Source organism: Faecalibacterium sp. I4-3-84, assembly GCF_023347255.1.
Lineage (GTDB): Bacteria > Bacillota > Clostridia > Oscillospirales > Ruminococcaceae > Faecalibacterium > Faecalibacterium taiwanense.
This window is the reverse complement of sequence record NZ_CP094466.1, coordinates 2,063,273-2,176,891: the sequence shown is the minus strand read 5'-3', so window position 1 is coordinate 2,176,891 and position 113,619 is coordinate 2,063,273. Positions and strand designations below refer to the sequence as shown.

At 56.2% G+C, this 113,619-nt stretch carries 105 protein-coding genes, 3 rRNA genes, 1 pseudogene and 1 riboswitch (2 of these 110 only partly in view); of the genes and pseudogenes, 34 read left to right on the top strand and 75 right to left on the bottom strand.

Translation table 11 applies throughout. The features are described from left to right. The 10 genes from MTP41_RS10640 to MTP41_RS10595 all read right to left on the bottom strand — a co-directional run. Positions 1–752, bottom strand: partial view of a LemA gene (locus tag MTP41_RS10640; RefSeq protein WP_249235494.1) — the 5' portion only. Its footprint begins 7 nt before the window's first position; the window shows 752 of its 759 coding nt (coding positions 1–752); its start codon is at positions 750–752; the stop codon falls past the left edge of the window. Between the two features lies 1 nt (position 753). Continuing rightward, a complete protein-coding gene (locus MTP41_RS10635; protein ID WP_249235493.1) occupies positions 754–1,911 on the bottom strand; it encodes a toxic anion resistance protein in 1,158 nt (385 codons plus the stop codon). 40 nt (positions 1,912–1,951) lie between these two features. Continuing rightward, positions 1,952–2,578 carry a 5-bromo-4-chloroindolyl phosphate hydrolysis family protein gene (locus MTP41_RS10630; protein ID WP_005941432.1) on the bottom strand — a complete coding sequence of 209 codons (627 nt, stop codon included), beginning with the start codon at positions 2,576–2,578 and terminating at the stop codon, positions 1,952–1,954. 99 nt (positions 2,579–2,677) lie between these two features. Beyond that, a complete protein-coding gene (locus tag MTP41_RS10625) occupies positions 2,678–3,166 on the bottom strand; it encodes a DNA-deoxyinosine glycosylase (protein ID WP_120020958.1) in 489 nt (162 codons plus the stop codon). After that, positions 3,163–4,053 carry an HAD-IIB family hydrolase gene (locus MTP41_RS10620; protein ID WP_187119402.1) on the bottom strand — a complete coding sequence of 297 codons (891 nt, stop codon included), beginning with the start codon at positions 4,051–4,053 and terminating at the stop codon, positions 3,163–3,165. The genes MTP41_RS10625 and MTP41_RS10620 overlap by 4 nt, the downstream gene beginning before the upstream one ends. 158 nt (positions 4,054–4,211) lie before the next feature. Beyond that, positions 4,212–5,099, bottom strand: coding sequence for a putative manganese transporter (locus MTP41_RS10615; protein WP_005941425.1), 888 nt, complete (start codon positions 5,097–5,099; stop codon positions 4,212–4,214). Between the two features lie 386 nt (positions 5,100–5,485). Further along, the gene (locus MTP41_RS10610) at positions 5,486–6,256 is read right to left on the bottom strand and encodes a tRNA threonylcarbamoyladenosine dehydratase (RefSeq protein WP_097780951.1); all 771 of its coding nucleotides are present in this window, start codon (positions 6,254–6,256) and stop codon (positions 5,486–5,488) included. Between the two features lie 13 nt (positions 6,257–6,269). Continuing rightward, entirely contained in the window at positions 6,270–7,373 is a 1,104-nt protein-coding gene (gene mnmA / locus MTP41_RS10605; RefSeq protein WP_097776723.1) for a tRNA 2-thiouridine(34) synthase MnmA, read from the bottom strand. A 68-nt stretch (positions 7,374–7,441) separates the two neighbouring features. Beyond that, on the bottom strand, positions 7,442–8,761 hold the full coding sequence (locus tag MTP41_RS10600) for a CCA tRNA nucleotidyltransferase (protein WP_249235492.1): 1,320 nt from the start codon (positions 8,759–8,761) through the stop codon (positions 7,442–7,444). Continuing rightward, the gene (locus tag MTP41_RS10595) at positions 8,758–9,696 is read right to left on the bottom strand and encodes a ribonuclease Z (protein ID WP_249235491.1); all 939 of its coding nucleotides are present in this window, start codon (positions 9,694–9,696) and stop codon (positions 8,758–8,760) included. The genes MTP41_RS10600 and MTP41_RS10595 overlap by 4 nt, the downstream gene beginning before the upstream one ends. 122 nt (positions 9,697–9,818) lie before the next feature. On the opposite strand from MTP41_RS10595, the gene MTP41_RS10590 reads away from it, so the two are divergent. Further along, positions 9,819–9,998: a hypothetical protein gene (locus MTP41_RS10590; protein WP_097776726.1), complete on the top strand. Its 180-nt coding sequence runs from the start codon at positions 9,819–9,821 to the stop codon at positions 9,996–9,998. 45 nt (positions 9,999–10,043) lie between these two features. Here the strand turns inward: MTP41_RS10590 and MTP41_RS10585 are convergent, their stop codons facing one another. The 4 genes from MTP41_RS10585 to rlmB all read right to left on the bottom strand — a co-directional run bounded on the left by MTP41_RS10585 (position 10,044) and on the right by rlmB (position 15,619). Next, the gene (locus MTP41_RS10585) at positions 10,044–10,985 is read right to left on the bottom strand and encodes an Ig-like domain-containing protein (protein ID WP_249235490.1); all 942 of its coding nucleotides are present in this window, start codon (positions 10,983–10,985) and stop codon (positions 10,044–10,046) included. 227 nt (positions 10,986–11,212) lie between these two features. Beyond that, the gene (gene rbr, locus MTP41_RS10580) at positions 11,213–11,752 is read right to left on the bottom strand and encodes a rubrerythrin (protein WP_005941401.1); all 540 of its coding nucleotides are present in this window, start codon (positions 11,750–11,752) and stop codon (positions 11,213–11,215) included. 165 nt (positions 11,753–11,917) lie between these two features. Continuing rightward, the gene (locus MTP41_RS10575; protein ID WP_249235489.1) at positions 11,918–14,638 is read right to left on the bottom strand and encodes a cell envelope biogenesis protein OmpA; all 2,721 of its coding nucleotides are present in this window, start codon (positions 14,636–14,638) and stop codon (positions 11,918–11,920) included. Positions 14,639–14,686: 48 nt separating this feature from the next. Further along, on the bottom strand, positions 14,687–15,619 hold the full coding sequence (rlmB, locus tag MTP41_RS10570; RefSeq protein ID WP_374120520.1) for a 23S rRNA (guanosine(2251)-2'-O)-methyltransferase RlmB: 933 nt from the start codon (positions 15,617–15,619) through the stop codon (positions 14,687–14,689). Positions 15,620–16,342: 723 nt separating this feature from the next. On the opposite strand from rlmB, the gene fba reads away from it, so the two are divergent. Continuing rightward, positions 16,343–17,206, top strand: coding sequence for a class II fructose-1,6-bisphosphate aldolase (gene fba / locus MTP41_RS10565; RefSeq protein WP_005941384.1), 864 nt, complete (start codon positions 16,343–16,345; stop codon positions 17,204–17,206). Between the two features lie 94 nt (positions 17,207–17,300). Here the strand turns inward: fba and MTP41_RS10560 are convergent, their stop codons facing one another. The 17 genes from MTP41_RS10560 to MTP41_RS10480 all read right to left on the bottom strand — a co-directional run bounded on the left by MTP41_RS10560 (position 17,301) and on the right by MTP41_RS10480 (position 36,756). Further along, positions 17,301–18,053, bottom strand: coding sequence for a DUF1287 domain-containing protein (locus MTP41_RS10560; protein WP_442900298.1), 753 nt, complete (start codon positions 18,051–18,053; stop codon positions 17,301–17,303). Positions 18,054–18,093: 40 nt separating this feature from the next. Next, positions 18,094–18,210, bottom strand: a 5S ribosomal RNA gene (rrf, locus tag MTP41_RS10555). A gap of 127 nt (positions 18,211–18,337) precedes the next feature. Beyond that, positions 18,338–21,172 (bottom strand): 23S ribosomal RNA (locus tag MTP41_RS10550). A 282-nt stretch (positions 21,173–21,454) separates the two neighbouring features. Then, positions 21,455–22,965: ribosomal RNA gene (locus MTP41_RS10545) — 16S ribosomal RNA — on the bottom strand. Together the 16S, 23S and 5S rRNA genes form the textbook arrangement of a ribosomal RNA operon. A gap of 643 nt (positions 22,966–23,608) precedes the next feature. Continuing rightward, the gene (locus MTP41_RS10540) at positions 23,609–24,505 is read right to left on the bottom strand and encodes a CPBP family intramembrane glutamic endopeptidase (RefSeq protein ID WP_249235488.1); all 897 of its coding nucleotides are present in this window, start codon (positions 24,503–24,505) and stop codon (positions 23,609–23,611) included. Then, on the bottom strand, positions 24,502–24,813 hold the full coding sequence (locus MTP41_RS10535) for a heavy metal-binding domain-containing protein (RefSeq protein WP_005944222.1): 312 nt from the start codon (positions 24,811–24,813) through the stop codon (positions 24,502–24,504). Before MTP41_RS10535 ends, MTP41_RS10540 begins: the two co-directional genes overlap by 4 nt. Continuing rightward, the gene (locus MTP41_RS10530) at positions 24,794–25,447 is read right to left on the bottom strand and encodes a MerR family transcriptional regulator (protein ID WP_120020760.1); all 654 of its coding nucleotides are present in this window, start codon (positions 25,445–25,447) and stop codon (positions 24,794–24,796) included. The genes MTP41_RS10535 and MTP41_RS10530 overlap by 20 nt, the downstream gene beginning before the upstream one ends. Positions 25,448–25,663: 216 nt before the next feature. Beyond that, entirely contained in the window at positions 25,664–26,851 is a 1,188-nt protein-coding gene (locus tag MTP41_RS10525) for a DEAD/DEAH box helicase (RefSeq protein WP_005944218.1), read from the bottom strand. A 126-nt stretch (positions 26,852–26,977) separates the two neighbouring features. Then, on the bottom strand, positions 26,978–27,280 hold the full coding sequence (locus MTP41_RS10520; protein WP_118528605.1) for an HU family DNA-binding protein: 303 nt from the start codon (positions 27,278–27,280) through the stop codon (positions 26,978–26,980). Between the two features lie 219 nt (positions 27,281–27,499). Next, the gene (carB, locus tag MTP41_RS10515) at positions 27,500–30,751 is read right to left on the bottom strand and encodes a carbamoyl-phosphate synthase large subunit (protein ID WP_097777458.1); all 3,252 of its coding nucleotides are present in this window, start codon (positions 30,749–30,751) and stop codon (positions 27,500–27,502) included. A gap of 1 nt (position 30,752) precedes the next feature. After that, positions 30,753–31,862 carry a carbamoyl phosphate synthase small subunit gene (locus tag MTP41_RS10510; protein ID WP_005944209.1) on the bottom strand — a complete coding sequence of 370 codons (1,110 nt, stop codon included), beginning with the start codon at positions 31,860–31,862 and terminating at the stop codon, positions 30,753–30,755. Positions 31,863–31,883: 21 nt separating this feature from the next. Continuing rightward, positions 31,884–32,477, bottom strand: a complete 594-nt coding sequence (gene pyrE / locus MTP41_RS10505) for an orotate phosphoribosyltransferase (protein WP_005944207.1) — start codon at positions 32,475–32,477, stop codon at positions 31,884–31,886. 133 nt (positions 32,478–32,610) lie between these two features. Continuing rightward, positions 32,611–33,537: a dihydroorotate dehydrogenase gene (locus MTP41_RS10500; RefSeq protein ID WP_005944201.1), complete on the bottom strand. Its 927-nt coding sequence runs from the start codon at positions 33,535–33,537 to the stop codon at positions 32,611–32,613. After that, positions 33,537–34,310: a dihydroorotate dehydrogenase electron transfer subunit gene (locus MTP41_RS10495; RefSeq protein ID WP_005944199.1), complete on the bottom strand. Its 774-nt coding sequence runs from the start codon at positions 34,308–34,310 to the stop codon at positions 33,537–33,539. The genes MTP41_RS10500 and MTP41_RS10495 overlap by 1 nt, the downstream gene beginning before the upstream one ends. Beyond that, entirely contained in the window at positions 34,291–35,157 is an 867-nt protein-coding gene (gene pyrF / locus MTP41_RS10490) for an orotidine-5'-phosphate decarboxylase (protein ID WP_249235487.1), read from the bottom strand. Before pyrF ends, MTP41_RS10495 begins: the two co-directional genes overlap by 20 nt. Before the next feature lie 57 nt (positions 35,158–35,214). Next, positions 35,215–36,405: a dihydroorotase gene (locus tag MTP41_RS10485; protein ID WP_249235486.1), complete on the bottom strand. Its 1,191-nt coding sequence runs from the start codon at positions 36,403–36,405 to the stop codon at positions 35,215–35,217. Between the two features lie 189 nt (positions 36,406–36,594). Then, entirely contained in the window at positions 36,595–36,756 is a 162-nt protein-coding gene (locus tag MTP41_RS10480; RefSeq protein WP_249235485.1) for a hypothetical protein, read from the bottom strand. A 144-nt stretch (positions 36,757–36,900) separates the two neighbouring features. Here MTP41_RS10480 and epsC point away from each other — a divergent pair, with 144 nt between their 5' ends. Further along, a complete protein-coding gene (gene epsC, locus MTP41_RS10475; RefSeq protein WP_005944190.1) occupies positions 36,901–37,572 on the top strand; it encodes a serine O-acetyltransferase EpsC in 672 nt (223 codons plus the stop codon). Between the two features lie 307 nt (positions 37,573–37,879). On the opposite strand, the gene MTP41_RS10470 is transcribed toward epsC, so the two are convergent. The 7 genes from MTP41_RS10470 to MTP41_RS10440 all read right to left on the bottom strand — a co-directional run bounded on the left by MTP41_RS10470 (position 37,880) and on the right by MTP41_RS10440 (position 45,487). After that, a complete protein-coding gene (locus MTP41_RS10470; protein WP_249236567.1) occupies positions 37,880–38,314 on the bottom strand; it encodes a DUF3842 family protein in 435 nt (144 codons plus the stop codon). A gap of 8 nt (positions 38,315–38,322) precedes the next feature. Beyond that, positions 38,323–39,711: a Sapep family Mn(2+)-dependent dipeptidase gene (locus MTP41_RS10465; RefSeq protein WP_223388190.1), complete on the bottom strand. Its 1,389-nt coding sequence runs from the start codon at positions 39,709–39,711 to the stop codon at positions 38,323–38,325. 129 nt (positions 39,712–39,840) lie between these two features. Further along, positions 39,841–40,326 carry a COG2426 family protein gene (locus tag MTP41_RS10460; RefSeq protein WP_005944184.1) on the bottom strand — a complete coding sequence of 162 codons (486 nt, stop codon included), beginning with the start codon at positions 40,324–40,326 and terminating at the stop codon, positions 39,841–39,843. A gap of 51 nt (positions 40,327–40,377) precedes the next feature. Beyond that, positions 40,378–41,130 carry an exodeoxyribonuclease III gene (locus MTP41_RS10455; protein WP_097781367.1) on the bottom strand — a complete coding sequence of 251 codons (753 nt, stop codon included), beginning with the start codon at positions 41,128–41,130 and terminating at the stop codon, positions 40,378–40,380. Positions 41,131–41,149: 19 nt separating this feature from the next. Then, positions 41,150–42,526, bottom strand: coding sequence for an MATE family efflux transporter (locus MTP41_RS10450; RefSeq protein ID WP_249235484.1), 1,377 nt, complete (start codon positions 42,524–42,526; stop codon positions 41,150–41,152). A gap of 1,159 nt (positions 42,527–43,685) precedes the next feature. Beyond that, the gene (locus MTP41_RS10445) at positions 43,686–44,960 is read right to left on the bottom strand and encodes a bifunctional folylpolyglutamate synthase/dihydrofolate synthase (RefSeq protein ID WP_249235483.1); all 1,275 of its coding nucleotides are present in this window, start codon (positions 44,958–44,960) and stop codon (positions 43,686–43,688) included. Between the two features lie 14 nt (positions 44,961–44,974). Further along, complete coding sequence (locus MTP41_RS10440) at positions 44,975–45,487, bottom strand: folate family ECF transporter S component (protein WP_249235482.1); 513 nt, start codon at positions 45,485–45,487, stop codon at positions 44,975–44,977. A 155-nt stretch (positions 45,488–45,642) separates the two neighbouring features. Continuing rightward, positions 45,643–45,738, bottom strand: a riboswitch (THF riboswitch). A 202-nt stretch (positions 45,739–45,940) separates the two neighbouring features. On the opposite strand from MTP41_RS10440, the gene MTP41_RS10435 reads away from it, so the two are divergent. Next, entirely contained in the window at positions 45,941–47,632 is a 1,692-nt protein-coding gene (locus MTP41_RS10435; RefSeq protein ID WP_249235481.1) for a M3 family oligoendopeptidase, read from the top strand. A gap of 151 nt (positions 47,633–47,783) precedes the next feature. Then, a complete protein-coding gene (locus MTP41_RS10430) occupies positions 47,784–48,458 on the top strand; it encodes a hypothetical protein (protein ID WP_249235480.1) in 675 nt (224 codons plus the stop codon). Between the two features lie 90 nt (positions 48,459–48,548). On the opposite strand, the gene uxaC is transcribed toward MTP41_RS10430, so the two are convergent. Next, the gene (uxaC, locus tag MTP41_RS10425) at positions 48,549–49,982 is read right to left on the bottom strand and encodes a glucuronate isomerase (protein ID WP_249235479.1); all 1,434 of its coding nucleotides are present in this window, start codon (positions 49,980–49,982) and stop codon (positions 48,549–48,551) included. A gap of 327 nt (positions 49,983–50,309) precedes the next feature. Between uxaC and MTP41_RS10420 the strand changes: the two genes are divergently transcribed. The 4 genes from MTP41_RS10420 (at position 50,310) to MTP41_RS10405 (ending at position 54,527) form a co-directional block, all read left to right on the top strand. Continuing rightward, positions 50,310–51,824 (top strand): tagaturonate reductase, encoded by a 1,515-nt coding sequence (locus tag MTP41_RS10420; RefSeq protein WP_249235478.1) that lies wholly within the window; start codon positions 50,310–50,312, stop codon positions 51,822–51,824. Positions 51,825–51,909: 85 nt separating this feature from the next. Then, positions 51,910–53,400 carry a UxaA family hydrolase gene (locus MTP41_RS10415; protein ID WP_097777444.1) on the top strand — a complete coding sequence of 497 codons (1,491 nt, stop codon included), beginning with the start codon at positions 51,910–51,912 and terminating at the stop codon, positions 53,398–53,400. A 77-nt stretch (positions 53,401–53,477) separates the two neighbouring features. Continuing rightward, entirely contained in the window at positions 53,478–53,642 is a 165-nt protein-coding gene (locus MTP41_RS10410; RefSeq protein ID WP_249235477.1) for a hypothetical protein, read from the top strand. 3 nt (positions 53,643–53,645) lie between these two features. Beyond that, a complete protein-coding gene (locus MTP41_RS10405) occupies positions 53,646–54,527 on the top strand; it encodes an aldose epimerase family protein (protein WP_120120846.1) in 882 nt (293 codons plus the stop codon). A gap of 58 nt (positions 54,528–54,585) precedes the next feature. Here the strand turns inward: MTP41_RS10405 and MTP41_RS10400 are convergent, their stop codons facing one another. The 13 genes and pseudogenes from MTP41_RS10400 to MTP41_RS10340 form a co-directional block, all read right to left on the bottom strand. Then, positions 54,586–55,101, bottom strand: a complete 516-nt coding sequence (locus MTP41_RS10400) for a hypothetical protein (RefSeq protein ID WP_249235476.1) — start codon at positions 55,099–55,101, stop codon at positions 54,586–54,588. Between the two features lie 144 nt (positions 55,102–55,245). Then, complete coding sequence (locus MTP41_RS10395) at positions 55,246–55,557, bottom strand: hypothetical protein (RefSeq protein WP_442900297.1); 312 nt, start codon at positions 55,555–55,557, stop codon at positions 55,246–55,248. 88 nt (positions 55,558–55,645) lie between these two features. Beyond that, a pseudogene (locus tag MTP41_RS10390) lies at positions 55,646–56,839 on the bottom strand (tyrosine-type recombinase/integrase). A 79-nt stretch (positions 56,840–56,918) separates the two neighbouring features. Next, positions 56,919–57,122, bottom strand: a complete 204-nt coding sequence (locus MTP41_RS10385; protein WP_009905235.1) for an excisionase — start codon at positions 57,120–57,122, stop codon at positions 56,919–56,921. A gap of 420 nt (positions 57,123–57,542) precedes the next feature. Continuing rightward, positions 57,543–57,800, bottom strand: coding sequence for a helix-turn-helix domain-containing protein (locus MTP41_RS10380; protein WP_009905237.1), 258 nt, complete (start codon positions 57,798–57,800; stop codon positions 57,543–57,545). Next, positions 57,781–58,221: an RNA polymerase sigma factor gene (locus MTP41_RS10375; RefSeq protein ID WP_018112814.1), complete on the bottom strand. Its 441-nt coding sequence runs from the start codon at positions 58,219–58,221 to the stop codon at positions 57,781–57,783. The genes MTP41_RS10380 and MTP41_RS10375 overlap by 20 nt, the downstream gene beginning before the upstream one ends. 542 nt (positions 58,222–58,763) lie before the next feature. Then, complete coding sequence (locus MTP41_RS10370; protein ID WP_022621582.1) at positions 58,764–59,021, bottom strand: hypothetical protein; 258 nt, start codon at positions 59,019–59,021, stop codon at positions 58,764–58,766. 58 nt (positions 59,022–59,079) lie between these two features. Further along, complete coding sequence (locus tag MTP41_RS10365; protein WP_166460160.1) at positions 59,080–59,256, bottom strand: hypothetical protein; 177 nt, start codon at positions 59,254–59,256, stop codon at positions 59,080–59,082. 61 nt (positions 59,257–59,317) lie between these two features. Next, positions 59,318–60,091, bottom strand: a complete 774-nt coding sequence (locus MTP41_RS10360) for an ABC transporter permease (protein ID WP_016728876.1) — start codon at positions 60,089–60,091, stop codon at positions 59,318–59,320. Positions 60,092–60,096: 5 nt separating this feature from the next. Next, on the bottom strand, positions 60,097–60,906 hold the full coding sequence (locus MTP41_RS10355) for an ABC transporter permease (RefSeq protein ID WP_069432110.1): 810 nt from the start codon (positions 60,904–60,906) through the stop codon (positions 60,097–60,099). Then, on the bottom strand, positions 60,899–61,825 hold the full coding sequence (locus MTP41_RS10350) for an ABC transporter ATP-binding protein (RefSeq protein WP_016728878.1): 927 nt from the start codon (positions 61,823–61,825) through the stop codon (positions 60,899–60,901). Before MTP41_RS10350 ends, MTP41_RS10355 begins: the two co-directional genes overlap by 8 nt. Positions 61,826–61,961: 136 nt before the next feature. Then, the gene (locus tag MTP41_RS10345; protein ID WP_069432109.1) at positions 61,962–62,879 is read right to left on the bottom strand and encodes a sensor histidine kinase; all 918 of its coding nucleotides are present in this window, start codon (positions 62,877–62,879) and stop codon (positions 61,962–61,964) included. Between the two features lie 6 nt (positions 62,880–62,885). Then, entirely contained in the window at positions 62,886–63,578 is a 693-nt protein-coding gene (locus MTP41_RS10340; RefSeq protein ID WP_021360404.1) for a response regulator transcription factor, read from the bottom strand. A gap of 342 nt (positions 63,579–63,920) precedes the next feature. Between MTP41_RS10340 and MTP41_RS10330 the strand changes: the two genes are divergently transcribed. The 3 genes from MTP41_RS10330 (at position 63,921) to MTP41_RS10320 (ending at position 66,159) form a co-directional block, all read left to right on the top strand. After that, a complete protein-coding gene (locus MTP41_RS10330) occupies positions 63,921–64,274 on the top strand; it encodes a helix-turn-helix domain-containing protein (protein WP_016728880.1) in 354 nt (117 codons plus the stop codon). Positions 64,275–64,522: 248 nt separating this feature from the next. After that, a complete protein-coding gene (locus MTP41_RS10325) occupies positions 64,523–64,852 on the top strand; it encodes a plasmid mobilization protein (RefSeq protein ID WP_009905253.1) in 330 nt (109 codons plus the stop codon). After that, positions 64,813–66,159 carry a relaxase/mobilization nuclease domain-containing protein gene (locus MTP41_RS10320; RefSeq protein WP_249235475.1) on the top strand — a complete coding sequence of 449 codons (1,347 nt, stop codon included), beginning with the start codon at positions 64,813–64,815 and terminating at the stop codon, positions 66,157–66,159. The genes MTP41_RS10325 and MTP41_RS10320 overlap by 40 nt, the downstream gene beginning before the upstream one ends. 241 nt (positions 66,160–66,400) lie before the next feature. Here MTP41_RS10320 and MTP41_RS10315 read toward each other — a convergent pair whose 3' ends face one another. The 8 genes from MTP41_RS10315 to MTP41_RS10280 all read right to left on the bottom strand — a co-directional run bounded on the left by MTP41_RS10315 (position 66,401) and on the right by MTP41_RS10280 (position 72,372). Further along, positions 66,401–67,219, bottom strand: coding sequence for an ABC transporter permease (locus tag MTP41_RS10315; protein WP_249235474.1), 819 nt, complete (start codon positions 67,217–67,219; stop codon positions 66,401–66,403). Next, entirely contained in the window at positions 67,216–68,106 is an 891-nt protein-coding gene (locus MTP41_RS10310; protein WP_442900368.1) for an ABC transporter permease, read from the bottom strand. Before MTP41_RS10310 ends, MTP41_RS10315 begins: the two co-directional genes overlap by 4 nt. Further along, positions 68,084–68,389 (bottom strand): conjugal transfer protein TraG, encoded by a 306-nt coding sequence (locus MTP41_RS10305; RefSeq protein WP_249236578.1) that lies wholly within the window; start codon positions 68,387–68,389, stop codon positions 68,084–68,086. Before MTP41_RS10305 ends, MTP41_RS10310 begins: the two co-directional genes overlap by 23 nt. Continuing rightward, the gene (locus tag MTP41_RS10300; protein ID WP_178043359.1) at positions 68,386–68,868 is read right to left on the bottom strand and encodes a PcfB family protein; all 483 of its coding nucleotides are present in this window, start codon (positions 68,866–68,868) and stop codon (positions 68,386–68,388) included. Before MTP41_RS10300 ends, MTP41_RS10305 begins: the two co-directional genes overlap by 4 nt. Positions 68,869–68,967: 99 nt before the next feature. Beyond that, positions 68,968–69,318 (bottom strand): DUF7768 domain-containing protein, encoded by a 351-nt coding sequence (locus MTP41_RS10295; protein ID WP_178043360.1) that lies wholly within the window; start codon positions 69,316–69,318, stop codon positions 68,968–68,970. A 177-nt stretch (positions 69,319–69,495) separates the two neighbouring features. Further along, complete coding sequence (locus tag MTP41_RS10290; protein WP_178043361.1) at positions 69,496–70,401, bottom strand: DUF6017 domain-containing protein; 906 nt, start codon at positions 70,399–70,401, stop codon at positions 69,496–69,498. Between the two features lie 105 nt (positions 70,402–70,506). Next, complete coding sequence (gene rlmD / locus MTP41_RS10285) at positions 70,507–71,934, bottom strand: 23S rRNA (uracil(1939)-C(5))-methyltransferase RlmD (RefSeq protein ID WP_249235473.1); 1,428 nt, start codon at positions 71,932–71,934, stop codon at positions 70,507–70,509. A gap of 15 nt (positions 71,935–71,949) precedes the next feature. Next, complete coding sequence (locus tag MTP41_RS10280; protein WP_249235472.1) at positions 71,950–72,372, bottom strand: BlaI/MecI/CopY family transcriptional regulator; 423 nt, start codon at positions 72,370–72,372, stop codon at positions 71,950–71,952. 331 nt (positions 72,373–72,703) lie between these two features. Here MTP41_RS10280 and serC point away from each other — a divergent pair, with 331 nt between their 5' ends. The 4 genes from serC (at position 72,704) to MTP41_RS10260 (ending at position 77,990) form a co-directional block, all read left to right on the top strand. After that, the gene (gene serC, locus MTP41_RS10275) at positions 72,704–73,786 is read left to right on the top strand and encodes a 3-phosphoserine/phosphohydroxythreonine transaminase (protein WP_118528761.1); all 1,083 of its coding nucleotides are present in this window, start codon (positions 72,704–72,706) and stop codon (positions 73,784–73,786) included. Between the two features lie 15 nt (positions 73,787–73,801). Continuing rightward, complete coding sequence (locus tag MTP41_RS10270; protein ID WP_249235471.1) at positions 73,802–74,962, top strand: phosphoglycerate dehydrogenase; 1,161 nt, start codon at positions 73,802–73,804, stop codon at positions 74,960–74,962. A 499-nt stretch (positions 74,963–75,461) separates the two neighbouring features. After that, positions 75,462–75,743: a DUF6110 family protein gene (locus MTP41_RS10265; RefSeq protein ID WP_249235470.1), complete on the top strand. Its 282-nt coding sequence runs from the start codon at positions 75,462–75,464 to the stop codon at positions 75,741–75,743. Positions 75,744–75,887: 144 nt separating this feature from the next. After that, positions 75,888–77,990, top strand: a complete 2,103-nt coding sequence (locus MTP41_RS10260) for a heavy metal translocating P-type ATPase (RefSeq protein ID WP_249235469.1) — start codon at positions 75,888–75,890, stop codon at positions 77,988–77,990. A gap of 57 nt (positions 77,991–78,047) precedes the next feature. Here the strand turns inward: MTP41_RS10260 and MTP41_RS10255 are convergent, their stop codons facing one another. The 11 genes from MTP41_RS10255 to rsmD all read right to left on the bottom strand — a co-directional run bounded on the left by MTP41_RS10255 (position 78,048) and on the right by rsmD (position 91,679). Next, a complete protein-coding gene (locus tag MTP41_RS10255; protein ID WP_249235468.1) occupies positions 78,048–79,526 on the bottom strand; it encodes a UDP-N-acetylmuramoyl-L-alanyl-D-glutamate--2,6-diaminopimelate ligase in 1,479 nt (492 codons plus the stop codon). 27 nt (positions 79,527–79,553) lie between these two features. Continuing rightward, positions 79,554–81,095 (bottom strand): FtsQ-type POTRA domain-containing protein, encoded by a 1,542-nt coding sequence (locus MTP41_RS10250; protein ID WP_249235467.1) that lies wholly within the window; start codon positions 81,093–81,095, stop codon positions 79,554–79,556. 33 nt (positions 81,096–81,128) lie between these two features. Continuing rightward, complete coding sequence (gene murG, locus MTP41_RS10245; protein WP_097774340.1) at positions 81,129–82,253, bottom strand: undecaprenyldiphospho-muramoylpentapeptide beta-N-acetylglucosaminyltransferase; 1,125 nt, start codon at positions 82,251–82,253, stop codon at positions 81,129–81,131. Between the two features lie 80 nt (positions 82,254–82,333). Then, complete coding sequence (locus MTP41_RS10240; RefSeq protein ID WP_154255511.1) at positions 82,334–83,662, bottom strand: FtsW/RodA/SpoVE family cell cycle protein; 1,329 nt, start codon at positions 83,660–83,662, stop codon at positions 82,334–82,336. Between the two features lie 32 nt (positions 83,663–83,694). Further along, entirely contained in the window at positions 83,695–84,705 is a 1,011-nt protein-coding gene (locus MTP41_RS10235) for a glycosyl transferase family 4 (protein ID WP_249235466.1), read from the bottom strand. A gap of 29 nt (positions 84,706–84,734) precedes the next feature. Continuing rightward, the gene (locus MTP41_RS10230) at positions 84,735–86,117 is read right to left on the bottom strand and encodes a UDP-N-acetylmuramoyl-tripeptide--D-alanyl-D-alanine ligase (RefSeq protein ID WP_118528655.1); all 1,383 of its coding nucleotides are present in this window, start codon (positions 86,115–86,117) and stop codon (positions 84,735–84,737) included. Between the two features lie 184 nt (positions 86,118–86,301). After that, on the bottom strand, positions 86,302–88,785 hold the full coding sequence (locus tag MTP41_RS10225; protein ID WP_249235465.1) for a peptidoglycan D,D-transpeptidase FtsI family protein: 2,484 nt from the start codon (positions 88,783–88,785) through the stop codon (positions 86,302–86,304). Positions 88,786–88,912: 127 nt separating this feature from the next. Next, complete coding sequence (locus MTP41_RS10220; protein ID WP_005944079.1) at positions 88,913–89,392, bottom strand: hypothetical protein; 480 nt, start codon at positions 89,390–89,392, stop codon at positions 88,913–88,915. Between the two features lie 36 nt (positions 89,393–89,428). Further along, positions 89,429–90,394 carry a 16S rRNA (cytosine(1402)-N(4))-methyltransferase RsmH gene (gene rsmH, locus MTP41_RS10215; protein ID WP_005944076.1) on the bottom strand — a complete coding sequence of 322 codons (966 nt, stop codon included), beginning with the start codon at positions 90,392–90,394 and terminating at the stop codon, positions 89,429–89,431. 239 nt (positions 90,395–90,633) lie between these two features. After that, positions 90,634–91,095 carry a hypothetical protein gene (locus MTP41_RS10210; protein ID WP_005944071.1) on the bottom strand — a complete coding sequence of 154 codons (462 nt, stop codon included), beginning with the start codon at positions 91,093–91,095 and terminating at the stop codon, positions 90,634–90,636. Continuing rightward, a complete protein-coding gene (gene rsmD / locus MTP41_RS10205; protein ID WP_044953972.1) occupies positions 91,092–91,679 on the bottom strand; it encodes a 16S rRNA (guanine(966)-N(2))-methyltransferase RsmD in 588 nt (195 codons plus the stop codon). The genes MTP41_RS10210 and rsmD overlap by 4 nt, the downstream gene beginning before the upstream one ends. 188 nt (positions 91,680–91,867) lie before the next feature. Between rsmD and MTP41_RS10200 the strand changes: the two genes are divergently transcribed. The 5 genes from MTP41_RS10200 (at position 91,868) to MTP41_RS10180 (ending at position 97,286) form a co-directional block, all read left to right on the top strand. Next, positions 91,868–92,488: a flavodoxin family protein gene (locus MTP41_RS10200; protein ID WP_249235464.1), complete on the top strand. Its 621-nt coding sequence runs from the start codon at positions 91,868–91,870 to the stop codon at positions 92,486–92,488. 197 nt (positions 92,489–92,685) lie between these two features. After that, positions 92,686–95,073, top strand: a complete 2,388-nt coding sequence (locus tag MTP41_RS10195) for a glycoside hydrolase family 2 protein (RefSeq protein ID WP_249235463.1) — start codon at positions 92,686–92,688, stop codon at positions 95,071–95,073. 126 nt (positions 95,074–95,199) lie between these two features. Next, on the top strand, positions 95,200–95,595 hold the full coding sequence (locus tag MTP41_RS10190) for a hypothetical protein (protein WP_005944061.1): 396 nt from the start codon (positions 95,200–95,202) through the stop codon (positions 95,593–95,595). A gap of 6 nt (positions 95,596–95,601) precedes the next feature. After that, positions 95,602–96,441, top strand: coding sequence for a DUF5685 family protein (locus tag MTP41_RS10185; protein WP_097777430.1), 840 nt, complete (start codon positions 95,602–95,604; stop codon positions 96,439–96,441). A 98-nt stretch (positions 96,442–96,539) separates the two neighbouring features. Next, positions 96,540–97,286, top strand: a complete 747-nt coding sequence (locus MTP41_RS10180; RefSeq protein ID WP_249235462.1) for a J domain-containing protein — start codon at positions 96,540–96,542, stop codon at positions 97,284–97,286. A gap of 72 nt (positions 97,287–97,358) precedes the next feature. On the opposite strand, the gene MTP41_RS10175 is transcribed toward MTP41_RS10180, so the two are convergent. The 3 genes from MTP41_RS10175 to MTP41_RS10165 all read right to left on the bottom strand — a co-directional run bounded on the left by MTP41_RS10175 (position 97,359) and on the right by MTP41_RS10165 (position 100,008). Then, the gene (locus MTP41_RS10175; RefSeq protein ID WP_120120856.1) at positions 97,359–98,288 is read right to left on the bottom strand and encodes a hypothetical protein; all 930 of its coding nucleotides are present in this window, start codon (positions 98,286–98,288) and stop codon (positions 97,359–97,361) included. A gap of 210 nt (positions 98,289–98,498) precedes the next feature. Then, positions 98,499–99,173 carry a GntR family transcriptional regulator gene (locus MTP41_RS10170; protein ID WP_120020733.1) on the bottom strand — a complete coding sequence of 225 codons (675 nt, stop codon included), beginning with the start codon at positions 99,171–99,173 and terminating at the stop codon, positions 98,499–98,501. Positions 99,174–99,372: 199 nt separating this feature from the next. Beyond that, on the bottom strand, positions 99,373–100,008 hold the full coding sequence (locus tag MTP41_RS10165; protein WP_249235461.1) for a phosphatase PAP2 family protein: 636 nt from the start codon (positions 100,006–100,008) through the stop codon (positions 99,373–99,375). A 147-nt stretch (positions 100,009–100,155) separates the two neighbouring features. On the opposite strand from MTP41_RS10165, the gene MTP41_RS10160 reads away from it, so the two are divergent. The 7 genes from MTP41_RS10160 to mscL all read left to right on the top strand — a co-directional run bounded on the left by MTP41_RS10160 (position 100,156) and on the right by mscL (position 106,531). After that, on the top strand, positions 100,156–101,067 hold the full coding sequence (locus tag MTP41_RS10160; protein ID WP_118528671.1) for an HAD-IIB family hydrolase: 912 nt from the start codon (positions 100,156–100,158) through the stop codon (positions 101,065–101,067). A gap of 211 nt (positions 101,068–101,278) precedes the next feature. Further along, entirely contained in the window at positions 101,279–102,241 is a 963-nt protein-coding gene (gene eda, locus MTP41_RS10155; RefSeq protein ID WP_097777424.1) for a bifunctional 4-hydroxy-2-oxoglutarate aldolase/2-dehydro-3-deoxy-phosphogluconate aldolase, read from the top strand. A gap of 93 nt (positions 102,242–102,334) precedes the next feature. After that, complete coding sequence (locus MTP41_RS10150; RefSeq protein ID WP_097777423.1) at positions 102,335–103,360, top strand: sugar kinase; 1,026 nt, start codon at positions 102,335–102,337, stop codon at positions 103,358–103,360. Positions 103,361–103,379: 19 nt separating this feature from the next. After that, positions 103,380–104,228 (top strand): 5-dehydro-4-deoxy-D-glucuronate isomerase, encoded by an 849-nt coding sequence (gene kduI / locus MTP41_RS10145; RefSeq protein WP_005944042.1) that lies wholly within the window; start codon positions 103,380–103,382, stop codon positions 104,226–104,228. Positions 104,229–104,309: 81 nt separating this feature from the next. Further along, positions 104,310–105,110, top strand: a complete 801-nt coding sequence (locus MTP41_RS10140; protein ID WP_118528677.1) for a gluconate 5-dehydrogenase — start codon at positions 104,310–104,312, stop codon at positions 105,108–105,110. 304 nt (positions 105,111–105,414) lie between these two features. After that, positions 105,415–105,906 (top strand): hypothetical protein, encoded by a 492-nt coding sequence (locus MTP41_RS10135; RefSeq protein ID WP_044953969.1) that lies wholly within the window; start codon positions 105,415–105,417, stop codon positions 105,904–105,906. Positions 105,907–106,078: 172 nt separating this feature from the next. After that, complete coding sequence (gene mscL / locus MTP41_RS10130) at positions 106,079–106,531, top strand: large conductance mechanosensitive channel protein MscL (RefSeq protein WP_249235460.1); 453 nt, start codon at positions 106,079–106,081, stop codon at positions 106,529–106,531. A 50-nt stretch (positions 106,532–106,581) separates the two neighbouring features. Here the strand turns inward: mscL and MTP41_RS10125 are convergent, their stop codons facing one another. Continuing rightward, positions 106,582–106,947: a hypothetical protein gene (locus MTP41_RS10125; protein WP_249235459.1), complete on the bottom strand. Its 366-nt coding sequence runs from the start codon at positions 106,945–106,947 to the stop codon at positions 106,582–106,584. A gap of 114 nt (positions 106,948–107,061) precedes the next feature. On the opposite strand from MTP41_RS10125, the gene MTP41_RS10120 reads away from it, so the two are divergent. The 6 genes from MTP41_RS10120 to MTP41_RS10095 form a co-directional block, all read left to right on the top strand. Beyond that, the gene (locus MTP41_RS10120; protein ID WP_249235458.1) at positions 107,062–107,877 is read left to right on the top strand and encodes a Cof-type HAD-IIB family hydrolase; all 816 of its coding nucleotides are present in this window, start codon (positions 107,062–107,064) and stop codon (positions 107,875–107,877) included. An 18-nt stretch (positions 107,878–107,895) separates the two neighbouring features. After that, on the top strand, positions 107,896–108,885 hold the full coding sequence (locus MTP41_RS10115; protein WP_120020727.1) for a 3'-5' exonuclease: 990 nt from the start codon (positions 107,896–107,898) through the stop codon (positions 108,883–108,885). A 155-nt stretch (positions 108,886–109,040) separates the two neighbouring features. Then, entirely contained in the window at positions 109,041–109,631 is a 591-nt protein-coding gene (locus MTP41_RS10110; RefSeq protein WP_249235457.1) for a TVP38/TMEM64 family protein, read from the top strand. A gap of 418 nt (positions 109,632–110,049) precedes the next feature. Then, a complete protein-coding gene (locus MTP41_RS10105; RefSeq protein WP_243111468.1) occupies positions 110,050–110,535 on the top strand; it encodes a MarR family winged helix-turn-helix transcriptional regulator in 486 nt (161 codons plus the stop codon). 130 nt (positions 110,536–110,665) lie between these two features. Continuing rightward, positions 110,666–112,417, top strand: coding sequence for an ABC transporter ATP-binding protein (locus MTP41_RS10100; RefSeq protein ID WP_249235456.1), 1,752 nt, complete (start codon positions 110,666–110,668; stop codon positions 112,415–112,417). Then, positions 112,417–113,619: the 5' portion of an ABC transporter ATP-binding protein gene (locus MTP41_RS10095; protein WP_249235455.1), read on the top strand. The gene runs 717 nt beyond the window's last position; 1,203 of the gene's 1,920 nt are visible here — the first part of the coding sequence; the start codon lies at positions 112,417–112,419; its stop codon lies beyond the right edge, outside the window. The genes MTP41_RS10100 and MTP41_RS10095 overlap by 1 nt, the downstream gene beginning before the upstream one ends.

The window sequence follows — 113,619 nt, the reverse complement described above, 5'->3', positions numbered from 1 at the left end:
AAGGGTTCAACCTCCTTTACACCGGCAATGGCTCCCAACACGCTGGCCGGAAAGCCGCCGGTCTCTTTCTGGTAGTCGTAAACGGCATCGTTGTATTTCAGGGTGCCGATAATGGTAGCCGCACTGTTGAACTGGCCGTACTGGCCCTGCACCGCGCCCATCTTCATGGGGTCTGCGGCCTGCTCCTGCAGTTTTGCGTAGAGCTGATCGATCCGCGACCCCAGCACCTCGTTAGCCTGATACAGCGCATGCATCGTGCTGCCCTGATAATAGGGCAGCGAGGTGAGTGCCTGACTTTTGCCGCCGTTCTGCACGGCTTCCAGACAGGCGGTAAAATCGCTCAGCGCGCTCTGTGCGGCCTGTACCTCGGCACTGTCCGCTCCCAGCGTGCTGCCGGCGGTGGTGATGATGTTTGCCGCCGTGTTCATGCGGGTGGTCAGCTCTTCGTTGAGGTTATAGCCGTTGTCTGCCGCCACACCCACCGTGTACCATTTGCGGACTTCGTTGTACCGGCTGCGCAGCTTGGCGCTGCCAAAGCCCAAAAAGGCCGCCAGCATCACCACCACGCTCAGCGCCAGTGCAGCTGCGCGGGTGGAAAGGGCTGCGGGCAGCTTTGCTTCCAGCCCTGCCAGCTTCTGCTGCAGAGGTGTCAGCGGCACGGCCTGCTCCGGCTGCTTTTGTTCGCGGTAGCTGCCCGCGTCAAAACCGCCGGAAGTGCTGTTCTGTTTTTGCGAAAAATCTGCGTTTGCCATCTCAGCTCCGGATCTCCATCATTTTTGCTTTCAGTTCGTCCTCGATGCGGTTCAGCTCCTGCTCGGCGGCAGCGCGCTTTGCGCGGCCCTCGCTCTGGATCTTGTTCAGCTCGTCCAGCGTCTCGATCAGGCTCTTGTTGGTCTGCTGCAGGGTCTCGATATCCACCACACCGCGCTGAGATTCCTTTGCGGTCTCGATGGTACCCATCTTCAGGGCCTCGGCGTTCTTCTTGAGCAGGTCGTTGGTCATGTCGGTCACGGCACGCTCGGCCTGCATGGCCTGCTGGCTGTGGGCCAGACCCAGTGCCAGCACCATCTGGTTCTTCCACAGGGGGATGGTGTTGACGATGGTGGACTGGATCTTCTCTGCCATCATGGTGTCGTTGTTCTGCAGCAGGCGGATCTGCGGCCCCATCTGCAGGCTGATGTTGCGGGTCAGTTCCAGATCATAGAGCTTCTTCTCAAAGCGTTCGCACTGGTCGGCCAGATCACGAGCCGCCTGTGCATCCTCCGGCAGGCCGGAAGCCTTGGCCTTATCCATGGCCTGCTGCAGCTCGTTTGCGCGCACATCGGCCAGCTTCTTTTTGCCGGCAAGGATATACATGCTCAGCTCCTTGAAGTAGGCCATGTTCAGCTCGTACATCTTATCCAGCATGGCGATGTCTTTGAGCAGCTGCACCTGATGGCCCTCCAGCATGGACTGGATCTTTTCCACGTTGGTCTCGGCCTTGTTGTACTTCATCTTCATGGCATCCAGCTGGTCGCCCTTCTTCTTGAAGAAGCCGAGGATGCCCTTTTTTTCTTCCTCGCCTGCATCAAAGCTCTTCAGCTCACCGATCAGGCTGGTGATCATATCGCCCACTTCGCCCAGATCCTTGGTGGCCACCTTGGAAAGGGCGGCCTCGGAGAAATCGCCGATCTTCTTCTGACAGGCGGAGCCGTACTGCAGCACCTGCTGGCTGTTGGTAATATCGATCTTTTCAGCAAACTGATCCACCATGGCCTGTTCTTCCGGGGTCAGGTTCACCTGCGGCTGTTCCGGTGCGGCAGCTTCCTGCTGGGCGGGTGCCGCCTTTTCCTCTTCTGCCGGGGTGGGGTCCAGCGTCAGGGTGGGTACTGCGGGTGCATCGAGGTCAAAGTTGAATGTATTATCAGCCATAAGAGATTCCTTCCTTTCCAAATACCGTTTACCTTTTTTCTTAGCTCAGGCCCTGCCCTTTGAGCATGTTCTGCAGCACCGTGATATCTGCCGAAAGATCCATGCTCTCGGCGGCGTACAGGGCATCCAGCTGGTTTTCAAACGCCGTGGCAATGGAAGCAGCATTGTGCTCCACCTCGGTACGGATGGCTGCGGCATTCTCGCCGCGCACGCCCTGCTTTGCCAGCTTTGCATACTGCTGCAGAACGTTCACCGCATCCGGCAGGTAATAGTTTGCGAACCTGCGCACCTGCTTTGCCTTTTCCGGGTTTGCTTCCACCGCTTCCACAATGGAGCGGCCCGCCTTTTCCATGCGGGTCATGGCGGCAGAGAGCTGCGGGTCCGGCAGCTGCTCGTTGAGGGTGTGCAGGGTATCCAGTTTCTGCTGAATGTCGGTCAGCATCGCGTCCACATCCTCCACACCGGTGTGGAAAGGCACTTCGTGCTCCACCACCCGGGGCGGGCAGACCTTCTGTGCCGCACCAAAGGCCACAAATGCACCGCCCAGCGCCGCCAGAAGCGCCCACAGCTTATACACCGGCAGTACCGCGCACAATACCAAAAAGACCAGTGCCATTGCATAAAATGGCAGAACGCTGGGCTTTCTGGTGCGGATGATCTTGCTCATGTTTCTTCTCCTTGTCCGGGGCATTGCCCCTTATGTCATCCATAATACCGCACCCCGCGAAAAACGCAAGGCTTTCACGGATAATTTACAACCTGGCCATCATTTGTTGATCCACGGCAAGAGGGCCGCGCCCCAGATTTCGCGCAGTTTTTCCGGGCGGCAGGCAGCGTTTGCCGGGCTGGTGCTGGGCAGCTTTACCGCTGCAATGCCGGACACCGGCTGCAGATACTTTGTATAGATCCGGTATGCGGTGGCTCCGTTGCAGAATACTGCTTCGATGGGCGCCTTTGCCAGCAGAGCAGCAATATCATTCGGCACTGCATCCTTGATGGAAGCGTCCGCTGCGCCGGTGATGGTGCAGCGTTCCAGCGTGTCCCAGAGGGCCAGCCCATGGCGCAGGATGATCTGCTTTTTGGCTTCAATGTCCTCACGGGCAGGCACCGGCTCACCGGTCAGCGCGGCCAGCACGGGCCAGAAGCGGTTCTGCGGGTGGCCGTAGTAAAAGGCCATCTCCCGGCTTTTGGGGCTGGGCCATGTGCCAAGGATCAGCGCCCGGCTGTGTTCGTTATACACCGGTTCAAAGCTCATTGTCCGCCTGCACTTTCAATTTTATCCCAAGGCGAGCCAAGGTCGCGGCCGGACGGCTCTGCTCTGGGGCCGTCGAACCACAGCTCATCGATCAGGTCGGCAAGGCCGTCCTCCCGCACATCGCCAATGATGCGGTCGGCGGCAGCCTTTGCGTCCGGCGTGCCGTTTGCCATGCAGCAGCCAAGGCCCGCTGCCTTCAGCATGGCCACATCGTTGGCAGAATCGCCTGCCGCCACGGCATCGGCCAGTGTCAGGCCCATCTTTTCGCACAGGTCGGCAAGGCCAACGCCTTTGTCCATTCCACCGCGCACGATGTCGTAGTAGCACAGGCCGTCGGCATTCTGCGCGCCCACCTGCATCCAGTGCAGGCCCAGATGGCCGTACTTGGCGTTGAAGTCCGCCACACGCTCCGGCGGCATGGCCGCAAAGGCCGCGTGGGGCATGTCGATCAGGTGGCGGTCCTGATCTTCACCGTCCACACAGTCCAGCCCGATGCTGTTCATCTGCTGATAGCCCCTGTGCAGATATTCATACTCGCAGTAGGCGTAGCAGGCATCCCTGAAATTGAACTGCAGCGGATAGTTATAATCCTCGCAGAAATCCACCAGTGCATACATTTCCTCTGCAGTGAGCGGGTGCTCGGCCACGATACGGCCCTCGCGGTCCACCACACAGGCACCGTTGCAGGTGATGGCATAATCGAACCGGATGCCGCCCAGCTGCCCTTTGAGGTTGACGCACGGATACGCACGGCCGGTGCTGAGCACAAATCTGCCGCCTGCGGCCTGCAGCTTTTTGATGGCTTTTACCACCTTCTGACGCGGCTTGCCCTCGCCAAAGGGCACCAGTGTGTTGTCGTAATCGCTTGCCAGAATCTTATATTGCATTCTATTCTCCCCTATGGAACTGAGTTTTGTACCAGTATACCATACTTTTTTAAAATTGGGGTGCATTTGGGCATAAAAATAAGGCTATCGCACAGAATTCCATGCAATAGCCTTATTTTATTTCACGATGCCGTTTTCTTTGCGGCTCCTTCTTGTGATCACGCAAACACTGCCACGACCACCTGCATTGCCACGCCGAGGAATGCGCCTGCACCCCATGTCAGGCCGGTGATGAACAGGTTCTGCTTCCACGAAGGATTGGTGCGCCACAGCACCGCAAGGCCCACGCCTGCACCGGTGCAAAGGCCCGCCACCAGACTGGAAAAGCGCAGAGCACCCTCCACATACAGCTGGGTCAGCAGCACGCTGGCGGCGCAGTTGGGGATCAGGCCCACCAGCGCAGCCACTACCGGCTGGAAGAAGCCCATGCTGCCCAGAAGGTCTGCAAACACATCTTCGCCCACGCCCTCGACGATCAGGCCGAACACCAGACTGAACGCAAAGATGAACACAAAAATCTCCAGCGTGTGGCGCAGGGCCGCTTTCCAGATGGGGGCAGGCTTGCCCTCTTCGTCGCTGTGCTCCTCGTGACAGTCCACTTCATCCGCATGGCCGGTGTAGCCGCCGCGCAGCGATTTGGGCAGTACGCCGCGCAGGACAAAATCCAGCACAAAGCCCACCACAATGGCGTATACCACCTTGATGACCATGAGCACCGCCAGCTTGTCCCAATAAGCCGGCATGGATACCAGCAGCGGGATGGCTTCGTCGCTGGTGGCAAGGTAGACGGCCATCAGGGTGCCCAGCGTGATCACACGGGAGGAGTAGAAGTTGGACGCAATGGCCGAGAAGCCGCACTGCGGCACACAGCCCAGCACCGCGCCCGGAATCGCGCCCCAGCGCCCGCCGCCTGCCAGCAGTGCTTCAATGCGCTCACCGTGGCGGGTCTCGATATACTCGATCAGAAGATAAGCCAAAAACAGGAAGGGCAGCATCTTAGCGGTATCCACCAGAGATTCGCCCAGAACATCCAGAAACAGTTCCATATACGCTCCTAAAAACGACCGTTCGTCGCTTCATTTTAGTAAATTGCAAATTGGTTGCATTTTTGAACAGGGATGATTATACACGATATTCTCTCCAATTGCAATACCAAAATGCAAATTAGTTGCAAATTTATTTTTGCAGTATTTTTGAAGCCTGTGCCGCAGCGGTGCCGCCTGCTCTGGCAGGATGACGCGATGCCATGTCTGAAGGTCGGGCCAGAACTATAATCGACGATATTTTCTTCTGGGGAGTGCGAGGGCTGCATCCCGCTGGTGGTCTGGCGAGCGGAAGAAGGACAGAGCGGGCGGTGACACTGTCCATAACAGAAAAGACCCCAGAAAAATCCGCAGACTTTTCCGGGGTTCCGTAAAAACTATTTTAAATATCAGCCCTTCATCGGTACAAAGCCCACAAGGTCTTTTACCACCTCGCCGCCGATGATCAGGCCAGCCACCGAGGGTACAAAGGCATTGGAGCCCGGCACCGAACGGCGCTGGGTGCACTTGCGCTGGGTGCCCGGAGGGCAGATACAGTGATACTTGCAGCTGATGGCGTCATCCTCGATGGGGGTCATGGCAGGCTCCTTGGAGTAGACCACCTTCAGGTGCTTGATTTTGCGCTTGCGGCACTCGGTGCGCATCACCTTAGCCAGTGGGCAGACCGAGGTCTTGTAGATATCGGTCACTTCAAAGCGGGTCGGGTCCATCTTGTTGCCTGCGCCCATGGAGCAGATGATGGGAGTGCCCGCCTCCTTGCACTTCATCACAAGGGCCAGCTTGCCGGTGACGGTGTCAATGGCATCCACCACATAGTCGTACTGGGTAAAGTCGAACTGGTCCTGTGTTTCCGGGCCAAAGAAGCACCGGTGGGTGGTCACCCTGATGTCCGGGTCAATGTCGTGGATGCGCTGCGCAGCCACATCTACCTTATATTGCCCTACCGTGCTGCGGGTGGCGATGATCTGGCGGTTGAGGTTGGTCAGGCAGACCTTATCATCATCGATCAGATCCAGTGCCCCCACGCCGCTGCGCGCCAGCGCTTCCACCGTGTAGCCGCCCACGCCGCCGATGCCGAACACCGCCACGCGGGAATTGTGCAGTTTTTCCATAGCTTCCGCGCCCAGCAGCAACTGCGTGCGGGAATACTGATTTTGCATTTTATTCTCCTTGTTACTTTTCCACTCTCGTAATGGTGCCGCCGCCCAGCACGGTGTCGCCCTGATACAGCACCACGGCCTGACCGGGCGTAGGGGCGCGCTGGGGCTGGTCAAATTCCAGCCGGAAGCCGCACTCCGCCGGGTAGACGGTGGCGGCCTGCTCCACCTGATGGTACCGGGTGCGGGCCGTGACCCGCAGCGGCCCGGTCAGCTCCGGAATGGCGATCCAGTTCACCTCGTCCGCATACACGATGCGGTCGAACAGCATCTCCTCCGGCCCTACCGTGACGGTGTTTGCCTGCATGTCCTTGCCGCAGACGTACACAGGTGCCCCCATGGCAAGCCCCAGCCCCTTGCGCTGGCCGATGGTGTACCGCACCGCGCCATTGTGGGTGCCCACCACCCTGCCGCTCTCGTCCAGAAAATCACCTGCCGGGTAGTGTTTGCCGGTGAAGTCCTCCATAAAGCGGGCATAGTCGCCATCCGGCACGAAGCAGATGTCCTGACTGTCGTGCTTGCGGGCATTGACAAATTTGTGCTGCTCCGCGATCTCGCGCACCTCAGTCTTGTGCAGGCCGCCCAGCGGCAGACGGATATGCGCCAGCTGCTCCTGAGTGAGGTTGTAGAGCACGTAGCTCTGGTCCTTGCCCTCGTCCAGCCCCTTTTTGAGCAGGAAACGGCCGGTGGCATCGTCCTGCTCCACCCGGGCATAGTGGCCCGTGACCACATACTCCATGCCGTGTGCCCGGGCCCAGTCCAGCAGATGGCGGAACTTCATATATTTATTGCAGTCGATGCAGGGGTTCGGCGTGCCGCCCGCCTCATACACGCGGACGAATTTTTCAATGATCTGTTCCCGGAAGTCGGCCGTGAAATCCAGCACCTCGTACGGGATATCCATGGCATACGCCACCTCTGCCGCGTCCTCGATGTCCTTTTCCGAGCAGCAGGTGTGAAAGCCGGACTGTCCCAGCGTTTCGTTGCGGGTGAGCCGCATGGTGATGCCGGTGCAGTCATAGCCTGCCTGCTGCATGAGCCATGCCGCCACCGAGCTGTCCACGCCGCCGCTCATGGCAATGAGGGCACGCGGCTTTGAATCAGGGGTCTGTGTGGTCATAAGTTCTCCTTTGGTGCATTCAACACACTAAAACAGTAGTATAATAGTAACTCTGAAAAAAGAGCTTGTCAAGACGCAGCGAGCTGCTGCACTGCGGCCAGCAGGGCTTGCCGCTCGTTGGGATATTCTTCCCGGATCACACCGTCCAGCAGCGCTTCCAGCACTTTGCGGATGCCCGGCCCCGCCGGGACGCCTGCCGCCATCAGGTCGCGTCCATTCACAGCCAGCTGGCTGACGCGGCAGCATACGCCGTCCGTGTCCAATTGTTCGGCCAATTCGGAAAGTGCAGCAAAATCAGCCGCCCGTTCCGGCTGCAGGGCTGTGCCCAGTGCAGCAATGCGCTGCACGGTACACAAGTTATATTTGCCCAGTAGTCGGCGGGCGTAGATGGTAAAGCCGGGTGTGACGGTAGTTTCTCTGAGGACCGTCCGCTGGGGTGGGACCCTGTTGCCGAAGGCAATAGGGCGGGCGATGGAATGGCCCGAATCGTGTCCGAAGAGAAAGCTGCCGTCACACCCTCTGGCTTCCCGCACCAACACCGCCGCCTCTTCAATCAAGGCGTTGGAGCAGCGCAGGCGCTTGAGGGTGCGGCGGATGCCGTCCTCGCCAAGGCTCAGCAGCAGCGCCGCCAGCCGGATGGGCAGGTTTTCTGCACCCGCCGGGCAGGCATCCACTACCGGCTTTGCCGCCGCCAGTGCCTCCGGTGAAAGCTCGGGTAAAACAACACCGAGTATTTTTTCGTTAAGATATGCCGCAGGGGCGGGTGCGCTCAGCAGTTTTGCAAGCTCTTCCTCGATACGCTCCACCGATACACAGTCCAGATGGGCGCACAGCTCCTGTGCTGCCTGCGCCGTGGGCGGGTCGATGGCAAAGCCGAACCGGGCTGCGAACCGGTACAGCCGCAGGATGCGCAGCGCGTCCTCGGTGAACCGCTGGCGGGGCACACCCACCGCCCGTACGATGCCGCTTTGCAGGTCGGCCTGCCCGCCAAAGGGGTCCACAAGGCCTTCCTTTTCATTGTAGGCCATGGCGTTGATGGTAAGATCCCGCCGGGCCAGATCCTCCCGCACATCCGGCACAAAGTGCACCTCGTCCGGGTGGCGGCCATCCGTGTAGGTGCCTTCTGTACGGAAGGTGGTGATCTCGTAAAGGGCACCGCTCTGCTTCACCGTTACCGTGCCGTGCTGCAGGCCGGTGGGGATGCACCGCTGCGCGCCGAACAGCTCCGTCACCTGCTGCGGCAGAGCACTGGTGCACAGGTCCCAGTCGTGCGGTGTAAGGCCCAGCAGACTGTCCCGCACGCAGCCGCCCACCACGTAGGCTGCATGGCCCGCTGCGTGGAGGGCATGCAGCAGTTCCGCCGCGCCTGCATCCATTGGAATGGTCATGGCTGTGCCTCCTCGTACTGCAGGGTGATGCTTTTGCCGTCAAAGCCGCACTCCGCCGCCGGGAAGATGCTCTGTGCCTGCGCGGCATATTCCTCCGGGTCGGTGATCATGGGGGAATAATGGGTCAGCCAAAGCCGCTTTGCTCTCGCCTGCGCGGCAAGGGATGCGCTCTGCCCAAAGGTGCTGTGCCCCCACTGACGGGCCTGGTCTTCCTGCTCTGGAAGGGCATAGGTGGCATCGCATATCAGCAGGTCTGCGTCATGCGCCGCCTGCAAATAATACGGGCAGGGGGCCGTATCGCCGGAAAATACCACGCTCAACCCCCTGCGCGGGGCGCCCAGCACCTGCGCAGGCTGCACCGTTCTGCCCTCCACGGCAACGCTCTGCCCTTTCTGCAGCAGCTTCCATTGCTGCACCGGCACCCCAAGCGCCCGGGCCTGCTCCGGCGAAAATTTGCCTGCACGGGGCAGCTCCAGCCGGTAGCCAAGGCTTTTTACCCGGTGCTTTGTGGCAAACGGAACCAGCCGCGCACCGGCAGGCCAGCCCTCGCTCAGCGCATCCAGCGCCAGCGGCTGGCCCGGCATAAGCACCTGCGGCTTCACCGGATAGGGCAGTGGGCCGGTCAGTGCCCGCACCGCCGTCCAGATATCCGGCAGGCCCTCCGGACCCAGCAGCGCAAGCGGCCTTGTGCGGCCCTGCGCCCCCAGAGTCTGCAAAAGGCCCGGCAGACCAAAGATGTGGTCGCCATGGTAGTGGGTCAGGCAGATGGCATCTGCCCGCATCAGGTTCACGCCTGCCCGGTGTGCCGCTGCCTGCGTGCCCTCGCCGCAGTCCCACAGCAGGCCGTGGCCACCGCAGGCAGCAAACGCCGCCGAGAGTGCCCGATCCGGCAGCGGCATGGTAGCCGCAGTGCCCAGCAGTGTAATGGTCAGCATAAAATCGTTCTCCCTGCACAGTAGATTTCGATATTTTATTGTACCACAGCCCAGCACGTTGCACAATCACTGCTGGCCGCGCATAGCATGGGCCAGCACAGCAAAAAGGAGGGCGTGGCAGGATGCGGCACAAAAAGGGCAGTTCGTTTTCCGGCAGATACCGCCGCAGCGGTCGGTTTTTGCGCTGGCTTGTGCTTGCCGCGTTGATCCTGCTTGTGCTGGCGTGCTGCTACGGGTGTGCGGTGCAGAAGCTGGTGTATTCTTCCCGCGGGACCATGATCTTTCTGCCCAGCGGGTTTTGAAAAAATGGGAGCATCCTGCTGCACAGAACGCTCCCATTTTTCTTTTTATTTTCCATCCGAATAGGGCAGCTGACCGGTCAGGGTCAGCGTTTCGGCAAGTTCGTCCTCCGAGCGGAACCGCCACGCCGCCGCTCCCACGGCCACATAGCAGGCATCGGCACGACCCTCCGGTGTAACGGCAAGGATCATCGTTTCACCGTCGCCCACCGCCGTTACCATGCCATCCGCACTCACAGTTGCCACGCCCGGATTGCTGCTGAGCCATGTCATCGTTCCGTTTTTGGTGCCTGCAGCCTGCGCGGTCAGCTTCTGACTGGCTCCCACTGCCTGCAGCAGCATGGCGTTTTTGCTCATCTGCACCCGTCCGATCTCCGATGTGATCGTTACCGTGCAGCGCAGCACCTGCCCGGCTGTGGTCAGTGCGCTGATGACGGCCTTGCCGGACCCCTGTGCCTTTACGGTGCCGTTTGTGCTTACCGATGCCACCGCCGGGTTGCTGCTGACCCACTGCCGCACATAGGTGAACCCGCCTTTGTTCTGTTCCAGCTTCAGCTGCTTCGTCGGGGCAGGCTCCTGCTCTGTAATGGTAAGCGCCAGCTCGCTGGTGTTCAGCAGCAGGCGGCTGGCTGTGCTTTTGCGCACCGTGATGGTACAGGTGGTCTTTTCTCCGCGCTCATTGCGAGCCGTGACATCCGCAGTGCCCTCGGCATGGCCGGTCACCTTGCCAGTGCCGTCCACCGATGCCACTGCCGGATCACTGGAAGTCCAGATCAGAAAGAAGTAGTCGTTAGGTGCCTGCACATTCAGGTAGGCCACCGGGGCCGGGTCTCCTTCGGTGATATCCAGCGTCAGTTCGGCAGTGTCCAATGTCATGCCGCTGTCCGGCAGCGGCTGCTCCTGCGCAGCATAGGCCGACAACGCCCCGGCTGCAAACAGTTCTGCGCACAGCACCACTGCACAAACACACGCTTTGAACCCCTGCTTCATGGGCTTTGCCCTCCCCGCCTGCTTTGCTGCAAGATCCTTTAAATATTCCTGTCTCCGTATTATTTTACACGCAGTGCAAAACCGGGTCAAGTTTTTTGCCCATTCTGCCGGGCAGCTGAGCCTTATTTTGTGGAGAATAATAAAATCCGCTTTTCAATTTTGTACAAAACGCCGCCGCACCCGGCAAACCGGATGCGGCGGCGCTGTTCTGCTTTTGAATTTTCCGCTTAGTAGTTGATCTTTTTCAGCTCAAAGTAGCTCTGCGGATGTGCGCACACCGGGCACTTGAGCGGTGCGGACTTGCCGATATAGGTGTAGCCGCAGTTCCGGCACTGCCATACCTGCTGCTCCTCGCGGGCAAAGACCTTGTTGTTTTTCAGGTTTTCGGCCAGCGCACGGTAGCGCTCCTCGTGCTCCTTCTCGATCTGTGCCACCATGGTGAACAGTGCTGCGATCTGAGGGAAGCCCTCTTCTTTGGCCTCCTTGGCCATGCGGGGGTACATCTCGGTCCACTCGTCGTGCTCACCGCCTGCTGCCATGTCCAGACAAGTCAGGGTATCGGGGATCGCGCCGCCGCACAGCAGCTTGAACCAGATCTTTGCGTGCTCCTTCTCATTGCCGGCGGTCTCCTCAAAGATCGCGGCCAGCTGCTCGTAGCCTTCTTTTTTTGCCATGCTGGCAAAGAAGGTGTACTTGTTGCGTGCCTGGCTCTCGCCTGCAAACGCTTCCATCAGATTTTTCTCGGTTTTGGTACCCTTCAGTTCCATGATGCTCTCCTTTCAAAAACGGATCTTCTGTCAGGATCGACCGATCCCAACTCTATCATTCAGCCCGGCGGTAATTTTTTCGCCTGCGGCTCAGGTTCTGAACAGAGTATACCATATTTTTTGATGGAAATCAAGAATAATTCCTATTTATTATGAGAATATTTCTCAGTTATGCTGCTTCAGTGCACACACAGCAATGCTCAGGGCGCTCCACGCTGCCTGATACATCAGCACCGTTGCCACCGAAAGCTCCCAGATGCTGCCTGCACTGGTGAGCAGCGCTGCAATGATAATGGAGAACAGCACCGAGACCATCTGTACCGTGGTGGCGCTGCTCTCGGCGTTCTGGGCCTGATCCGCAGCCTGCAGACCGCCGGTCAGGCTGGCAAACGCCTTGAGATGGATCATGCAGCAGGTGTCCTCCGGGTCTGCCGGTGCAGCCTTGATGGCGTTGCACTGCTCCTGATCCAGCACGGTGATCATGCCTTCCGGCAGGCGGTATGCTTCGGTAATGTGGTGTGCAGTCAGACTGGGGTCCTGGCATGTGACCAGCAGGCGGATGTTCTCCTTTTGCAGCACGGCAAGGCTGCGGGCCACATTGCGCCCGCCCACATATTTCAGCACGAACATAGCGTGCAGATTGCCGGACACAGCCAGATACAAAATTTGCAGCTCGCCGTTCTTCGAGTGCTGCATCTCGTATTCCTCGTCCGGCATCGGCACGCCCTCCTGCTCCAGATAGCGGCGGGTACCAATGAGGATGCGGTTGTTATCGCACCAGGCGGAAAAGCCCAGCCCATGGTGCTGCTCCAGATCCCTGACCGGGAACAGGATGTCTGTGCGTTCCTCAACGATCTGGCGGAACAGCCCCTTCAGGGTGCCGTGGCTCTCGTTCAACACGCTGGCCGCGTACAGGATGGCGCGGTCGATGCGGCCGCCCTTGAAGATGCGGATATCCTCCAGCTGTGCGCTGTCGGCGGTGAACAGGTCGTCTGCATCGATCTGCAGCGTATCAATGCCGCCCAGCTGCTCAATGGCCTGCCAACCGGGCACGACTGCGCCCACAGCCGCAGCCGCACGCTGCAGCCGTAGCGAGGCAACGCCCGCGATCAGGGTAGAGGAAAGCGGTGCGCCCATGCACAGCACAGCTGCCATGGCAGCCGCAGCTTTGTTCCAGCCGGCACCTGCCAGCAGGAACAGCACGCCGCTGAGCAGGGCAACGCCCAGCAGGATGTACGAAACTTTGCGGGCACGGCGCTCGCTTGCGCGCTCGCTCAAGCTCTGCTCCACAAAGCCGTCAGCTTCCTTCATCGGGCGGCTCAGCAGCACCCAGGGGTCCTTCTGTTCCAGATCCCGTGCAAGGGCACGCAGCAGGTCTTTATCCTTGGCGCGGTAGGCGCCCTCGAACTCCACACCATTGGTCACCAGCTCATAGCCGCCCTTGACAGCAGCCAGCATCACCCGGCTGCCCAGCAGCGCAAGGAACAGCCCCAGCGCGGCCATGCCGCTGAGCAGCGAGATGCCGGTGGTGCCGCGGTAAACATTTGCGTTCAGCATGGCTGTGACCGCCTGCACCAGCGCTGCCACTGCGGCCAGCGCCGGCATCGTCTCGGAAGAAGGCCGTCCGCGCAGGCCGTTCAGGCCGTCGCGCAGCACCGGGAAGCCCACGCACAGGCTTGCTGCCAGCAGCAGCAGGTTTGCACCATAGAATGCCGCCGGGGCAGCATCCGGATCCAGCGCCGCCATGGCGGGCAGCAGCCCATCCGACACCAAACCAAAATGCAGCAGCACCACAGCCAGAATGCCGCCCAGCACGCAGCGCAGCGTCAGCTCTGCGCTCATGCGGTGCAGCTTATCCGCCGTGGCCTCCGGCTCGGGCAGCTCCGTTTCGGCATGTTCCTCCGGAGACACCGCGTCCTCCGCCTCAGCTTTCAGTTCCGGCTGTGGCGCAGCGGATGCCTTCTCCGGTGCCTGCTGCGGCTCTTCACCGTCCAGCGGCAGCAGTGGCAGGCTCATGGTGTCCTCTTTTGCGGCAGGCTCCTCTGCCGGGGCCAAAGGTGCCTGCGGTGCGTCCTCGCTCTGCGCCTTGCCAAAGAAATCGGCCACCGGCTGCTCCGTTTTTTCCGGCTGAGGCACAGGTTCCGGCTGCAGCTCCGGTGCCGTCTCCTTTATCGCTGCAAACACAGCCGCGGGCAGCGGTGCACCGGACGGTTTCTTTTTGCTTTCAGCCGGTTCCGTTTCTGCTGCCGGGGCTGCTTCGGCTCTCGGTGCAGGCTTTTCCGGCTTCTGGTCGCTCAGGCCGTTGATCATCGCCTTGAGCTGTGCCATCTCCTGCTGCTCCTGCTCTTCCTGCGGCAGCAGCACCTCCGGCGCATTCTTGGGGTACCGGGGAGGCTTTGCCGTGCTGTGCTGCTCTGCGGGTCTTGCCGCCGGGACAGCGCTCTGCCGGGGTGTTTCCGGCTTCACTGCCGCCGGGGGTTCCGCCGTTTGCGGTGCAGATTTTTCCTCCGGCTTTTTGGCGGGTGCTTCCGGCTGTGCATCCTCTGCTTCCTTCTCCAGAAAAGGCCACGGGGCCAGTTCCTGTTCCGGGTCTGCCTCCGGCTTCAGCATCAGTTCCAGATCCGCTTCCGGTTCCGGCTGCGCATCCTCACCCAGCCGCACCTCACCGGTGGGCATTTCCTGCGGCTGCTCTGCTGCAGCTTCGTCAGTCTCCTGCTTTTCCTTACCACGGCCAAACAGGCCAAACCGTTTCTGCGGCCTTTCCTCCGGCTGGTTTTCGTCCCTCCGGGTCATCTCCTCCGGGATATCCACCGCCGTGGTGCTGAAAAAGGAGCGGAACTTTTCATCCGGGGTCATTTCCCGGCCATTATTTTTATCTTTCGGCATTCTTGTCCCTCCTGTAATTCAAATTGAGGTTCCGGCCCGAATGCCGGATCATGCCTGCTGTGCTGCGCGTTGGGACTGGATCTCGTACAGAATAATGCCCGCAGCCACCGACACGTTGTAGCTGTCCACACCGGTGCCCGGTGCTGCCATATCCAGCCGCACCACGCCGTCGCACAGCTTTTTCACCAGCTGCGAAACACCGCTGCCCTCGCTGCCCAGCACCAGTGCAATGGGGCCGGTCAGGTTGTTCCTGCGCAGAGACACGCCGTCCATATCGGCGCAGTAGACGAACACACCCTGCTCCTTCAGGCGGCGGATGGTCTCGCCGATGTTGGCCACACGAGCCACCGGCAGGCGTTCTGCGGCACCTGCGCTGGACTTGATGACGGTAGGCGTGACCGATGCGCCGCCGCGCTTTGGAATCACGATGCCATGCGCACCGCACAGCAGAGCACTGCGCATCACGGCACCCAGATTGTGCGGGTCTTCAATGCCATCGCTCAGCACCAGAAAAGGTGCCTCGCCCTTGTCCTTGGCTGCTGCCATCAGGTCGTCTACCGTCACGTATTCGATCTCGCTGGCAAATGCCGCCACACCCTGATGGCTCTCGGTGCCGGTCATCAGGCGCAGCTTGTTGGGGTGCACCCGCTTCACCGTGGCACCCGCTTCCTTTGCCAATGCGGTATAGTAAGCCGCCACGGCCGGAGCCATGCCCTCAGCAATGAGCACGGTGTCCACGCCGGAACCGCTTTTCAGCAGTTCGGTCACCGGATTTTTGCCATAAACAAGGCTCTCGTTCTTCTGCAGCGGCTCTTCCGGGCTGCGGCGCGGACGGCGCGGCTGGTTCTTTTCTTCCATGATGATTTTCTCCTTCCGTTGTATCACCGGAAGGTGCTGTGCACACCCTCCAAAAGGCGCGCCGCACTCTGGGCCGCGCACCGGTATGATCTGAAGCTGATAACTCATTTTGAAGTATAGCATAAGCCGACCTTGTTTGCCAGCAAATTACCGTTTTTTATCCGCGTCTTGCAAAAGTTTTTCTGTTCGTGGTGCCGGAGACCGTTTCCGCTTTTTTGCAGAAATGTTCTGCCGCCCTGCATCAGCTTTACCCGGCCGCTGGGTAGATATCCCTCTGTTTTGCCGGAGAAAAAAGTTTTCCACAAAAACGCGGTATACAATCCGTAGAAGAGCGATTATTTTTCCACATGTTGAAAACCCTGTGGAGAAAGTTCAAAAGTCCAGCTTTAAAGCCTGTTTTGCCTGTGGAATTCCACACTTTCCACAAGGTTTTCCACTTTTTGGTTCGACCTTTTTTGATTTCCTGCGTACAATTTGTAGAATACAAGTCGGAAATATGACAATTTTTTGAACTGCATCCTGTCCGCTTTTGCCAAATTGCCCAATATCATTTTGACGAATGTGGATCTGTGTTGAAAATCCGTCCTTCATCACGCTTTCTGTCTTTCGGCCGCTTATTGCACATTATATGGAAATTTGTTGCATTCTATCGAATATACGCGCTTCTGGCAGTAACCCCCTGCACCCTGCCAGAAACAGAATCCCCGCATTGTTACAGGAAAAACACCGGTTTGGATTGATTTTGGCCGCTGTTTGGGGTATACTAATTCTGTAGGTTCGTTAAACCGTGCACAAAGCGGATATGAAACGAGCAAGACCCCAATGATTTTGTGGAGGTAATGAATAATGTTGGTAAATGCAACCGAAATGCTGATCAAAGCACGTGATGGCCACTACGGTGTGCCTCAGTTCAACATCAACAATCTGGAGTGGACCAAGTCCGTTCTGACCGCCTGCGAGGAAATGAAGAGCCCTGTGATTCTGGGTGTTTCCGAGGGTGCCGGCAAGTACATGACCGGTTTCAAGACCGTCGCTGCCATGGTCAGCGCAATGGTCGATTCCATGGGCATCACCGTTCCCGTTGCCCTGCATCTGGATCACGGCACCTATGAGGGCTGCAAGGCCTGCATCGAGGCCGGCTTCTCTTCCATCATGTTCGATGGCAGCCACTACTCCATCGAGGAGAATGTGGAAAAGACCAAGGAGCTGGTTGCTCTGGCACACGCTAAGGGCTTGAGCATCGAGGCCGAGGTCGGTTCCATCGGCGGTGTCGAGGACGGCGTCGTGGGTGCCGGCGAGATTGCAGACCCCGAAGAGTGCGCAAAGATCACTGCTCTGGGCATTGACTTCCTGGCTGCCGGCATCGGCAACATCCATGGTGTCTACCCGGCAAACTGGAAGGGTCTGGACTTCGAGGCTCTGGACCGCATCCACAAGGCCACCAATAACATTCCTCTGGTTCTGCACGGCGGCACCGGCATCCCCGACGAGATGATCGCAAAGGCAATCAGCCTGGGCGTTTCCAAGATCAACATCAACACCGAGTGCCAGCTGGTGTTTGCTGAGGCCACCCGCAAGTACATCGAAGAGGGCAAAGATCAGCAGGGTAAGGGCTTCGACCCCCGCAAGCTGCTGGCTCCCGGCGCAAAGGCCATCGAGGCCAAGTGCAAGGAGAAGATCGAGCTGTTCGGCTGCGCAGGCAAGGGCTAAGCGGAAGCTTGTATCGTAAGGGGAACTCCACCCAATAAAATATGCAGCCCCGTCACGTTGAATGCTCAACGCGGCGGGGCCGTTTTTTCTGCTTTTATTCAGAAATGCGGTAATGTCCGACGATGTCCGTTCGTTTTTCCAGAACGTCCTGCTCATAAGCCGTCTGCCATGGGTCATTGTGGTGAATGACATAGGGCACTCCGTTTTTATTTCGCCGGTCAGACACGATGCCAATATGTCTTTCAAAGATCACAATATCACCGCCCTGCCATTGTTCCGTTTCGGAAACATTGGTGGTCAGTTTGACCGTATTACGGGAGAAAAACACCTTCAGGTTTCGCACCCTGCGAAAGTCTATATTTTTATCCGGCGCTGTAATTCCATATTCTTCTGGATGTTCCCGAATGTCCGTGTCTACCAGAGCCTGCAGATCATACCCTGCATTTTTCAGAGCATATGCTACCACATCAGTACAGACTCCATAGCCGTCGTCTGGATAACCGGTCTCATAATAGCGGCTTTTGTATTTTGGATGTGTACTCACATATGCCAGTGCGCCGTTCAGGATGTCTGTCTGGTCGTCTACACCGTCACCGTCTGCGTCTGCTGTGCTGTGCAGCTGCGGGATCTGGCCAGAAAATCTATCCTTCGGTCGGACAGCAGACGTGTGCTGATAACGGCATAAAGTCAAAATGGTAAGAGCCGCCAGCAGAAACATCCCCACCGCCCTGACTGCAGATTTTCGCTCCACCTCATATTCCCCCTTTTGATAGACACGATCTCTCCGTGCCTTTTCGTGCACTGTACGCGCAATATGCAGCAAAAATTTCTGAAGCAGATCAAACAAGAAAAACGCCTCAGAATTTCTTCTGAAGCGTTTCTGTTCAAGTCGGCGACTACCTATTTTCACGCGCCGTTTCCAGCGAACTATCTTCGGCACAAGTGAGCTTAACTTCTGTGTTCGGAATGGGAACAGGTGGAACCTCACCGTCATCGACACCGACCGATCTGACTGGCCTAGTATAACATGTTTGTTGTACTTTGTCCAGTGTTTCTTAGAAGGACGTGCCTTCAAAACTGAATAATCACTGCTCACATTTTTTCGTTGACTCTCAGAGTCTCAAGCGAATTGTGGTCAAGCCCTCGACCTATTAGTACACGCTTGCTGAATGGATCGCTCCACTTACACATCGTGCCTATCAACCTTGTAGTCTTCAAGGGGTCTTACTTGTTTGAAACAATGGGATATCTTATCTTTGGGTCGGCTTCACGCTTAGATGCTTTCAGCGTTTATCCGATCCGTACATAGTTGCCCAGCTATGCTCTTGGCAGAACAACTGGTGCGCCAGAGGTACGTCCGCTCCGGTCCTCTCGTACTAGGAACAGCTCCCATCAAATATCCTGCGCCCACGACAGATAGGGACCGAACTGTCTCACGACGTTCTGAACCCAGCTCGCGTACCGCTTTAATTGGCGAACAGCCAAACCCTTGGGACCGAATACAGCCCCAGGATGCGATGAGCCGACATCGAGGTGCCAAACCTCCCCGTCGATGTGGACTCTTGGGGGAGATCAGCCTGTTATCCCCAGGGTAACTTTTATCCGTTGAGCGATGGCATTTCCACTCACATACCACCGGATCACTAACTCCAACTTTCGTTACTGCTCGACCCGTCAGTCTCGCAGTTAGGCTCGCTTCTGCGTTTGCACTCTTTTGCTTGATTTCCGTTCAAGCTGAGCGAACCTTTGAACGCCTCCGTTACTCTTTAGGAGGCGACCGCCCCAGTCAAACTGCCCACCTAACAATGTCCCCCGCCTTGATTCAAAGGCGCAGGTTAGAATTCCAATATCGCAAGGATGGTATCCCAACGGCCACTCCACAAACGCCAAAGCACCTGCTTCCTAGTGTCCCATCTATCCTGTGCATGCAACATCGAAACCCAATATTAGGCTACAGTAAAGCTCCATGGGGTCTTTCCGTCTTGTCGCGGGTAACCGGCATCTTCACCGGTACTACAATTTCGCCGGGCGGGCTGTTGAGACAGTGCCCAAATCATTACGCCTTTCATGCGGGTCAGAACTTACCTGACAAGGAATTTCGCTACCTTAGGACCGTTATAGTTACGGCCGCCGTTCACTGGGGCTTCGATTCAATGCTTGCACATCTCCTCTTAACCTTCCAGCACCGGGCAGGCGTCAGCTCGTATACGTCATCTTTCGATTTAGCACAAACCTGTGTTTTTGGTAAACAGTTGCTTGGGCCGATTCTCTGCGGCTGCATTGCTGCAGCACCCCTTCTCCCGAAGTTACGGGGTCAATTTGCCGAGTTCCTTAACAACCCTTCTCCCGTTGGCCTTAGAATCTTCTTCCTACCTACCTGTGTCGGTTTGCGGTACGGGCACCGCAGAAATACACACAGCTTTTCTCGCCATCTTCCATCCCGGACTTCGGTACTAACTTCCCTCGATCGCTACCGGAACCAACACCCGGCTCCGAGACTTCATATGTGTCCCTGTGTTTAACTCTTTTGGTGGTGACGGAATCTCTACCGTCTGTGCATCGGCTACGCCGTTAGGCCTCACCTTAGCTCCCGACTAACCTGGAGCGGACGAACCTTCCTCCAGAAACCTGAGGCTTTCGGCCATGCAGATTCTCACTGCATTCGCGCTACTCATTCCGGCATTCTCACTTCTATACACTCCACAGCCGCTTGCGCTACTGTTTCACCGCGTATACAACGCTCCCCTACCCAGCATGTAAACATGCTGCCTAAGCTTCGGTGTCAGGTTTAGCCCCGTTAAATTCTCCGCGCAAAGACGCTCGACCAGTGAGCTATTACGCACTCTTTGAATGAGTGGCTGCTTCTGAGCCAACATCCTGGTTGTCTGCGTATCTTCACATCGTTTTCCACTTAACCTGACTTTGGGACCTTAGCTGTAGATCTGGGCTGTTTCCCTTTTGACAATGACATTTATCTGACACTGTCTGACTCCCAAGCATCAATACTCTGGCATTCTGAGTTTGATAAGCTTCGCTAACCTCTCGGCCGCTAGGCTATTCAGTGCTTTACCTCCAGGTATCTAACTTGAGGCTAGTCCTAAAACTATTTCGGGGAGAACCAGCTATCTCCGGGTTCGATTGGAATTTCTCCGCTACCCACAGTTCATCCGCCGCCTTTTCAACGGAGGTCGGTTCGGTCCTCCATGGAATTTTACTTCCACTTCAACCTGACCATGGGTAGGTCACCCGGTTTCGGGCCCATTATATGCAACTTAACGCCCTTTTCAAACTCGCTTTCGCTTCGGCTCCAGACCTTAAGTCCTTAACCTTGCTGCATACAATCGCTCGCCGGACCGTTCTACAAAAAGTACCCTATCACGCATTGACGCGCTCTAGGTGCTTGTAGGCACAGGGTTTCAGGTTCTTTTTCACTCCCCTCCCGGGGTGCTTTTCACCTTTCCTTCACAGTACTATACGCTATCGGTCACTGGGTAGTATTTAGGGTTGGAGGGTGGTCCCCCCGTATTCCGACCAGGTTTCACGTGTCTGGCCGTACTCTGGAATTCGCTCGGCTCTTGTCGTTTTCACCTACGTGGTTCTCACACTCTCTGACCGGCCTTCCCATGCCGTTCGGTTAACAACTTAAGTCCTAAATGCGCTCCGTACCCCGAAAGTATTTCTACTCTCGGTTTGCCCTCTTCCGCGTTCGCTCGCCACTACTTACGGAATCTCGTTTGATGTCTCTTCCTCGCCCTACTTAGATGTTTCAGTTCAGGCGGTTCCCTCGATATACCTATTTTGAAGTTCAGTATAACGTACCTGAGTATGAACCCAGGTGAGTTTCCTCATTCAGAAATCTCCGGATCAATGCTTATTTGCAGCTCCCCGAAGCTTATCGCAGCTTATCACGTCTTTCATCGGCTCCCAGTGCCAAGGCATTCGCCCTGCGCCCTTGTTCGCTTGACCTTTCAAACGTTCTTTCAAGAACATTTGGTATCCTCTTGATTCTCTCTTGCCAACGAAGATTATTGTTACCCTTCCTTTTGAAATTGTAATATTTCTTAAAAAAGAACTTACTATAATCTTTGTTTCGCAGTTATTATTCAGTTTTCAAGGTACGTCTTTGAAGGTTCTTCCGAGCTTTCGCTCTTCAGGGCCCTCAAAATCGAACAATATCTACTCTTCTCGTTTGTTACCTGTCCAAGGACTGTCCATCTTTTGATGTCCTGTCCTTGCCTGACTCCTTAGAAAGGAGGTGATCCAGCCGCAGGTTCTCCTACGGCTACCTTGTTACGACTTCACCCCAATCACCAGTTTTACCTTCGGCGGCGTCCTCCTTGCGGTTAGACTACCGACTTCGGGTCCCCCCGGCTCTCATGGTGTGACGGGCGGTGTGTACAAGGCCCGGGAACGTATTCACCGTGGCATGCTGATCCACGATTACTAGCAATTCCGACTTCGTGCAGGCGAGTTGCAGCCTGCAGTCCGAACTGGGACGTTGTTTCTGAGTTTTGCTCCACCTCGCGGTCTTGCTTCTCTTTGTTTAACGCCATTGTAGTACGTGTGTAGCCCAAGTCATAAAGGGCATGATGATTTGACGTCATCCCCACCTTCCTCCGTTTTGTCAACGGCAGTCTGGCCAGAGTCCTCTTGCGTAGTAACTGACCATAAGGGTTGCGCTCGTTGCGGGACTTAACCCAACATCTCACGACACGAGCTGACGACAACCATGCACCACCTGTCTCCTTGCTCCGAAGAGAAATACTGTTTCCAGCATCGTCAAGGGATGTCAAGACTTGGTAAGGTTCTTCGCGTTGCGTCGAATTAAACCACATACTCCACTGCTTGTGCGGGCCCCCGTCAATTCCTTTGAGTTTCAACCTTGCGGTCGTACTCCCCAGGTGGATTACTTATTGTGTTAACTGCGGCACTGAAGGGGTCAATCCTCCAACACCTAGTAATCATCGTTTACGGTGTGGACTACCAGGGTATCTAATCCTGTTTGCTACCCACACTTTCGAGCCTCAGCGTCAGTTGGTGCCCAGTAGGCCGCCTTCGCCACTGGTGTTCCTCCCGATATCTACGCATTCCACCGCTACACCGGGAATTCCGCCTACCTCTGCACTACTCAAGAAAAACAGTTTTGAAAGCAGTTTATGGGTTGAGCCCATAGATTTCACTTCCAACTTGTCTTCCCGCCTGCGCTCCCTTTACACCCAGTAATTCCGGACAACGCTTGTGACCTACGTTTTACCGCGGCTGCTGGCACGTAGTTAGCCGTCACTTCCTTGTTGGGTACCGTCATTATCTTCCCCAACAACAGGAGTTTACAATCCGAAGACCTTCTTCCTCCACGCGGCGTCGCTGCATCAGGGTTTCCCCCATTGTGCAATATTCCCCACTGCTGCCTCCCGTAGGAGTCTGGGCCGTGTCTCAGTCCCAATGTGGCCGTTCAACCTCTCAGTCCGGCTACCGATCGTCGCCTTGGTGGGCCGTTACCTCACCAACTAGCTAATCGGACGCGAGGCCATCTCAAAGCGGATTGCTCCTTTTCCCTCTGGTCGATGCCGACCCGTGGGCTTATGCGGTATTAGCAGTCGTTTCCAACTGTTGTCCCCCTCTTTGAGGCAGGTTCCTCACGCGTTACTCACCCGTTCGCCACTCGCTCGAGAAAGCAAGCTCTCTCTCGCTCGTTCGACTTGCATGTGTTAGGCGCGCCGCCAGCGTTCGTCCTGAGCCAGGATCAAACTCTTTATAAATGATATTTATCACTTCTAAAGTGTTAAATCTTGTTCGCTCAGCACGCAATCGCTTGCGTCCTGTGTGAATTACTTTTGGAATTGTTTTTAGTGTTTTTCCAAACACTTAAAAGGTTCCTTACAAGTTTTTCGATATTGTTCAATTTTCAAGGTCCTGTAGCGCCTCAGCCTTGCGGTTGACGACCTGTTTATTTTACCACCGAAGTGGTTTTTTGTCAAGCCTTATTTTTTAGAAGCTTTTGAACTTTCTGAACTTGGACATCTAAGAAGTTTCTCAGAACAAACCGTGAGCTTGTCGGGGTGAATCCCCTCCATCTTGCTTTCGCAAGACCGCTCTGTTTGCTTGAACGCCCCACTGGGGCGATTCATTGCTTTCGCAACCGCAAAACTTTTCAGCGTCTATTGGTTCTTTTCAAAGGCTTCCTGCTGAGGCTTCGGAAGTCATTCTTTTGCCTCAGCGCTTGGCGCTCAAGTATAATACCACACCCCCCGCCTCCTTGTCAACACTTTTTGACAGATTTTTTCCATTCTTTTTTGCGTGCACCCCAAAATAGCAGCAGGCCGCAGGAAAAACTGCGCCGCAGCTGCATTGCAGCTGCGGCGGCAAAAGCGGAAGAGTCCTCTCCCGGAACTATTCAGGTTTTCAGGATCTTCGCAGGGTCAGCCAGACTGCAGCAGCCAGCATGGGCAGCATTCCGATCAGGCCAATGGGTGCCGGACCCAATACATTGTAATAGCTGTCTGCCGGGTTCGTCAAAACCACAAACAGCGCTGCCACCGCATTGAATGCGCCGTGTGCGATGGACGGAACCCAGATGCACCCGGTCTTTTCATAGAGCCAGTCCAGCAGGGTATTGAGCGCAAAGCAGACTATGCACCACACGAAAAGGCCCAGCACTGGCGCACCCAAGTAGTTGGTGCCGTATTCGTAGCCTACCAGCAGCATCAGCGGCCAGTGCCAGACACCCCAGATCACGCCGCCCAGCAGGCGGCCGTTGAGCAGGCCGAGCTGCTCCTTCAGGTGAGGCATCATATACCCGCGCCATCCGGCTTCCTCGCCCAAAGCTGCGAACATATTGATGACCGGTGCCAGCGTGACCGCCAGCAGACCGTTCTGGATCAGGTAACTGGTCGTGGTCACCCCCAGCTCGGTTTTCAGGGCTTCCGGTGTCCACTGCCTGCCATAGGCCGTGGCCAGCCAGCTGCCGGAGGTGTCCAGCCGGGACGGGAACACCGCAAAGTACAGCACCGCTGCCAGCACGGTGAATACCGCCGGGCCGAACCATGCTGCCAGCAGATACCTGCCGTTGCCTTTCAGGCGGGGCCGCCAGCTGATGCCGGTGGGCTGATGCAACCAGAACTTTTGCACCAGCAGCACGGACACCAGCGGGCAGAACATGCTCACCGCCAGCAGCAGCTGGTAGGCCCCGGCGTTGCCGTCCCGGAGAAGCAGCAGGCTGGCATAGACCTGCAGCAGCCACGCCATGCCGAAGGCGAACAGGAAGTACAGGCTGAAGCCCTGTTTTTCTTTTGCCGTCATACGAACTTCACCGCCGTTCCATAAGCAATGACCTCTGCTGCGCCCTGCATGACGCTGGCGGAAGCGTAGCGCATCCCTACAACTGCATCCGCTCCAAGGGCCTCTGCATCCTTGACCATGCGTCCTGTGGCGATCTGCCGGGCTTCGGTGAGCATATCCGCATAGTCGGTCACTTCACCGCCCACCAGCGTGCGGAACCCCGCCATCAGATCGTGGCCCAGATTGCGGCTCTGCACCGTGCTGCCGCGCACCACGCCCAGCGCTTCCAGCTTTTTGCCGGGCACTTCGTTAATAGTTACGATAAGCATCTTCTTCTCCCTTTCCGATCTCTTCAATGCGTTCCAGCAACACCTTCAGCGTGCCCACGATGCACCCCACCGGGATGCCGAACAATACGATGAGCAGCGGCAGCGGCGGCGCTTCCTGCGGGTCGCTGTAAAAGGCCCACGCCATCGTTGCGATCACAAAAGCCATCAGCGCCACAAAAAGGGCAGCGCCGATACAGGCACCGCGGATGCGCTCGCCTTTTCGGTCTGTGCGTTCAATGTTCACAAAGGTCACTCCCTGTTCCTCCCGTGCAGCAAGGCGCGCAAGCGTCTGCTCCACATCCAGTTCTTCCAGACTGCCGGAGTCCTTTTGGAGCAGCTTGCAAAAGCCGATGGCTTCGTCCAGATCCTTGCGGCGGGTGCTCAGACGTTCCAGCTGCTGGGCCATTCCCTCGGCCAGCGTCTTCTGCCCTTCCAGCATTTCCCGGATCTCGGCCAGCGGCACATCCAGCTTGCGCAGCAGCTTGATGCGGCGCAGGCGTTCCACGTCCGCCTGCGAGTAGCTGCGGTAGCCGTTGCCCGGCTCGCGGCTGGGGGTAATGAGCCCCTCCTCCTCGTAAAAGCGGATATTCTTTTTGGTCACGCCCACAGCGGCTTCCACTTCGTTGATCTTCATGGCTCCGGTGCCTCCTTACGTGCCTATGTTACACCTTCCAGAAAGGGGAAGGTCAATAGATTTTAATAAAAAAGTGAGACTCCCCCAGTCTGCTTCGCAGACAGCCCCCTCGGAGATGGGGCCTTTGGCAAAACATAAAACTTTGCCGCACTGCCAAAGGCTCCCTCCTTGAGGGAGCTGGCGAGCGAATGCGAGACTGAAGGAGTTCTTATTTTATCAGAAGTAGCACTTGATCTGGAACCGGTCGGCGCTGTCCTGCTTTTTCTCCACCACGATGTGCTCATGGTTGAAGTCGAAGTGCACCGGGGTGCACAGGTCGGTATTGCGGGTCAAGCGCAGCAGTTCCTGCACCCGCTTTTTCTCCTCCGGCACATAGAACAGGTAGCTCACGCCCTCCTTTTTGGCACGGCCGGTGCGGCCGATGCGGTGGGTGTAATGTTCGTTCTCACTGGGCACATCGTAGTTGATCACGGCATCCACATCCGAAACATCGATGCCGCGGGCGGCAACGTCAGTGGCTACCAGAATAGCCAGCTTGCCGTCCCGGAAGTTCTGCATGATCTGGTTGCGCTCCTTCTGGGAGAGGTCGCCGTGGAGGCAGTCCACCGAGAAGCCCAGTCGTGCCAGCTGATTGGCCAGAGTGGCAGTGTTGAACTTGGTATCGCAGAACACCATCACACGCTTGTAGTTCTCACCAATGATGATCTGCGCAAGGTCGGAAAGCTTGTTGCGGCCGGAGGTCTCCAGCATATACTGGGTGATCTTGGGCTGGCTTTCTTCCTTGGGCTGGACGGTGATCTCCTCGGCGTTGTGCTGGTACAGCCAGCCGATGTCCATTACCTCGCGGCTGATGGTGGCCGAGAACATGGAAAGGGACTTGCGGGCCTTCATCATTTCAATGATATGCCGCACATCCTTATAGAAGCCCATGTTCAGCATTTCGTCGGCCTCGTCCAGCACGATCTGGGTCACATGGGAGATATCAATGGAATGGTGCTTGTAGTGGTCCATCAGACGGCCCGGCGTTGCCACCACGATCTGGCAGCCCTCGGCAAGGCGCTTTGCCTGCTTTTCCATGTTGGCACCGCCGTACACGCAGGCCACCTGCACTTCGGGCATAAAATAGGTCAGTTCTTCCAGCTCCTGCGCGATCTGCTGGGCCAGCTCCCGGGTGGGGGCCATGATCACGGCCTGCGGGTACTTGTTTTCCGGTAAGATATGCTCCGCCACCGGGATGCCGAAGGCACAGGTCTTGCCGGTGCCGGTGGGGGCTTTTGCGATCACGTCATAGCCCGCCATCATGACGGGGATGGTCTTTTCCTGAATTTCGGTCATTTCGGCAAAGCCCATGCGCTCCACGGCCTTGTGGATGGCATCGCTGCACTGCAACTCACTGTAAAGCATCTGATTCTCCGTTCCTTTGTCGTTTTATATTCTGAACCCAGTATAGCATGAAATGCCGCACTTGTCAGCAGAGAAACAAAAAGAACCGCACCCGGGGTCACGGGTACGGTCCTCAATGCACAAAGATCAGGCGGTCTCTTCCACGCTCTTCTTGCCTGCTTCCAGCTTCTGCTTGAAGCGGCCGCTGGCCTTGAAGCCGGGGATGGAGGTGGACTCCAGACGGCTGGAAACCTTGGTCTTGGGGTTGGTGTAGGCCTTGGGCTTGCGGGGACGCATCTCAAAACGGCCAAAGCCTGCGATGGTCACCTTCTCGTCTGCGCGCAGGCAGTCGGCGATCTGGTCAAACATTGCATCCATCGTGGTCTCGACCTGTGCTTCGGTGAAGCCGGTCTTGCGTGCCACAGTCTCGATCATCTGGGAACGGGTCATGTATCTATATCCTCCTGGAGTGTCCAAAAGTAACGTCTTTTGGCAAATTTTGCGTTGTTGAGTATAACATAATTCACACACTGTTTGCGACAGATTGCGCACAAAACGTCATTTATTGCGCACGAACTTATGTAATCTCTATCCGTCCTTCACAAATACAGCGCCCGCTGTTTTGGCGGGCGCTGCAAAAAAGCATTTTACGGGTAATTCGTGAGGTAATTATTTGCGGTGATACAGGGTGGCAATATCCACCAGCGGGATATTTTCCAGACTGTGATCACTGCGCAGGCAGTTCACCAGAGCGTTGGCGGTATCCACTGCGGTGATGCAGGGGATGCTCAGCTCCACAGCCTTGCGGCGCAGGCGGACGGAGTCGCGCTTGGGGTCACGGCCCTTAGCGCTGGTAGAGAACACATAATCCACCAGACCGCTCTGCAGCAGGTCCACGATGTTGGGCGACTCGCCGGACATATTGCGCACTTCGTTGCAGGGCACCATGTGCTTGTTGAGCCATGCGCAGGTGCCGGAGGTACCGTACAGCTTGTAGCCCATGCTCTTGAGCTTCCATGCGATATCCACGAACTCCGGCTTGTCGCTGTCCTTCACGGTGAAGATGCAGCAGCTTGCAGGGCCGGGGGTCTTGAAGGTGTAGCCCGCGCCGATGAGGCCCTTGAGCAGGGCATCGTGGTAGTTGGGGGCAATGCCCAGCACTTCGCCGGTGGACTTCATCTCGGGGCCGAACTGGGTATCCACACCGTGCAGCTTTTCAAAGCTGAACACAGGCACCTTGACGGCCACATAAGGTGCGTTGGGGTGCAGGCCGGTGCCGTAGCCCATATCTGCCAGCTTTTCGCCCAGACAGCAGCGCACTGCCAGATCTACCATGGGCACGCCGGTGACCTTGGAGATATACGGCACGGTACGGGAGGAACGGGGGTTCACCTCAATGACGTACACCTTGCCGTTGGAAACTGCGTACTGCACGTTCACCAGACCGTTGACATGCAGCTCGCGGGCAAAGCGGCCGGTGTAATCCACCATGGTGTCGATCTCAGCCTGAGTCAGGTGCTGTGCCGGGTAGACACAGATGGAGTCGCCGGAGTGCACGCCGGTGCGCTCCACCTGCTCCATAATGCCGGGGATCAGGAAGTTTTCGCCGTCGCAGATGGCATCCACTTCGCACTCGGTGCCCAGAATATACTTATCCAGCAGCACAGGGTGATCCATGTCCACATGCTCGGTGATAACGCCCATGTACTCGATCACGTCCGCCTTGGTGTAGGCCACGATCATGTTCTGACCGCCCAGCACGTAGGAGGGACGCATCAGCACCGGCAGGCCGATCTCGTCGGCGGCAGCCAGAGCCTCGTCCAGATTAAAGACAGTGCGGCCCGGTGCGCGGGGGATCCTGCAGCGCTCCAGCAGCTCGTCGAAGCGCTCACGATCCTCTGCTTCATCGATGGCATCTGCCGGGGTGCCCAGAATGGGCAGGCCGATCTCGTCCATGTGCTTTGCCAGCTTGATGGCGGTCTGGCCGCCGAACTGCACCACGCAGGCATCCGGCTTCTCGGTGGCAATGATGTTGTCCACGCTCTCCGGGTTCAGCGGGTCAAAGTACAGACGGTCGCCGGTGTCAAAGTCGGTGGAGACGGTCTCGGGGTTGTTGTTGACCAGGATGGCTTCGCAGCCGTGCTTCTTCAGGGTCCACACACAGTGCACCGAGCAGTAGTCGAACTCGATGCCCTGACCGATGCGGATGGGGCCGGAACCAAAGACCAGAACCTTCTTTTTCTTGGGCTCGCCCTTGGCAGATGCTTCGGCTTCCTTCTCGGCAATGAACTCAGCGGCTTCGTTGTCGCCGTCGTAGGTAGAGTAGAAGTAAGGGGTGTTGGCCGAGAACTCGGCAGCGCAGGTATCCACCATCTTGAAGCCGGCGCGGTAGTTCTCCACAGGCAGGGTGTCTACCTGTGCCAGACGCTTGATGGTCTTATCCTGGAAGCCGTACTTCTTGGCAGTCTTGTACTGCTCTTCGGTCAGCACGCCGTTGCACTTGGCAAGGCCATTCTCAAGGTTTGCCAGATGCTGCATCTTGTCCAGGAACCACCAGTCGATCTTGGTGATGCGGTAGATGGTCTGGTGGTCGATGCCGCGCTTGAGGGCCTCGTACACGCAGAACACGCGCTCCGCGTCCTGAACATGCATGTGAGCCACGATCTCGTCATCGGTCAGCTCTTCAAAGGGCTTGTGGGTCAGGGTGTCCATACCCAGCTCGATGGAGGAGACCGCCTTCATCATGGCAGCCTCAAAGCTATTGCCAATGCTCATCACCTCGCCGGTGGCCATCATCTGGGTGCCCAGAGACTTGTCGGCGTAGACGAACTTATCAAAGGGCCACTTCGGGTACTTGACCACGATGTAGTCCAGCGCAGGCTCAAAGCAGGCGCAGGTCTTGCCGGTGACGTCGTTGGTGATCTCGTCCAGCGTGTAGCCGATGGCGATCTTGGTGGCCACCTTGGCAATGGGGTAGCCGGTGGCCTTGGAAGCCAGTGCGGAAGAGCGGGACACACGGGGGTTGACCTCGATGACCGCATAGTCAAAGCTGTCCGGTTTCAGGGCGAACTGGCAGTTGCAGCCGCCTTCAATGCCCAGCTCAGTGATGATATCCAGTGCGGCGGTACGCAGCATCTGGTATTCGTGGTCGGTCAGGGTCTGGGAGGGAGCCACGACCACCGAGTCGCCGGTGTGGATGCCCACAGGATCCAGGTTCTCCATGTTACACACGGTGATCACGTTGCCCTTGTGGTCGCGCATGACCTCATACTCGATCTCTTTCCAGCCGGCGATGCACTTTTCCACAAGAATCTGATGGATGGGGGAAAGGCGCAGGCCGTTGGTGCCGATCTCGATGAGCTTTGCCTTGTTCTCGCAGATGCCGCCGCCGGTGCCGCCCATGGTGAAGGCCGGGCGCACGATGACCGGGTAGCCGATGCGGTCGGCACAGGCCAGTGCGTCCTGCAGCGTTTCCACCACCTCAGAGGGGATGATGGGCTGGTGCAGCTTTTCCATCGTCTCCTTGAACAGCTCGCGGTCCTCGGCACGGTCGATGGTCTCGGGCTTGCAGGCCAGCAGACGGATGCCGGTGCGGTCCAGATAGCCGGAGCGGGCCAGCTCCATGGACAGATTCAGGCCCATCTGACCGCCGAGGTTCGGCAGCACGGAGTCCGGCTTTTCAATGTCCAGAATGCGCTCCACGACTTCCAGCGTCATGGGCTCGATGTAAACATGGTCAGCCACATCCGGGTCGGTCATGATGGTTGCGGGGTTGGAGTTCAGCAGAACGGTCTCGATGCCCTCTGCCTTCAGGGCGCGGCAGGCCTGCGTGCCGGAGTAGTCGAACTCCGCAGCCTGACCAATGATGATGGGGCCGGAGCCAATGACCAGCACCTTCTTGATTCTAGGGTCCTTCGGCATTTCAGCGTGCCTCCTTTTTTGCTGCTTTGACGTTGTTCAGGAAGCGGTCGAACAGAAACTCGGTATCCTTGGGGCCGCCGTTTGCTTCCGGGTGGAACTGCACGGTGAAGCAGTTCCACTTCTTGTACTTGATGCCCTCACAGGTGCCGTCGTTGGCGTTCACCTGTGCCACCTCGCCCATCTCGGCGGGCAGCTCGTCGCCCACCACAGCGTAGCCGTGGTTCTGGCTGGTGATGAAGGTGCGGCCGGACTCAAAGTCGGTCACGGGCTGGTTGGCACCGCGGTGGCCGTATTTGAGCTTCATGGTCTTGGCACCGGCTGCCAGAGCACTCAGCTGGTGGCCCAGACAGATGCCGAAGGTGGGGATGTTCAGCTCAAAGATGTGCTTGAGGTTCTCGATGACCTCCACGGGTTCCGCCGGGTCGCCGGGACCATTGGACAGCATGATGCCGTCCGGAGCAAGGGCCTTGATTTCCTCTGCCGTTGCAAAGGCGGGCATGACCGTCACCTTGCAGCCGCGCTTGACAAGGCAGCGCACGATGTTGCGCTTGCAGCCGTAGTGCATCAGCACGATATGGGTCTCGCCCTGCGGGTTGAACACCTCGGGCTTTTCACAGGTAACATTCTTCACCGCATCGGTGACGGCGTAGGCGCGGATCTGAGCCAGCAGAGCCTCGGTCTCGGCCTTGTTGGCCGGGTCGGCGGGATCGAAGGTGGTCAGGATGGCACCGTTCATCACGCCGCTCTCGCGGATGATGCGGGTCAGGTGGCGGGTGTCGATGCCCTCAATGCCGATGGTGTTGTTCTTTTTCAAAAAGCTGTCCAGCGTTTCCTCGCAGCGCCAGTTGGAGGGGGTGGTGCAGGCCTCGCGCACGATGTAGCCCTTTGCCCAGATGCGGTCGGACTCCATGTCGTCCTTATTCATGCCGTAGTTGCCGATAAGGGGGTAGGTCTGGGTGATGATCTGGCCATAGTAGCTGGGGTCGGTCAGGGTCTCCTGAAAGCCCACCATGCCGGTGGCAAAGACCACCTCGCCCACGGTGACACCCTCGGCACCCACCGACTGGCCGGCAAAGACCATGCCATTTGCCAAAAGAAGATATGCGTTCATAGTTTTCCTCGTTTCAACACATTACAGGGTCTGCTTTGCTTCCTGCTTCATCTTGCGGCTGCCCAGATGCACCAGCGGCAGCTTGCCCTCCTTGCAGATGGGGCACTCTTCCGGTGCGTAGTTGGGCAGATCCAGCTTGAGGGCGCTTGCCACGATGGGAATGGGAGACGGAGCCTCGGGCTTGGTGCGGTCCACCACGCAGGTGATGCCCACGCAGATGCCGCCGTTCTCTTCGATCACGCGCTTGGTCTCCAGAGAGGAGATGCCGGTGGTGACCACGTCCTCAGCGATGAGGCACTTCTCACCCGGGTGGATGGCGAAGCGCTTCAGGGTCATCACATTATCCACGCGCTCGGTAAAGATGGCGCGCTTGCCGGTCTGGCGGGCCAGCTCGTAGGCGTACACGATGCCGCCCATGGCCGGGCCGACGATCACATCCACGTCCATTTCCTTGACCTTATCTGCCACGGTCTTCATCACCTCGGCGCAGCGGTCGGGGTACTGCTGCAGGTAGGCCATCTGGCAGTATGCGCTGGAATGGCGGCCGGAGGACAGCAGGAAGTGGCCTTCCAGGAACGCGTCACAGCTCTTCAGGATCTCAAGTGCTTCACTCATTGTACTTCTCCCTCTCTTTTATAAAAATGTCTTTTGAACGGTATTGTACCACGCTTTTGCGTGATTTGCAAATTTATGCAGCGACTTTGTTTTTATGCGTATAAATTAGCATTTTGCTGGTATATCAATTGGATTATTCAGCATTCCGGGCACATCCGCGGATCTCGTCCAGCGTTTTCACGCCGTTCTTGTCCATCCATGCGGCCATCTCGTCGGCAATGGTCTCCATGGCGCGGGGGTTGGCAAAGTTTGCGGCACCCACCTGCACCGCCGCAGCACCGGCCATGATGAACTCCAGTGCGTCACGGCCCGTGGCGATGCCGCCCAGACCCACCACCGGGATGTTCACAGCGCCCACGGCCTGCCACACCATGCGCAGGGCGATGGGCCGCACCGCCGGGCCGGACAGGCCCGCAAAGATGTTGTTGAACACCGGGCGGCGCTTTTCCAGATCAATGGCGCAGGCCTGGAAGGTGTTGGTCAGGCTGATGGCGTCCGCGCCGGCGGCTTCCACAGCCTTGCACATCTCAGGGATGTTCTCGGCCTGCGGGCTCAGCTTGACCATCAGGGGCTTTTTGCAGGCAGCGCGCACCATGCGCACCACCTCACCGGCAGCTTCGGCTTTCACGCCGTAGGCCATGCCGCCCACCTTGACGTTGGGGCAGGAGATGTTCAGCTCCACGATGTCCACTGCGCTGTCGCTCAGCATCGCGGCACCTTCCACATACTCTTCCTCGCTGTGGCCGCCAAGGTTGGCAATGGCCACCGTGCCGTACTTCTGCTTCAGTTCCAGCATCTCGGGCAGCTCCACGTCAATGAAGTGCTGCACGCCGGGGTTCTGCAGGCCGATGCTGTTGATGAGGCCGGAGGGGGTCTCCCACAGGCGCTCGCCCTTGTTGCCGTACTGGCCGTGCAGGGTCAGGCCCTTGCCGGAGATGCCGCCGATCTTGGCAAAGTCTGCCAGCTCTTCGTACTCCACACCGTAGCCCACAGTACCGGATGCGCCGATGACCGGGCTGTTCATCACAAAGCCCAGCAGGTTGGTTTTCAGGTCAGCCATCAGAAGAACACCTCCGTTGCATCAAATACCGGGCCGTTCTTGCACACGCTCTTGCCCTCGCCGCCCCTGGTCTCGCAGGTGCAGCCAAGGCAGGCACCAATGCCGCAGGCCATCTTCTTTTCCATGCTCACAAAGCAGGGGGTACCCTTCTCGGCACACAGGCGGGCGGCGTTCTTCATCATGACCGTGGGGCCGCACACCAGCACCACATCGTAGTCGGCGGGGTCGTACAGCTGGGTGACAAAGCCGTGGAAGCCCACTGCGCCGGTGTCGGTGGACACCTTGACGAGGTTTGCGATCTCGCGATACTCCTCCATGCAGTAGGGGGCATCCCGGAAGCCGAAGAACACGTCCGGCTTCACACCTGCTGCTGCCAGCTCGCGGGTGAGCTGGAACATGGGCGCGGTGCCGATGCCGCCGCCCACCACAGCGATCTTTTTGTACTTGCTCAGGATGTCCGGCACATCAAAGCCGTTGCCCATAGGGCCGGTGAGCTGGAAGGTATCCTTCATTTTGAGCTGCGCGATCTTTTCAGTGCCCTCGCCCACCACCTGATACAGAAACTCGATGGTGCTGCTGTCCGGGTTCCAGCGGTGCACGCTGATGGGCCGGGACAGGAAGGGGGCTTCGTCTGCGCCCCATGCACGCAGGGTAAAGAACTGGCCTGCGTGGGGTGCGTGGTCGCGGTCCGGCCAGACCACCGTCAGCAGACGGATGTCCGGGGCAATGACCTCATTGCGCAGGACAGTGGCTTCACAGCAGGCTGCACGCATGAGCAATGGCCTCCTTCATATTCACACATTCGTTGTAAGCGGCTTCGTCAAAGGCAGTGCCCGGCTGCTTCTTATAGGCCAGCAGGATGCCGCGGCTGGAGTTGACCACGCCGCCGTTGCCCTTGGTGAGGTACTGGGCAATGTCCTCGGCCTTGCCGCCCTGTGCGCCGTAGCCGGGGATCAGGAAGAAGCTGTCCTGATACTTTGCACGGATCTCGGTGGCCTCCTCGATGTGGGTGCCGCCGATGACCAGACCGATGGAGGAGTAGCCGTGCTCGCCCATGTAGTCCTTGCCCAGAGCATTCAGCTTGTCGCCCACCAGATCGTAGACGTGGCGGCCGTCGGCCAGCTTCTCATACTCAAAGTCCTTGGCACCGCCGTTGGAGGTGCGGCAGAGCACGAACATGCCCTTGCCCTGCTTTTCGGCGTAGGGCAGGTAGGGGCTGATGGAGTCCAGACCCATATAGGGTGCCAGCGTGACGAAATCACTCTCGAAATCGCCAGTAAAGTGACCCATGGCGTACATCTCGGCGGTCTTGGCAATGTCGCCGCGCTTGATGTCGGCGATCACCGGCACACCGGCCTCACGCACAGCCTTCAGGGTGTCGGCGTAGGCCTTCATGCCCTCAAGGCCCAGAGACTCGTAGTAAGCGATCTGCACCTTGTAGCAGCCTGCCACGGCCTTGGTGGCATCGATGAGCCTCTTGTTGAAGCGCACGATGTTCTCGCCCTTCGTCAGGGTGCTGTCCACGAAGTCGGCGGGCAGGTAGCTGAAATCGGTATCCAGACCTACGCACACCGGGCCGCGGGCTTCCACAGCTTCATACAGTTTGTCCATGTTGGTCATTGTGGGTTCCTCCTGTTTGCTCTCTTATCGATTCTTATCTTATATAGTATTGTTTTTTCAATCCTCTGCCTGATAAGTCAGCTTGCCGCCCTTGATGGTGGCACAGACCTTACCAAACAGCTGGGCACCGTCGAACGGGGTGTTGTGAGATCTGGAGTGCAGCCTGTCCTTGTCCACAGTGTAGGGGGTATCCAGATCTACCAGCACCATGTCGGCATCGTAGCCCGGCTCCAGCTGACCCTTGGCAAGGCCCAGAATTTCTGCCGGGCGGGTGCTCATCAGGTGCACCAGCACTTCCAGCGGCAGGCCTTCCTGCTTGCAGAGCTTGGTGTAGCAGACGCCAAAAGCGGTCTCGCTGCCCACCATACCGGCCATGCCCTTCAGCTTGTCCTCTTCGGAGTGGGGCGCGTGGTCGGTGGCAATGGCATCCACGATGCCGGTGCGGATGCCGTCCACCAGCGCCTGCACATCGTCGGCGGTGCGGATGGGCGGGTTCACACGGTAATCGCAGGTATCATTGGTGAACCACAGGTGGTGCGGGGTCACCTCGCAGGTGACGGGTGCCCCCCGCAGCTTTGCCATCTGGATGGCATCCAGCGCACCGCGGGTGGACACGTGGCACATGTGCAGCTTGGTCTGGTAGTATTCGCTCAGCCAGCAGTTGCGCACCGTCTCGATGTCCTCAGCCAGACGGTAGTCCCACGGGCTGATCTCCATATCCTCGGCATGGCTCATCACGGTGATGTCCTTCTGGGTGCAGATAGCGAAAGCCTTTGCCATGGTGGCATTGTCCTGCACGCCGTGGCCATCCTCGGTGATGAACTTCACACCGGCAGGCAGAGTCTTGAGGTGGTCGATGCTCACACCGTCAAAGTTCTCGGTGATGGAGACGGTCTGGTTCACATCGCACAGACCTGCTTCGGCAGCCTTCTGCTCCACCATGAACGCCTGTGCCGCAGAAGAGCACACCGGCTTTGTGTTGGGCATCAGATTCACGAAGGTGTAACCGCCGGCGGCTGCGGCGCGGCTGCCGGTCTCGATGTCCTCCTTGTACTCAAAGCCCGGGGTGCGCCAGTGGCAGTGCAGGTCCACAAAGGCGGGCAGCACGGTCAGCCCGTCGGCATCAATGACCGTTTCGTTCTCCCCGGCCAGTGCCTCCAGCTCCTGACCTACAGCAGCGATCCTGCCGTCCTTTACAAAAATCTCAAGCGGTCTTCCTTCGGTGTTCACAGCATTTACAAGCAGCATCGCAGTTCCCTCCTGATTTGCGTTTGTCTGGTTCGGCTTTCCGGCTTACGGGCAAAAAAAAACTTTTCCCCGCAAAGGGAAAAGCTCATTCCACAAAAAAAGGAAACAACGAACCCACGGCAAAACCGGATGCGAACTGCTTGTTCAGTTTGGTGCACATCGCGCTTTTCTGCATGGTGCTGTCTCCTTTTATAAGTCTGGAATCTTTTCATAATATTTTAGCATAGAAGCGCGAAATGTGTCAATGCTTCCGCATATATTTTGTTGCAAAAAGGTTTGCCGCTTCCCTCCCTGAATTTTAGCTACTCTACCCAAAAGCAGTTTTTCCCCGCCAGATTCAGGGTTAGTCATGCCAATTCCTAGCATATTGCTGTACATTCCCGTCCGGGTGTGCTATTATAATATGGTCAAAAGAGTCAGAGGCTGTTTTCATGGCAGAGGCGTGATTTTTATTCAGAGCAGCTTCATCGGAATCAGGAAAGAGAGGGTTTTCCCATGGGTTTGTTGGAGGACGCGCGGAACATCCAGCGCAAGGACCCCGCTGCACGCAACGTGCTGGAGGTCATTTTGCTGTATCCGGGCTTTCACATTCTGGTGTATCACCGCATTGCGCACTGGCTGTACCAGCACAAGCGGTTCTTTCTGGCCCGGTGGGTCAGCCAGCATGGCCGCCGCCGCACCGGCATCGAGATCCATCCCGGTGCCACCATCGGCAGATGCCTGTTCATCGATCACGGCATGGGCATCGTGTTCGGTGAGACCTGCGAGATCGGGGACAACTGCACCATCTACCACGGTGTCACTCTGGGCGGCACCGGCAAGGACACCGGCAAGCGCCACCCCACTCTGGGCAACAACGTGCTGATCGGTGCAGGCACCAAGGTCCTTGGCCCGGTGTATATCGGGGACAACTCCCGCATCGGCGCAGGCAGCGTGGTGCTGCGCAATCTGCCCGCCAACTGCACCGCTGTGGGCGTGCCCGCCGAGGTGGTGCGCATCAACAACAAGGCCGTGAACCCGGCGGACGATCTGGATCAGCAGGATCTGCCGGATATCGTAGCCCAGCGCCTGACCGATCTGGACCGCCGCCTCGGCGCGCTGGAAAACGCTGCGCAGGGCGACACCCCGCCCACGGCAGCGCAGATCGCCGCACGACAGAAGTCGTAACGATTCAGAATGCCATCCGCTTGCGCTCTGGGCATTATTCAAGGAATTTATATTTTTTAGAAGCAAGCCGGAAAATCCTGCGGGATTTTCCGACTTGCCTTTTCACTGGAGCGGGCGCAATGAAGAAGTGGCCTGTTTCCCGGCTGTGCGGCTGTTTCCGCAGGAAACAAGCACAGACAGATCAAGTTTCCCTCTTGGACCCTTTCCGTGAAAATGCAACAGCGGACAGCCCGCAGGCTGTCCGCTGTTGCTCTATTATAAGATATTTTTCCGCTGAAGATGCCCAGAGCGCAAGCGGAGGGCATTTTCAATAAACCCTTTTTCCGCAGCCTTCCCCGGCGCAGAGAGCTTTCACCTTCTGCACCGCAGCGGCCACCAGATCGCTGATGGGCTGCTCCGGCACACCCACGATATAGTTTTCGCAGTGGTTCACCGGGATGAGCACCCGCGTCGCATGGCTCTGGCACACGGCTGTGGCCATGGCGGGCGTGATCTCGCCCAGCAGTGCATCCGCAACGACGATGCCGATGGGCCCCACGATGATTTCCGCGCTGCGGCAGTTCACCACCACGGCGTTCTCGCCGGTGGCGGCACGCGGGGCACCGGCCTTGCGCATGGCGTTTGCCGCCAGACTGTTAGTGCCCACCGCAGTGAGCCGGGCCTCCGGACACTGCGTGCTCAGGGCTGCCACCAGCTGTTTGCCAAGGCCCCCGCCCTGCCCATCGATGACGAGCACATTCATTGGCTGCATCAGAAGTCGATCTCCTCAAGGCGCAGCAGCGCGATGATATAGATCTTCACGGCTTCCAGCAGCTTGTCGATGGGTGCCGCTTCGTTTGCACCGTGCATCGGGCCGCCGAATTCCGGCAGCGGCAGGTCCACATGCTCGGGGCCGAAGCTGACAGCATAGGGGAAGTGGCGGGCATAGGTGCCGCCGCCCATGGTGAAGGGCTTGGCGTTCTCGCCGGTCACTTCGTTGTAGGTGTTGATGCAGGCCAGAATGGCAGGGCTGTCTGCTTCAATATAGAAGGGCTCGGCAGCGGTCACATCGCGCAGCTCAGCGCCATCGCCCAGTGCGGCACGGATCTGCTCGGTCATCTTTTTGCCGTTGGTGCAGGTGGGGAAGCGGCTGTCCATGGTCTGGAAAATGCGGCCATCTTCCATGTAGATGCGGCCGCCGATCACGGTCAGCGGGCCAAAGGGGCCGTCGGCGCAGTTGATGCCCAGACCCTCACCGGCGGTGGAAGCGTGCAGCTTGCGCACGGCCTCCAGATAGGCGCGCTCGGTCTCATTGCACAGGCCATTGTCCAGCAGGTAGTTCACCACCAGACCAATGGCGTTCACGGTGCCCTGCGGCATGGCTGCGTGGCCGGACTTGCCCCAGCCGCGGATGCGCACGCCGTCGCCTTCCGGTTCCAGCGTGATGTTGGGGGCATTCTTCAGCTTAGAGATGTCGGTCCTGACCAGCGCGCTTGCACGGTCGGGCACGGCGTTGTTTGCCACGCCGCCCTCGATCTCCACGATGACGCCGTTGCACACCGGGCTGACGATCTTGGCACCGAACAGGCCCTTCTCGCCGTTGCACACCGGGAACTCGGCATCCGGGGTAAAGCAGAAAGCGGGAGCCGGGTAGTTCTTGAGGTAGTAGTCCACATCCTGCATGTGGGTCTCCTCATTGGTGCCTGCCAGTGCGCGGATGGGGTAGCGCAGCTCATAGCCCTGCTCCTTGAGGAACTTCAGGGCATACAGGGTAGCCACCATGGGGCCTTTGTCGTCGGCAACGCCGCGGCCCAGCAGCCAGCCGTCCTGAATGCGCATGGTGAAGGGGTCGGCCGTCCAGCCGTTGCCCACGGGCACCACGTCCACATGGCAGATGGTCGCCAGATACTTTTCAGGGTCCTTGCCGGCCAGCTCTGCATAGCCGATGTAGTTTTCGCAGTTGCGGGTGGCAAAGCCCATGCCCGCAGCCAGCTCCAGCGTCTTGTCCAGCGCTGCACGGGGGCCTGCGCCGAAGGGTGCACCCTCTTCCGGGGTGCCCTCTACGCTGTTGACTGCCACCAGAGCGGCGATATCCTTCAGCAGCTGTTCCTTGTTTTGCGCAATATATGCGTCGATTTTCTGATTCAGTGCCTGATCCATGATCTTATCGTTCCTTTCTGTCCGGCAGCTTTTCGCCGCCGGTTTCAAAACACTTTTTTATTTTAGCATACTCGGCGGCAAAATGCCATTGTCAATTGTTGTTCTTTGCCGGAACGCAGTCTTTTTTTCTCAGCCCACCGAGAACAGGGTGCTCAGCGCACCCAGCAGGCCCGCGCTGGCCAGACCCATGATGATGCCCGCCAGCAGCACGCCGCCCATGCAGGCCTTGACCACGTCCTTGAACTTCATATCCAGGATCGAGCCCGCCAGCGTCCCGGTCCACGCGCCGGTGCCCGGCAGCGGGATACCCACGAACAGCAGCAGCGCCACCACAAGGCCGCGGCCCGCCTTGGCTTCCAGTGCGCGGCCGCCTTTCTCGCCCTTGACGATGCAGAACTTGCAGATTGGCCCGATAAGGGGCTTGTGGTAGCCCCAGATCAGGAATTTGCGTGCAAACAGATAGATGAACGGCACCGGGATCATGTTGCCCACCACGCACACCAGATAGGTGGGCAGGATGGGCAGGCCCATGCCAAGCCCGATGGGGATGGCTCCGCGCAGTTCAATGAGCGGCACCATGGAAACAAAAAATACCAGCAGATAGCTTTTGAGCATAGAGTCTCCTTTTTCCTGCTCTTTCCGGGAGAGCAGGCATTTTTTTACAGGTTACAGGTCAATGTCCAGCTCCACCGGGCAGTGGTCTGAGCCGAAGATCTCGTTGTGGATCTCCGCCGCGCGGATCTTATCGGCAATGCGGCGGGACACGATGAAGTAATCGATGCGCCAGCCCGCATTCTTCTCGCGGGCGTGGAAGCGGTAGCTCCACCAGCTGTACTTCACCTCGTCCGGGTGCAGCACGCGGAAGCTGTCGGCAAAGCCTGCGTCCAGCAGTTCGGTCATTTTGCCGCGTTCCTGATCGGTAAAGCCTGCGCTCATGTGGTTGGTCTTGTCGTTCTTGATGTCGATCTCCCTATGGGCAACATTCAGGTCACCGCACAGGATCACCGGCTTTTTTGCGTCCAGTGCCAGCAGGTAGGCACGGAAGGCATCCTCCCACTCCATGCGGTAGTCCAGACGCTTCAGCCCGTCCTGACTGTTGGGGGTATAGCAGTTCACCAGCCAGAACCCCGGGTATTCCAGCGTGAGCACACGGCCCTCGTGGTCGTGCTGCTCAATGCCGATGCCGGCGGTCACGGTCAGCGGCTGCTCACGGCACCAGCAGGCCGTGCCGGAGTAGCCCTTCTTCTCGGCAGAATAGGTATACTCGGTGTAGCCATCCGGCGCAAAATCCGCCTGACCGGGCTGCATCTTGGTCTCCTGCACCGAAAAGATATCGGCATCCAGAGCCGCAAAGCTCTCGGCAAAGCCATGGGTCAGGCAGGCGCGCAGGCCGTTGACGTTCCAGCTGATCAGTTTCATAGGTATACTCCTCTTTATGTTATGCCTGATATTTGGTTTTCCATACACCGCTGCGGAAGCGGAGCACAAAGCATGTCACGCGGCAAACCCAGTCAATGATCATTGCGATCCACACGCCCACAGCGCCCCAGCCCATGCGCACGCACAGCAGGTAGCTGAAGCCCAGCCGCCACACCGCCATGCTCAGGATGGACACGATCATGGTGAACTTCACATCGTTGGCTGCACGCAGGGCGTTGGGCAGCACGAAGGACAGGGTCCACAGCAGGATGGCAAAGCCTGCATGGATACGTACCAGCAGCTCAGAAAGCACCATCGTCTCACCGGACAGCGCGTAGATGCCGATGAGCTTGTGCAAAAACAGCAGGATGGCACCGTTGGAAAGACTCATTGCGATGTAAGACCACACCGTCAGCTTGCGGGTATAATAAACAGCCTGCTCGTCGTCCCGCGCACCGATGCAGCGGCCCACCACCGTGATCATGGCAAGGCTGAGGGCCTTGCCGGGGATCACGCCCATGCCGTCCAGATTGTTTGCCACGGCGTTTGCTGCGATCTGCACTGTGCCGAAGGTGGAGATCATGCTCACCACCAGAATGCGTCCGGCCTCGAACAGGCTGTTCTCAAAGGCGGACGGGATGCCGATGCCCAGAATGCGCTTTGTCATCTTTGCATCCAGCCGGGTGGTCTTGGGCACCGTGATGGCATTGCCCTTCTGGTAGCACTTGCGCAGGATAAGGGCCGCTGCCACCACACGAGACAGCACGCTGGGCCATGCAACACCGTCTACGCCCATTTTAAATCCGAAGATGCACACTGCGTTGCCCACAATGTTGATCACGTTCATCAAAAAGCTGATCTGCATGGAGATCTTGGAGTTGCCCATGCTGCGGAACAGTGCCGCACCGCCGTTATACAGTGCCAGAAACGGATAACTGATGGCGATGATGCGCAGGTACAGCACGCTGGCATCCAGCACATCGGCATCGATGGCACCGTAGAACAGCCGGATCATCGGCCTTGCAAAAACAAAACAGAATGCCCCCACCAGCAAACCGAATACGCCGCTGAGCAAAAGCAGCTGGCCAGAGCTTGCATCGGCATCCTTCTGCTCCCGCGCACCCAAAAACTGGCTTACCACCACTGCGCCGCCAGTGGCCAGCGCCGCAAACAGCACGATGATGAGGTTGTTGATCATGTCCACAAGGCTGACACCGGAAATGGCCGCTTCGCCGCAGCGGGACACCATCATGGTATCGGCCATACCCACGGTCACTTCCAGCAGCTGCTCCACCAGCAGCGGGCCGGTCAGCAGCAGCAGTTCCTTTTGTGTGAACAGCGGCTTCCGCCCTCCGAAGAGCGGCTTTTTTGTTCCGCTCACCGCCTGATTTTCCATTGATATGCTCCTTTCCCCGTGCCGGGCCATCCCGCTCGGACACATACGCCCACCCTTCGCAGGGCAGACTTCCCATTGAATGTATTCATCTTAGCACACGGACCGGTTCTTGTAAAGAACTGTCGCATTCTGCGTCTTTTTTGCCGCCGTTCCGGGCCGCACCGGCTCATTTTTATGCTTGTTCGTCAGTTTGCCGGGAACTTTTCGTTGAATTTGTGCGTTTCTCCAAAAATGCGATTTTTCGCACGTTTATCGGTGAAAAATCGAAAAAAGGGCTTGTAATTCTTCCAAAAAAGTGGTATGTTGTATCCAACAAAGGCATTACGTTGGATACATGAACCTCTACGAGCGGTTCTTCGCTCAGCACAAAACCTTTGTTCTTAAAATTGCTATTTTCTTCATTTACCTTCTTATCATTTACCCTGCCTGCCCCGCAAGGGGCAAGAAAAGCGATGACTCAACCTGCACGAGTCACCGCTTTTTCTTTTTGTCTGCGGAAGATGCTTCCCGCGCAGAGCGTAGTCGCGTGTCTGAAATTTTGCTCCTTTTGCAAAAGGCATCGCCGCCGGATACGTTCTCTTTTGCGTGCCAAAAGAGAACCAGAAAGGGCGGCGGTGCCCGCAGGGCATGAAAGCCCCAGTGGGGCTTTTAAGCCGCAGACCGGTTTGCGCAGCAAATGCCGCGTGTTCAGCGCGGCAAGGTCTCTGCTACTTTCGAGGCGCGGGAGGCGGCGGGTTGCGGCTCCCTGCGTCTGCTTCGTGCCTTGCGCGGCACTCGCATCCTGCAGGCCGCTGCCCCAACAGCTCCTCCCTGTTTCGGCCACTGGCCGCGGTCGTCGCCGTTGCAAACTAGGGGCTGCTCGCCCCTAGTGACCCCAAAGCTGTTGGGCTCCATACAAAAAATCCAAGTCGCTTCGCTAAAGGATTTTTTGTGTTCCGCCGATTTGAAGTCGCTTACGCGACAAGCCGTGCGAGCAAGCTTTCGCTTTATCCGCTGCGCGACAGCCGCAGGCTGACAGCAGCAAGATGCCGTCAGCCATTACGGTCCTTACCGTGAAAAAAGCAAATCAGGAAGATCAGCAGATCTTCCTGATTTGCAAATATTAAAAATAATTTTTCCGCTGATGATGGCGCAGCGCACGCGGAGCCATTTTAAATCTTCAGCCCTTCACAAGTTCCGCAAACGCCTTCCGCACATCGCCAGAGAAATACAGCGTGCCCAGTGCGCACACCGGGCCTTCGCCGCCCAGCTCCACCGCCCGGGCCACGCCCGCTTCAATGGAAGCTGCCGCTTCCGCCCTGCAGCCATAGGCCCGGATGTGTTCTGCCAGCGTTTCGGCAGGCATGGCGCGCGGCGTGTGCGCCGCCACCGTGACGAACCGCACCGCCAGCGGTGCCAGCAGGCTGAGCATCTGGTCCACATCCTTGTCTGCCATGATGCTGACCAGAAAAACGAACTTCTGCCCGGGGAAGCGGTCTCTCAGGCTCTGCACCGTGGCACGCATTCCGTGGGCGTTGTGGCTGCCGTCCAGCAGAAACGCCGGTTCGCGCCGCAACAGTTCAAAGCGGCCCGGCCAGCTCACCGTTTCAAGACCGGTACGGATGGCATTTTCCGGAATGTTCCAGCCATGGGTGCGCATCACCCGCAGAGCCGTGATAGCCAGCGCCGCATTTCGCGGCTGGTAGCTGCCGATCAGGGGCAGGTGCACATCCGTCAGGCCGTCAAAGTCGAACTCCACTGCGTCAAGGCTTCCGCCCTCGTATTTCAGCCTGCTGAAATCCACCTCAGTCAGCTCGGCATGCTTTTCAGCACAGACGCGGCGGATAACAATATCTGCCTCCGGCATGCCGCCGTAGCTCACCACCGGGCAGCCTTCCTTGATGATTCCCGCTTTGGCCGCGGCAATGTCCGCAAGAGTGGGGCCAAGCTCCTTCATATGATCCATACCCAGTGCCGTGATGACTGCGCACTCCGGGGCATCAATGACGTTGGTGGAATCCAGCGTGCCGCCAAGGCCCACCTCCAGCACCACGATCTCACATTTCTGCTGGGCAAAATAGAGCATCCCCAGCGCCGTGATGATCTCAAACTCGGTGGGCACATCTTCCATGGCATCGGCGGCGGGCTTTACCTGCTCCACCAGTTTCACCAGCTCTTCGTCCGGGATCTGCACGCCGTTGATCTGGATGCGCTCGTTGAAGCGGTTGATGAAGGGCGAGGTGTACAGGCCCACCCGATAGCCCGCGGCCTGCAGGCAGGACGCCATCATGGCGGCGGTGCTGCCCTTGCCGTTGGTGCCTGCAACATGCACGAATCTGAGCTGTTTGTGCGGGTCGCCCAGTGCGGCCAGCAGGGTGCGGGTGCGCGTCAGGCCGGGCTTGTGGCCGGCCCACTGGACCGCATGGATGTATTCCATTGCCTGTTCGTAATTCATTGTAATGCCTCTTTTTACTTTTTCACCATCTTCATCAGGGCACGGTTTTCCAGCAGGATGCGCAGCAGCACAGTGTTCACCGCAGCCAGGATCAGTGCATTGGGGATGCGCACTGCCAGCGTTGCCCACGGGTAGCCGTAGAAGATGCGCAGTGCCAGCGAGGTGATGACCATGGAACCCACAAAGTGTCCCAGCAGCACACTGATCTGCAGCCGCAGGCCGGTGCGCAGCTGGGGCAGTTTCTGCCATGCAAGCCCCGCCACCAGACCAATGGCACCCGCGCCCAGCGTGATGAGCGGGTTGATGGCGTAGCCTGCCAGCACGCCGCCGATCATATCGGCCACAGCGCCCACGGCAAAGCCGGCACCGGGGCCGAACAGCAGCGCTGCCAGCAGCACCGGCAGGCTGCCCAGATTGAACCGCACAAAGCCGGTGGAGATGCTCAGCACCCAGCTGAACACGATGCTCATTGCCACCAGCAAGGCCAGCATGGTGAGCGTGCGGACGGAATTTTTCGAGTTGTTCATATCAACTGTCCTCCTTGCAAAAGGAATACCGGGCGGGCGGTCTGCACAAACAAAAGCGCCCTCCCTGTGACAAACCGCACAAAGGAGGGCGTGAATCCAACAACTTTCACTTCCGGGCGGGACGCAAGCCGTCTCGCCTGCACCCAAGTCCATGCAGCAGCGGGATGCAGACCATGCACCGCGGGTACACCTTCGTCCACAGCACAACTCCCCGTTGATGCGGCACTTAACGCACATGGTCTTACTCTGTTGATGGTTTTATTATAGTCCTTTTGCCGCAGCCATGCAACCGCCTGCACAGACAACTTTGCCAAACCACCTCGTCAAATTTTAGCAGTTGTGCATAGCATCTGCCGGGTTTTGGCCTGTGTCCCCTTTTCATTTGCCGCATAACGTGGTAAGATGGGTTTAACCTTAAATATGGAGTCTTCTCCCGGAAAGGAATGTTTCCCGATGAAATTCAACGAAATGACCTATACCCGCCCGGACATTGGTGCCCTGCTGGCCCGGTGCAAAGAGCTGGCCGCAAAGGCCGCTGCCGCACCGGACGGCGATGCCCTTGTCCGGCTCTACTATGAGCAGAGCGAAGCCTTTGCAGAGTACAACACCGCCGCGAACCTTGCCAACATCCACTACACCTGCGACACCCGCGATGAATACTGGAAGGCTGAGCAGGACTTCTTTGATGCCAACGGCCCCGCCGTGACCAACGCCAGCGTGGAGATCAGCCGCGCTTTCCTTGCGAACCCGCATGTGGATGCCCTGACCGAAAAATTCGGCACCACCTGTGTGGCCGGTATGAAGAATGCCGTTCTGGGCATGGATGACCGCACCGTGGAGCTGCAGCAGCAGTTCAATGCTCTGGTGAGCCGCTACCAGCAGATCTACGGCGGCGCACTGGTGGAGCTGGACGGCAAACAGCTCACCATCCCCCAGCTGGGCCCCTACAAAGAAGATCTGGACCCTGCCGTGCGCCGCGCCGCCTACGAGGCCGAGGCCGGTTATTTTGATGCCCACCGTGCCGAGCTGGACGAGCTGTACGGCGAGATCGTGAAGAACCTGAATGCACAGGCCCGGGTGATGGGCTATCACGACTACAGTGAGCTTTCCTATGTGCGCATGAACCGCATCGGCTACGGCCCGGAGGAGATCCGGAAATTCCGCGATCAGGTGGCAAACGATGTGGTGCCCCAGCTGCAGAAGGTGATGGCCCTGCGTGCAAAGCGCACCGGCATCGCCCGCCCCACCTTCACCGATCTGCCCATCATGTTCAAGGACGGCAATCCCAAGCCCATTCCCGGCTACAAAGCCCGCATGGATGCCGCCCGCACCATGTACCATGAGCTTAGCCCGGAAACCGCCGAGTTCATCGACTTTATGCAGGACAACGAGCTGTTCGATGTGGAGAGCCGCCCCGGCAAGATGTCCGGCGGCTACATGACCAGCCTGCCCAGCTACAAGGCCCCCTTCATTTTTGCCAACTGGAACAACACCTCCGGCGATGTGGACGTGCTGACCCACGAATGCGGCCATGCCTTTGAGGGCTATGTGGCCGAGCGTGACCCCGCCATCCCCGCCGATCTGGAATGCCCCGGCATGGAGAGCGCCGAGATCCACTCCATGGCCATGGAGTTTCTCACTGCGCCGTGGCATCATCTGCTCTTCGGCCGGGATACCGACAAATACGCCCTGCTGCACGCTGAGGACAGCTTCGTGTTCCTTGCCTACGGCTGTGAGGTGGACGAGTTCCAGCACATCATGTACCAGAATCCGGACCTGACCCCCGATGAACGCAATGCCGAGTGGCTCAAGCTGGAAAAGAAATACCGCCCGTGGATCGATTTTGACAATCTGCCCTTCTATGGCCGGGGCGCAGGCTGGCAGCGCCAGCTGCACATTTATGAGTGCCCCTTCTATTATATCGACTACTGTCTGTCCACCATGGCCGCGCTGCAGTTCTTCCTGCTGAGCCTGACCGACCACAAGGATGCATGGGAGCGCTACCTGCGCCTTGTGCGCCGCGCCGGTACGGCCAGCTACACCGAGCTGCTGGAGACCGCCGGGCTGAAAGTTCCCTTTGAGGAGGGCAGCATCAAGGGCATCGCCCAGCAGATGACCGACTGGCTGGAAAACCATCAGGTGTAAGAAGCCGTTTTCATCCGCACTGTACACCATCTGAACGGTCGTTTTGATGCATCTGAAGGGCGATTCATGCCGTTTTGCTTGTCAGAGGCCGTAAAATCTGGTATGCTCTGGACAGAGAAAAAGCGTTTCTGTGAAGCGAAAGGAGATCCTTATGAAACTGACCGGACTGTTCAAGCGCGGTGCCGCCTGCCTGTGCACCGCCGCCATCCTGATGGGCGGCATCTCCGCCTTTGCCCTGAGCCCCGCCCTTCCGGACGAGCCTGCCCCGGCAGAGCTTTCTGTGACCAATGCGGTGTCGGAAGCGCAGCTGCGCTCTGCCCTGTCCCAGCTCACCGTCACCTATGACAGCGAGGCCGAAGGCTGGCAGATCGACTCTCCCTACGAGGAGGCCAGCATGGAAAAGGCCTCCTGCGGTCTGTACCCCTACCTGTTCGTTACCAACGATGATCCCACCGTGTATCTCAGTCTGGGCATGACCTACTTCGGCAATAAAAAGCTGGACATGAAATCTGTTCGGGTAGAGACCGAGGATAACTACTACGACTTCACCTGCGACGACCAGTTCACAGGCGGCTACGACAACGACCTCAAGTCTTGGTTTGATTACGAGCTGTTCGATATGGACGACAGCACCAGCTGGCTGAACGAGTGGCTTGCCGCCAAGAGCGTCACCGCCACCTTTACCGGCAGGGACGGCTCCACCAAGACCTACACTCTGACCAAGGACAACCTGCAGGCCATCCGCGACATCCTGAACGCCTACGACACCCTGCTTGGTTCCGACGTTTCCACTGCACGTGTCGTGCTGCGCAGCCTTGTAAAGTAAACATTATCTGCTTACAGCAAAAGCCCCCGGAACGGTGTGAAACGTTCCGGGGGCTTTGTGTTATGCCTTATTCAGGTTCAGGCGCTTCTCTTACAGGTTGAAGTAGCGCTTTGCGTTGTCGAAGCAGATGCCCTTGACGATCTTCTCCAGAGCCTTCTCGTCGTTGGGATACTCGCCATCCTCGACCCACTGGCCGATCAGGTTGCACAGGATGCGGCGGAAGTAATCGTGGCGGGTGTAGCTCAGGAAGCTGCGGCTGTCGGTCAGCATGCCAACGAAGTTGCCCAGCAGGCCCAGATTTGCCAGACTCTTCATCTGGTTCTCCATGCCGATCTTCTGGTCATTGAACCACCATGCAGAACCGTGCTGGATCTTGCCCGGCACCTCGGTGCTCTGGAAGCAGCCCAGAATGGTGCCGATCTGCTCGTTGTCGGCCGGGTTCAGGCTGTAGATGATGGTCTTGGGGCACTCGTTGGTCTCGTCCAGAGCGCTCAGCAGGGCTGCGATCTCGCCGCCGCAGGAAGCGGTGTTGATCATGTCAAAGCCGGTATCCGGGCCGAACTTTGCATACTGCTTGCGGTTGACATTGCGCAGGCAGTTGAAGTGCAGCTGCATGGCGATGTTCAGGCGGTGATACTCCTTGCCCAGATGGATCAGGATGTAGGTCTGGTACTTTTCGGCCTCTTCCACGGTGCAGCTCTCGCCGGCCACGACCTTCTGGTAGATGGTATTGACCTCTTCCTTGGTGGCCTCACGGTAGGGGATGTAATCCAGACCGTGGTCCGAAGCGCGGCAGCCCATCTCGGCAAAGAACTCGATGCGCTTGGTCAGAGCGTCGGTGACGCAGTCGATGCAGGCCAGCTTTTCCTTGCCTACAACAGCGGCCAGCTTGCCCATGTACTCGGCAAAACCGGGCTTGTTGATGTTGATGGCCTTATCGGGGCGGAAGGAAGGAGCCACAGTGAACTTGATGGTGGGATCTTCCTTGATCTTCTTGTGCCAGTACAGATCATCGATGGGGTCATCGGTGGTGCCGATGAAGGCCACGTTGGACTGCTCGATCAGGCCGCGGACAGTCAGCTTGGGATCGTGCTGCAGCTTGTCGTTGCACAGGTTCCACACTTCCTCAGCGGTGTCGCCGTTCAGCACGCCCTCGTAGCCAAAGAACACATGCAGCTCGAGGTTGGTCCAGTGGTACATCGGGTTGCCGATGGCCATGGGCAGAGCCTCTGCAAACTTCTGGAAGCGCTCGCGGTCGGGCTTATCACCGGTGATGTACTCCTCAGGCACACCGTTGGAACGCATCACACGCCACTTGTAGTGGTCGCCAAAGTAGCTGCCGTCCGGGTTGCGGCCGCCCAGCCATACCTGAGCGATGTTCTCAAAGCGGCGGTTCTCGTAGATCTCACGGGGAGGGATGTGGCAGTGGTAGTCGCAGATAGGCATATCCGCAGCGTAGTCGTGGTACAGATGCTGAGCAGTGGGAGACTGGAGCATGAAGTCCTTATCCATAAATGCTTTCATGGGTCGATAACTCCTTTTCTCTGATGGTTTTTGTTAAAAATCCGTCAAACCTTGTGTACAACGGGACACCCGCCTGCACGGGCAGGTTTGTCTTACCTTTAGTATAACGGAAAACGCGCATGTATACAACTGAAAAAGTGACAAATTTTCCAGCACACAATTGTGCTTTTCGCTGGAAATGCCCCAAATCGTCACCTTAGGGCTAAAAATATTGCACAAAGCTCTTGACTTATTTGTATACAACAGCATAAAATAGGGGTAAGGAACAGAGGGCAGGCAAAGCGGCCTTCTGGTGAGCAAAGCAAGTTTATAAAGGAGATCAACAAGATGGAAACTTTGAACTACAAGGTTCTGGAAGGCACCGGCTATAACGGCTACATCCTGAAGGATGCACCCGTCAAGGTCATGCAGTTTGGCGAGGGCAACTTCCTGCGTGCCTTCGTGGACTATTTCTACGATATTGCAAACGAGAAGGCTGGCTACAACGGCAAGGTCAAGCTGGTGCAGCCCATTGGCAACTTCCCCCAGATGGCAGACTGGATCAACGAGCAGGAAGGCCTGTACACCCTGTACCTGCGCGGCAGTGAGAAGGGCCAGAAGGTCGATGCAAAGCGCGTGATCTCCTGCGTGTCCGACTGTGTGTGCCCCTACATCGACGGCAAGTGGGACGAAGTGCTGGAGCTGGCACGCTCTGAGGATCTCGAGACCATCGTTTCCAACACCACTGAAGCCGGCATCGCCTACACGCAGGGTGACAGCCAGTTCGATCAGGTTCCTCCCAACAGCTTCCCCGCAAAGCTGACCCGCGTGCTGTTCGAGCGCTACAAGGCATTCAATGGCGCTGCTGACAAGGGTCTGACCATCCTGTCCTGCGAGCTGATCGACAACAACGGCAAGGAGCTGCAGAAGTGCTGCAACAACTACGCCAAGGATTGGGATCTGGAGCCTGCCTTCATCGACTGGATGAACAACGCAAACACCTTCTGCTCCACTCTGGTGGACCGCATCGTTCCGGGCCGCATCCGCGATCCCAAGGAACTGGCTGCCATGGAAGAGGCCAACGGCTACCATGATGCCGCTCTGGACGTGGGCGAAGTGTTCGGCGTGTGGGTCATCGAAGGCCCCGCTGAGCTGGAGGACAAGCTGCCGTTCAAGAAGGCCGGTGTCAACGTCATGGTCGTGCCTGATGTTACCCCCTACAAGAAGCGCAAGGTCCGCATCCTGAACGGTGCACACACCGGCTTCGTTCTGGGCGCATATCTGGCCGGCTTCGACATCGTGCGTGACTGCATGCACAACGACACCATCCGCGGCTTCATGAACAAGATGCTGCACGAGGAGATCATCCCCACCCTGCCGCTGGACAAGAAGGATCTGGAAGAGTTTGCTTCCGCTGTTGAGGACCGCTTCAACAACCCCTTCGTCAACCATGAGCTGATGAGCATCTCCCTGAACTCCACCTCCAAGTGGAAGGCCCGCAACATGCCTTCCTTCCTGGCTTACATCGAGGAGCAGAAGCAGCTGCCCAAGTGCCTGACCATGTCTCTGGCAGCCTACATTGCCTTCTATTCCAGCGACATTCAGGAGCGTACCGCTGACGGCCTGATCTGCAAGCGTCCTGCCGGCAACACCTACAAGATCCAGGATGACGCATGGGCTCTGGACTTCTACTATGCACACAAGGACGACACCGCTGCTCAGCTGGTGCACGCCGTGCTGACCAACACCCAGATGTGGGATCAGGATCTGACCAAGATCGAGGGTCTCGAGGCCGCTGTTCTGGCTGATCTGGAAATGATCCGCACTCAGGGTGCCGAGGCTGCTTACAAGAGCTGCCTGTAAGCCTGAAAAACCAACCTACCCGCACAACAAAGGGCTGCTGCTTTGGGCAGCAGCCCTTTTGTGCGATACGATAAGGAGAACAACTATGCCGCAGGCAATTCATATCAGCCCCATCGACAACGTGGTCGTTGCCCTGCACCCCATTGCCAAGGGCACGCTGGTGGAAGTGGACGGCCTTGCCGTGACCGCTCTGGAGGACATTCCGCAGGGCCACAAGATGGCCGTGAAGCCCATCAAGAACGGTGAGAACGTGATCAAGTACGGCTTCCCCATCGGCCACGCCACCGCTGACGCCGCTCCCGGCAGCTGGATGCACACCCACAACGTGCACACCAACCTGTCCGGTGAGGTAGAGTACAGCTACAACCCCGCCCCGGATCTAGCTCCCCTGCCCAAGGTCGAGCCGGAGACCTTTATGGGCTTCCGCCGCAAGGACGGCCGTGCCGCCATCCGCAATGAGATCTGGATCATCCCCACCGTGGGCTGCGTCAACGACATCGCCAAGAAGATCGTTGCCGACAATCAGGATCTGGTCACCGGCTCCATCGAGGGCCTGTACACCTTCACCCATCCCTTCGGCTGCAGCCAGACCGGCCACGACCATGCACAGACCCGCAAGCTGCTGGCTGCGCTGGTGCGCCACCCCAATGCTGCCGCCGTTCTGGTGCTGCATCTGGGCTGCGAGAACCTGCAGCACGATCAGTTCGTGGAAGAGCTGGGCGAGTATGACCACGACCGTGTGAAATTCCTGACCTGTCAGGAGGTGGACGACGAGTTCACCGCTGCCCGCGATATCCTCAAGGAACTGGCTGCCTATGCCGGGCAGTTCAAGCGCGAGCCTATCCCCGTGTCCGATCTGGTGGTGGGCATGAAGTGCGGCGGCTCGGACGGCCTGTCCGGCATCACCGCCAACCCCACCATCGGCCGCTTCTCCGACATGATGGGCCAGCGCGGCGGTTCCACCGTGCTGACCGAGGTACCCGAGATGTTCGGTGCCGAGGGCTTCCTGATGGATCGCTGCATCAACCATGACGTCTTTGTCAAGGCTGAGCACATGATCAACGGCTTCAAGGATTACTTCATCAGCCACAACGAGGTGGTCTACGATAACCCCTCTCCGGGCAACAAACAGGGCGGTATCACCACGCTGGAAGACAAGAGCTGCGGCTGCGTGCAGAAGGGCGGCACCGCCCCCATCATGGACGTGATCGGCTACGGTGATCCCGTTGTCACCAAGGGCCTGAACATGCTGTACGGCCCCGGCAACGATCTGGTCTCTGCCACGGCCATGACCGCCGCAGGCGCACACCTGATCCTGTTCTCCACCGGCCGCGGCACTCCGTTCTCTGCCCCGGCTCCCACCCTGAAGATCTCCACCAACACCCCGCTGGCCCAGAAGAAATCCGGCTGGATCGACTTCAACACCGGCGTGATCGCCGATGGCGAAAAGACCATCGACGAGGCTGCAAAGGATCTGCTGGATCTGGTCATCCGCGTTGCAAGCGGTGAGCAGACCAAGGCCGAGAAGCACGGCTTCCGCGAGATCTCCATCTTCAAGGACGGCGTCGTTCTGTAATCGTTTCGAGGCTGCTGTATGGCACTTTGGCTGTACGGCAGCCTCTTTGTGCATGAAAACGGAAGGGAAGTGTTTTTATGGCTATGACCACTCGCATGATGATCTATGCGTTTCTGCTTTACGGCGGCATTTTTGCCGCTATCGTGGCCGTTATTGCAAGGATCATAAAATATCTCATCCGCTATGGCATTGATTATTATTTTGAAAAACTGGCACAGAACCAGAAACATAAGGAGGACTGAACTATGAATCAGATCACCACCCGTTATGTCACCGAAAACGGTGCCTGCTATGAGCAGTACGTTATCACCGATGCTGAGGCAAAGACCGAACTGGTCATCACCCCGGAGCGCGGCGGCATGATCACCGGCTTCTCCCTGAACGGCGAGGAGTATATCTGGACCCGCCACCCCAATTTTTCCGAGTGCAACCGCCCCCGCTTCGGCGTGCCGGTGCTGTTCCCCAACTGCGGCCTGCCGGATAACGGCGTGCACATCTTTGACGGCAAGGCATACCCCATGGAGAACCACGGCTTTGCCGACCTGTGCGCATGGGATGTGGAAAGCGTCGGCCCGGACGGCGTGACCCTGATTTTGGAGTCCACCCCGCTGACCAAATTCCTCTATCCCTTCGATTTCACCGTGCTGATGAACTATAACCTCGAGGGCAACACTGCCGCCATCAACATGACCGTGATCAACGAGGGCGACACCAACATGCCCTTCAGCTTTGGCTTCCACCCCTACTTCAAGGCTTCCAAGCTGGAGAATGTGGACTTCGATATCAAGTGCGCCACCTGTTCCGAGAGCGCCAAGGGCGAGCAGCCCGCTGCCCCGGAAAAGATCACCCTCACCCGCAAGGAAGGTGCTGACAACAGCGTGCGCCTGCTGACCGGCGTGCAGTTCCCCATGACCCTCACCGACAGCGGCAACGGCCACAAGGTGACTGTGGATGCCGACGACAGCTTCGACCACGCTGTGCTGTGGCAGCAGGATGCCGAGAGCTTTGTGTGCATGGAGCCCTGGAACGGCTGGGCCAACAGCGTCAATGAGGAAGGCAAGCACGAAGTGCTGGAGCCGGACGAGGCCATGACCGCTGATTGGAGCATCACCATCGAGAAGGTTTAAGCTTCATATCCTATAACAAAAAGGACACACCGTTGTGGTGTGTCCTTTTTGTTATAATTCAGTTCTTTGCCGGAATCATAAAGCTCTTATTTTCCGCCGGGTCCCAATAAAGCAGTTCCACCCTGCCGCCCTGTGCCAGCAGTTTTTCCTTTGGCTCCTGCTTTTGCCAGCAGCGTTCCAGCAGCTTTTCCATGTCGGCATCGGCAGACACCTTCTCCGGGCAGAGGGCACTGCCCTGCCACCTGCCGTCGGCATACAGGCTCAGCGCACCGGCATTGCCCGCCAGAATGGCTGCAATGTCCTTCTTCATGCGGTCGTAGTCGTACTCCACGGCCTTGTACTGCCCATGCCACAGGCCGAAGAAGAGCGAGAACTCGCCGCACATCTCAATGAGCAAATTCTCACCATTGTGCGGGTTCTTGACCACAAAAGCCACATCCCCGTTTTCCATGTAGTCGAAGTCCGGCTCCTCATTCGTGTGCACGGTCACATGCTGGCTGCTCAGCGCCGCAAGCAGATCCTCCTGCACGGCACTGGTATCCGGGATCTCATCATAATTGATATTTGCGTTCATGGGATGCTCCTTTTCTCTGTGCTATTTGTGTTGTTATTTTTCACCAGACTGCACAGGTCTTCTTATTTTCCTTCATATTGCTGGATCATTTTTATACGCTGTGTAACAGAATACATAAAACGGTTCACCCTACTTCACATTAGATCAATGCTTTTTGAATCTAACCATCGAACACACGACCTCAACATGCTTATCATTGTCCAAACTTAATTCCATATTTTCCCCAATGATTGGTAGCTTGAATTTGATTGATTTAAGCCACTGTCCATTGGGCTGGCGCTCCGGAAAGATTTGTATTTCTGAAATCAGCGCTTCTATAAATCTTCTTCGTTCTACGTCATTCATCACCCCGTATAGTTTTTCAAAATAAATCACAAAGTAATTTTTGACTATCTTTTCAAAAGTTCTTATATGCCGGTATAGCCTATTGTTACAGGCTTTTCCGGCATTTTTCATTGTGGAAGATACTCTCAAATCTTCTTATATCCCCGTATGTTTTTGTGTTCAAAAGTAGTATGTGGAGTAGTAAATTCTCCATTTACTACTATGCAATCAGCCGCTTCATTTCGGTTATTGACGTTTCGGAAGTTGTGTGTGCGTAATAGTTCAGCGTCATATTGATGTTGGAATGTCCCATGATGTATTGCAATGCTTTAGGGTTCATTCCCGCATTTGCTAACGTGGTGCAGAATGTGTGGCGTAAGGTGTGCGGTGTCATTACCTTTGGCAATGCGACCTTTTGCGTTTTGTTGTATTTCCTTACAAGCCCCCGGAACATACTTTCATAGTTGACTGCCACTTTTGGCAAGCCGTTCCGGTTAAGGAACAGAAATTTTGTGTAGCCCTCTAAAATAACAGGCTGTACATATTTCCGTTTATTTAGCACCCGTTGAAATGCTTCCAACACTTTTTCACTCATAGGAATAACCCGGTTGCCGCTTTTCGTCTTAGGCGTTTCCACATAGTAGCCCACATCTGCAATCTTCAAAAGTTGGTGGTCTACATTGATAAGCTGTTTGTCTAAGTCAATGTCAGCTTCCGTCAGTCCGCAGAGTTCCGAAATGCGAAGCCCTGTCCCTAACAGTATGATAATCTCGTCGTAGTATTTCTGATAGACTTTATCATGCTGTACAAAGGACAGAAAAGCCGCTTCCTGCGTAGGGGATAGAGGTTCCTTTGGTTCCGTATCATCTTCAAGGACTGTGTTCAACTGGAAGTCAAATGGATTTTTACGAATACAATCGTCCTGTATGGCTGTGTAAAAGGCAGCCTTTAAGGAACGCTTGTGGTTGTTGATAGTCTTGAAGCCGTAACCTTTTTCTTTCATGCGTAACGCCCATTCCTTTGCGTCGGAGAGCTTCACATTTTCAATCCGGCAGGCTCCAAGTTTATCCTCCTGCAAAATCCGCATGAGCTGTTTTCACCCCTGCTTTGTACCATGCCGCACATTTGCCCGGTGGCGTATCTGCTTTGCGTAGAGTTGGCAGACCGTCATTTTCTTTCCGATATGGTCGATACCGTCGTCAAGGTCTTTTTGGATTTCTTTCTCTTTTTCCCTCAACGCTATATCGTCGCGCTTTCCTGCCGGGGTTTTGTCCGTAGGCACTAACTTCCAAGAATAAACAAACTGCGGTTTCCCAAAGGTATCTATATATTTGTAGGCATATCTCCCGTCTTTTCTCTGGCTCTCTCCGGTGCGGAGAATACGATTTTTATTATCCCGTCTTTTTTCCGACATCGTTATGCTCCTTTCCATAATGGAAAGAGCCTTGATATGCTTGACTACATTGTACCACATTCAAGGCTCGATTTCACTATTAGATTGCGTCCACCGTATCAATCATTTTTTCAAACTGCTTACGCTTAATCTGAATACGGTTTCCGTTCATCATTACCCAGTCCGGGACGGGATTTTCTTCTGCCAGTTTCCGCAGCTTGCTTTCTCCGATACGGAAATATTTTGCTGCTTCTTCTATGGTAAGAGTGTACTTTTCCCAAATCGGCACGTCGTTATTGTTCAATTTGTCGTCCCCCTTTCTTAATGGGTCAAAAATCAATCTGTAACATAGGCTTTAATCGGACGGCTATTAGCGTAACCTCATGGGACTTGCACCCCTCCGGCGGTCTGCCGAAGCCCTACCCATTGCCTGCGACGCTTCTAACGCTCGGACTATGGCTGTAAGGAAGTATCATTATGTATTCTGTGCGTTATCGCCCGCAGGCTGCTATCCCTGCTTTACGGTGTGGTATTTCTCGCTCGCTTTTCTGTTAAGAGAAAGGTCATGGCGTACCCGCCGCATGGCTCGGCACAAAAGGAACGTATCCGATTTGCCTTATGCTGCGTCGCCGTTCTATTGCGCCGCTTTCTTTATCAAAGAGCAGGGGGCTGTCTTGCGGTATGGAACGGAAAAGGGGAAAGAAGCGTTCCAATATCGCGTAGGTTATTCAGCCCGAAAAGTGAGGATAGCCCTCATCAGTCTTGCTTGCAGCCGTTCCCGAATATCCTCGTCAACGCCATAATAGACATTGCCGCGCTCGTCGTAGAGCTTCCGCATGGAAAGACTTGCTATGTAGCCGCTGAAATGCTGCAAGACCATTTTCATAGCGTCCGGGTCGCCTTTGCTCGCCGCCAAAATAACGGGATAGGGAACAAGGGCATTTTCCGGGTAGTCGTTTTGATTACCATTCGTTCCATTCATCAGCGTGTTCCTCCAAATATTTCTTTAACAGTTCAAAAGAGCTTGTCCGTCTGTACTGTATCGTGCTGCGCGACGTATTGAACATTTTTCCGATTTCCACGTCAGTCATGCCCTCGAAATAGTACAGAAGTATAGCAGTTCTCTTTTCTTCCGGCAGGGTGCGTATTGCTTCAAGCAATAACTTCGGGGTTATTTCTTTTCCTGCCATTTGATAAGTCGGCTCGGCTGTTTCAGCTTGAAAATATTTATCCGTAGTGTAAAGCTGCCGTTCCTCATGCAAGGCAAGGTCACAAAAAGAAACTTCCCGTTTCCTGCGTCGCCGGATTTCATCATGGGCGTTACAGGCTTCGTTGTGTAGCACCCGTTTACAGAAACTTTGAAAGACACATTGCTTCTGAAATTCTCTGCGATTAGGTTCCATGTAATCACCTCCTTTCTGCCGAAAGGCGGTAGTACCTCCCCTTTTCGCGGGATAATACAGACGACTTTTTTAAACGCCGGACGAAAGCGAAAATTTCTTTGAAAAATCTTCTGTAAAATGCAAAATGCGCCCATCTGCAAGGCGCAGACCGACGCATAGGAAATAACAGCAGTATTTAATTGATTTGATAGTTCATCTGTATAGTCGGACTTGTCCGGTGGGGGAGCTATACTTTTTTTAATGAATGTAACCTATGTATGCTGTATAGCAACAAAGAAATCCCCATAGCGGCAGCCCTCCTAAATGCCGCTAATTTATGTTAGCAGTAGACAAAAAGAAGCGGCGGCTCTAAAAATTAAAGCCACCGCTTCAAATGCGCGTGAAAATATGTCTGCGCTACGACGGCTTTTTTTCTTTTGCTGTCGTAGCGTAGAATTAGGAAGTGTGCATAAAAGACACTATTTTTTCAGTAGTGAGGAATCCAAATTACCAAAACTTGTTACTCCACACCGAATAAAACCTACCATATCAAGCTATTTGAATCAGAGTTCAATTCTTGCTTTTGATGGTTTATCTTCACAATAGATAACTTTAATCGTTGTTCCCTTGTCAGGAATTTTGTTTCCTGCGCCAATCCATTTTTGGCAGGTGTAATCTTTGACGCCTATCGTGTATTTGACCTTGATAATATGTGGAAAAGCTGCACCATCCATAGCATGGGTACGGACAGGTTTACGATTTACTTTTAACCACCATTGTTTTGTAACTGAAATTACAGTTCCTGTTGTTTCCTTTTCCATAAGTTATACCTCCGATGTTAATTTAGAATGAGTAATTTTCTATTTAGATAGCTACATATTAAAGCAAACTGCCCTTTAATCCTTTTTTGAAAACCAATACAGCCCTTTCGGTTCCCCAAAATGACATTGTGACAAGGCGATAGCTTTCCTTTTCCATTTCCTCTATTTTGGCATTGATTTTCACTGTCGCATTTTCAATAGTAATTTCTTCTAATAATTCTGTCCTATACATCATATCTTTACCTCCATAATTATTAAATAGATGATACATATTTTCGGTTCAATCTTTTTGGTATTTACCAACCTTTTTTTCTAACTGCTTTTTTCTTCTTACCAACAGTCAATGTACCGGGTTCTTTCTTTTTATTTGCAAGAATAATCATAGAAATCAAGAAAGTCAAAACTATTGTAATGAAAGCGGGGAAAATGTGATAAGTATAACCATATTCCGCACCACAAGTAGGGTCTACTAAAATCATGCTTGCTTTAATCGGATAATAATTTAACAGTGTTCCTTCAAAAGTTCCAAAATATCCATACACAAAAGCTAGTGCAACTCCACCCAAAAAATTATTTGCCGAACAACAGAATATCAGAATAATCGGCAAGACTGAAATATAAATTCCTATATTCGCCCCAGTAACACGAATAAACATATTGAGTAGATTGCCAAAATGAACTCCCGGAAATCCGACAATAATATTGATTACTAATGCTATCACACAACCTATAAGACTAAAGCTGATTGTCAACAGCAATAGAATAAGTAATTTTCCAGAAAGTAACTGTTTATATGGAATAGGAATTGTTAATATATTCTTCATAGTATCGTCTGTATATTCCCTTGTTATGATATAACCTGCAATCAGTGCAATAATAATCGGAAAAAATAAGGTACAATTACTAATCATAACCTGTTGCATAAAATAGTCAAACGTCCATGTCGGTCCACCGTTGGCTGTGGAATAAAACAGTGACAGCAACGGAGAAAGTGTTGTCATAATAATTCCGGCTTTTATTACAGAATATCGTTTTAATTTTAAAAATTCAGTTTTTATTATATTTCTCATATCTTTTACCTCGTCCATTTTTTATAAAAGCGAATTATCAGCCACAAAGAAAGTACAACTGTAATTGCCATAATAAAAATTGTATGGAAAGTAGTTGGTACAATCGCATAGGCTTCCGGCAAAAGATTATCTTTTTGCAAATTATCCATCATTAAGCCGCTTGTCCAGTTCATAACACATATAACCGGAAAAGAATTTAAGAAAGCAATTTTGGCAGCACTTATAGATGTCCCAATCGTTCCCAGTATGCCCCAGTTAAAAATGGAATAAAAAAAAGCAAGCAGGATAGAAAGTAAAAAACTTTTGTTAAAGTAAATAATTAAAAATACAATCGGTAAAGAAGCTGCTACGATAAGAACTCCAAAAATAAGGCTCATAAATATCTTATAAGTCATACCGTAAACCATTCCTACATGAAACAATTTACAAAACAACGCAACAGACAATGTGCTTATCAGACAAAATGCAACGCTGAAAATAAAGAGCATAGAAATTTTTGCCATAATGAGTTGTGTATTTGTAACTGGAATTGTTCTAAGGTTTTTGGAAGTATCACAATCTCTTTCTATAAAAAACAAAATAGCGGCAATGATACCAATTAGACATGGAAGCAAAAAAACTAAACCATATCCCAACATCATTGTATAGACATAATCAAATCGGGTTTGAAGATAGTGTTCTGTTGTATCTGCACCAGTTCCCGCCTTTGCCATATATGCCAAAATCAACGGAAAAAATAACGACAATGACATCAGTGCATACAACAGTCTTTTTCGCTTTAATTTCCAAAATTCGCACTTAATCAGTTTAAGCAATTCCTTCGCCTCCTGTCACACGCTTGAAGTAATCTTCAAGACTTTCTTCACAAGTATGGGCTTCTGATACCTCCAATCCATTTTCTACAAAAGCAGTCACGATTTTTCCTACGGACAAATCAAGATTATGCAAGCGTAAATTGTGGTCGTCCTGTATAGAGAAATGACTCTCATGGAAAGTACGCTCTAAAATTCTTGCTGCCTGTGCGGTATCAGAAAGAGTAAATCGGATATGTTTGCTGCTTTTTTGTTCCAGTTCCGCAAGACTTTCTTCTTCCAATAGTGCGCCATGGTCGATAATTCCAATATCATCTGCTAGCAAAGAAATCTCCGAAAGGATATGACTGGAAATTAAAATTGTTTTTCCCTTTGTATCGCAAAGCTCGCGAATAAAAGAACGTACTTCTGCAATTCCAATCGGGTCAAGCCCATTGATAGGTTCATCTAAAATCAGAAGTTCAGGGTCGTGCATAACTGCAAGTGCAATCGCAAGCCGTTGTTTCATACCAAGAGAATACTGGGAAAACAGTTTTTTGTCTTTATAAGGCAATCCTACCAAATCCAATGTGTTTTTAATTGAATGACGGTTGGGTATGCCCCGTAAGGTAGCAAAAATTTGTAAGTTTTCCGTAGCAGTCAAATTAGGGTAAAAACCGGGTGACTCAATCAGACTACCGATACGGGGCAACAATTTCTTTTCATTCCCCTGCAAAGACTTTCCCCATATTTTAACTTCGCCGGAAGTTGGCTTTGTCAATCCAAGTAGCATTTTCATAGTGGTCGTTTTTCCGGCTCCGTTTCTTCCAAGCAGTCCGTAAATTCTCCCTTTCTGCACATGAATATTTAAGTCAGCGACACTCTTTTGTGAGCCGTACTGTTTGGTAAGATTTTTTGTTTCAATGATATAATTTTTGTCCATATTCAAACCTCCTGTTCTGTAAACTATTCTATCATACCAACCTTGCATTAACCTTGCCGCAACCTTGCATTAACCTTGCAATTTGAAATATTGTCCCAAAAATAATTAAGGCTCCCGTCAAAAGAACGGGAGAACCTTAATTTGCTAAGGGAAAAAGCAAAGTAAATTCCGTTCCTGTTCCCTGTGTGCTATTTGCTGTTATTGTGCCGTTCATTTTTTCTACAAGTTGGTGTGCGATAGAAAGCCCAAGACCGCTGCCTTTTTCAGACCGTCCCTTATCGCATTTATAGAGCCGTTCAAAAATATGCTTCAAATCTTCTTTTTCAATCCCTATTCCATTATCTGCTAATCGGATTTGCATATTTTTTTCCTGCTTTGATAGGATTATTTCTATTTTATCCGCATGACTGTGAGAAATTACATTCTGAATAAGATTGTTCAATATCCGCATATAGCCGTCCGTATCAAGTTTTACCCGGAAAGGCTGTTCGGGAATATCAATATTGTAATCTATCTGCTTATCTTCAAATATGGGTATCCAGTCAATCAAGATATTTCGTGTCAGCTCCGCAGCTTCAACAATATTTATATCCATAGCAAACTCATTAGAATTTAATTTGAACCAGTCAAAAAGAACATCAATATATTCTTTCAAATCGTGAGCTTTGCGGCGGGCTGTTTCGATATAGTCGTCCCTGTCTTTTCCTGTAACAATTCCTTTATGTGCAGCGTCAAGATACCCAATAAGCGTTGTAAGCGGTGTCCGAACATCATGGGAAAGACTTGTCATAAGCTGTCGGTTTGTTTCTTCTGTCTGCCGGACAGTAGAAAGCCTGCTCTCATAAGACACAACAATCTCATTTATTTCATAGGCAAGAGGGGCTACCAGTTCATTTGTTGCAGATAAAATACGTCTGTTTCCATTTCCGTTTTTTACATCAATCAATGCGTCTGTTATCTCGGCTATCTGTTTTTTAACACGTCGAATAGCAAAGCAGGAAACAAGAATAGAGAAAAGTGCAATTATTATGGATAGAAAAATGACTGCTTCCATAGAAAATCAAACCTCCTTGTTAAAACGATAACCGATACCTTTAATCGTTTGAATATATTTTGGACTTCCGGGATTTACCTCTAATTTCTTGCGAAGTCGGCTGATAATCGCCATAATGTTGCTGTCATCATAGAAATATTCCTCTCTCCACACTTCTTCATAAATCTGTTGCTTTGTCAGAATTTTCCCTTGATTTTTCGCGCAGTATAAGAGTAAGTCAAATTCTTTTGGAGGCAATTCAAAAGTTCCATTTTCCGTAGTAACAGAACGATTTTCAATATCAATTTTCAACCCGTCAAATTCAAGTTGCTGTGATATTCCGTCCTGTTGATTGAAACGGGTATAACGGCGTATAAGGGAAACGATACGGGCTATCAGTTCGTCCATGTCAAAAGGTTTTGTCAAATAATCATCAGCTCCTGCCCTTAAACCGCGTACTTTAGAAGCACTGTCATTTTTTGATGTAAACATCAAAATCGGCAGGCTGCTTTCTTTTCTAATTTCTTCCAATGTTTCAAATCCGTCCATACCAGGCATCATAACGTCCAGTATCACAAGTTGATATTCTCTCTCTTTTAATTTTTGTAATCCCTCTTTTCCCGTATTACAAAAATCAGCTTCTATATCTTCTGATAGCACGCTGCGTTTAATCAGCGCACAAAGTTCCTTATCATCATCTATAATCAAAACTTTATTCATGGTATAGCTCCTTTCCTTGTTTGGTTCTACCGTCAATCGGTTTTTCCGCGTCTTTTGGTATCAACCACATATACCCAAGTTTTGAAACACCCTGTATGCGTTTCTCCCTGCAAAGTATCTGTACCCGCCTTTCAGAAATTCCCCACTTCTTTGCTGCTTCGGGGCAAGACATATATTCCATAACAACACCCGTCCTTTCTGAAAATCTTATCATAATAATTATAGTCGGACACACGAACAATAGCAAGTATATAAATATGAATTATTATGGCTATTTAGTGGAACTGTATAGACATATCCAAAGAGAAAGGGGAACAGTAAAATGTAACTGGGTGAATAAATATGGCAAAAAGACCGGTAGAAAAATATGACTTCAAGGCATTTGGAGAAGCTATAAAAGCTGCGCGGACGGGGCGCAAAGAAAGCCGCAAACAGGTAAGTGATGAAATGTATATTTCTCCTCGCTATCTTGCAAATATCGAAAACAAAGGACAGCACCCCAGTCTGCAAATCTTTTTTGAGCTTATGCTTCGTTACAATATATCCGTAGACCAGTTTCTTTTAGATACGCCCACCCAAAAAGATACAAAGCGGCGGCAGCTCGACGCTCTCCTTGATGATATGAGCGATAATGGCATACGGATTGTAACGGCAACTGCAAAAGAAATTTCAGAAGTCGAAAAAGAGGACAAATAAATGTGTCCGGCAAATTGAATATGATTTAGGAAGCGTTGTAATCTTTACAGATTGCAGCGTTTTTCTTTTGCTCTTTTTTGGCATATAGAGCATTGCGTTGTAGTAACCAGTGAGGAAAAAACTTTCGTAGCAAGCATAGGAAAAGAGTACCCTTTTCCGTATTTTCTCCCTCCCGTCCTGCGGTGCGTCGGTTGAAAATTGCTTGTTGGGAAGTGTCCCAAACCCTCGGAACGGAAAGGAGTGATTGCATGAATGGACGCAAAAGAAAAGTACAAATCAAATTCTATGTAACAGAGGAAGAAAGGGCATTGATTGAACAGAAAATGAAGCTTGTCCCTACCCGGAACATGGCGGCGTATCTTCGCAAGATTGCCATTGACGGGTATATCATTCAGACAGACCATAGCGATATAAAAGCCATGACAGCAGAGATACAGAAAATCGGGGTCAACATCAATCAGATTGCAAAGCGTGTTAATGCGACAGGCAGCGTTTACCAAGAGGACATAGAGGAAATAAAGGGGGTGCTTGCAGAGATATGGCGGTTACAAAGATTAAGCCTATTAAAAGCACGTTGAGAAAAGCCCTCGACTATATCCAAAACCCGGATAAAACAGACGGGAAAATGCTTGTGTCCTCCTTTGGGTGCAGCTATGAAACGGCAGACATTGAGTTTGGATTTACGCTTGCACAAGCCATAGATAAGGGAAACAATCTCGCCCACCATTTGATACAGTCCTTTGAGCCGGGAGAAGTAGATTATGAGAAAGCCCACGAAATCGGAAAGCAGCTTGCCGACGCGGTAACAAAGGGACAGCATGAATACGTCTTAACAACCCACATAGACAAAGGGCATATCCATAACCATATCATTTTTTGTGCGGTAAATTTTGTTGACTACCATAAGTACAATTCCAATAAGCGCAGCTACTACGGCATACGGAACATGAGCGATAAGCTGTGTCGGGAAAACGGGCTGTCGGTTGTCGTTCCGGGCAAAGGCAGCAAGGGAAAAAGCTATGCGGAGTATCAAGCGGAAAAGGTCGGTACAAGTTGGAAAGGCAAGTTGAAAATTGCCGTTGATACGCTTATCCCCCAAATAGCAAGTTTTGAAGAATTGTTGCAGCGGTTACAGGCAGCGGGTTATGAGATAAAGCAGGGAAAATATATCTCCTGCCGCGCTCCCGGACAGGAACGCTTTACCCGCTTAAAAACCCTCGGTGCAGATTATACAGAGGAAGCCATAAGAGAACGGATAGAGGGCAAACGCACAAAGGCGGCGAAAACTCCCAAAGAGCAGCGCGGCGTATCGCTGCTTATTGACATTGAAAACAGTATCAAGGCACAAGAAAGCCGGGGCTATGAACAGTGGGCGAAAATCCATAATCTGAAACTGGCTGCAAAGACTATGAATTTCTTGACGGAACATAAGATTGAGCAGTACGCAGATTTAGTCAGCCGGATTGAGGAAATAAATGCGGAAAATGAAAAGACAGCAGACTCATTAAAGAGCGTGGAAAAGCGTCTTGCAGATATGGCGGTGCTGATGAAGCACGTTACCACCTACCAAAAGACAAAACCCGTCTATGAAGCATACCGCAAGGCAAAGGATAAGGACACATACCGGGCAAAGCAGGAAAGCAGTCTGATACTCCATGAAGCGGCGGCAAAGGCATTGAAAGCGGCGGGCGTTACCAAGCTCCCCAATCTTGCTGCCATGCAGGAAGAATACGGGAAGCTCCAAGCGCAGAAAGAAGCCCTTTACACTGATTATGGCAAGCTGAAAAAACAGGTCAAGGAATACGACGTTATCAAACGGAACATAGACAGCATTTTGCGGCAAGGCAAAGAGCCGGAACGGGAAAAAGGAAAGGAACGGGAATAATTATGAAAATTGTTGGTATTACACCATGTTACAGAATAACATTAGAAAATGGCAGTTATGGCGTAGAAACTTATATTAACGCAGACAGTAAAATCCAAATTACTTTTGAGGACGGAAATACACTTATCGGATATATAGAATGGAGAGTTGTATGGAGAGCATTTCCCCCTGGCCTAACTGAAATGATATATGTTCGGCCACGCTTTTCCCGGAAGTTAAAGAGATATTCAGGTCTTTGACCTCAAGCAACACGAATATCATCCTCCTTCCCAATGGCATCCCGCAGGCCCTCGCCCAGCAGGTTGAAGCCCGCGCAGCAAACGATGAGGCAGATGCCCGGATAAATCAGGAGCGCAGGGTTTGAGTAGACACTGTTTCGGGCCTCATTGAGCATCGCACCCCATTCCGGGGTTCCAGCGATCAGCCCAACGCCCAGGAAAGCAAAGCTGGACACCGACATGATCGCCGTGGCAATTCCAGTGGTGAAGTACACCACAAACTGCGGGAACACATTTGGGATTAGGTGGCGAAGTACAATGCGAAGGCCAGAAGCGCCGGAAATCCGGGCTGCCTCTATGTATTCCTTTCCGCATTCAGTTTTTGCATAAGAGCGTACCATCCGCAGAAACCACGCCAGCATAGAAATCCCGATGGCAATGATGACACTTGCCACAGAATTATCCACCGCCGACACCAATGCCATCGCAATGACGATGAGTGGAAAGGCCATAAGGATGTCGCAAAGTATCCTCATTACTTCATCCAGCAGGCCGCCTTTATAACTGGAATAGCATCCCACGAACAGAGCGAAGGCAGCCAGTATAATCAACACCGGGATGGTCAATCCCATAGAGTATCTTGCACCATACAGAAGCCTTGAAAGTTCACAGCGGCCCATCTGGTCACAGCCAAGGGGATACTCCGCAGAAGGCGGAGCGTTTTTCAGCGCAAGGTTTGTGGCATTCGGATCATTGGGAGCCAACACCGGAGCCGCCAGTGCCATAAGAATAAAAATCAGGATCAGAGCCAGTCCAATAATGATTTGCCCTTTTCGTTTCATACCGCTTTCCTCCTATATGCAGGGCAGATAGCACTCGAAAGCAGATCTGCCAGGGTGTTGAGCAGGACGAACAACACGCCGCACACCAGGATGGAGCCAGAAATCCCATAGATGTCCATACTCTCGCAGGACTCCATCAGGTAAATACCAAGTCCCTGGATGGAGAAAACGCTCTCCACCAACGCGGAGGTTCCAAAAAGCGCAGCACAGTATTGAGCGAAAAGCGTAATGGCTGCGGGGAGGGCGTTTCGCAACACCTCACCATACACGATTTTGGTATTGGAGAATCCCCTTGCTCTGGCATAGGTCACATAGTCACTTTTGAGTTCATTCAGCACTGCCGCCCGCAACACTCTGGCCGCAATGCAGATGATAGGGACCGCCATTGCCACCGATGGCAAAATCAAAGATTTGAAACTACCGTCCGAGATCACGCTGAAAATGGGGATTTGAACCGCGAAGGCGGTCAGCAGGATCAGCGCCAGCCAAAAGCTCGGCACGCAAATTCCAATGATACAGATAATCCGCATGACATTATCGAAAATCCCGCCTTTTCGTATGACAGAGATGGCGGCAATCAGTACCGTGAAGATGATGACCCAAGCCATTGCCATAACTACCAGCATACAGGTTACAGGAAGGGCATCTTTGATATTTTCGATGACCGGCTGACGGTTTGTGATTGCGGTTCCAAGGTCACCGGTCAACACGCCCTTTATGTAGTCGGTGTAGCGTTCCAGAAAGGGAGCGTCCAGTCCCAGCTCCTCTCGCACAGCCTGAATCTGCTCCTCTGTTGCAAAGACATTGACCTTGCGGACAATCATCTCTGCCGGATCGGTTCCAGTGAAAACTTGCAGGCAGAAACTAAGAGTAACAACGCCCCAAATGACAAGGATAAAATTGATGATTCTTGATCTTCGACCAGACCACCAGACGCAGCAGCACAGCCGCCGCTGCGCCCACCAGCAGGTCAAAGGGATGAAGGCTGGGAAACGGGTTTTGAAATACCAGCCCCAGCTTTGTAAATGCTGCCAGTAGCCGGTCAATCACATCGCCACCGGTAGTCAGCCGGTAGGCTTCCCCCAGCTTCGTGCAGAGCAGACCGGCAATCAGGTAGGGAAGGCTGGCTTTGAGTGCCTTTGACGGATTGATTTTTGGCAGGTTCTTCATCGCGTCACCTCCTGCTGTTTGTTGCGGGAGAGAGACTGCGCCATTTTCCGGACAACCTCCTGAAGCTGTGTAAGCTGACGGCGAACCGACGGCTTTTCCTGGGATTGGCGCTTTACCACCTTGCCGGAATATTCCGCAAAAGCGGCGGTCAGCGCATCCGCGTCCCGTGACTTGAAAAAGACCAGATAGCGGGGGGGCTGGCTTGTGGTGTCCTTTTTCAGTGCGAAATCAACACCGTATTTACGGGCAACACGCTCAAAGGACTTGATGTTACCATCTGTGATCTCGATATTGGAAACGCCTGCGCCCTGCCGGACAAGGTGCTTCACACTCTGCTTGCCCTTATAAATTTTCGGGTTCTTCTGGCTTTTTGTCATTTCTGCCAGGGCTTTTTCCAGGGCCTTTTTCAAGAGATTTGCGGTCAGCTTTCCCGCTTTAATGCTGATCGCCACAGATTTTTGTTCCAATTCTTCCTGCATGGGCTATCCTCCTTTCCGGCAGGGTGGAAATGGAAAGCAGAATACTAAGGCGGCACCACCAGTCGGTGCAGCAGGAAACGCAGCCGCCGGTGAAAGAAATCAACGGGCTTCTTCATGGCCCTGGCTCCGGATTTTCAAAATGCCGTCCAGCGTGGTGGCCGTAATGCCAAGCCGCTGCGCCACAGCAATATCGTTCTTTACGGCTTCGTCCACCTCGTCGCCGCAGACAATCAACACATGGCTGCGCCGCAGCAGCTCCCGCGCCATATCAATCCCGTCCTTGTGTTCGGCGGGGATGGAGTCATTGAGGAAGTGCGGCAGATAGAGGACGGGACAGATCGGGGTAAAACCGGCCTGATAGACCTTGCGGCAGTAGACCACCGCCTGGTCGGTGTCGGTAAATTCCTGGCCGCTCCAGGCGGCAGAAATGTAAGCAAACGGTTTCTTCATGGGGTCGCTCCTTTCTCCGGCTTCGTGCCGGGTGGCAAACCAACGGCCCCGCGTCAAGAATGAAATGAACGCGCACCGTGCGCGTTCTTGACACAGTGCCGTTCATTTGCAGATTGGTAACCAAGGGCGGGCCGGATAAGACCGGCTCGCCGCCCTCATTTGAGTATGAAAAAACAGTTACCCGCTGCCGTACATATCGTGATTGACAAGTGCGGTGTAGTAACTGTTGATGGTGGTAGGGGCATTGTAGAGGGAGGTCAGAAGGTAGGCACGAATGTTCCGCACCTTCGTCGTATTCTCATGCAGGCTGCTGATCACATACTCGATGTGGCCGGAGTCCAGCTTCAGCAGTCTGCTTTTCACAACCTCCTTTGGGTAGTCCTCGCCTCCAATGCGGATCATTTTTCGGGTGCTGCATACCGTATCTACCAGAATGTCCAGAATTTCATCCAGCAGGTCGCAGTCATAGCCCAGGTTTTTCCGGAGAATGTCATACTCAATATTCTCCTTCAAAATCTCCCGATAGGCCCGTATCGTATCCATCGCATCAGCCGCCGTAGGCGGTCTATCCTCCGAAGGCTGCGCCGCCGGATGGATAGATGGATCAGTATCGTTCCTATCAGTCTTATTCTTATCAGTATTGATTGTGTCCGATTTTCGGAAGTCAAGAGTTCCGGTTTCGGGAAGTGCAGACTTCCGGTTTTCGGAAGTCTTGACTTCCTCTTTCCGGATAAAGTTCTTGACATAGATTTTTGTGGGGCGGCCCTGGCCCTGCTTCTTGCGCTCGATCAGGCCCACCTTGTCTAACTCGGTGAACAGGGACACCGCCTTATTATGGCCACAGCACATCGCGTCCATCGTTTCTTCCAACGTGAAGTAGATGAACACGCGCTCCTGTTCGTCCAGCCAGCCGTTGCGTATGGACAGCCCCATGCGGTCTAACATCAGGCCGTACAGGATTTTCGCGTCTGCTGTTATACGCCGGAAGCCGGGGTCGGTAAACAACACCTTCGGAATCCGGTAAAAGGTATATTGTTCTGCCTCCGTTCCGTAAAAGTAATCCAATGCACCCGGCTCGGCCATGTTTTCACCCCCTTTTCTCTCAGACCGGCAAAACAAAAGGCGCTGCCCGAAAGCAACACCTTTTGAAGTGAGCGCCGTCCGAAAACGGCGTATTTATAAAATTTTTCAAATCATTTGAAAATGCTTTAATGCGTCCATAATCGCTGCCTCTTTCTCTGGCGGGCACTGCGGTACTTTCGCATCTTCCTTTTTGGATACGTTATAATTTTTTCTTTCGATGATTCCACACTTTCTTTTTATCTGAGCGATATAAAGCTGGCTTACTTTTAGTCCGTACTTGTTCAAAACATAAGCTTTGATTTCATCGTAGGTTGCTTTACTTTCCGCCGCCGTTAAATCCAACTCATCCATCTTAAGTTCTATTTCGATATGATGGTCGACTTTGAGTTTGGACAATAATACTACCGTCTCGACATGCTCACTGTGGGGGAACATATCCACCGGCGTGCTGCACTCCACCTTGTAGCCTTTCTTCGTCAGCAGCTCCAGATCCCGGGCCAGTGTGACCGGGTTGCAGCTCACATAGACCACACGTTTCGGGGCCATGCGGGCCACACTTTCGATAAACTGCGGCGTAGAACCCTCCCGCGGCGGGTCCATAAAGATCACGTCTGCGCGTTCACCAGCCGCAGCGGCTTCGCCGATCCATCGGGTGGCATCCGCGGCAAAGAAGCGGGCGTTCTTCACGCCGTTGTGCTTTGCATTGCCAATGGCATCGTGCACGGCGTCGCGGTTCACCTCCACGCCCACTACCTGCTTTGCATGATCGGCGGCGGTCAGGCCGATGGTTCCGATGCCGCAGTAGGCATCCAGCACCACTTCTTTGCCGGTGAGATGCGCCGCGTCCACTGCAAGGCCGTACAGCACTTCGGTCTGGGTATGATTGATCTGATAAAAGCTGCGTGGGCTGATGGCATAGGTCTTGCCGCAGAGGGTATCCAGAATGAATCCCTTGCCGTACAGCACCTTTTCCATATCGCCCAGCACCACGCTGGTTTTGCGGTCGTTCACGTTCTGGACAATGGTGGTGATGGCCACGCCCTGCTTTCCGGCTTCGGTCAGCAGGGCTTTGACAAAGTTCTTGGCCCCCGGCAGCACCGGCTGAGCTGTCACCAGCACCACCATCACCTGCCCGGTCATAACACCGCGCCGCAGCAGGCAGTGACGCAGAAGGCCGGTGCCCTTATCCTCATTAAAAGGCTGGTAATGGCAGGTGCCCGCTGCCGCACGCACGGCCAGCATGGTCTTATCCAGCACTTCGTCCTGCAAAAGGCAGCTTTCCACCGGCAGCACCTTGTGGCTGTTTGCCGCGTAGATGCCGGAGGTAAGTTTTCCACCCCAGCCGGTGGTAAAGGTGGAGATCACCTTGTTCCGATAGTGGTACGGCGTTTCCATGCCCCGGATATGCTCCACCGGGCCGAATCTGCCCAGCAGCTTTTTCACGGTCTCTTCTTTCTGTTTCAGCTGTGCGGCGTAGTCCATGCCCAGCATCGGGCAGCCGCCGCAGTTTTTGGCACGCAGTTTGCAATCCATCTTCCGCTCTCCTTTTTACCCATAAGGGTCATACAGATCATATTCTTCCGCTTCCAGATGCTTTTCCTCCAGCACCTTCATGGCCTGTTCCAGCTCGCTCTGGCCGCAGCCGCTTTCGCTGACCAGCGCGCGCACCGCTGCCGCAAGGTCGCCGCCAAAGAGGGTGTCCAGCCGTTCGCGCATGCTCCACACATTATAGGCGCGCTGGGTGATGGCCGGAGTGTAGGTATTGCGGTTGCCATCCTTGCCGCTTTTCACCCAACCCTTTTCTTCCAGCCGGTAAAGAAAGTTGAGCACGGTCGCCGGTGCCCAGCCCTTTGCGCGCAGCTTTGCGTCGATGTCCCGTCGGGTGACGGGCGCACGGCAGGCCCACACCGCCAGCATGACCTGCTCCTCTGCCGCCGAAAGCGGCTTTACACTGTCCGGGATGCCGTACATCCTGCTGTTCTCCCTCCTTTTGGCATCTTTTTTGCTTTTACATTTGTCTTTGTTTTATTATTATACCAATTTCTGCGCTAAAGCGCAAGAGCCGGAAACGCCGATGAAATCAGGCTTTTTCAGCTCTATTTTACACTTGTCTTTGTTTTTGTCTTTCTGTTAAGGACATTTGTGTGCTTTGTGCCTGCGCAGGGGCTTTTGCGCCGTATCTTTGTGCAAAGATGCTCTTGTTTTCATCCCTGCAAAACCGGTATACTACGGCTACAGCAATCAACAGAACGCACCGCAGAAAACCGCGGTGCTGTGCGATACAGGAAAGGGAGAGTTCATTATGGCACGAGTTTACAACTTCAGCGCAGGCCCCAGCATGCTGCCCGAGAAGGTGCTCAAGCAGGCACAGGCAGAGCTGCTCGAGTACGGCGACAGCGGTCAGAGCGTGATGGAGATGAGCCACCGCAGCAAGTGGTTCGATGCCATCATCAAGGACACCGAGGCCACCCTGCGCCGGGTAATGAACATTCCCGACAACTACAAGGTCGGTTTCTTTCAGGGCGGTGCGACCCAGCAGTTTGCCATGGTCCCGCTGAATTTCATGACCACCGGCAAAGCAGATTACCTTGTCACCGGCAATTTCTCGAACCTTGCCGCCAAGGAAGCCGCCAAATTCGGTGAGGTGAACATCGTTGCTTCCAGCAAGGATAAAAATTTCACCTACATCCCGGACGTGAACGCCATCAACTATGACAAGGATGCCAGCTACATCCACATCTGCCAGAACAACACCATCTTCGGCACTCAGTTTGTCGAGGTGCCGCAGGTGGAGGGCGTCCCTCTGGTAGCCGACATGAGCTCCATGATCCTCTCCAAGCCGGTGGATGTGACCAAGTACGGCTGCATCTACTTCGGCGTGCAGAAGAATGTAGCTCCCGCCGGCATGGCAATTGCCATCGTCCGCGACGACCTGCTGGGCCATGCCGCCGACAATGTGCCCACCATGATGAACTACACCACCCTGCTGGGCAAGGACAGCATGTACAACACGCCCCCCTGCTGGTGTATCTATATGACCGGTCTGGTGCTCAAGTATCTGGAAAACGACATCGGCGGTCTTGCCAACATGCAGAAGATCAACGAAGCCAAGGCCAAAGTGCTGTACGACTATCTGGACGGTCAGGGCTTCTTCACGAATCCTGTGGAGCACCGCTACCGCAGCACCATGAATGTCACCTTCACCAGCCCCAATGCAGATCTGGACAAGAAGTTCTGCGCCGAAGCTGCAGAAGCAGGCTTCGTGAACCTGAAGGGCCACCGTCTGGTAGGCGGTATGCGCGCTTCCATTTACAACGCAATGCCCGCCGAGGGCGTGGACAAGCTGGTGGACTTCATGGAGAAGTTCCGCAAGGCAAATGCATAAGAGGGGAATTCAGATATGTATACGATCAAAACTTTGAACGCCATCAGCCCGGTGGGTCTGGCAAAGCTGAACAACAAGCAGTTTGAGGTGGCTGTGGACACCGATGCCCCGGACGGCATCCTTGTGCGCAGCGCCGACATGCTGAATACCGCCTTCAACGACAATCTTCTGGCCATCGCCCGCGCCGGTGCCGGCGTGAACAACATCCCGTTGGACCGCTGCAGTGAGCAGGGCATCGTGGTGTTCAACACCCCCGGTGCCAACGCCAACGCTGTGGCCGAGCTGGTAATCGGTATGCTGATCGCCGGAAGCCGCAATGTGGCTGTTGCTGCCCAGTGGTGTCAGGGCCTGACCGGCGACCCCGCCATGGCAAAGACCGTGGAAAAGGGCAAGAAGCAGTTCGTGGGCAACGAGATCAAGGGCAAGACGCTGGGTGTCATCGGTCTGGGTGCCATCGGCTCCCGCGTGGCCAACTGCGCCATTGAGCTGGGCATGGAGGTCTACGGCTACGACCCCTACATCTCCATTGACGCCGCCTGGAACCTGAGCAGTCAGGTACACCACTGCGTGAACCTGAACGACATGCTACCCCTGTGCGACTACATCACCATCCATGTGCCCTACCTGCCCACCACCAGGGACACCATCAACACCCAGACCCTTGCCCTGTGCAAGGACGGCGTGAAGATCCTGAACTACGCCCGCGGCGAACTGGTGAACACCGAAGCCCTGCTGGAAGCCATGGAGACCGGCAAGGTGTCCGGCTACATGACCGACTTCCCGTCTGAGGCCATTCTGGGCAAGCCCGGCATCGTGTGCACCCCGCATCTGGGTGCTTCCACTCCGGAAGCCGAGGACAACTGCGCCGTGATGGCTGCAAAGGAGCTGAGCGACTACCTGAAGAACGGCAACATCATCCACTCGGTGAACATGCCGGAGGTCAACCAGCCCAGAGCCGGCGGCAAGCGCATCTGCATCATCCACAAAAACGAGCCGGGCATGATCAGCCAGATCACCGCCCTGACCACCGAAGCCGGCCTGAACATCGAGAACATGGTGAACAAGAGCAAAAAGAACATGGCCTACACCATGCTGGATGCTACCGGTGCTGTGGACAAAAAGCTGGCCGAAAAGCTGGCTGCCATCCCCGCCGTGGTCCGGGTGCGCATCCTGTAAAAACTGTCAAAAAATGAAAAGCATCTGCAAAAAGCATTTCTGAGCTTCAAAAAGTTTGGAAAGTTTTATTGCGGATGCTTTTATTTTAATGTGCTCGCCCTCTCCGTCTTTGCTTCGCAAATCCACCTCTCCCACGGGGAGAGCCTTTGGCAGCCAATGCGAGACTGAGAGGGCGAGGCCGTCTGACTTATGTGGTAAACTGCATTTTTACAAACTGGAAATTCTTTCTCGTCCCATCTGCCGGTTAGTTTTTATTTACAAACTGTAGTTTGTCTTGAAAAACGCGTTAGAGATAGCTTTTTCTAACTACGCATCGTAAAAAGTTTACACGTATTAACATTCAAGAAAAAGCTTGAAAATGGTAAATTCTGTGCTACAATAGGCTCGACAGAAGGGAAATGTCCACCCTGTTCTCCGGCTTTTGGGCCGGTATATTCATCTTACAGGTCCTGCGGATGCAGGGCCTCTGACAGGAAATAGAAAAGGTAGGGAAGTTACTATGGATATCAAGAAGATCGCACTGTTCGCCGCCGGCACGCTGTTCGGTTCTGCCGGTTTCAAGCTGCTGTCCAGCAAGGACGCCAAGAAGGTCTACACCCAGACCACTGCTGCCGTGCTGCGCATGAAGGACTCCACCATGGAGACCGTCAGCAAGGTTCAGGAGCAGGCCGGTGACATTCTGGCCGATGCAAAGGCCATCAACGAGGCTCGTGCTGTTGAAGCCGAGGCTGCTGTGATCGAGGATGCAGCTGCCGAGACCACCGAAGAGACCGCTGAGTAATTTTCGGTTCGTAAAGCATTGAAAGCCCCAACGTGGCTTTCGAGCCGCCTTCGGGCGGCTCTTTTTTGTGAGAGTGGGGCCGCAGGCGTGCAGGGTATAGCAGCCTGACGCTGCGGCAAAAAGATAGAGAAGGATATTTGATATATGAAATGTACCATTCTGCATGAAGGCAAAGGCCGGATGCGCGTGCATGTGGAAAAAGTCCGCATGACTTTGCACCGTGCCGATGTGCTGGAAGCTTATCTGAACCACCATGATGCCATCGTCCATGCCGCCGTTTACGAGCGCACCGGCGATGTGGTCATTACCTATACCGGCAAGCGCACCGCCGCCATTGCCATTCTGGCAGGCTATAAGTTCGATGTGGCCGAGTATGACGCTCTGGTCACCTCCGCCGACAGCCGCAGGCTGAACCGGGAATATCAGGATAAAATGTTCGATCTGGTGGCAGGCCGCTGCCTGCGCAAGCTGTTCCTGCCCGCACCCCTTGACGCTGCCTACACCGCCTTCCGCTCCTTCCGCTTTCTCTGGAAGGGTGTGCGCTGCGTGCTGAGCCGCAGGCTGGAAGTGGAGGTGCTGGACGCTTTGTCCATCGGCGTCTCGCTGCTGCGCGGCGACTTTGGCACCGCCGGTTCTGTCATGTTCCTGCTGAATCTGGGCTCTCTGCTGGAAGAGTGGACCCGCAAGAAGAGTCTGGACGATCTGGCCCGCAGCATGGCCCTGAACGTGGACAAGGTGTGGGTGCGCAGCCAAGGCACCGAAGTGCTGGTGCCTCTGACCAAAGTACGCTCCGGCGATGAGGTGGTCGTGCGCAGCGGCAATATGATCCCGCTGGACGGCACCGTGCTGGAAGGCGAAGCCATGGTGAATCAAGCTGCCCTGACCGGCGAAGCTATGCCGGTGCGCAAGGCAGAGGGGGCCACCCTCTATGCCGGCACCGTTGTGGAGGAGGGCGAGTGTGTCTTTATCGCCAAGGCCGAGGGCGGTTCCAACCGCTACGATAAGATCGTGGCCATGATCGAGGAATCCGAAAAGCTCAAGTCCAGCACCGAGAACCGTGCGCTGGTGCTGGCCGACAAGCTGGTGCCATGGTGTCTGGGCGCAACGGTGGTCACCTATCTGCTCACCCGCAACGCCACCCGCGCCATCTCCTGCCTGATGGTGGATTTCTCCTGCGCGCTCAAGCTCTCCATGCCGCTGGCCGTGCTTTCCGCCATGCGCGAGTGCGGCAGCTACCACATCACCGTCAAGGGCGGCAAGTATCTGGAAGCCCTGTCCAAGGCAGACACCATCGTGTTCGACAAGACCGGCACCCTCACCCGCGCTACCCCGCAGGTGGTGGAGGTCGTGCCCTTCTCCGGCTGCAACGAGCGCGAAGTTCTGCAGCTGGCCGCCTGTCTGGAGGAGCATTTCCCCCACTCCATGGCCAACGCCGTGGTGCGTGCCGCCAAAGAGCGCGGCATTTCCCATGAGGAGATGCACTCCGAGGTGGAATACATCGTGGCCCACGGCATTGCAAGCCGCGTGGGCGGCGAGCGCGTGGTCATCGGCAGCCACCACTTTGTCTTTGAGGATGAAAAGTGTACCATCCCCACAGCCGAGCAGCAGAAGTTCGATGCCCTCAAGCCCGCGTATTCGCACCTGTACATGGCTGCCAGCGGGCAGCTGGTGGGCGTGATCTGCATTTCCGACCCGCTGCGCCCGGAAGCCGCCGCTGTGCTGAACGGCCTGCGTGCGCTGGGCATCCGGAACACCGTCATGATGACCGGCGACAGCGAGCGCACCGCTGCCGCCATTGCAAAGCAGGTGGGCGTGGACCGCTTCTTTGCCGAGGTGCTGCCCGAGGACAAGGCAAACTTCGTCCAGCAGGCCAAGGCCGAGGGCCACACCGTGGTGATGATCGGTGACGGCATCAACGACTCCCCCGCCCTGTCCGCTGCCGACATTGGCATTGCCATCAACTCCGGTGCTGCCATCGCCCGCGAGATTGCAGACGTGACCATCAAAGCCGACAGTCTGGAGGAGCTGGTGGCCCTCAAGGCCATCGCCAACTCTCTGCAAAAGCGCGTGCACGCAAACTACCGCTTCGTGCTCACCTTCAACTCGGCCCTCATCGCACTGGGTGCTCTGGGCATCCTGCAGCCGGCCTCCTCTGCCATGCTGCATAATCTCTCCACCATCGGCATCAGCCTGAAGAGCATGACCAATCTCCTGCCGGAGAACAAGGCTCCGCAGCTGAAAGCATAATTACCGCAAAAAATAACGCCGTGTCTGAACATTCGACACGGCGTTATTTTTTATCTGTTATTCCAGCCCGATCTGCTGTGCATACTCTTCCAGCAGCTCCCGCTCCAGGAACGGGGTCTTGACACCCTCGCGGTCACGGTAGGTCTCGTGGCCCTTGCCAATGACGGCGATCAGGTCGCCCTCCTGCGCGTGATCCACTGCGTAGTGCAGCGCATCCAGACGGTCGGGGATCTCCACGAACTTTGCGTCCGGGTTGCCCTTGTTCATGCCCACGCGGATATCAGCAAGGATGTCCTCCACCTTTTCAAAGCGGTTGTTGTCCTCGGTAAGGATGGAGAAATCGGCCATTTTGGCGCAGATCTCGCCCATGCCGTAGCGGCGCAGCTTGGAGCGGTTGCCGCCGCAGCCGAACACCACCACCAGACGGTGGGGCTTGTAGGCCCGCAGAGTGGTGAGCAGGCTTTCGGTGGACACCTCGTTGTGGGCGTAGTCCAGCAGGATGGTGAACTTCTTGCTGATGGGCACCAGCTCCACGCGGCCCTTGACCACGCACTTGCCAAGGCCGTCGTGGATTGCCTGATCCGGCAGGCCCAGCACCTTGCCCACCGCCAGAGCTGCCAGCGCGTTGTACACGCTGAACTCGCCGGGCATGTTCACCTTCACATCCATCTCGTCCTTGCCGGTCACATGGAACTTCACGCCCAGAAAATCGTGGGTGCGCAGCAGTTCAAAGCCGGTCTCGCGGTAGTCCGCCTGCTCAGCGCGGCCATAGGTGACAAGGCGGCAGGTGTGGCCTTCCAGAAGTGCTTCGGTATTCTCATCGTCAATGTTCACCACGCCCACGTCGCAGCGCTTGAACAGCTGGCCCTTCCAGCTGCGGTACTCCTCAAAGGTCTTGTGCTCGCCGGGGCCGATGTGATCCGGCGAAAGGTTGGTGAACACGCCCACATTGTAGTGCACACCGGCCACGCGGTCCATCATCAGGCCCTGGCTGGAAACTTCCATCAGCGCGGTGTCGCAGCCTGCATCCAGAAATTCTCGAAAGGTCTTTTGCAGCTCGTAGCTTTCCGGGGTGGTGTTGGCAGTTTCCTTGTGGCGGCCCATATAATAAATGCCGTTGGTGCCGATCATGCCCACCTTGCGGCCTGCAGCTTCCAGCACGCTCTTGATCATGTGGGTGGTAGTGGTCTTGCCCTTGGTGCCGGTCACACCGATCATGGTCATCTTGCGGGACGGGTTGCCGAAGAGGTTCGCGCTCATCAGAGCCATGGCATAGCGGCTGCTTTCCACCTTGACCACAGTCACGCCCGGCAGGGTGGAAAGGTCGATGTCGTGCTGGATGACCAGTGCGCTGACACCCTTTGCCGCACAGTCGGCGGCAAACTCATGGCTGTCACGCTGGGTGCCCACGATGCACACGAACAAAAGGCCCGGTGCCGCCTTGCGGCTGTCGTAGATGATATCCGAGATCTCGGTGTCCAGACTGCCCTGCGCAAGGGTAAAGGGCACGCCTTCCAATAACTGTTCCAGTTTCATACTGCACACGCTCCTCAAAACATTTTGTCACATGGGGTTTTCTTCGTTATTTGTGGTCATGCGGGCGGGGTCGGTCAGCGGTGTTTCTTCCGCAGCTGCCGCCGTATCGTCCGCAGGCTGGGCCGCAGCGGCATCCTCTGCACCGTCTGCCGCAGTATCCTCGGCAGCAGAGGTGTCAGGCTCTTCCGGCACGGTCTTTTCCGGCACAACATAACCGGAGGGCAGGGTCGGCTGGCCCTGTGCAAAGTAAATTTTACGGGTGCTGCCCGCGCTGACATGGCTGAAATCCAGTCTGCCGGTGTCGGTAGGGGCACAACCCTTGCCGTCGGCATTGGTCAGCACATAGCGTGCGCGGTCCAGCTTATAATCCAGATCGTTCCGTGTACCCAGAAGCACACTGACACGATCCTGATACAAAAATGCCATCTGGTCGGTGTCCGCAAATTCCATGCGGGTCACATCGTCCAGCATCCCATACTCTTCCAGCTTTGCCTGCAGCTCATTCAGCGCATCCAGACGGTCGTCCGTCTGCACCGCTGCCGAAGCTGCTGCCGAACCGGATGCATCCGATGCCGCCGGGTCTGCCTGCGCTGCAAAGGTCAGCTGGTCGCCGGGTGTCACCGACACCGGCTCGCCGCCGTATAGGGTCTTGAGTTCTTCCGGCTGGGCAGACTCGCAGGCCAGGATCTTGAACTGATCCGAGAGGGTCAGCCAGCCGCTCTTCGTCTGCATGGCATAGGTAGGCACCGCCTCGGTCACCTGCACCACCACCGTGTTGGGGTAATCCCGAACCACCCTGATGGATTCCAGCAGCGGGAACTGCTTTTCCAGTTCCGCTTCCTTGGCGGCAGGGTCAAAGCTGAAAATGTTCTCTTCGGTCTGCACACCCAGTGCCTGCAGGATCTGGCTGCTGGAATAGCCGCCCACCTCCTGCACCACGGTGCCGTCCGCCGTCTGCACCTGAATGGTGCCGATCTTAAACAGCATGGTCATGGTCAGGTAAACACCGGCGGCGATCACGGCCAGCAGGGTCACAAAGGCCATCAGCCGCCGCAGCATCCGCCGCCGCTTCAGTGCAGCGCGGGTTAGGCGGCGCTTCTTGCGTTTTTCCCGCTGTACCGGGTCGCGTGGCTGCTGTTGTGCCGGGCGCAGACGCTGGTTTTTGTAGCGCTGCTGCGCTGCCTGAGCCGCTGTCTTGCGCGGCTTCTGTCCCTGTGAACGGCGCTGCTGCGGCTTGCGGGCCGTGCCGGATGCACGCTGTTCCGGCTGGGCCGTGCGGCATCGCTGCGCGGTACGGTTCCGGTTCTGGCCGCTGGTGCGCCGGGTGCCGCTCTGTTCGGTGCGGCGCGGCTGCGAAGGGAACTCGATGCTATTATCGGTACGGGTGCGGCGCACCGTACCATTGGCGGTGCGGTCCGGCGCAAAGCTCAGCGGTTCCCCGTTGAAGCCATAGCGCCCGTCCGCACTGCCGGAAGATCCTTTTTGTTGTGAAGGCGGCGGAGTATGCTGCAGGTCTTTCCGCAGGTCGTAGATATTGCCGTTGTTTCTGTTATTGCGGTATTGCTGCATGGCGCACACCTCCTTTCCGGTTTAGGTTTTGTTTTACTTCTGCACCAGTTTCATCAGAGCGTCTGCAATACGGTCAAGGCTGTCATCCACCGACAGGCTGCGGGCATTTTTGCCCATCTCAGCCAGCTTGCCGGGCTGTGCCAGCATGTCGGACACCGTGCTCACCAGCTTTTCGCCGGTCAGATCTTTTTCCTCGATCACCACAGCGGCATCGGCCTTCTGCAGTTCCATGGCATTGAAGTACTGGTGGTTCTCAGCCACATTGGGGCTGGGGATGAGCACGGCTGCACGGCCAACAGCTTCCAGCTCGGCCAGCGTCAGCGCACCGGCGCGGCTGATGACAAGGTCTGCCGCAGCCAGCAGTTCCGGCATATTGTTGATGTATTCCTTCACCACAAGGCCGTCGCCTTCCGCGAAGTTCTTTTCCTTTTCCAGATCCTTGAACAGCTGCACACCGTACTGGCCGGTAGCGTGGAGATGCAGCACCGGCTTCTTCTCGTGCTGTTCCCATGCACACAGGTCGGCCACCACCTCGTTGACGCGGCGTGCGCCAAGGCTGCCGCCGAAGGAAAGGATCACCGTGCGGTCGCCCGCGCCCAGCTCAGCGCGGATGGCATCGCGGTCCTTTGCCTTGGTGAACACCTCCGGGCGCACCGGATTGCCCACCACGATGGTCTTATCAGGTGCGCCCAGCTTTTCCACAGCAGCAGGCACGGCGGCAAACACGAGATCCACATCCGGTGCCAGCAGCTTGTTGGTCACGCCGGGGAAGGCGTTCTGCTCATGAATGGCGGTGTGGATGCCCATTTTGGCGGCACAGCGCACCACCGGGCCGGACACATAGCCGCCGCAGCCGATCACAAGATCGGGTTTGACCTCCTTCATAATGGCCTTTGCCTTGGGGCCAGAGAGGGCCAGATTCCACAGCGTAACGATGTTGCGCTTGATGTTGTTCAGCGACAGCCTGCGCTGGAAACCGGTGATCTCGATATGGTGGAAGGGATAGCCCGCCTGTCCTACCAGACGGTACTCCATGCCCTCCTTGCGGCCGGCAAAGTGGATCTCGGCAGAAGGGTCTGCCTTTTTGATAGCACCTGCAATGGCAAGTGCCGGGTTGATATGGCCGGCAGTGCCGCCGGCAGCAATCAGAACTCGCATGACGATTCCTCCTCTATTATTAGTGCATCTGGGCAGGCCATCGGGGAGCTCCCCACTGGCCTGCGCCCTCAAAACAGTCGTTACAGTTCATCGCGCGCACGGCGGGCATCGTCCAGATTGATGGTACGGTCCTTCAGCTCCGCATCACGCTGAGCCTTTGCAGCCTGCCGCTGTGCGTGGGCCGCCGCCCTCTGCTGCGCCGCCCGCTCTCCGTTGCGCCCAATGTTCACCATCACGCCCATTTCTGCCAGCAGCAAGATCAGACTGGTGCCGCCGGACGAGAAAAACGGAAGGCTGATGCCGGTATTCGGGATGGTGTTGGTGACCACGGCGATGTTGCAGAACACCTGCCAGGCGATCTGCGCCATAATGCCAATCCCCACCATGGTGCAGAACTGGTTCTCGGCCTTATAGGCGATCATCAGGCCCTGCGCTATGAGCAGTATGAACAGCACGATGATGAGCACCGCACCGATGAAGCCCAATTCTTCGCACACCACACTGAAGATGAAGTCGTTGGTGCTTTCCGGCAGCCAGAGCTGCTTTTCCACGCTGTTGCCAAGGCCAAGGCCCTTCAGTCCGCCGGAGCCGATGGCGTACAAGCTCTGCTTGGTCTGGTCGTTCAGCGCTTCCAGATCATCGGACCATGTGTTCAGGCGGTCCTGCAGATAGCCAATGGATTCCACCAGCGTCAGGGCCGGTTTCAGCAGCAGAGCCGCCGCTGCGGCCCCGCACCATGTCAATACACCGCCGCAGCCGGTCAGCATGAGGATGGTGCCCACGATGGCGGTGGTCAGCAGGATGCCGGACATGTGCGGCTCTAAAAACAGCAGCAACACCACCGGCACCAGCGGCAGCACCGGCACGATCAGCTGCCTTACGATGCGGATGAACAGCCAATCCTTTGGCTTGATCTTTTCTCTCAGCGACGGGCTGAACCGGCCGATCTGCGGCGCACTTGCCGCCAGATGGGACGAGAGCAGGATCATCTCAAACTTTGCCACCTCAGAGGTTTGCAGAGTCAGGCCGCCCAGACGGATCCAGCGGCGGCAGCCGTTCAGCGGTGCAAAGGTCAGCGTGACGGCCAGCATGGCCAGCACCACCCAGTACAGCGGCTTGCTCGCCCAGCGCAGGAAGCGGTGATCCACATAGCTCATGACTACCATACAGCCAATGCCAATGGCCATGCAGATAGCCTGCTGCTTGATGTAGTGCAGGCTGTCGCCCATGCGCAGGTAGCCGGTGGTGTAGCTTGCGCTGTACAGCATTACAAGGCCGAACACCATGATAATGGCCAGCGTTGCCAGCCAGTTGAGCAGCAGCCGGTTCCACGGTCCCGGGTCCCGCTGCAGCGGCGGCACCCATGCACTTTCTTTTTGGTTTTTATGTTGTCTGCGGGTGGCTGCCATTGCCACGCCCCCTTATTTTCAGAATCAGGCGCTCAGGCCCAGCGTGCCAGACGCACGGCCAGCGCCAGCCCGCACACGCTCAGTGCGCACAGGCTGTAAAAAATATTCACTGCACTCATGCCGCGCTTTTCCAGCCAGCGGTGCAGCGGTGCCGCCGCAAACAGCGGCCTGCCCTTCCAGCGGCAGAACAGGACCTGCAGCAGCACCATGCCGCCCTCCACCCAGAAGGGCAGTGCCAGCGGGATGCTCAGCTCTGCGTAGCCAATGCACAGCGGGATGCAGCCAATGGCTCCCGCTGCATACAAGCAGCCGCACCGGCCGGGGTGCAGCTTTGCCGGTGGAAAATCCCACAGCAGAAAGGCCATCAGTGCACCGGCCAGTGCCGCCGGGAATACTGCCAGCGGAAACCAGCCCATCTGCGTTTCCAGCATCATCAGGCCCAGCATAGCTACAAAGGCCGCGCCGCACACCGTGCCGTCGGCACCGTCGGCCACGCGGGCCGCCTCGGCCATCGCCACCAGCAGCACAGCCCACAGCAGCGGTGCCAGCGTACATTTCACATAATATGCTCCCGGCAGGATCAGCCCTGTGGGCAGGCACCCGTTCAGTGCCAGCAGGCCCAGCACCAGCGCTGCAGCGATGCATTCCAGTGCAAGGCGCTGTGTGCAGCGCAGGCCAAGGCCCAAACCGTTCGGGTAGCGGCCGCGGATGCGGGCCAGATCATCGGCCAGCCCCACTGCGCCAAAGGCCAGCGACCCCAGCAGTGCAATGAGCAGGCGGGAGGTCATCTGCCGGTCGCTGCCAAGCAGGGAAGGCTGTGCAGCACATGCGGCCAGCCAGCCCACGCCCACAGCGGCAAGGGTGCCCACCATCAGGCACAGCCCGCCCATGGTAGGCACCGGGCTGTCCGGAGCATCGCTGTCCGGCTGTGTGCCGCGTGCCGCACGCTGCAGCTCCCGCAACAGCGGCACCATCATATTGCCGAGCGCCGCAGTCAGCACAAAACCCAGCACCGACGCGACGACCAAGGCGAAACGAATCATTTTTCAATCTCCAAATTCATGCCAAAGGGTTATTCTTCGGCATCTTTCTGCTCTGCGTAGAAAATTTCCAGCACTTTTTCCAGCGCCATGCCGCGGCTTGCCTTCACCAGCAGGGCATCGCCCGGCTCTATCCGGTTCAGCAGAGCATCCGCTGCCTCGCGGTAGTTGTTGGCATGGAGGGTCTTGACCCCCTTGGCCGCAGCCACCACAGCCGTGCGCTTTGCGTTTTCGCCGTAGGTCACAAGGCAGTACAGATCACTCTCCGCAGCCAGACGGCCCAGCTCCTCGTGGGCTTCGCGGGACAGCTCGCCCAGCTCCAGCATATCGCCCAGCAGGGCAAAGCGGCGCTTGCAGGGGAATTCCTTGAACATGGCAAGCGCGGCCTTCATGCTGTCGGGGTTTGCATTGTAGCAATCCTCAATGACGGTAACGCCCTTGCTGTGCACCACCTTCTGGCGGCGGCCGGTCTGCTCAAAATTGGAAAGCCCCTTGATGACACCGCGCGGGTCGCAGCCCAAGCGGGTGGCGGCGCAGTAGGCAGCCAGAGCGTTTGCCACATTGTGCTTGCCCATGGCCGGGATCTTGACCACAAAGGTGCCCTCTTCCTGATCTTCCAGCACAAAGCTCATGCCGTCCTCTTCCTGCCGGATGGACAGTGCACACACATCAGCGTTCTCATCTGCCAGACTGAACCATACCGGCTTCACGTGGGCGGGCAGCTTTGCGGCGCGCAGGAACTTATCATCATAGTTCAGCACCAGCGGTGCACCCTCCGGCAGGCCGTTGCAGATCTCCAGCTTTGCCTTGCAGATGTTCTCCTGACTCCCCAGATTGCCGATGTGGGACACACCGATGCAGGTAATGATGCCCACATCCGGGCGTGCGGCCCGGGCCAGACGGTCGATCTCGCCCGCATGGCTCATGCCCATCTCGATCACGGCATACTCAGTGCTGCTTTCCAGCCGCATCAGGGTGCGGGGCATGCCCAGTTCATTGTTCTGGTTGCCCTCGGTCTTGATGGTCTCGCCAAAGCCTGCAAGGGCGGCGTAGGTCATCTGCTTGGTGGTGGTCTTGCCCACGCTGCCGGTCACACCCACCATCTTGGGGTGATACTGGCTGCGGTAGTTGGCACCCATCACCATCATGGCGTGGTAGCTGTCCGGGCAGAGGATGGCCTTTTCCGCAGGCACGCCCTCCACCGGGTGGTTCACCACCACATAAACAGCACCGTTCTCCAGTGCTTTGGCCGCAAAATCGTGGCCGTCAAATTTTTCACCCGGGAACGCTACAAAAATGCAGCCGGGCCGCACCTCGCGGCTGTCGGTGGTCACCAGTTCCACCTGCACCTCTTCCCGGATGAAGTCTGCGGGCACCAGCCCTGCCAGAAGCTTGCTTGCAGAAATTTTTTCCATTGTTCATGTCCCCTCTCGTTATTTTATCAGCTGGTTCGCCCTCTCCGTCACGGCTTACGCCGTGCCACCTCTCTCAAAGTGAGCGGCCTTTGCAGGCCACGCAGGCTTCATCTTTTTCCAAGGTCCCCCCTTTGGGGGAGCTGGACGCGAAGCAGCCTGAGAGGGCGAGCATGTTTATCTCTTTTCATCCACAGGTAATGGTCACGACGGTGCCGCGCTGCACACTGGAACCGGGGTCTGCACTCTGGGCCTGCACGGTGCCGTTCGCATTGCCCTCCACCACACAGTTCAATCCGGCGGCAGACAGCATCTGGCGGGCAAAGTCCGCGCTCTTGCCGGTCACATCCGGCACATCGGTATGGCTGCCCTCATAGGTATCGGTATACAGGTACACGGTGGTGCCGTAGGCCACCTTTGCACCCGCGTGCGGATACTGGTAAGTGACAGCTGCTGCCGCCTGACTGGTGGTGCTTTCGGCCAGCTGATGCCTGAGGCCCTTGATGTTCAGCTGCACCTGCGCACTGCTCCACTCGGTGCCCACCAGATTCGGCACAGTGACCACAGTCTGGCTGCGATCCTCGCCGTCGGCGGCAATGCCAAGGTAAGGTGCGATCTCGCTGATGATGTTGCCCACAACGGGCGCTGCCAGCAGGGACGAGTAGTCCGTTCTGGCGTTGTTGGGGTCATCCAGCATCACATAGACGATGATCTCCGGGTCGTCAGCGGGCAGGACAGCGGCAAAGGATGCCACCTTCTTGTAGTCACCGTCGGCACGGCGATCCATGTTCAACTGTTCGGAAGTGCCGGACTTGCCGCCGATACGGTAGCCGGACACATAGGCATACTTGCCGCCGCCGGTACCGGCACCCACCTCATATTCCATGATCTGGCGGATCACATTGCTGGTGCTCTCGCTGATGACCTGACGGCGCACATTGGCACCGATCTCCTCGATCACGTTGCCATTTGCATCGGTGATCTTATCCACCACATGGGGCGTGACCAGATAGCCGCCGTTGACGGCTGCGGCCACAGCGGTGCACATCTGCAGCGGGGTGATGGCCATTGCCTGACCAAAGGCCGAGGAAGCCAGCTGCACTTCGCCCAGCTGGTTGGCCTTATAATACTGCATGAAGCCCGTCTCACTGGGCAGGTCCACGCCGGTGCGGCTGGTAAAGCCAAAGGCATCGAAGTAGTTATAGAAGGTCTGGGAGCCAACGCGCTGGCCCAGCTGGATATAGTAGATATTGCAGCTCTGGCGCAGAGCTTCGGCCAGTGTGATGGTGCCGTGGGCTTTGTGGCCTGCGCAGTGGTAGGTCTCCTTTGCCACGCCGTAAGCACCGGCGCAGGTAAAGGTGGTGTTGATGTTTGCAAGGCCGGAGTCCACGCCCATGGCCGAGGTGATCACCTTGAACACACTGCCGGGGTAGTACAACTCGGTGATGGTCTTGTTTTTCCACTGGATATCGCGGAAGTAGCCGGAGTAATCGGCCTCCTCGTCCAGAATGCGGTTGCCGTTTGCATCCTTCAGCTCGTTGCCGTTCTCATCCTTTTTGTAGATGCCGTACAGCTCCGGCTCAGCGCGCACCAGCTCGTTGAGGTAATCCAGATTTGCGCTGTAGTCCAGCGGGTCGTTGGGGTCAAAATCCGGCTTGGAAGCCATGGCAAGGATGGCACCGGTCTTGACGTTCATCACGATGGCGCAGCCGCGGTTCTCCACCGTGTTGGCTGCAATGGCTTCGTTCAGATACCGTTCCACGATCTCCTGCACATTCACATCCAGCGAAAGCACCAGATTGGAGCCATCCTTGGCGGCAAAGGTGGTGGCATTCTCGTCCGCAATGGCGTTGCCGTAGGCATTGCGCTGGGTAATGGTGCGGCCATCCACACCGGCCAGCGTGGACTGATAGGATTTTTCCAGACCGTAAGTACCAATGCCGTCCGCATCGGTAAAGCCCAGCACTGCCGCTGCAAACGCTCCGTAGGGGTAATTGCGCTGGAAGCTCTTCTCGCTGCCGACCGAGATGTTGCCCTTGCGGGAGGTCTCAGTGGCACGCTTGTGTGCCTTGTTGAACTGGGAAACGTAGGATTCGATGGACAGCTTGACAGCGTTGTTCACCTTGGTGGCCAGCACCTGATACTTGGTGTCCGTCTTGGAAAGTGCATCGTAAACCTTCTGGTACTGGGTCTGGTACGCTTCCGAGGAAGTGTCCACCGCGTCCAGACTTTCGCCGTCGCCGGAAAGCAGGCGCAGGGTCAGTTCCCGGCTGACCTCGGCGCACATGGCCGTGTCCAGCGTGCGCACCGCATCCTCATCCTTACCGGTGGTGGCATATAAGATTTTGCTGTTGTCCGGGTCGGCCCAGATGGTCCACACCACGCTGGTGGAGGCCAGCGTGATGCCGGAGGTATCGTAGATCTCGCCGCGGGTGGCCTTGATGGTGGTATCCAGCAGCTGCTGCTTTGCGGCCAGCTGGCGGTAGGTGTCACCGTTTTTGATCTGGATATCATACAGGCTGTAGGTCACACGGGCCGCAGCAAGGCCCATGACCACAAGGGCCAGACCGCCGCAGATCAGACTGGTTCTGGGGTTCATGCGGGCACCGGTGCTGGTTTCCGGCCAGGGGCCTTTTATTTTTTTGATGAATTTTCGGAAGAATTTCGACATGGTATGCTCCTGCGGCAGCGGGCATTTGCTGCCTTCTGCCGCGCTTTTGTCAAATTTGGAACTGCCCTGCAAACAGGGTGTATAAACCGAAAAAGCGTGCGCTGCCGCACGCTTTCCCGTATTTGGTTCACTTTACAGTGCCAAGAATGTTCACGGCACCGTTGTAGATAAAGTCGGTCCACTGCCGCACAGCGGACTGGGTGCGCTCCAGCGTGTCGCTCTCGCCCAAACGGATGTAGGTGATCTGGCTCTGATCAATTTTCATCAGGCCCAGCCTGCCGGCCGTCTCTTCCACGCTGGTGATGTTGGTCTTGCTGTTCAGGGTGCTGTTATAGTAAGTATACTGGCTCTGCTCGCTGACCAGCTGAGCCTTTGCGTCCTGAATCTGGTCGTTCAGCTCCACCAGCTTGGACTCGCTCCACAGCAGGCTGATGGCAAACCCCACCAGCAGTGCTGCTGCTACCAGATGCATGGCGTTGTGCACCGCTGCCTGCAGCGGTGAAAGCCGACGCTTGCCGCCCTTTGCTACCCGCAGATCTGCCTTGCGCTGTGTCTGCGGGGCTTTTCTGCGGCGTACCGCGTTATAATCATATGCTGCCTGACCCATGGTTTGCTCTCCTCCTCACACAACGGCTTCTGCCGTTCAGCATTTTTCCAAAACTCTCAGGTGGGCGGACCGGCTGCGCCGGTTCTCTTCCAATTCCTGACTGTTTGCTTCAATGGGTTTGCGGGTGATCAGCTTCGCTTTGGCTTTGCCGCCGCATACGCACACCGGAAACTCCGGCGGGCAGGTGCACGCGGTGGACCAGCGGCGGAATTTGTTCTTCACCAGCCGGTCCTCCAGCGAGTGGAAGGTGATCACGCACAGCCGGCCGCCCGGCGCAAGGTGATCGAAAATGGTATCCAGGCCTTCTTCCAGCGCATCCAGTTCATGGTTCACTGCAATGCGCAGCGCCTGAAAGGTGCGGCGGGAAGGGTTCTTGTTTTTGCGGCGTTCCGCCGGGGGCATGGCGCTGGCCACGATGTCTGCCAGCTGCAGGGTCGTTTCGATGGGAGAATTCTCCCTTGCCTCCACGATCCTGCCCGCGATCTGCCATGCGAAAGGTTCTTCGCCGTAATCCCGCAGAATGCGTGCCAGCTCTTCGCGGCTCTCGGTGTTCACAAGGTCCGCTGCCGTTTCGCCCTGCTGGCTCATCCGCATGTCCAGCGGTGCATCCGCACGGTAGGAAAAGCCGCGGGCCGCATCGTCCAGCTGATGGCTGGAAACGCCCAGATCCAGCAGCGCGCCGTTGACCTTGTCGATGCCAAGGCTTTCCAGAGCTTGTCCGGCATAGCGGAAGTTGATCTGCACCACCGTGGCAGGCAGGCCCGCAAGGCGGGCACGCGCGGTCTGCACCGCGTCCGGGTCCTGATCCAGCGAGATCAGCCTGCCGCCCTTTTCTGCATCCAGCCGCAAGGCGATCTGGCGGGAATGTCCCGCGCCGCCTGCAGTGCCGTCAAGGTAGGTGCCGGCCGGATCAATGGAAAGACCCTCCAGACACTCGTTCAGCAGAACGGGGATATGCTCAAACGAGGCCGGGTCAAAGGCTGCTTGTGTTTCAAGTTCCATCGCTGCGGCCTCCTTTCTCAGTTCATAAGCTTTCCGTGTTCCGGGCACTGTGCACACAGCGCACACTTTTACCCGATAACACAGTTTTATTTTAACAAATCAGGCCCCTGATTGCAAGGGTTTGTGCTCCCGTTTTTGCCGCAAAATGCAACAAAAAAAGTCCCTGTCGGCCGTCATTTCTGCCTGCAGGAACTTTGGTTTTTGCCGTATGTGTAATTTGTGTGTGAAAAAGGCTGTCTTCAGCCGTTTTTCTTGGCGTTCTGGCGCAGATTTGCGCGCACATTCTTTACCTGTGCCGCATTTTCCACCATTGTTTCCTCGGTGTTCTTGAGCATGTTGTCGCAATAGTCGGTCACGGTCTGGCGCAGGGTGCGGGCCTCGTTCTGGGCTGCAGTGGTGATTTCCCCGGCGCGCTGCTGTGCAGCCTTCACGATCTCGGCTTCACTCACCAGAATGCGCGCCCGCTCCTCAGCCTTTTTCACAATGGCCTGCGCCTGTGCGTTGGCCGTCTCCACGATCTGAGCGCGGTCGTTCACGATCTGCTGGGCCTGCCGCAGCTCTCCGGGCAGGTTTGCGCGGATCTCGTCCAGATAATCCCGGATCTGCTCCACATCCACGATCTTTTTGCCGCCGGAAAGGGGCACATTGGCGCCTTCCTCCAGAGCGTCCTCAATGGTATCCAAAAGTTCGTTCACGTTCATAGTGCTTCTCCCTTCGGTTCGTTCTCGGCAGGGTCTGTGTTCTGCATGGGCTTTGTGTATTTCCACAGCAGCACCCTGCCGTACTTGTACTGTTTTTTCAGGGTCAGGCCGCCAGCTTCGGCCGGCAGCACGATGCCGGTCTCGCTCTCGCACAGCACGATGCCGCCGGGCGCGGTGCATTTATCCACCGCAGGCAGGATCTTTTCCAGTGTACCATTGCGGAAGGGCGGGTCCAGCAGTACGATGTCGAACTGCTCGCGGCAGGCGGAAAGATACCGCGCAGCCTCGCCGATATTGACGCGGCTGCGGTCGAACACGCCGCAGGCCTTGCAGTTGCGCATGATGATGTTCACCGCCTCGCGGTTCTCGTCCAGAAACACGCAGCGCGCCGCGCCGCGGCTCAGTGCTTCAATGCCAAGCTGGCCGCTGCCCGCATACAGGTCCAGCACCCGTGCGCCGGGCAGGTCGAACTGGACGATGCTGAACATCGCCTCCTTTACCTGCGAAAGGGTGGGCCGGGTCACGTCGGTCCCCGGCAGGGCCTCCAGACTGCGGCCCCGGGCTTCTCCTGCGATCACGCGCATGTTCTCTTTCCTCCTCCTTGCAGCCGGAAGATGTGGCTGCAAACACGTTTTTTGTATCACTTTATTATCACCCAACTGCATATTCTTGTCAAGGGCCGCGCGTTGCGCCGTCTGGCGGTTTGTGCTACAATAAAACCGGCAGCGCCGGGCTTTTGCGGCGCATTCTGGCATAAAAGGAGAGTATTCCCATGAAAGTTCTGCTCATCAACGGCAGCCCGCACGAAAAAGGCTGCACCTATACCGCCCTTTCGCTCATTGCAAAGGAACTGAACGACGCCGGTGTGGACACCGAGATCCTGCATGTCGGCGGCAAACCCGTGGGCGGCTGCATCGGCTGCGGCGGCTGTGCCGCAGGCAATGGCTGCGTGTTTGGCGGCGTGGTCAACGAGGCCATCGAGAAGGCCAAAACTGCCGATGGCTTCGTGTTCGGCAGCCCGGTGCACTATGCATCCGCATCCGGCAACATGACCAGCTTCATGGACCGCCTTGCCTACGCGGGCGGCAGATATCTGGCCTACAAGCCTGCCGCCATCTGCTGCTCGGCCCGCCGCGCCGGCACCACTACCACGCTGGACCAGCTGGTAAAGTACCCGCAGTTCTTCCACATGCCGCTGGTGAACAGCTCCTACTGGGCCATGGTGCACGGCTCCAACACCGAGCAGGTGCTGCAGGATGCCGAGGGCTGCGCCGTAATGCAGGAGCTGGGCCGCAACATGGCATGGCTGCTGCACTGCATCGAAGCAGGCAGGGCCGCAGGCTTTGAACACCCGCAGAACCCCAAGCGCCCCATGACCAATTTTATCCGCTGATCGGAAAATCAATTTCTGATCCAAAGGCCCAGAACAGTCCGTAAGCTGCTCTGAGCCTCTTTTTCTTTGCAGTCCACACCATTTCGTGCCAAAAACAGCAAAAAACCTTTTTCAAAGCGCCTTCCGCTTCTTTTTTCGTTCATAAGTTTGTGTTACTATAAGATGTAAAGTGATTTTAGCAGGATGGAGACCCTTGTATGGAACACTACGATTGGAACGAAGGCTGGCTGTTCACGCCCCGGTTCGACCCGGCACTGGTGCGGCCGGAGTGCGGACTGGAACTGGAACCGGTGCGCATCCCCCACACTGTGCGGGTGCTGCCCTACAATTACTGCAACGAAAATGAATACCAGTGCCTGTGCGGCTACCGGCGGGAGTTTTTTGCACCCAGAGAGTGGGCAGGCCGCACTGTTCTGCTTACCTTTGGTGCCGTTGCCCATGACGCGACCGTGTTCTGCAACGGGCGGCGGCTGTTCCACCACGCCTGCGGCTACACCGCCTTCACGGTAGATCTGACCAGCGCTTTGCATCTGGGTCAGAATAACGTGGTGGCTGTGCGCTGCGACAGCCGCGAGGATCTGAACATTCCGCCCTTTGGCGGGCAGATCGATCACCTGACCTACGGCGGCATCTACCGTGCCGTCAGTCTGGACATCAAGGAGCCCGCTTACCTGCGGGATGTGTTCATCGAGGCAAAGGCCGAGGGCGATTTCCGCATCTATACCTCCACCGTGGGTGAGACGGTAGGCTGCACACTGCAGGCCGAGATCCGCAGCCCTTCCGGCAGCCGCGCCGCCTACAGCGGCGAGCTTTCCCTGCCCATCACCGGCGTGCTGAACGGTGTGCACCCGTGGAGCATCGAGCATCCCACCCTGTACACCCTCACCGTACAGCTGATCCGTCCCGGCTCTGCCGGTCTGCCGGACCGTGTGCTGGACGAAAAGACCATCCGCTTCGGCTTCCGCACCGTGCAGTTCGTGGCAGGCGGGCTGTACCTGAACGGTCAGCGCGTGGAGCTGCGGGGCCTGAACCGCCACCAGAGCTACGCCTATCAGGGCTATGCCATGCCGGACAGCATCCAGCGGCTGGATGCTCAGATCCTGAAAAAAGACCTTGGCTGCAACGCAGTGCGCACCAGCCATTCCCCCCAGAGCCCGGCGTTTCTGGATGCCTGCGATGAGCTGGGCCTGCTGGTGTTCACCGAGATGCCCGGCTGGCGGTACATCGGCGACGAGAGCTGGAAGGCGCAGGCCCTGCAGAACTGCCGCGAGATGGTGTGCCAGTGCCGCAACCACCCCAGCATCTTTTTGTGGGGTGCCCGTGTGAACAACAGCGCCGACGACGAAGCGTTTTATAAGCGCACCAACGAGGCCATCCACCGGCTGGACCCCACCCGCCCCACGGCAGGCGCGCGGAACCACCGCAAGAGCCAGCTGCTGGAGGATGTTTACGCCTACAACGATTACTCTTACCGTGGGCGCGGTGCCGCCTGCGAAGCCCGCGCCGCAGTGACTTCCGATCCCCGCAAGGGCTATCTCATCAGCGAATTCGGCGGGCAGCAGCTGCCCACCAAGCCCTTTGACGACGAGACCCACCGGCTGGTGCAGGCTCTGCGCTATGCCGCCGGGATCAACGATTCCATTGCGCAGCAGGGTGTGGCCGGCAGCTTTGGCTGGTGCATGGCTGATTACAACACCCACCGGGAATTTGGCAGCGGCGACCGCATCTGCTACCACGGTGTGATGGATATGTTCCGCAACCCGAAACTTTCGGCGGCGGTATATGCAAGCCAGAAAACGCCGCGTTCCCCCTCGGACATCGTGCTGGAAGTCTCTTCCGGCATGGCACTGGGCGACCTGCCCGGCGGCGTTCCCACGGCCTGCTGGGTGTTCACCAACGCCGAAAGCGTGCGGCTGTACCGCGGCAACGACTACATTGCCGAGTTCACGCCTGACCGGCACGGCCGTTTTGCCGCCATGACGCATCCGCCCATTGAAATCAACGATTTTGTAGGTTCTTTGTTGGAAAAGTACGAGGGCATGGACCTGGCCTCCGCCCAGATGACAGCCGCTATCCTGAACGAGATGCGCCGGGATGCCATGGAGCTTTCGCCGCTTTCCAAGGCGCGGATGCTTTCGCTGCGGCTGAGCTGGAACGAGGTAGCCCGCATGTATTACAAATACATCGGCGTGCTTGGCACACCGTGCGCAGCCTACCGTTTTGAAGCCGTGTGGCATGGCCGCGCCGTGCGCACCGTGGTGCGGGAACCGGTGCAGAGCGTCCGGCTGGAATGCACCGTGCACAACCCCATCCTCACCGACGGCCCCACCTGGGACTGCGCCGCTGTCAGCCTGCGCGCCATCGACCAGAACGGCAGCCTGCTGCCCTACTGCGGCGAAGCCGTTCAGCTGAGCGTGGACGGCCCGCTGAAGATCATTGGTCCCAGCGTGGTGCCGCTGCGCGGCGGCATGGCGGGCACCTACCTTGCCACCACCGGCGAAGCGGGCCGCGCCGTGCTGCACTGCCGCATGGAAGGTGCGCTGGATACCGATGCCGTGGTGACCATCCGTTGCCGGGAAGCTTAATTTCCGTCCCTTCATGATAGATTTGCACTCTGTTCAAAATTTCATCATGGTTGACTGGTATCCTAAGAACTGTAAAATAACGGCGGGCGCGCCCGCTTTGATTCCAAAACAAAGGATGCAGGAGTTATGAGAGAAAAATTCCGTCAGTTTATGATCGGCCGCTACGGTACCGATGGCCTGAACCAGTTTTTGAGCATCGCGTCCATCGTGCTGCTGCTGATCTCGCTGCTCACCCGCTTCAGCCTGTTCACATGGCTGGGTCTGGTGCTGCTGGTGCTGTGCTACTACCGCTCGCTCAGCCGCAACATTTCCAAGCGCACGGAGGAGAACTACCAGTACTATGCCCTGAAGGACCGCGTAGACCGTAAGTTCCGCGGTCTGAAGGATCAGTGGGCCAACCGCAAGCTCTACCACTACTACCGCTGCCCCAAGTGCCGCCAGAAGCTGCGTGTGCCCCGTGGCCGCGGCCGCATCCAGATCTCCTGCCCGCGCTGCGGCACCCAGTTCATCAAAAAGAGCTGAGCAGCCATGTTTGGTTATGTTGTGCCCAATCAGGCCGCGCTTTCGGACGAAGCACAAAAGCGCTACCGCACCGCCTACTGCGGGCTGTGCCGCCGCATCGACGCACTGCACGGCCTGCGGGGCCGCTTTACGCTGAGCTATGACCTCACCTTCCTGAACCTGCTGCTGTGCAGCCTGTACGAGGGCGAGACCGAAGCTTCTTCCGGCCACGACCGGTGCCCCATCCACCCCTTGGGCGGTGTGGAATGGCGGGCGGCCTCCCCCACCGATTACTGTGCAGATCTGAGCGTAGCCTTGCACTACTACAACGCCGAGGATAAGTGGAAGGACGACCGCAGCCTGTTGGGCCTTGGATATGAAAAGCTGCTTACCGGCTGTAAGCAGGCTGCCGAGAGCCGCTGGCCCCGTCAGTGCAGCGCCATCCGCACCTGTCTGGACAGGCTGGCAGAATATGAAGCTGCCGGGAGCGAAGATCTGGATGCCGTGTCCGGCTGCTTTGGCGAGCTGATGGCAGAGCTGTTCGACTACCGACAGGATCACTGGTCACCGGAGCTGCGCAGCATCGGCTTCCATCTGGGCAAGTTCATCTACCTGCTGGATGCCTATGACGATCTGGAGCACGACCAGCGCAAGGGGGCCTACAATCCGCTGAAAGCACTCAGCCAGCAGCCCGGCTATGAGGAAGAGATGAAAGAGATCTTTGAGCTGCTGCTGGCGCAGTGTGCCCAGAGCTTTGAACGCCTGCCCTGCGTGGAGGACGCAGACCTGCTGCGCAACATCCTTTACTCCGGCGTATGGCTCAAATACAACTGCAAAACCGCCAAGCAGGCCCGCAGCCGTGGCTGAATGGCGGCTTTGTCTTGATTTTTCCACGGCAATACGGTAGACTATAAACATTGCGCGGCACTGTGGCTGCGCGAAATGAGACGTGAGGAAGTATATCCATGAGAGACCCCTATGAGGTGCTGGGCGTTTCGCGCGGCGCAAGCGATGACGAGATCAAAAAAGCATACCGCGCCAAGTGCAAGCGCTGGCACCCGGACCTGAACCCCAACGATCCTACCGCCGAGGAGCACTTCAAGGAAGTGCAGGCGGCTTACGATGCCATTACCAAGGGCGAGACCGGCCCCCAGATGGGCGGAAATCCCTACGGCAGCTACCAACAACAGAGTTACGGCCAGCAGAGCTACCAGCAGCAGGGTTATCAGAACGGTTACGGCGGTTTTGACGGATTCGATGGCTTTGACCCGTTCGGTTTCGGGTTTGGCTTTGGCGGCTACCAGCAGGGTTATGGCCAGCAGGGCGCAAGCTATTCCGGCTCCGACAGCCCGGAGATGCAGGCCGCCCGCAACTTTGTGGCCAATGGCCGCTATGCGGAGGCCCGCCGCGTGCTGGACGGCATGACCGGCCGCAATGCCCGGTGGTATTATCTTTCCTCCCTCGCAAATCAGGGCTTGGGCAACCGCATCGATGCGCTGCAGGATGCCCGCCGTGCCGTGCAGCTGGACCCGGGCAACACCGAGTACCAGATGCACCTGCGCCGGATGCAGAACCCCGGCCAGACCTACCGCACCACACAGGCCACCTACACCAGCCCCGGCGGCCTGATGCAGTGGTGCTGGAGCATGATCCTGCTGAACCTGCTTTGCAACTGCTGCTGCGGCGGCTGGGGCTTCCGGTTCCGCATGTGATCCCGTTTTTCTCATAAGATACAGCAAGACCCCGTACCTTCTGGTGCGGGGTCTTGTTTTTGCTTTACGACATCACTTTACGGTGATGTTGCGGCTGATCTTGCTGCAGGAGTAATTGCCGCCGATCTCTGCCGTCTGCACATAGGTGCCCGGCTCTGTGGGCAGCTCGCTGGTGGCATCACAGCCCCAGCCGGACTTCTTGTAGCTGTAGCGGATCTTATCGGTGGGCACCACCTGACCATCCACTTCCAGCACAGCCGCTTCATTGAAGCTCTGCAGCTCTTCGGCGGTCATGGGCTTTTCGGCCTGCTGTGCCCAGTACATGCGCACGCCGTTTGTCTTGGGCTTGATCTTGAACATGGCAAAGCCTGCGGTGTTCATATCGCTGCTTTCCAGCGCCAGTGCACCGGCCACATAGTTGCCGGCATCCACCGGCTGCTCGTCCAGATAAATACGGCTGAACGCGCCCTCCGGCAGATACTTGCGGATCAGGTTCAGCGCAAGGCGCAGGCCGTTGGACACCTGATCGATGGTAGGTACATAGAAGTGCAGCACATCCATCACCGAGACGGCCTCATCGGCCACCCGCAGCAGCACGCTGACATCGTTGCCGTCGATCAGCTGCTTGAGGTAGCTGTACACATTGAACTCCTCTGCCTGATCCGGTGTCTTGGACATCTTCTTGGGCAGCGGGATCATCTTGAGCAGCGTGCGGATCTTATCCGACAGCACCAGCGTCACATAGCCATTCGCTTCGCCGCCAACGCCCACCACAACACCGATATACTGGGTATCGGCAGGGTTGGTCTGCACCTCCAGCTTGTAGTTGGAGCCATAAACAAGGTCGCCCGTGGCTTTGAGCCGGATGGAAACCATATCATTCTGCTGCTCCAGCGCTGCATTTTCCTGCGGCAGAGCTGCTGCGGCAAACACCGGCGTTGCTGCCGCGCTGAGCATGAACACTGCTGCCAGTGCAAGAGCTATCAATCGTTTGGCCTTCATTGCTTAAGACCTCCTTATTCTGTAAAGGGATCGCACAGCCACGCCCCACGGCACGCTGCGTCGGGAACCGGCATGATACCATGCCTGTTGTGCCTCGATTTTACCGCAAAACGCTGTTTTGGTCAATAACGTGATTCAAGTAATTCAATTTTTTTACATTTTATGCAAAAAAGAGGAACCTGCCCTCTTCCAGCGGTTTCTCCCTCAAGTTCATTCATCAATAAAATATTCCGGGTGGACGCTGCGGGCCTGCGCCACCGACTGCTTATACCGGCTCAGGTGGCTTTCCAGCGCTTCGCTCACGTCGTCCGCGCTGCCGTGCAGCAGTGCTTCCAGAATTGCCGTGTGCGAGGAGCAGACCGACTTGTTTTCCTCGGTCTGCAGGCTGAACTTGCGGATGCGCTCCACATGCTGCAGGCTGGCCAGCATGTGGTCGTAGTGAGCTTCCATGCCGCACAACTCAAAGGATTTGCGGTGGAATGCATTATCCAGCTCCAGCATACGGGCAGTGCGGTCCGGCTGGCTCATATCCGCTTCCAGCTCACGGTATGTCTCAATGTTGCTGCGGTATTCTTCCTCCTGCCGGGGTGTCACATGGCCGCGCAGCCGGTTCAGGATCTCTTTTTCCAGTGTATAGCGGGCAAACTGCTCCATCTCCATCAACTTCAGGTTGATGGGTGCCACATGGGTGCCGCTCTGCGGTTTGATGTCCACCATGCGGGCCAGATTGAGCATCAGCAAAGCCTCCCGCATGGGCGTGCGGCTGATGCCCAGCTCTTCGGCCAGCTCCCGGTCATTCAGCGGATCACCGGGCTTCAGCTCCATCGTGATGATCCGGCTGCGGATAGTCTGGTATGCCGTTTCGCGCGCACTCAGTGATGACATGTGGTCTCTCTCCCTTCAACCTCCGGTGTAAAACAAAAATTGATATACTAGTATTGAAGTTATCAAGACCATATTACCCAACCACAGGGCGGCTGTCAAGTGTAGCTGCAACTAAAAATCGCCAACATTTTTCTCTGTTTTGTCAAGACAGGCCTCATGGCAGCACAAAAGCCCTCCGGGTGAAGGGCTTTTGCTGCGTTTACTTTTTAGCGGAACGGTACACCACCGGCGCCCACACAAAGGCCACGGCCAGACCGCACACCACATCAATGATGGAGTGCTGCTTGGTGAACACGGTGGACGCACAGATCAGTGCAGCCCACACCCAGGCCAGAATTTTCAGGGCCGGGCGCTCCTTTGCCAGCTTGCTGTGGCTGAACGCCATTGCCATGCAGGCCGTGCTTTGGCAATGGATGGACGGGCACACATTGACCGAGGCGTCCGCCCTCCAGATCAGCTGCATGATGCTCATTGCAATGTTGCTGCGGCCCACCGCATCCACTGTGGGGCGGATATCCAGACCGTTGGGCAGCAGCATGTACAGGATCAGGCAGAAGGTCATGCCGGAAAACATGGTCAGGCAGAGCTTATCGTAGCTTTGGGTGTCGCACCACCACAGCAGGGCCGTCACACCAGCCAGCAGCACAAACCAGCTGCAATACGGAAAAATGAACCACTCATTGAAGGGGATCAGATCATCAAGCGGGGCGTGGATGATATATTGGGGATCTTTGATGGTCAGATCCAGCCAGAAGAACCAGATCAGATACACCACCCAGTACAGCTGGAACCACAGGTGCGGGCGGCGCCGGCTCCACAATTGTTTGGGATTCATGGTATTTCTCCTATATTTTCAATGTGATGACGTATGATTATACCACATCACGCCATCTTGCGCAAACCTTTCCGGTGCGATAAAATAAAAAGAGTGTTGTAAACCTGCGCTCTGTTTTTGAGCGTATCTATTATAAAAGGAGCCATTATGTTGCAAAGCTTTCCCCCTGTCCGCCTTGCCGCGCTGGATCTGGACGGCACCCTGCTGAACCGGAACAACGAGGTCACCCTTGCCACCCGTCAAGCCATTGCCCGCGCTGTAGAGCATGGCGTGGTGGTGGTGCCCGCCACAGGCCGCCCGCTGGCCAGCCTGCCGCCTGTTGTGGCAAAGCTGCCCGGCATCCGGTATGCCATCACCTCCAACGGTGCCGCCGTGTGGGACCTTGGCGATGACCCCATGGGTGCTGTGCACAGCCGCTATGCCAATGCCGCCCAGCGCCATACCAGTGAGCCCGCCTGCCTGATGCACCGCCTGATGCCGGCAGAAGTGGCACGGGAAGCTTTTGACCTGTTCCAGCAGTACGATGGCGAGCTGAGCGTATTCAGCGACGGCCTTGCCATCAAGACTCCGGAGGGCATTGCAAAGCTCACCTCCCGCACCGCCCACTTTCTCTCCTCCGAGGCGCGGCAGAACCTGACCGACGGCCGCTTTACCGTCATTCCCGGCATCGAGAGCTGGATGTCCCGCCATGCGCACGAGATTGAAAAACTGTGCATGTTCTTCGACAGCACCGAAAAGACCGCCGCTGCCCTGCCAAAGTTTCAGGCTATCCCGGGCGTGTCCGTGGTGCAGGGTTCGCCGGATAACATTGAAGTGACTGCTGCCGGTGTGGATAAGGGCAGTGCCCTGCTGGCTCTGGCCGACCTGCTGGGCATCCCCCACGAGAACACCCTTGCCGTGGGCGACAGCGAGAACGACCGCGCCATGCTGGAAAAGGCAGGGATCGCCGCTGTTATGGCCAACGGAATGCCCCAGATCAAGGCCATTGGCAGCATTGTGAGCGAAGCCGACTGCGACCACGACGGCGTTGCAGAGCTGTTCGGCAGGCTTGGTATTTGAGCAAACAGGGTCAAAACAGCCCCAATTTTCAGGTCATTCGTCATTTTTGTGCAATGTATACAAGCTCTTATGCAAAACATTGTGCTTGTTGAGCATTTCCAAACTCATTTCCGTCGTTTATACTAATAATATGAGCGCACAGTGGGTGCACCATGCCCAAACGGCAGCCCACGCGCACCAAGAGAGTTCAAACTAAAAGGAGAAATGCGTTATGAATCCCATCGTAGAAAAGGTCTATCAGATCGGCATTATCCCTGTTATCGCTTTTAACAGCGTTGATGAGGCCCTGCCCCTGTGCAAGGCTCTGGCTGACGGCGGTCTGCCCGCAGCTGAGGTCACCTTCCGCACCGCATGTGCTGAGGAGTGCATCCGCAAGATCCACGAGGAGATGCCCGAGATGCTGCTGGGCGCAGGCACTGTCCTGACCACCGAGCAGGCTGACCGTGCAATGGCAGCTGGTGCTTCCTTCATCGTTGCTCCCGGCTTCGACCCCGAAGTCTGCAAGCACGTTATCGACAAGGGCGGCATCATGATGCCCGGCACCTGCTCTGCAGGCGAGATGCAGCAGGCTATGAACATGGGCTGCGAGGCCCTGAAGTTCTTCCCCGCTGAGGCAAACGGCGGTGTCGGCATGCTGAAGAACATCGGCGCTGCCCTGAAGAGCGCACGCTGGATGTGCACCGGCGGTGTCAACGCAAAGAACGTCAACGATTATCTGGGCTACGACCAGATCTTTGCTGTGGGCGGCACCTGGATGTGCAAGAGTGACGTGATCAAAGCCGGCGACTGGGCAAAGATCACTGCTCAGAGCAAGGAAGCTGTTGACACCATGCTGGGCCTGAAGCTGATGCACATTGGCATCAACACCGAGAACGAGGAAGAGGCCATGAAGGTGGCAAACATCATCGGCAGCCTGCTGAACATGAAGGTCGCTCCCGGCAACTCCAGCATCTTCGTCGGCAACAAGGAGTTCGAGATCATGAAGAAGGTCGGCCGCGGCACCAATGGCCACATCGCCATCGGCTGCAACAACGTGGATCGTGCCATCTATCACCTGTCTCAGCGCGGTGCCAAGTTCGATCTGGACAGCAAGGTCGTGAAGAACGGCAAGACCATCGCCTGCTACTTTGCAGACGAGATCGGCGGCTTCGCATTCCACCTGGTTCAGGCCTGAGCTCCGGCCCCCTTATCCGTGAAAGCCCTGCTGCGCCGGGGATGCCCCGCAGCAGAAGGTCATAAACACCTGTAAATAAAAGGAGAATAACCAATGAAAGTCGTTACTTTTGGCGAACTGATGGTCCGTCTGCAGCCGTTCAACTACGAGCGTTTCGTTCAGGCTAACAGCCTGGAGTTCACCTTCGGCGGCGGCGAGGCAAACGTTGCTGTTTCTCTGGCCAACTACGGTCTGGACGCAGCTTTCGTCACGAAGCTCCCCGCACACGCAATCGGTCAGGCCGCTGTCAACAGCCTGCGCCGTTACGGCGTTGACACCAGCATGATCACCCGCGGCGGCGATCGCGTTGGCATCTACTACAACGAGAAGGGTGCTTCTCAGCGTGGTTCCGTCTGCATCTACGACCGTGCCAACAGTGCCATCCAGCTGGCTCAGCCCTCCGACTTTGATTGGGATAAGATCTTCGAGGGCGTGGACTGGTTCCACTTCACCGGCATCACCCCGGCTCTGGGCGAGAATGTCGTCGAGATCTGCCGCGAGGCCTGCAAGGCTGCTAAGGCTCACGGCGTGAAGATCAGCTGCGACCTGAACTACCGCGGCAAGCTGTGGACCCGTGAGCAGGCCCGCGCTGCCATGACCGATCTGTGCCAGTACGTTGACGTGTGCATCTCCAACGAGGAGGACGCAAAGGACGTGTTCGGCATCGAGGCCGAGGCTACCGATATCTACGGCGGCAAGCTGAATGCCGAGGGCTACAAGAGCGTGGCTAAGCAGCTGGCTGACAAGTTCCACTTTGAGAAGGTCGCTATCACCCTGCGTGAGAGCCACAGCGCCTTCGACAACGGCTGGAGCGCTATGCTGTACGATGTTGCTTCCAATGAGTACTGCTTCTCCAAGAAGTACGACCTGCACATCATCGACCGCGTTGGCGGCGGCGACTCCTTCGGCGGCGGCCTGATCTACAGCCTGCTGACCGGCAAGACCACTCAGGAAGCTGTTGAGTTCGCTGTTGCTGCTTCTGCTCTGAAGCACTCCATCGAGGGCGACTACAACATGATGACCGTGTCCGAGGTCGAGAAGCTGGCTGGCGGCGACGGTTCCGGCCGTATTCAGCGCTAAGAGCAGGGAGGAGTCCAGAATGGATATCCGCTACTCCTGCAACCAGAAGGATTTCAAGCGCTATACCACCGAGGAAATGCGGGACGAAATGCTTATCACCGGCCTGTACAAGGCCGATGAGGTCGTTGCTGTGTACAGCCATGTGGACCGCATGGTCACGCTGGGCTGCATGCCGGTGCACGAGACCGTGTCCATCGACAAGGGCATCGACGTGTGGGCAAACTTCGGCACCCACTACTTTCTGGAGCGCCGCGAGATCGGCATGTTCAACATCGGCAAGGATTCCACCGGTATCGTGGTGGCCGACGGCGTAAAGTACGAGCTGGGCTATAAGGACTGCCTGTACATCACCAAGGGCACCAAGGAAGTCACCTTTGCTTCCGCCGACCCGGAGCATCCCGCCAAGTTCTACATGGTATCCGCTCCCGCACATTGCTCTTACGAGACCCGCCTGATCAAGATGGCCGATGCAAACCATCGTCCTCTGGGCAGCGTCGAGACCTGCAATAAGCGCACCATCAATCAGTTCATCCACCCGGATGTTCTGAAGACCTGCCAGCTCAGCATGGGTATGACCGAACTGGAATCCGGTTCCAACTGGAACACGATGCCCAGCCACACCCACGAGCGGCGCATGGAAATTTATACCTACTTTGAACTGCCCGAGGGGCAGGTGGTGTTCCACATGTGCGGCGAGCCTACCCAGACCCGCCACATCGTGATGCACAACGAGGATGCTGTCATCAGCCCTTCTTGGAGCATTCACAGCGGCGTAGGCACCTCGAACTATACGTTTATCTGGGCAATGGGCGGCGAGAACATGGAGTTTGACGACATGGACAACATCGCTACCACTGACCTGCGCTAAAAAGCACCATACACAAGCCCCGTACCGGGTCCACCGGTACGGGGCTTTTTGCTAAAAATTTAACTTGAGAAGGAGAACATCATGGATCTTTCCGCTTTCAACCTGCAGGGCAAGGTGGCTCTGATCACCGGCGGTGCCCACGGCATCGGTTTTTCCATCGCCGAAGGCATGGCCAAGTGCGGTGCCGCCATCTGCTTCAACTGCTCTTCCGAAGCAAGCCTTGAAAAGGGCCTTGCAGCATACAAGGCAGCCGGCATCGACGCACACGGCTATGTGGCCGACGTGTCCGATGAGGACGCTGTGAACGCCATGGTTGCAAAGATCAAGGCCGAGGTCGGCCCTGTGGACATTCTGGTAAACAATGCCGGTCTGATGAAGCGCGTGCCCATGACCGAGATGAGCCACGCCGACTTTATGCGGGTCATCGATGTGCATGTAGGCGGTGCCTTCAACTGCTCCAAGGCCGTTCTGCCGGACATGATGGAAAAACGCGAGGGCAAGATCATCAACATCTGCTCCATGATGAGCGAGCTGGGCCGCGAGACCGTCTCCGCCTACGCTGCCGCCAAGGGTGCACTGAAGATGCTCACCAAGAACATTGCCTCCGAGTACGGCGAGTACAACATCCAGTGCAACGGCATGGGCCCCGGCTACATTGCCACTGCCCAGACCGCACCTCTGCGGGAGGTGCAGCCGGACGGCAGCCGCCACCCCTTCGACCAGTTCATCACTGCCAAGACCCCCGCAGGCCGCTGGGGTGAGCCGGACGACATGGTGGGCCCCTGCGTGTTCCTTGCAAGCCACGCTTCCGACTTTGTGAACGGCCAGATCCTGTACGCCGACGGCGGCATTCTGGCTTACATCGGCCGCCAGCCCAAGTAAAGCCATTTGGGCACTGCGTCTTCTTCAACCTTCCGACCAGACAGCTCTGTGCAGACCAAGATCTGCATGGGGCTGTCTTTTTACGAAGCGGCAAGCGGCCTTTCCTACAAAACTTTGCTTCATGTGAACTCATGTTAAAATGTTCCAATTTCATGTCGAATTGGTAACAGTTCCTGTTTCGTCGTTGAAAATGCACACAGGCGTCTTGATTTTTTGTCGAAATTCCCGTATAATCGTCTTCATCATCCATCACACCCTGTTGGTTGATCTGAATACGAAGTAAATTCAAAGGAGTATATTTCACATGAAACTCAAGAACATTGCGATCGTTGCTGCCGCTGCAGCACTGGCTGTTGGCATGACCGCCTGCGGTTCTTCTGCATCCTCCACCGCCGCTTCCTCTTCTGTGGCTTCTTCTGCTGCCGCTTCTTCCGAGGCTGCAAGCTCTGAGGCTGCTTCCAGCGAAGCTGCTGAGCCCACCACCGCTGAGTACACTGTGTACAACACCACCGGTTCTACCGTCACCGAGCTGTACCTGTACGATGCAGGCAGCGACGAGAAGGGCGACAATCTGGCCGGTGAGAACGGTCTGGCTGACGGCGAGAACATCGTCATCACCCGCGACGTGGAGGCTGACAAGCAGTCCGACGTGACCTACATTCTGGAGTTCACCACCGAGGACGGCCAGACCCAGAGCTTTGAGACCCTGCACTACGAGGTCGCTCCCATCTCCCTGCTGAGTGTGGATGCCGCTGCAGGTGCTACCCCCATCGCTTTTACTGCACCGGAAAAGTAAAAACTGTTTCATCCTTGCAAAACGGGAAAGTCTGCAGGACTTTCCCGTTTTATTTTTTTCCAAAAGAGGGCTGAGGCTGTCATTTTCCCTTGCAATCACGCCAAAAATTCGCTATCATAGAAGCAAATACGTTTCCTTGCGGCATAAAGGGAGTAAAGGAGTGGATTTTCTTATGGCAGAAAAAGAAGTGAAAGGCATCAAAAAGTTTTTTGAAGAATTCAAGGCCTTCGCCATGCGCGGCAACGTGCTGGATATGGCAGTCGGTGTTGTGATCGGCGGTGCGTTCACGGCCATCGTCAACTCGCTGGTGGGTGATATCATCAACCCCCTCATCGGCCTGTTCTTCAACGCAGATTTCTCGGAAGTGGGCATCCATGTGGGTGATGTGATGATCGGCATTGGTGCATTTATCACCGCCATCATCAACTTCCTGATCGTGGCCTTTGTGCTGTTTGTGGTCATCAAGACCATCAACGCCCTGCACAAGAAACCTGCTGAGCCGGAAGCTCCCGCAGAGCCCACCACCAAGGTGTGCCCCTACTGCCAGAGTGAGATCTCTATCAAGGCAGTGCGCTGCCCCCACTGCACCAGCAAGCTGGAGGGCTTCCCGGAGATCAACAATTAAATTTTGAATGGCCTCCGCTTTGCTCTGGCCATATTCAGCGGAATCATTTTCTAAATTACAAATCGGGAAAGTCTGCGGACTTTCCCGATTTGTTTTTTCACCCGCGGAGCCGCAAAGGCAAACAGCATAATCAACGCAAAACCTCCCTGCCCGGCCGCAGTCGCTGCGGTTCCAGAGCGGGGAGGTTTTACTTTATCCGGGAAAATGTGGAAGTCGGCCTCGGTCACAGCGCCGTTGTTGTCCACGGTGTCCTTGTAGAAGCGGGCAGACTGGATCTGGGCAGTGCCCATGCCGTCGCCGATGAACAGGAAGATGTACTTGGGTTTCTGGAACAGGCCCAGCAGGCAGTTCTCCTCGTCGGCTGCGGCATCCGCGCCAACGTAAAAAGCCGGAAAGGGATGTAAAATCCTGCTCAAGTGCCACCACTTTTTCCACAAACGTCTCTGCAAGGGTTGAAAGATGATGGCATTTCATTGTACAATAAGAGAGTAAGTGCTTTTTTACCTTTATATAAATTGAGAGGATTTTATATGGCAGAGATCAAAGTTCTGGCACTGGATCTGGATGGCACCCTGACCAACAGCCAGAAGGAAGTTACACCCCGCACCCGCGCCGCACTGGATGCCGCAATTGCAAAGGGTGTCACCATCGTGCTGGCATCCGGCCGTCCCACCGCGGGCGTGCTGCCGCTGGCAAAGGAACTGGGGCTGGATAAAAAGGGCGGCTGCATCCTTTCCTACAACGGCGGCAAGATCATCGACTGCCGCACCGGCGAGACTTTGTACCAGAAACAGCTGGATGCCCAGTACGTACCCGAGCTGTGCGCCTTTGCCGCCGCACAGAACGTGACCATTATCACCTATAATAAAGAGGGCGTTGTCACCGAGCACCCGGACGACAAGTGGGCACTGCGCGAGTGCTTTACCTGCAAACTGCCCATGACCGGCGTGGACGATCTGGCCAAGTATGTGGATTACCCCATCTGCAAAATGCTCATCACGCTGGACCCCGCCCGCCGGGACGAGGTGTGGGCCGCCGGCAAAAAGCAGTTTGACGGCCGCATCGACCTGTACCCCTCCAGCCCGTTCTTTATTGAAGCCGTGCCGCTGGGCGTTGCCAAGGACGGCAGCCTTGCCGCCCTTTTGGAGCACATGGGCCTTGGCCGCGAAAACCTGATGGCCTGCGGCGACGGCCTGAATGACCGCTCCATGATCGAGTACGCCGGTGTGGGCGTGGCCATGCAGAACGCTGAAGAGCCGGTAAAGACCGTGGCCGACTATGTGACTGCCGCCGACAACGACCACGACGGTGTGGCCGAGGCTGTGGAGAAGTTTATTTTAAAGTAACGAGAGGAACGCAAAACAATGCCACGCAATCTGGTTTTATTTGATCTGGAATGGAATATCGGCTACCAGCCGTATACCTTTAATTACCATGGCGTGCAGCAGACCTTCCGGGGCGAGATTGTGGAGATCGGTGCCGTGAAGATTGACGAGGATGCCAACGTGCTGGACACCTTTTCCATCCATCTGCGGCCCCGCATCTTCCGCAAGCTGCAGCATCACATTGCTAAAGTCACCGGCCTGACGCAGGCCGATCTGGACAAGGGTGAGCCCATCGTGCAGGGCCTGCGCCGCTTTATGCAGTGGTGCGGCCCGGATGCCGAATTTGCCGAGTGGGGCATGGATGACGTACCGGTGCTCAAGCAGAACCTGTACCTGTGCAACATCGACGAATCAAAGCCCACCGTCTGGTACGACCTGCAGCAGGTGTTCCTGCGGGAGCATCCCCGCAAAGAGGGCGAGGGCATGACGCTGGAAAGCGTCGTCACCCGCTTAGGGCTGCCCATGGAGCGGCAGTTCCACGATGCCCTTTCCGACACGCTGTACACCGCCGATGTCTGCCGGATGCTCGACCTGCGGGCCGGTCTTGCGGCCTACCCCACTGAGGAGGAATCCCTGCGGGCCAGCCTGTGCCCCACCCCCGGCGATTACCGGGATTTTGAGGTCTTCCGCGGCTATGTGGAGCAGTACACCTGGCGCACCGACCCCAAAATTTACACCATGAGCTGCCCGGAGTGCGGCGCACCGCTCAAGCCCGATGATGTATGGTTGAAAAAGGGCAGCAACAGCTGGTACACCCTGAGCCAGTGCCCCCACTGCGCCGGCAGCAGCAATGCCGCAGGCAAGGGTGTGTTCCAGCGCTACAAGCTGGCCCGCCGCGACGGCCTGCACTGGAGCTACGCCCGCTGCCTGCAGATCCCGGACGATGCTTCTCTTGCCCGGTGGGAAAAGCAGCGCACCGCCCAGCTGGAGCGTATGAAGGCCCGCGCAGAAAAGCAGGCTGCGGAGTAAAACAGCACCGGCAGCTTCGTAGTATCCCAAGGAGACTGTGCACAGGGCAAAAAAATGTCGCTTTGTGTTCATGCTTGTGTCATACAATATGGATATACTACGGATAGAGGAACCTGCGGATGGGAAAGCGCAGGCGGAAGGGATGGATGTGCACAATGAACTTTTGGCTGCGCCAGCTGGGAACGCTGGAGTTCTGGGAAACTCTGCTGGACAGTTTTGGCAACCTTGGCCCCATTGCCCCCATCACGCTGGCCATGGTGGAGTCGTTTTTTCCGCCGCTGCCGCTCATTGCCATTGTGGCGCTGAATGTAGCGGCTCACGGCAGCATTCTGGGTTTTCTGTACAGCTGGGCCGGTGTGGCACTGGGTGGCAGCATCATGTTCCTGTTCTGGCGGCGGGTGGTCAAGCGCTTTTTCTGGAAGTTTGCCTCCCGCTCGCCCAAGCTGGAAAAGGCTCAGCAGTGGGTGAACCGCTTTGACACTTCGTCGCTGTTCATGCTCATGCTGCTGCCCTTCGCGCCAAGCTCCTTTATGCATCTGGCCTTTGGCATCTCGGACTTTGACGAAAAGCGCTATCTCATTACCATGCTGCTGGGCAAGGGCGTGATGATCGCCATGATGGCAGTGTTTGGGCAGTCGCTGGTCAGTTCCATGAAGAACCCGGTGTATCTGGTGCTGGCCGTTCTGCTGTGGGGCGGGATGTACTGGGTGAGCAAACAGTTCTGTAAAAAACACAATCTGGAATAATAATTCAGAATGCCCTCCACATTCGCTCTGGGCATATTTAGCGGAAAAATATTTTTATAATAGGGCAACAGCAGACAGCCTGCGGGCTGTCTGCTGTTGCATTTTCACAGTAATGGCCCAAAAGGTAAACTCCATCTGTTGCGCTTATTTCCTTCGGAAATGACCGCGTAACCGGAAAATATGCCGCTTGCAACTACGGCCCCTTCCGTGAAAAAGCAAACCAGCCAAGCCCGCAGGCTTGGCTGGTTTGCAATATAAAAAATAATATTTCATTATTTTATGCCCAGAGCAAAGCGGAGGGCATTTAAAATCGTTCCCTTCCCCTTGACATTCACTTTGACTGCTGTATAATATGTATGCTATCAAACAGTTTTATTTGAAACTGTTCAATGCCAAAACAACCATGAAGGACAAAACCATGATGTGTGACGAAACCAAAAACGAGTGCTGCAATCACGCCGATCCCCCTTGGGAAGGCCCACAGGTCATCCCGGCGCAGATCCGCCGGGTGGACAACCTGATCTTCCGCAAGATCAACCAGTTTGCCCGCGAAAATGACGTGGAGCAGGCCACCCCCATGCACGGGTGGATCATTGGGTATCTCTACCGCCACCGGGACACCCCCGTGTTCCAGCGGGACATTGAGCGGGAGTTTTCCATCACCCGCTCCACCGTGACCAACATCCTGCAATTGATGGAGCGCAAGGGCTATATTGAGCGGCGCAGTGTTCCGCAGGACGCCCGGCTCAAGCAGCTGGTGCTCACCGAAGAGGGCATCTGCTTCCACGAAAAGACGATGCTCTGCTTCCACCAGACCGACGACTATGTGGCCGGGCTGCTGACAGCGGAGGAAAATACCGAGCTGCTGCGGCTTTTAAACAAGCTGCGGGAAGCGCTGCAGTAATGCAGTTTGCTAAATTTTGGGTTGTTAAATTAGTAATTATGAACATTTTTTGAAACGTCTTGACAATTAAAATGTTTTGTATAAAATTGTTCTGTACCAAACAAATAAAAAGTAACAGGAGGGAACTCAGATGATCAAAAAGTTAGTGTCGCATCTGGGCGAGTATAAACGCGCCGCAGTCCTGACACCGCTCTTTGCCGCTCTGGAAGCCGTGATGGATGTGCTTTTGCCCACCATCATGGCCTTTATCATCGATCAGGGCATTGAAAAGGGCGATATGAACGCCATCCTCAAGTACGGCCTGCTCACCTTTCTGGTGGCTGTGGTCGCGCTGGCGCTGGGCGTTCTGGCCGGCAAATACGCCGCCGAGGCATCCACCGGCTTTGCCGGCAACCTGCGCGATGCCATGTATGAGAACATCCAGCATTATTCTTTTTCCAACATTGATAAGTTCTCCACTGCGGGCCTTGTCACCCGTATGACCACCGACGTGACCAACGTGCAGAACGCATTCCAGATGATCGAGCGCATGTGCGTGCGCGCCCCGGTGCATCTGGTGTTCGCCCTGTTCATGGCCGTGATGATCGGCGGCCCGCTGTCACTGATCTTCGTGGTGGCTGTGGTCTTTCTGGTGGCGGTGCTGGCAGGCATCATGGTGCCCACCTTCCACATCTTTGACCGGGTGTTCAAAAACTACGATGCCCTGAACGCTTCCGTGCAGGAAAATGTCTCCGCCATCCGCGTAGTGAAGAGCTTCGTGCGCGAGGGCTTTGAAAACGAGAAGTACACCAAAGCCTGCCAGAGCCTGTACGACCAGTTTGTGAACGCTGAGAGCCGCCTGAGCTTCAATAACCCTGCCATGCTCACCGCCGTTTACGGCTGCAACATCGCCCTGAGCTGGCTGGGTGCCAAGTACGTTCTGCATGGCGCCATCACCACCGGCCAGCTGAACGCTCTGTTCGGCTACATCATGAACATCCTCATGGCCCTGATGATGCTGAGCATGGCTTTTGTCATGATCTCCATGTCTGCCGCTTCCGCAAAGCGTATTGTGGAAGTACTGGACGAGACCACCGACCTGCACCCCGCAAAGCAGCCGGTGCAGCAGGTGAAGGACGGCGGCATCGAGTTCGAGCATGTCACCTTCAAGTATAAGCACGGCAGCGGCCAGCCGGTGCTGAATGATATCACCTTCAGCATCAAGCCCGGTGAGACGCTGGGCATCATCGGCGGCACTGGCAGCGCAAAATCCAGCCTTGTGCAGCTGATCCCCCGCCTGTATGATGCCGAGACCGGCACCGTGAAGGTGGGCGGCGTGGATGTGCGCGACTACAACCTCGACGTGCTGCGCCGCGAGGTGTCCATGGTGCTGCAGAAGAACGTGCTGTTCAGCGGCACCATTCTCGATAACCTGCGCTGGGGCGACGAGAACGCCAGCGAGGAAGAGTGCATCCGTGTGGCAAAGCTTGCCTGCGCCGATGAGTTCATCGAGCGCTTCCCGAACAAATACAATACATGGATCGAGCAGGGCGGCTCCAACGTGTCCGGCGGCCAGAAGCAGCGCCTGACCATCGCCCGCGCCCTGCTGCGCAAGCCCAAGGTTCTGATTTTGGACGACTCCACCAGCGCCGTGGATACCGCTACCGATGCCAAGATCCGCAAGGCATTCCGGGAGGAGATTCCCGGCACCACCAAGATCATCATTGCACAGCGCATTTCCTCGGTGCAGGATGCCGACCGCATCCTTGTGCTGGATAACGGTAAAATCGATGGTCTGGGCACCCACGAAGAGCTGCTCAAGACCAACGCCATCTATCAGGAAGTTTACAACAGCCAGACCCAGGGCAGCGGCGACTTTGACAAACAGGGAGGTGAACAGTAATGGCTCAGGCAAAAGAAGTTCGCGGCCCCGGCCCCCGCATGGGCGGCCCCCGGCCCAAAGTGGAAAACCCGGGCAAGCTGCTGAAGCGCATCATGGATGAGGTATTCCGGCACTATCTGCCCCATTGCATCCTTGTACTTGTCTGCATCGTGGTCAGCGCGCTGGCAAACGTTCAGGCCAGTCTGTTCTTAAAGACCCTGATGGACGATTACATCGTGCCCATGACCCAGCAGCAGGACCCGGATTTTGCCCCGCTGGCTGCGGCTCTGCTGCGGGTAGGCATCATCTACGTTATCGGCATTCTGGCCGCATGGCTCAACGCCCGCATCATGGTCAACGTGACGCAGGGCACCCTGCGCAACCTGCGCACCCAGCTGTTCACCCACATGGAGAGCCTGCCCATCAAGTATTTTGACCAGCATCCCCACGGCGACATCATGTCCGTGTACACCAACGACGTGGATACCCTGCGCCAGATGCTCAGCCAGAGCATCCCGCAGCTGGTGTCCAGCGCCATTACCATTGTTTCGGTGTTCTTCAGCATGTGCATGCTCAGCTGGCAGCTGACGATCGTTACCATGCTGATGGTGGCGCTGATGATGTTCTGCTCCAAAAAGATCACCCAGCAGTCCGGCAAATACTTCATCCAGCAGCAGCGGGATCTGGGCAAGTTGAACGGCTATATCGAAGAGATGATGGAGGGCCAGAAGGTCGTCAAGGTGTTCACCCACGAACAGAAGGCTCTGGCCGGCTTCCGCGAGCTGAACGACCAGCTGAAGGACAGCGCCAACAAAGCCAACAGCTTTGCCAACATCATGATGCCGGTCAACGCCCAGCTGGGCAATATCAGCTATGCCGTCTGCGCGCTGGCAGGCGCAGCCATGGCCGTGAGCGGCATGGGCGGCACGACCCTTGGCACGGTGGTGGCTTTCCTGAGCCTGAACAAGGGCTTCAACATGCCCATCAGTCAGGTGTCCATGCAGGCCAACAGCATCATCATGGCTCTGGCCGGTGCCGAGCGTATCTTCAAGATGATGGACGAAGAGAGCGAGACCGACGAGGGCTATGTCACGCTGGTCAACGCCAAGTACGACCGCAACGACCAGCTGGTGGAGACGGACGAGCGCACCGGCCTGTGGGCATGGAAGCACCCGCACCACGACGGCACTACCACCTACCACAAGCTGGAAGGCAGCATCACC

Excerpts from the sequence above, each read along its gene's own strand:
- MTP41_RS10635 (WP_249235493.1), bottom strand. The coding sequence starts at position 1,911 with ATGGCTGATAATACATTCAACTTTGACCTCGATGCACCCGCAGTACCC.
- MTP41_RS10630 (WP_005941432.1), bottom strand. The coding sequence starts at position 2,578 with ATGAGCAAGATCATCCGCACCAGAAAGCCCAGCGTTCTGCCATTTTAT.
- MTP41_RS10625 (WP_120020958.1), bottom strand. The coding sequence starts at position 3,166 with ATGAGCTTTGAACCGGTGTATAACGAACACAGCCGGGCGCTGATCCTT.
- MTP41_RS10620 (WP_187119402.1), bottom strand. The coding sequence starts at position 4,053 with ATGCAATATAAGATTCTGGCAAGCGATTACGACAACACACTGGTGCCC.
- MTP41_RS10615 (WP_005941425.1), bottom strand. The coding sequence starts at position 5,099 with ATGGAACTGTTTCTGGATGTTCTGGGCGAATCTCTGGTGGATACCGCT.
- MTP41_RS10610 (WP_097780951.1), bottom strand. The coding sequence starts at position 6,256 with ATGCAAAATCAGTATTCCCGCACGCAGTTGCTGCTGGGCGCGGAAGCT.
- mnmA (WP_097776723.1), bottom strand. The coding sequence starts at position 7,373 with ATGACCACACAGACCCCTGATTCAAAGCCGCGTGCCCTCATTGCCATG.
- MTP41_RS10600 (WP_249235492.1), bottom strand. The coding sequence starts at position 8,761 with ATGACCATTCCAATGGATGCAGGCGCGGCGGAACTGCTGCATGCCCTC.
- MTP41_RS10595 (WP_249235491.1), bottom strand. The coding sequence starts at position 9,696 with ATGCTGACCATTACACTGCTGGGCACTGCGGCTACCATGCCGCTGCCG.
- MTP41_RS10590 (WP_097776726.1), top strand. The coding sequence starts at position 9,819 with ATGCGGCACAAAAAGGGCAGTTCGTTTTCCGGCAGATACCGCCGCAGC.
- MTP41_RS10585 (WP_249235490.1), bottom strand. The coding sequence starts at position 10,985 with ATGAAGCAGGGGTTCAAAGCGTGTGTTTGTGCAGTGGTGCTGTGCGCA.
- rbr (WP_005941401.1), bottom strand. The coding sequence starts at position 11,752 with ATGGAACTGAAGGGTACCAAAACCGAGAAAAATCTGATGGAAGCGTTT.
- MTP41_RS10575 (WP_249235489.1), bottom strand. The coding sequence starts at position 14,638 with ATGCCGAAAGATAAAAATAATGGCCGGGAAATGACCCCGGATGAAAAG.
- rlmB (WP_374120520.1), bottom strand. The coding sequence starts at position 15,619 with ATGCTATACTTCAAAATGAGTTATCAGCTTCAGATCATACCGGTGCGC.
- fba (WP_005941384.1), top strand. The coding sequence starts at position 16,343 with ATGTTGGTAAATGCAACCGAAATGCTGATCAAAGCACGTGATGGCCAC.
- MTP41_RS10540 (WP_249235488.1), bottom strand. The coding sequence starts at position 24,505 with ATGACGGCAAAAGAAAAACAGGGCTTCAGCCTGTACTTCCTGTTCGCC.
- MTP41_RS10535 (WP_005944222.1), bottom strand. The coding sequence starts at position 24,813 with ATGCTTATCGTAACTATTAACGAAGTGCCCGGCAAAAAGCTGGAAGCG.
- MTP41_RS10530 (WP_120020760.1), bottom strand. The coding sequence starts at position 25,447 with ATGAAGATCAACGAAGTGGAAGCCGCTGTGGGCGTGACCAAAAAGAAT.
- MTP41_RS10525 (WP_005944218.1), bottom strand. The coding sequence starts at position 26,851 with ATGCTTTACAGTGAGTTGCAGTGCAGCGATGCCATCCACAAGGCCGTG.
- MTP41_RS10520 (WP_118528605.1), bottom strand. The coding sequence starts at position 27,280 with ATGACCCGTTCCCAGATGATCGAGACTGTGGCACGCAAGACCGGCTTC.
- carB (WP_097777458.1), bottom strand. The coding sequence starts at position 30,751 with ATGCCGAAGGACCCTAGAATCAAGAAGGTGCTGGTCATTGGCTCCGGC.
- MTP41_RS10510 (WP_005944209.1), bottom strand. The coding sequence starts at position 31,862 with ATGAACGCATATCTTCTTTTGGCAAATGGCATGGTCTTTGCCGGCCAG.
- pyrE (WP_005944207.1), bottom strand. The coding sequence starts at position 32,477 with ATGAGTGAAGCACTTGAGATCCTGAAGAGCTGTGACGCGTTCCTGGAA.
- MTP41_RS10500 (WP_005944201.1), bottom strand. The coding sequence starts at position 33,537 with ATGGCTGACCTGAAAACCAACCTGCTGGGCTTTGTGATGAACAGCCCG.
- MTP41_RS10495 (WP_005944199.1), bottom strand. The coding sequence starts at position 34,310 with ATGCGTGCAGCCTGCTGTGAAGCCACTGTCCTGCGCAATGAGGTCATT.
- pyrF (WP_249235487.1), bottom strand. The coding sequence starts at position 35,157 with ATGACCAACATGGACAAACTGTATGAAGCTGTGGAAGCCCGCGGCCCG.
- MTP41_RS10485 (WP_249235486.1), bottom strand. The coding sequence starts at position 36,405 with ATGCTGCTTGTAAATGCTGTGAACACCGAAGGAAGACCGCTTGAGATT.
- MTP41_RS10480 (WP_249235485.1), bottom strand. The coding sequence starts at position 36,756 with ATGACTAACCCTGAATCTGGCGGGGAAAAACTGCTTTTGGGTAGAGTA.
- epsC (WP_005944190.1), top strand. The coding sequence starts at position 36,901 with ATGGGTTTGTTGGAGGACGCGCGGAACATCCAGCGCAAGGACCCCGCT.
- MTP41_RS10470 (WP_249236567.1), bottom strand. The coding sequence starts at position 38,314 with ATGAATGTGCTCGTCATCGATGGGCAGGGCGGGGGCCTTGGCAAACAG.
- MTP41_RS10465 (WP_223388190.1), bottom strand. The coding sequence starts at position 39,711 with ATGGATCAGGCACTGAATCAGAAAATCGACGCATATATTGCGCAAAAC.
- MTP41_RS10460 (WP_005944184.1), bottom strand. The coding sequence starts at position 40,326 with ATGCTCAAAAGCTATCTGCTGGTATTTTTTGTTTCCATGGTGCCGCTC.
- MTP41_RS10455 (WP_097781367.1), bottom strand. The coding sequence starts at position 41,130 with ATGAAACTGATCAGCTGGAACGTCAACGGCCTGCGCGCCTGCCTGACC.
- MTP41_RS10450 (WP_249235484.1), bottom strand. The coding sequence starts at position 42,526 with ATGGAAAATCAGGCGGTGAGCGGAACAAAAAAGCCGCTCTTCGGAGGG.
- MTP41_RS10445 (WP_249235483.1), bottom strand. The coding sequence starts at position 44,960 with ATGAATTACGAACAGGCAATGGAATACATCCATGCGGTCCAGTGGGCC.
- MTP41_RS10440 (WP_249235482.1), bottom strand. The coding sequence starts at position 45,487 with ATGAACAACTCGAAAAATTCCGTCCGCACGCTCACCATGCTGGCCTTG.
- MTP41_RS10435 (WP_249235481.1), top strand. The coding sequence starts at position 45,941 with ATGAAATTCAACGAAATGACCTATACCCGCCCGGACATTGGTGCCCTG.
- MTP41_RS10430 (WP_249235480.1), top strand. The coding sequence starts at position 47,784 with ATGAAACTGACCGGACTGTTCAAGCGCGGTGCCGCCTGCCTGTGCACC.
- uxaC (WP_249235479.1), bottom strand. The coding sequence starts at position 49,982 with ATGAAAGCATTTATGGATAAGGACTTCATGCTCCAGTCTCCCACTGCT.
- MTP41_RS10420 (WP_249235478.1), top strand. The coding sequence starts at position 50,310 with ATGGAAACTTTGAACTACAAGGTTCTGGAAGGCACCGGCTATAACGGC.
- MTP41_RS10415 (WP_097777444.1), top strand. The coding sequence starts at position 51,910 with ATGCCGCAGGCAATTCATATCAGCCCCATCGACAACGTGGTCGTTGCC.
- MTP41_RS10410 (WP_249235477.1), top strand. The coding sequence starts at position 53,478 with ATGGCTATGACCACTCGCATGATGATCTATGCGTTTCTGCTTTACGGC.
- MTP41_RS10405 (WP_120120846.1), top strand. The coding sequence starts at position 53,646 with ATGAATCAGATCACCACCCGTTATGTCACCGAAAACGGTGCCTGCTAT.
- MTP41_RS10400 (WP_249235476.1), bottom strand. The coding sequence starts at position 55,101 with ATGAACGCAAATATCAATTATGATGAGATCCCGGATACCAGTGCCGTG.
- MTP41_RS10395 (WP_442900297.1), bottom strand. The coding sequence starts at position 55,557 with ATGAAAAATGCCGGAAAAGCCTGTAACAATAGGCTATACCGGCATATA.
- MTP41_RS10380 (WP_009905237.1), bottom strand. The coding sequence starts at position 57,800 with ATGAATGGAACGAATGGTAATCAAAACGACTACCCGGAAAATGCCCTT.
- MTP41_RS10375 (WP_018112814.1), bottom strand. The coding sequence starts at position 58,221 with ATGGAACCTAATCGCAGAGAATTTCAGAAGCAATGTGTCTTTCAAAGT.
- MTP41_RS10370 (WP_022621582.1), bottom strand. The coding sequence starts at position 59,021 with ATGGAAAAGGAAACAACAGGAACTGTAATTTCAGTTACAAAACAATGG.
- MTP41_RS10365 (WP_166460160.1), bottom strand. The coding sequence starts at position 59,256 with ATGATGTATAGGACAGAATTATTAGAAGAAATTACTATTGAAAATGCG.
- MTP41_RS10360 (WP_016728876.1), bottom strand. The coding sequence starts at position 60,091 with ATGAGAAATATAATAAAAACTGAATTTTTAAAATTAAAACGATATTCT.
- MTP41_RS10350 (WP_016728878.1), bottom strand. The coding sequence starts at position 61,825 with ATGGACAAAAATTATATCATTGAAACAAAAAATCTTACCAAACAGTAC.
- MTP41_RS10345 (WP_069432109.1), bottom strand. The coding sequence starts at position 62,879 with ATGGAAGCAGTCATTTTTCTATCCATAATAATTGCACTTTTCTCTATT.
- MTP41_RS10340 (WP_021360404.1), bottom strand. The coding sequence starts at position 63,578 with ATGAATAAAGTTTTGATTATAGATGATGATAAGGAACTTTGTGCGCTG.
- MTP41_RS10330 (WP_016728880.1), top strand. The coding sequence starts at position 63,921 with ATGGCAAAAAGACCGGTAGAAAAATATGACTTCAAGGCATTTGGAGAA.
- MTP41_RS10325 (WP_009905253.1), top strand. The coding sequence starts at position 64,523 with ATGAATGGACGCAAAAGAAAAGTACAAATCAAATTCTATGTAACAGAG.
- MTP41_RS10320 (WP_249235475.1), top strand. The coding sequence starts at position 64,813 with ATGGCGGTTACAAAGATTAAGCCTATTAAAAGCACGTTGAGAAAAGCC.
- MTP41_RS10315 (WP_249235474.1), bottom strand. The coding sequence starts at position 67,219 with ATGAAACGAAAAGGGCAAATCATTATTGGACTGGCTCTGATCCTGATT.
- MTP41_RS10305 (WP_249236578.1), bottom strand. The coding sequence starts at position 68,389 with ATGAAGAACCTGCCAAAAATCAATCCGTCAAAGGCACTCAAAGCCAGC.
- MTP41_RS10300 (WP_178043359.1), bottom strand. The coding sequence starts at position 68,868 with ATGCAGGAAGAATTGGAACAAAAATCTGTGGCGATCAGCATTAAAGCG.
- MTP41_RS10295 (WP_178043360.1), bottom strand. The coding sequence starts at position 69,318 with ATGAAGAAACCGTTTGCTTACATTTCTGCCGCCTGGAGCGGCCAGGAA.
- MTP41_RS10290 (WP_178043361.1), bottom strand. The coding sequence starts at position 70,401 with ATGGCCGAGCCGGGTGCATTGGATTACTTTTACGGAACGGAGGCAGAA.
- rlmD (WP_249235473.1), bottom strand. The coding sequence starts at position 71,934 with ATGGATTGCAAACTGCGTGCCAAAAACTGCGGCGGCTGCCCGATGCTG.
- MTP41_RS10280 (WP_249235472.1), bottom strand. The coding sequence starts at position 72,372 with ATGTACGGCATCCCGGACAGTGTAAAGCCGCTTTCGGCGGCAGAGGAG.
- serC (WP_118528761.1), top strand. The coding sequence starts at position 72,704 with ATGGCACGAGTTTACAACTTCAGCGCAGGCCCCAGCATGCTGCCCGAG.
- MTP41_RS10270 (WP_249235471.1), top strand. The coding sequence starts at position 73,802 with ATGTATACGATCAAAACTTTGAACGCCATCAGCCCGGTGGGTCTGGCA.
- MTP41_RS10265 (WP_249235470.1), top strand. The coding sequence starts at position 75,462 with ATGGATATCAAGAAGATCGCACTGTTCGCCGCCGGCACGCTGTTCGGT.
- MTP41_RS10260 (WP_249235469.1), top strand. The coding sequence starts at position 75,888 with ATGAAATGTACCATTCTGCATGAAGGCAAAGGCCGGATGCGCGTGCAT.
- MTP41_RS10255 (WP_249235468.1), bottom strand. The coding sequence starts at position 79,526 with ATGAAACTGGAACAGTTATTGGAAGGCGTGCCCTTTACCCTTGCGCAG.
- MTP41_RS10250 (WP_249235467.1), bottom strand. The coding sequence starts at position 81,095 with ATGCAGCAATACCGCAATAACAGAAACAACGGCAATATCTACGACCTG.
- murG (WP_097774340.1), bottom strand. The coding sequence starts at position 82,253 with ATGCGAGTTCTGATTGCTGCCGGCGGCACTGCCGGCCATATCAACCCG.
- MTP41_RS10240 (WP_154255511.1), bottom strand. The coding sequence starts at position 83,662 with ATGGCAGCCACCCGCAGACAACATAAAAACCAAAAAGAAAGTGCATGG.
- MTP41_RS10235 (WP_249235466.1), bottom strand. The coding sequence starts at position 84,705 with ATGATTCGTTTCGCCTTGGTCGTCGCGTCGGTGCTGGGTTTTGTGCTG.
- MTP41_RS10230 (WP_118528655.1), bottom strand. The coding sequence starts at position 86,117 with ATGGAAAAAATTTCTGCAAGCAAGCTTCTGGCAGGGCTGGTGCCCGCA.
- MTP41_RS10225 (WP_249235465.1), bottom strand. The coding sequence starts at position 88,785 with ATGTCGAAATTCTTCCGAAAATTCATCAAAAAAATAAAAGGCCCCTGG.
- MTP41_RS10220 (WP_005944079.1), bottom strand. The coding sequence starts at position 89,392 with ATGGGTCAGGCAGCATATGATTATAACGCGGTACGCCGCAGAAAAGCC.
- rsmH (WP_005944076.1), bottom strand. The coding sequence starts at position 90,394 with ATGGAACTTGAAACACAAGCAGCCTTTGACCCGGCCTCGTTTGAGCAT.
- MTP41_RS10210 (WP_005944071.1), bottom strand. The coding sequence starts at position 91,095 with ATGAACGTGAACGAACTTTTGGATACCATTGAGGACGCTCTGGAGGAA.
- rsmD (WP_044953972.1), bottom strand. The coding sequence starts at position 91,679 with ATGCGCGTGATCGCAGGAGAAGCCCGGGGCCGCAGTCTGGAGGCCCTG.
- MTP41_RS10200 (WP_249235464.1), top strand. The coding sequence starts at position 91,868 with ATGAAAGTTCTGCTCATCAACGGCAGCCCGCACGAAAAAGGCTGCACC.
- MTP41_RS10195 (WP_249235463.1), top strand. The coding sequence starts at position 92,686 with ATGGAACACTACGATTGGAACGAAGGCTGGCTGTTCACGCCCCGGTTC.
- MTP41_RS10190 (WP_005944061.1), top strand. The coding sequence starts at position 95,200 with ATGAGAGAAAAATTCCGTCAGTTTATGATCGGCCGCTACGGTACCGAT.
- MTP41_RS10185 (WP_097777430.1), top strand. The coding sequence starts at position 95,602 with ATGTTTGGTTATGTTGTGCCCAATCAGGCCGCGCTTTCGGACGAAGCA.
- MTP41_RS10180 (WP_249235462.1), top strand. The coding sequence starts at position 96,540 with ATGAGAGACCCCTATGAGGTGCTGGGCGTTTCGCGCGGCGCAAGCGAT.
- MTP41_RS10175 (WP_120120856.1), bottom strand. The coding sequence starts at position 98,288 with ATGAAGGCCAAACGATTGATAGCTCTTGCACTGGCAGCAGTGTTCATG.
- MTP41_RS10170 (WP_120020733.1), bottom strand. The coding sequence starts at position 99,173 with ATGTCATCACTGAGTGCGCGCGAAACGGCATACCAGACTATCCGCAGC.
- MTP41_RS10165 (WP_249235461.1), bottom strand. The coding sequence starts at position 100,008 with ATGAATCCCAAACAATTGTGGAGCCGGCGCCGCCCGCACCTGTGGTTC.
- MTP41_RS10160 (WP_118528671.1), top strand. The coding sequence starts at position 100,156 with ATGTTGCAAAGCTTTCCCCCTGTCCGCCTTGCCGCGCTGGATCTGGAC.
- eda (WP_097777424.1), top strand. The coding sequence starts at position 101,279 with ATGAATCCCATCGTAGAAAAGGTCTATCAGATCGGCATTATCCCTGTT.
- MTP41_RS10150 (WP_097777423.1), top strand. The coding sequence starts at position 102,335 with ATGAAAGTCGTTACTTTTGGCGAACTGATGGTCCGTCTGCAGCCGTTC.
- kduI (WP_005944042.1), top strand. The coding sequence starts at position 103,380 with ATGGATATCCGCTACTCCTGCAACCAGAAGGATTTCAAGCGCTATACC.
- MTP41_RS10140 (WP_118528677.1), top strand. The coding sequence starts at position 104,310 with ATGGATCTTTCCGCTTTCAACCTGCAGGGCAAGGTGGCTCTGATCACC.
- MTP41_RS10135 (WP_044953969.1), top strand. The coding sequence starts at position 105,415 with ATGAAACTCAAGAACATTGCGATCGTTGCTGCCGCTGCAGCACTGGCT.
- mscL (WP_249235460.1), top strand. The coding sequence starts at position 106,079 with ATGGCAGAAAAAGAAGTGAAAGGCATCAAAAAGTTTTTTGAAGAATTC.
- MTP41_RS10120 (WP_249235458.1), top strand. The coding sequence starts at position 107,062 with ATGGCAGAGATCAAAGTTCTGGCACTGGATCTGGATGGCACCCTGACC.
- MTP41_RS10115 (WP_120020727.1), top strand. The coding sequence starts at position 107,896 with ATGCCACGCAATCTGGTTTTATTTGATCTGGAATGGAATATCGGCTAC.
- MTP41_RS10110 (WP_249235457.1), top strand. The coding sequence starts at position 109,041 with ATGAACTTTTGGCTGCGCCAGCTGGGAACGCTGGAGTTCTGGGAAACT.
- MTP41_RS10105 (WP_243111468.1), top strand. The coding sequence starts at position 110,050 with ATGATGTGTGACGAAACCAAAAACGAGTGCTGCAATCACGCCGATCCC.
- MTP41_RS10100 (WP_249235456.1), top strand. The coding sequence starts at position 110,666 with ATGATCAAAAAGTTAGTGTCGCATCTGGGCGAGTATAAACGCGCCGCA.